The sequence below is a fragment of the Bradyrhizobium sp. B097 genome (genome assembly GCF_038957035.1).
Classification (GTDB): Bacteria; Pseudomonadota; Alphaproteobacteria; order Rhizobiales; family Xanthobacteraceae; genus Bradyrhizobium.
Window position 1 is genome coordinate 3146977 of record NZ_CP152412.1, and the last position, 115343, is coordinate 3262319.

The following is a 115343-nucleotide window of genomic DNA, read 5'->3' on the forward strand; positions in this document are numbered from 1 at the left end:
CGGCGTCATTTCCATCGTCACGGGTCGAGAGCTTGAGGCTGTCATCACGCCGTGGGTCGGCGTGCTCTCGCATCTGAAGGGATTGAAGTCGGCGCCGCAGCACGCGATCGCGATCGATCGGGCCTGCTGGCAGGGTGAGGCAGTCGCGGCGATTGTCGCAACCAGCCGTGCGGCAGCCGAAGATGCCATGGAGCATGTTGTCGTCGACTACGAGGAGCTCGAGGCGGTCACGGACATGCGCACCGCGCTCGACCCGGCAACGCCAGTCATTCACGCCTCGCTCGGCGACAATCTCGCCTTTGAACGGACCCTTGATGCGGGCGATGTCGACCAAGCATTGTCGGATTCTGAGGTGGTCGAGGCCGACTTCGTATTCGGGCGCCACACCGGCGTGACGCTTGAACCGCGGGCGGTCGTTGCCGACTGGAATGCAGCCGAGGCACGGCTGACGATCTATCAGGGCACACAGGCGCCCCACATGGTGCAGAACATTGCAGCCCTGCATCTCGGACTAAGGGAAGCGCAGGTCCGGGTGGTCTGCAAGGATGTCGGTGGCTCGTTCGGCATCAAGGTCCACATCTACGCCGACGAAATGGCGACCTATGCGCTATCCAAGCTGCTACGACGGCCGATCAAATTCGTGGCCGACCGTGTGGAGAGCTTCAACACGGACATTCATGCCCGCGATCATCGATGCAGGGGCCGGATCGGCGTCAAGCCGGACGGCACCATCACGGCCTTCGAGATCGACGACCTGACTGGGATCGGTCCCTATTCAATGTATCCGCGCACCAGTGCGATCGAGGCCAATCAGGTGGTCAATCTGGTTGGCGGGCCGTATGTCACGGCGAACTATCGGGCGCGAGCGCGGGTCGTCTTCCAGAACAAGAACGTGATGTGTCAGTACCGGGCGGTCGGGCACCCGATTGCCTGTTCGGTCACCGAGGGGCTGGTCGACCTTGCCGCAGCGAAGATCGGTATGGACCCCGTGGAGATCCGCCGGCGCAATTTGATCCCCGATGACGCCTATCCCTATGCATCCCCCTCCGGCATGAAGTTCGAGCAGCTTTCGCATCATGCCTCGCTGGCCAAGCTGCTGCAGATGATGGATTACGACGCATTGCGTGCCGAACAAGCGGCGTTGCGCGCCAGAAATATTCACCGGGGTATCGGAATCGCCAGCTTCATCGAGGTCACCAATCCCAGCGCCGCGTTCTATGGCGTCGGCGGCGCGAAAATCTCGTCGCAGGATGGCGTTGCAGTTCGGCTCGACGCGCAAGGCTCGGTGATCTGCCAGACCAGTATCACGGAGCAGGGGCAGGGTTCGGAATCGCTGACTGCCCAGATCGTGGGCAGTGTGCTGGGCGTTTCGATGGAACGGGTCCGCGTGATCCTGGGCGACACCGACAACACGCCCTATGGCGGCGGCACCTGGGCCTCGCGCGGTGCCGGCATCGGCGGCGAAGCCGCGCTACAAGCCGCCAAGGCCCTGCGCCAGAATATCCTTGATATCGCCGCGGCCATCCTGCAATCGACGCCGGGCGGGCTCGATATCGTCAACAACAGCATCGTCGATGCCGGCGACGGTGCGTCACGGATCGAGCTGAGCGAATTGGCGCGGATCGTCTATTTTCGGCCGGATACCCTCCCGCCGGGCATCCAGCCTGAGTTGATGGCGACCCGACATTTCGTGCCGCGCCAGTATCCCTTCGCATTCACCAACGGGGTTCAGGCCTCCTGGCTCGAGGTCGATACCGAGATCGGGTTCGTGACGCTGCTGAAGCATTGGGTCGTCGAAGACTGCGGCACGATCATCAACCCGCAACTGGTCGACGAGCAGATCCGGGGCGGGGTCGTGCAGGGCCTCGGCGCGGCGCTGTTCGAGAAATGCATCTATGACGAGCGTGGTCAGCTCACCAACGCCAATATGGCGGACTACCTGGTCCCGATGTCCGGCGAGATGCCCGATATCGAGATTGGCCACGTGGTGTCTCCGACGCAGGAGTCGGAGCTCGGAGCCAAAGGGGCAGGCGAGGCAGGGACAGCCGGTGCGGCAGCTGCGGTTGCCAACGCGGTCAATGACGCGCTGCGGCCGTTCGGCGCAATAATTACCGAGATTCCGCTCACGCCTCAGGTTATCCTGACGGCCTTGGGACGAATCTGAGGGTGGAGACGTTCCGGCAAAGATAACGATAAGCAAAAGACAGACAGTTCTTGGGGAGGAATAGTCATGACGAACAAGGTCACCAAAGCTGGATCGATATCGCGGCGTCGTCTGCTGACGACGGCAAGCGCCGGCGCCGCTCTCGCCGTCTCGCCTTTTCGCATCAATCTGCTCCAGGCCGAGGAAGCGCCCATCAAGATCGGCTTCCCCGTTCCCTTGACCGGTCCGTATGGTGCCGAGGCCCAGGACCAGGTGCGGGCGGGGCAGCTCGCTGTCGCCCAGTTCAATGATGCCGGCGGTCTCAACGGCCGCAAGGCCGAGCTCGTCGTGCGCGACGACAAGCTCAATCCCGGTGAGGCGGCAACGCGGACATTGGAGCTGGTCGAGAAGGAGAAGGTGAATTTCGTCGTCGGCAGTCTGTCCGCGGCAGTTCAGCTTGCGATCAACAACGTCACCAAAGAGCGCGGCGTCATCTTCAATTCGATCAGCCAGTCCGACGCCATCAACGAGGCGGCCGACTTCAGCAAGTACACATTCCACGAAGCGTTGAACCCGCACATGACGTCAGGCGCGGTCGGCCGTTATGCCTTCGCCAAATTCGGCAAGAAGGTTGCGTTTCTCACGGCGGATTACGCCTACGGGCACGAGATGGTTCGCGGCTTCCTCGAGGTCGGCAAGGAGTTCAACGTCGAGAACCTCGGCGACATCCGCCATCCGCTGGGAACGACGGACTTCTCCACCCTGCTGCCGCGTCTCCAGGCGCTGAAGCCCGATATTCTGTGTATCAGCAATTTCGGCCGGGACCAGCAGATCGCGCTGAAGCAGGCGACCGACTTTGGCATCAAGAAGTCGATCCAGATCATCGCGCCGCTGCTCTCGCATGCCAGCCGCGTCGCGGCCGGCCCCCAGGCATTCGAAGGCGTCGTCGGCGGCTGCTCGTTCTACTGGGGTATCGAGGACAAGTTCGCTTCGACCAAGGCGTTCAACGATGCGTTCCGCAAGATGTACGACGGCAAGCTGCCCACCGATTACGGTGCGCTCGGCTATGGCGGCGTTCGGACCGTGCTCGAGGCGGTCAATGGCGCCGGCAGCGTCGAGACCGACAAGGTCGTCGCTGCATTGGAAGCTCTGAAGTACGACGACTACAAGGGGCCGCAATATTATCGCAAATGCGACCACCAGTCGGTGCAATCGGTGCTCGTGATCAAGTCGAAGTCCAAGGACCTGAGGAACGAGTCCGACGTGTTCGAAGTTCTTTCGACCGAAGAGCCCAACGAGAAGAACCTGCGTACCTGCGAAGCGCTCGGCCACAAGAGCTGAGCTCGTGCGACGGCGCGCGCCACCGGGCGGTGCGCGCCGTGCTTGAGGGGGACAAATGGCGGGCCTGAGCCTTGACCTGATCGCGCTGCAACTGTTTGCCGGGCTGGCGCTCGGCGCCATCTATGTGCTGTTTGCGATCGGCCTCTCGCTGATCTTCGGGATGCTGACCGTCGTCAACTTCGCCCATGGCGCGTTCTACATGGTTGGCGCCTATGTCGGGCTCTATCTGATCTCGATCGGGGGCAATTTCTGGATCTGCCTCGTGGCGGTGCCGATCGCCATCGGACTGTTCGGCCTTGCCGTCGAGCGCGTGCTGATCCGGCCGCTTTACGGTCGCGGCATCGACTATCCGCTGCTGCTGACCTTCGGGCTCAGCTACGTGATGGTCGAATGCGTGCGCATTGCCTTTGGCAAGACCGGCTATCCTTTCGACACGCCCGAGGTTCTGCAGGGCGCCGTCGATATTGGTGTCGGCTATTTTCCGCTCTACCGCCTGTTCGTGATAGGCGCGACGGCCGTCGTGCTGCTGGCGCTCTGGCTGTTTCTGGAGAAGACCAGCTTCGGACTGATTATCCGCGCCGGGGCGCGCGATCCGCAGATCGTCCGTGTTCTCGGGGTCGATGTTTCCAAGGTGTGGTTGATTGTGTTCGGCATAGGTACCGCGATCGCGGGTTTTGCCGGCCTGCTGGCCGCGCCGCTTCAAGGCGTCATTCCGGAGATGGGCGGCACGATCCTCGCCGAAGCCTTCGTCGTGACCGTGGTAGGAGGGATGGGGTCGATCGGCGGCGCCGTACTGGCAGGCCTGCTGGTCGGTGTGGTGGTCAGCATGACCTCGCTGTTCGCACCCGAGATGGCCAAGGTTTCGATCTTTGCCCTGATGGCGATCGTTCTTATCGTTCGTCCCCAGGGCTTCTTCGGCCGCGCCGGATTGATGAGCTGAGCCCGGCATGACCGAAACCACTCAATCGATCAAACAGCCCGGTGCCAGGACGGGCAGTTGGTATGAGTTCGCAACGCGGCACCGCGCCAGCATTGTCGCGGTGGTCATCCTGGTTTTCCCGTTGGTGATGCCGTTCACAGCTCTCGCCGTGAACATCCTGATCTATGGGTTGTACGCCCTCGGCTTCAACCTCGTGTTTGGTTATCTGGGTCTGTTGTCGTTCGGTCATGCCGCGCTGTTCGGGACCGGTGCCTATCTCTGTGGTATCGCCATCGTGCACTTCGGCTGGCCGTGGTATGCGGCGATCGCCGCCGGGGTCGCCGGCGGATTATTGATGGCGATGTTGATCGGCGTGCTCGCGATCCGGACCCGAGGCATCTACTTCGCCATGGTCACGATGGCGCTGTCGCAATGTGTCTACTACCTTTTCTACCAGGCGGTTGACTTGACCGGTGGCGAGAACGGCCTTCGCGGCATCAACGTGCGCACCATCGATCTGTTCGGCCTGCGGATCGATTTCATCAATCCGATGGTTCGCTACTACGTCATCGCAGCTTTTGTGATCGCCGCATTCTTCGTGATGTCGCGCATTCTGGCGTCGCCCTTTGGTGCCGTCATTGAAGCGGTGCGCGAGAACGAGATGCGTGCACGCGCGTCCGGCTACGATGTGACCCTGACGCGATTGCTGACCTTCGTCCTGTCAGGCGGTTTCTGCGGCCTTGCGGGTGCGTTGCAGGCCCTGCATTTGTCGATCGTTCCGATCGAAATCCTGCATTACGAGACCTCGGGTCTGGTCGTGATGATCGCTCTCCTGGGCGGCATGGGGACGTTCTTCGGGCCGATGATTGGTGCTGCGGTCTTCCTGGTCCTGGAGAATGTGGTCTCGGTGTGGACCGTTCACTGGCAACTGATCGTTGGAGCCATCTTCATTGCATGCGTGCTGTTCTTCCCGGCGGGCATCTGGGGCACGCTGATCGCGCGGGGCAGACGATGAGTGCCGCAGAAGGCGACGCAGGAGAAATCATTCTGCGCACCAGGGGCGTCGGCAAGACGTTCGGGAAGTTTGTCGCCCTCAACAATATCTCGGCCGAGTTTTCCAGAGGAGCGATCACCTCCATTATTGGTCCGAACGGGGCTGGAAAGAGCACCTACTTCAACCTGCTGTGCGGCGCATTTCCGCCGACCAAAGGCAGTGTCGAGTTCGAGGGCAAGGATGTCACCGGTCTGCCGCAACACCGCTTTGCGCATATGGGGATCGCGAAATCCTTCCAGATCACCAGCGTATTTCCGCAGCTTACGACACGAGAGAACATCCGCGTCGGCCTGCAGGCGCTGGTGTCGAGATATGACATCTGGCGTCCCCGTGCGCGCCTGACCGAGCTGGTCGAGCGGGCGGACGAACTGCTTGCCCTGGTCGGGTTGTGGGAATCTCGGGAGCGCGCCGCCAAGACGCTGGCTCACGGCGAGCAGCGGGCACTGGAAATCGGCATGGCGCTTACCAGCCAGCCCCGTTTGCTGCTGCTGGACGAGCCGACGGCCGGCATGAGCCCGGAAGAAACCCGGACCATGATGGATCTGATCGTGAAACTCGCCGGGGAGCGTACAGTCATCCTCGTCGAGCACAAGATGAAGCTGGTGCTGGGGATCAGCGATCGCATCCTCGTGCTGCACCACGGAGAATTGCTTGCCGAGGGAACGCCGCAGGAGGTCCGGCAGAACGAGGCGGTGAAGCGTGTCTATCTCGGTCAGCGGGAGCACTGACGCGATGCTGCAGATCAGCAAGCTCAATGCCTGGTATGGCGCAAGTCACGCGTTACAGGACATCAGTCTCGAGGTGAGCAAGGGCGAAATCGTTTGCCTGATCGGTCGCAATGGGGCCGGCAAGACGACGACGTTGAAATCGATCATGGGGTTGATGGGGCGGGCGCGCGGCTCGGTCACCTTCAAGGGTGAAGAGCTGCTGCGCCAGCCGGCGCATGTACGCTTCGCGTTGGGACTGGCCTATGTTCCGGAGGAGCGGCGGATCGTCCAGGGGCTGTCCGTGCGAGAGAATTTGCGGCTCGGGCTGGTTGCCTCGAAGCAGAAGAAGCGGGAAGCCGAGCTGATCGACGAGATCGCTGCGATCTTCCCGCGGCTGGCCGAGCGCATGGATCAAGAGGCGGTCACGATGTCCGGCGGCGAGCAGCAGATGCTGGCGATCGCGCGGGCGATGATCGCAAAGCCCGACCTGATCATGCTGGACGAGCCGTCGGAGGGCATCATGCCGGTCCTGGTCGACGAGATGTTCGAGCTGTTCAGCAGCATGAAGGCGCAGGGAACGACGGTTTTGCTCGTCGAGCAGAACGTCGAGCTCGCACTCGGCATCGCCGATCGTGCCTATGTGCTGGACCAGGGGGCGGTGGTGCACCAGGCCTCCGCGCAGGTGCTGCTCGCCGACGACGAGATCAAGGAGCGCTACTGCTCGGTGTGAGCAGGCTCTCGGATCAACGCGCGTGCCGCCGGCACGTACTGACCTTTACTCCGCAGCGCTCGCGATCGCGTCGGCTTTCCGATTGGTGACGACGACCTTGATCGCGTCATCAACGCGGTCCCGCGCATATCTGAGCGCCGTCGGCAGGTCGGCCAGCGGAAACGTGTGCGTGTGGATCCTGGTCGCGTCGAACCGCTTCGCTGCCATCAATTCCATCGCGCGGTGCGTGGCGCTGCGGCCTTCGCCCCGGATGCCATAGGCATAGATGTTGTTTCGAACGAGATGCGCAACGTCCAGCGTCGCGGCCTCGTGCGGGAAGGCGGCCAGGCAGATCTTGCCGCCGCGATTGGTGATGTGAATGGCCTGGTTGAGTGTCGCTTCGGTGCCGGCACATTCGACGACATAGTCCGCGCCGATCCCCCCTGTTAGTTGCTTCACGACATCAACGACGTCTTCGTCGTTGATGTTGATGACGCGGTCGGCCCCCAATTCCTGGCCGATCGCCAGCCGCTTGTTGCGCGTCCCGGTCAGGATGACCGGGCTTGCACCAAGCGCCTTGGCCACAGCAACTGCGAGAAGTCCGATCGGCCCTGGGCCGATCACCACGACGCTCTCGCCGGCCACCAATCCCCCCAATTCCGTCAAGCCATACATCGACGTCCCGGCAGTCACCACGAGCGTTGCTTCCGCATCGCTCATGGTATCCGGGACGCGCGCCAGCGTATTGATGTGATTGACAGCGTATTCGGCGAATCCGCCGTCGGTCGTAAAGCCGTTGGCGCGGTGACCCTTCTCCGGCCTTCCATAGTTGAGGCACGATGTGTACATGCCCTGGCGGCAGCGTTTGCATTGGCCGCAGCCGGCGTGGATCTCGACGCTGACCCGCTCACCGATCCTGAACTCGTCGACATCAGGGCCAAGCGCGGCAACCGTGCCCATGTATTCGTGACCCGGCGTAAAGTTCTTGTTGAAGGGCGCGCCGCCTTGAATGCTTGCCGGCGAACCGGCATGGATGATTTCGAGATCGGTGGCGCAGATCGCAACCGCGTCGATGCGCACCAGCACTTCGGCGCGCGATGGGATCGGCGTCGGCTTCTCGCGAAGCAGAAGCTGGTCGGGGTCACCAAGGACCCAGGCTTTCATCAGGTCGGGGAGGGGAAGATCGGGTGATGTCTGGACGCCGGGCGGCTGGTACATGGGCGCTTCCTCTTTCGGCTTGCAGCCTAGCGCGAAACGACGGTTTGCCGCGAGCCTCTGGTCGTTGGCATCCCGGGGGGCTGCATTTGCTGCACGGCAGCAAGCGCGTCGCAAAACATTCATACGCGGCCTATACTTGGTCGCTCCGTTGATGTTGAAATCCGCATCGCATCCTCTCCCAGACCGGAGCCTGCCATGAAGACCGTCCGCCTTGTCCTCGCGTTGCTGGCGCTGACACTGCTCGCGCCGTGGCAATCCGCCAGGGCGGCCGACGTGATCTGCTACAATTGCCCGCCGGAATGGGCCGATTGGGCGTCGATGCTGAAGGCGATCAAGGCAGACCTCAACTACGATATCCCGCATGACAACAAGAATTCCGGCCAGGCGTTGGCCCAGATCCTGGCCGAGAAGAGCAATCCGGTCGGCGATATCGGTTATTTCGGTGTGACCTTCGGCATGAAGGCCAAGGCGCAGGACGCGCTCGAGCCCTACAAGCCCGCGCATTGGGATCAGGTCCCCGCCGGCCTCAAGGACCCCGACGGCTATTGGACCACGATCCACTCCGGGACGCTCGGCCTGTTCGTGAACAAGGACGCGCTTGGCGGCAAGCCGGTGCCGGCCTGCTGGAAGGACCTGCTGAAGCCAGACTACAAGGGCATGGTCGGCTATCTCGACCCCTCGTCCGCGGCGGTCGGTTATGTCGGCGCGGTCGCCGTCAATCTCGTGCTCGGCGGCTCGCCCACCAATTTCGATCCGGCGATCACCTTCTTCAAGGAACTGCGCAAGAACGATCCGATCGTGCCCAAGCAGACGTCATATGCCCGCGTCGTGTCGGGTGAGATGCCGATCCTGTTCGACTACGACTTCAACGCCTATCGCGCGAAATATTCGGAGAAGGGCAACTTCGAGTTTGTGATTCCGTGCGAGGGGTCGGTGGTGTTTCCTTATGTCGTCGGTCTCGTGAAGAACGCGCCGGACAAGGAGAAGGCCAAGAAGGTGATGGACTATCTCTTGTCCGACAAGGGGCAGGCGATCTGGACCAATGCCTATCTGCGTCCGGCCCGCCCGATCGAGCTGCCTGCTTCCGTGAAGGGCAAATTCCTCCCCGACAGCGACTACGTCCGTGCCAAGAGCGTCGATTGGGGCGAGATGGAAAACATGCAAAAAGCCTTTGTCGACCGCTATCTCGCCGAGGTCCGCTGAGGCAATATGGTGCCCTCGCAGGGGCACCCATCTTCCAATGTCGCAAAAATCCTTCGTTTGGCTCTGCCTGCTGCCGCTTGTGCTGGTGACGACGGCGTTCTTCCTGTTGCCGATGGCGCGGCTGGTGGTGGCGGGCGCCGAAGGGTCGCGCGGGCTTGCCGGATATCTCGCCATCCTGACCGAAGGCCGCTATCGCGCGACGCTGATCAATACCGTGCTGCTGGCGGCTGCAACCACGGCCGTCACGCTGATCGTGGCGACGATCGCCGGAATGTTCCTGCAGCGGCACCGCTTTCCCGGGCGCGCCGTGCTGATCGCGATGCTGACCTTTCCGTTGGCGTTTCCCGGCGTGGTGGTCGGCTTCATGATCATCCTGCTGGCGGGGCGGCAGGGGCTTATCGGCGATCTCTCGAACCGGATCTTCGGCGAGAAGTTCGTTTTCGCCTATTCGATCTACGGGCTCTTCCTTGGCTATCTCTACTTCTCGATCCCGCGCGTGATCCTCACCATCATGGCGGCCGTGCAGAAGCTCGACGTCGGTCTGGAGGAGGCCGCGCGTTCGCTCGGCGCCAGCCCGTGGGCAGTGCAGCGTGACGTCGTGCTGCCGGCACTGGCGCCGGCCTTCGTCGCGTCCGGTGCGATCGCCTTTGCGACCGCGATGGGCGCCTTCGGCACCGCCTTCACGCTGGCAACCAACATCGACGTGCTGCCGATGCTGATCTACACCGAGTTCACGTTGGCCGCCAATTTCGCGACCTCGGCGGCGCTGTCGGTGGGGCTGGGCCTGATCACCTGGCTCATCCTTGCGCTCGCCCGCACGTTCAGCGGCAGCGCGGTCGCGGCAGCCGGGTGAAAAGCATGCGCGATCGCCTGATCTTCACCGGCCAGTTCATCTTCACGCTGCTCGTCGCGGCATTCCTGGTGGTGCCGGCAGGGCTCTCGATCTCCGCCGGCGTCACCGTCAATTACTTCCGGGGCATTCAGTCCGGCGTGACCCTGCAATGGGTCGCCCAGGTCTGGGAGCTCTACGCCGGCACCATCCTGCTCTCTTTCGTAATCGCATTTGCGACACTTGCCGTCACCTTGCTCGCCGGCGTTCCCGCGGCCTACGCGCTGCACGCGCGGGGAGGCCGGCTTGCCCGCATCGTCGAGGAGATCATCACGCTGCCCTTGGCGATCCCCGGCCTCGCGATCGCGCTTGCGCTGTTGCTCACGTATGGGAGCTTTGGCGGCTTTCGCCGTTCCTGGCTCTTCATCCTGGTCGGACACGTGATCTTCACCATGCCGTTCATGGTGCGCTCGGTCATGGCGGTGTTTGCGACCGTTGATATCAAGACGCTCGATGAAGGGGCTGCCTCGCTCGGGGCATCGCCATGGCGGCGCTTCTGCGATGTCATCGTGCCGAACGCGCTGCCGGGAATTCTCGCTGGTGCGCTGATGGTGGTCACGCTATCGCTCGGCGAGTTCAACCTGACCTGGATGCTGCATACGCCGCTAACGAAGACGCTGCCGATCGGGCTGGCCGACAGCTATGCCTCGATGCGGCTCGAAGTGGCCTCGGCCTACACGCTGATCTTCTTCGTGATGATCATTCCGCTGCTGGTCGCAATGCAGCTGCTGGCCGACAGGGATCACAAGCGATGAGTACGGCGGGGCACGGTGCAGCGGTGCGGATCGAGAGCTGCGGCAAGACGTTTGCCGACGGCACGCGCGCGCTTGATCCCGCAACCCTCGACATCGCGCGCGGCGAGACGCTGGTGCTGCTCGGCCCATCCGGATGCGGCAAGACCACGATGCTGCGCATCATCGCGGGCCTCGAGTTGCCGGATGCGGGCGGCAAGGTGCTGTTCGACGGCAAGGATATGACCTCGGTCCCGATCGAGCGTCGCAATGTCGGCATGGTGTTTCAGTCCTACGCCCTGTTCCCCAACATGACGGTGGCGGACAATATCGCCTACGGCCTGAAGATCCGGGGTGTTGCCAGGGGCGAGCGTGCCGCACGCGTCGCCGAGCTGGTGGCTCTCACGAACATCACAGGGTTGGAGAACCGCCGCATCGACCAGCTTTCGGGCGGCCAGCGCCAGCGTGTTGCGCTGGCGCGTGCCGTCGCGATCCGGCCGGGCATCTTGCTGCTCGACGAACCCTTGACCGCGCTCGATGCCGCCTTGCGGGACCGGCTGCGAGGTGAGCTCAACCGGCTGTTGCGAGCACTTGGTATCACGACGATCTATGTCACCCATGATCAGTCCGAAGCCATGGAATTGGGCGACCGCATCGTCGTGATGCGGAAAGGTGCGATCGCCCAGATCGGCACGCCGCGCGAGGTCTACTTCGCGCCGAAGGACCGCTTCGTGGCGGAGTTCATCGGAGCGGCGAATATCGTTGAAGCTCCGATCGAGAACGGCATACTGATCCTGCCCGGCGGGCGATTGCCGACCGAGGGTGGCGCGACAGCTGCGAACGCGACCGTCATGATCCGTCCCGAAACCATTCGCGTGACGGACGTCGGGGCAGGGCTGCTCTCGGGAGCAGTTGATTCCGTCAGCTTCATCGGCGACCGGCAACGAATTGTCGTGAGTGGTGCGTCGAGCAAGCCACTCAATGTCGATGCGCCCAACACAATCCATGCCAAGGTTGGCGATCGAATCGGGCTGTCGATCGCGGCCGACGCCGTTCGTCTGCTCCCTTCCGAACCCTGAGATTGATCGATGCCGCCGAAACCGGTTCTCATCGCACAGATATCCGACCTCCACATCAAGCCGCCGGGAGCGCTGGCCTATGGCCGGGTCGACACCGCGAAGGCGCTTGAACGTTGTGTGGCCGCGCTTGGCGCATTCGAGCCGGCGCCCGATTTCGTCGTCATCTCGGGCGACCTTGTCGATACGCCGTCGGTCGAGGAATACGACTATCTCAAGCAATTGCTCGCGCCGCTACGCCTGCCGTTTGCCGGCATTCCCGGCAATCACGACTCGCGTCAGTGGATGCGCGAAGCGTTTCCGGCCGCGCCCTATGTTCGCCCAACAGGTCCGCTCGACCAGAAGATCGAAGTGAATGGTCTCGATCTCCTGCTGCTTGATTCAAGCGTTGCCGGCAAGCCGCACGGCATGCTCGAAGCGTCCACGCTGCAATGGCTGGACGCGTCGCTGGCGACGGCAGTCGATCGGCCGGCGCTGCTTTTCCTGCATCACCCGCCATTCAAGGGCGGCATCTGGCATATGGACCGGCAAGACCTCTTCAATGCCGACGCATTGGCGGACATCGTCAGGCGTCACCCGCGTGTGCGGTTGATCGCGTGCGGACACGTCCATCGCGCGATGCTGACCACCTTCGCCGGGATTGCCGTGACAATATGCCCCGCGCCGAACCACGCGGTCGACCTGGACCTCGGGCAGCTCCGCGAACCATCGTTCAAGGTGGAGCCGCCCGCATTTCATTTGCACACATGGTTTCCCGGGCCGGACTTTGGACAGCTGGTCACGCACCAGATCCCCATCGGTCAGTTCGACGGGCCGCATCCGTTCTTTGGGCCGGACGGCAAGCTGCTGTGAGCGGGTCGCGTCGACCCCTCACACGGATGGGTTTCGCCAGGCCGGATTTGCCGCCGATGGGTGGGTCTTCCAGACCAAGGGCGGCCGTTGCCTACAATTGAGCGTTGCAACTAGCCGCATATTTATTCCAAATTGTACCTTGGATGCCTTCTAGCCCGATTTCACCGGCCCGGGCCTTTTGTTGCTGTAGGCGCCCGGTGGGGCTATAGTCCTCTCCGCTTTCATTGATCGATGGTTTGTCGGTGTCGCGCTGCTGGCGCGCCGATTGAACGCAACACAATCAGTCTGGATCACAATGACCGGTGCGTCGCCCATAGAACGAACTGCCGGCGCGCCGTTGTTTTCGAACAACAAGCTGTCGGTGCTGCGCAAGCATCCTTACTTTGCCGATCTCGAGCCCGAGGCATTCGATCAGCTCTGCCGCTATGCCAAGCACACCACGCTGAAGCGCGGAACGACGATCTTCTCCAAGGGCGATCCGGGCACCAGCCTGATTGCGGTGATCTCGGGCACGGTGAAGATCAGCATCTCGTCGCCGGATGGTCGCAACGCGATCCTGAACCTGATCGAGGCAGGCGAGATATTCGGCGAGATCGCGCTGCTCGACGGTTTGTCGCGGACGGCCGATGCCACCGCCAACACCAATTGCGAGCTGTTCGTCATCGACCGGCGCGAGTTCATTCCGTTCGTGCGCAGCCAACCGACGCTTGCGATGAAGTTCATCGAGCTGCTGTGCGCAAGGTTGCGCTGGACCAGCGACCAGGTCGAGCAGGTGATCCTGCAGGACCTGCCCGGCCGTCTTGCGAGCGCGCTGCTGCGCCTGAGCGACAAGCACAAGCCGCAGGGGCGCACCATCTCGATCACCCAGCAGGAGATCAGCGAGATGGTCGGGATGACCCGCGAGAGCATCAACAAGCAGCTCCGCGCGTGGGCGACACGCGGTTGGGTCAGGCTCGAGCATGGCGCGATCGTCGTGCTGAAGCCCGAGTCGCTTCAGGCGCTGGTCGACGCCGGGGCTGATGACGGCGAGTAGGCGCGCCGGCTGCGCGGTCGGTCCCGCGTTTCACGAAATGGTGAACCGGACAAAGCCTGTGAAACCATTCACATCGGCTGTGCGTGCCCTGCGGTAAGTGACGCTTCGGTGGAGCACACTCGCACTGTGGAGGAATCCATGCAGGGCTCTTTCGACAACCGGCAGCAGGACCCGGAAAGCAACTACGGGAGCTTCAGTATCAAGCTGATCGCTTTGCCGGTGCTCGTGATCGTTGCATTGATCGGGATGCTGGTCAGCCACCCTGCCGCAGTGAAATGGATATCGGACGCGGCGCAAGCGGAGTTCGCGGGAACCGACGTCGTCGACGTCGATCCATTGACAAGGATTGCGCAGCCGGCGCCCACGGCGCTGCCGCGCAATGCGATGCGGACGGTGAAGGCCAACTGATCGTTGGCACCGTCGTTACGCGGCAACGCCGAGCAGCTTGGCGGCAGTCCGGCCGAGAATGTTGGCCTTGTCGTCGTCGCTCAGCGATGAGCAGGCGAAGATGTGGTCGGCCGGTGCCATTTGCCATGGATAGGGATAGTCGCTTCCCAGCACAATCTGGCCGGCGCCAACCTGGGCGGCGAGATGCCGGATCGCTTCGGGCGTGAAGACCAGCGAGTCGAAGTAGATCTGCTTGAGATATTCGGTCGGCGCCTTCTGGAGCTTGATCTCCGGATTGCATCCCTTGGGTCCGACCAGGCAGGGATGATCCGAGCGATCGGCATAGGAGGGGAGATAGCCGCCGCCATGCGCGGCGATGATCCTCAGTCCCGGGAAGCGGTCGAGCGTGCCCTCGAAGATCAAATGGGACAGTGCGATCGTGGTCTCGAGCGGATTGCCGATGGTGTTGCCGAGCCAGCCATTGCCGGTGAGCCGCTTGCCGAGCTCGGGCACGCCCTGTGGGTGGATGAAGAGGGGAACGCCGAGCTCCTCGGCCTTGGCCCACACGGGATGAAACCTCGGATCGGAGAATTCGACGCCATCGACCACACCGCCGATCGCCGCGCCCTTCAGCCCCTGTTTCTTCACCGCGGTCTCCAGCTCCTGCACCGCAAGGTCCGGCGCCTGCAGCGTCAGCGAGGCGAAGGCTGCAAACCGGTCGGGCTTCGAAGCGCAGAGTTCGGCGAGCTTCTCGTTCTGGATCTTCACGATCTCTCCGGCGAGATCGCGACCGCGGTCGTACCAGAACGGATTGATCGAGAGCACTTCCATGTCGACGGCCTGCGCGTCCATCGCAGCGAGGCGCTTGTCGATCTCGACGAAGGCCTCAGCGGCGCCGTTGACCGGCGGTAGTTGATATTTTCCAGCGTCTGCTCCGAGCAGCGCACCCGCCTCGCGGAAGTGGCAATGCGCGTGAATGTCGATCGTCTTGATACGTTTGCCGTCGACGGTGACCGGCAGCTTCTGGCGCGATGCTTGCGCGTTCGCGTTGTGGACGAGCCCGCAGCCGCAGAACACGATGCCTGCTGCCGCCGTCGCTCCCGCTTTCAGGAAATCCCGCCTTGTGGTCATGACGATCGCCTCCCTGGTCTTTTTGTTGTGGACGGGGAGCCTAGGGGTGCCGGCGAACGGTCGCAAGGTCACACGCTGTGCGTGTCGCGCAATGTTGATCTGCTCAGACCGGTTTGATCCCGGCCTTGGCGATGATGTCGATGGGTTCCGGTGACGCCGCTTGCTTCAGTGCAGCACCTGGAGTTGCCGCGGCAGCCATAGCGAGATTTCCGGCAGATAGGTCACGCACATCAGGACAAAGAACATCACCGCGTAGAACGGCCAGATCTTGCGCATGACCTGCTCGATCGTGACCTTGCCGACCGCGCAGCCGACAAAGAGGATTGCGCCGACCGGCGGGTGGCACAGGCCGATGCCGAGATTGAGCAGCATGATCATGCCGAAATGGACCGGATCGACGCCGAAGTTCTTCATGACCGGCAACAGGATCGGCGTTGCGATCAGGATCGATGGCGCCATGTCGACCAGCGTGCCAAACACCAGCAGCAGCACATTGATCAGCAGCAGGATGACGTATTTGTTGTCGGAGATCGACAGGAAGAAGGCGGTCATCTTGGCCGGCATCTGCGTCAGGGCCATGATGTAGCCGACGCTGGAGGCGCACGCGATCAGCGTCATCACCATCGCGACGGTGCGCAGGGTGCGATGGAGCAGCACCGGTAGATCGCGCCAGCGATAGTCGCGATAAATGAACATCGTGACGAAGAAAGCCCAGATGCAGGCGACGGCGCCGGCTTCGATTGCGGTGAAGATGCCGCCGAGAATGCCGCCAAGGATGATGACGAGGGTGATGAGACCCCAGGAGGCATCGATGGCGATCCGGATCGCGTCCTTGGCCGGCACGGTCTGGCCGTGCGGGTGCTTCTCGCGATAGGCAACCGCCAGGCACAGGATGATCAGCGAGAAGCCGAGCAGCAGCCCGGGGAACACGCCGGCCATGAAGAGGGCGCTGATCGAAATCGTTCCGCCCGTCGCCAGCGAGTAGAGCACCGCATTGTGGCTCGGCGGCACGAGAAGGGCCTGCACCGACGAGGTGATCGTGAGGTTGGTCGCGAACACGCGCGGATAGCCGTTCTTTTCCATCTGCGGGATCATCACCGAGCCGATGGCGGATGTATCGGCGACCGCCGATCCGGAAATGCCGCTCAGGAATGTGGTCGCAAGCACGTTGACGATCGAAAGGCCGCCGCGCAGCCGGGTCAGTCCAACCAGCACGTCGGCGAACGCAACGAGGCGGCGGGCCATGCCGCCCTCCGCCATGATCGCGCCGGCCAGCACGAAGAACGGGATCGTCAACATCGCGACCTTGCTGACGCCGTCGGAGATCTTCAGCATCACCGCTTCCAGGGGGATGCCGATCCACAAGGCGCCGACAATCGCCGCCATCGCCAGCGAGTACGCGATCGGCATGCCGATCAGGAAACAGAGCAGCATGGTCGCGAGCAGAATGAGGATATCCATGATGGCCTCTCGCGATCAGTCGGCGGAAAGGTCGCGGTGCGGTGCGATCGGATCGGGCGGCGCACCCAGGAAAATCCGCTCGATGATGAACAGGAGCAGGCAGGCGCCGCCGATCGGAATCGGAAGATAGGTGACGCCGACCGAAAGCGACGGGAAGTCGGCGATCGTGTTGTACCAGGTCACCTCGACGAGCCGAGCGCCCCAGATGACCATGAACAATGCGATCAGGCCCATCAGCAGCTGGACCACAAGGTCGGTCAGGTTGCGAAGCGGATCAGGCAGCTTGTTGGCAAAATATCCGACGTTCATATGCAGATTGAGCCGATATCCGGCGGCCGCACCAATGAACGTCACGACGATGGTGAGCAGCACCGCGAGAGGTTCGGGCCATGACGCGGCGCTGTTCAGGACATAGCGCGTCAACACTGCCCAGGGGATGACGGCCGAAATCAGGATCAGCGCGACAGAGCCCGTGATGACGCAGGCGAGATACAAATAGTCCATCGCGCGGCGATATGATCCGGCCATGTCCGTTTCCTGCAAGAGGACGATTTCCCGTGTGGTGTGACGTCAGGCAGACTGGATGCGCCCGATCATGTCCTGGTATTTCGGGCCGTATTTGTCCCATACCGGCTTGACCGCGTTCTGGAACGGCGCCTTGTCGGCAATCTCGATGATCTCGCACCCGGCAGCCTTCGCCTTTTCCATCGCCTGCTGCTCGTAGGTATTCCAGAGCCCGCGCTCTTCCATCTGCGCCTCGCGGGCGAGCTTCTTGATCAGCGTCTGGTCATCGGCTGCCAGCGCGGACCAGGCGCGTTTCGAGAACACCAGCAGCTCGGGAACGATCAGGTGCTCGGTGAGCGAAAAGTGTTTCGCTGCGGTGTAGTGATTGCTGAAGACGTAGCTCGGGGGATTGTTCTCGGCGCCGTCGATGACGCCGGTCTGTAGCGCGCTGAACACCTGATCGTAGCCCATCGCGACACCGTTGCCGCCCAGCGCGTTCATCATGTCGATGAAGATCGGATTGCCGATGACGCGGAACTTGAGGCCCTTGATGTCGGCGATCGTCCTGATCGCGTGCTTGGTGTTGTAGAGGCTGCGCGCTCCGGAATTCATCCAGCACAGTGCGACCAGTCCGGCGTTTGGGCTTGCCGTAATCTTGTCCAGCAGCTCCTGGCCGATCGGGCCGTCCATCATCCGCTCGGCATGCGCCATGTTCTTGAACAGGAAGGGCATGTTGACGACGTTGATGTCATCGACGATCGGGCCGATCGAGCCGGCGCTGACGCGCAGCATCTGGATCGCGCCGATCTGGGTCTGCTCGATGGTTTCCTTCTCGCCGCCGAGCTGCATCGAGGGGAACATCTGCAGCGACAGGCGGCCGTTGGTTGCAGCCGCCAGCTTCTTGCCGAGGTTTTCCGTCGCGACCACGGTCGGGTAGCCCGGCGGCTGCACGTCCGACGCCTTGAAGACAGCCTTTGCCTGGGCGAGCGCTGGCGATGTCACAACGACCGCACCAAGGCCGGCGCCGATCCGGATGAGATCGCGACGGCTAAGGCCCGCAGCGCGGCGCTGTGATCGGCGTGCATGATCCATGTCGTTTCCTTCCTGAAGCGTCTTGCCGGGATTCTTGCCCGGACTCTTGCCCGGATTTTCGCTCGACTAGTTCGGCTGGTCGAAGAACTCCGGATTGTTGTGCTTGGTGGTGGCGATGTCGGCCAGCAGCCGTTCCAGATGCCGGGCCATCGCGCTTCCGGCGGATGATGGATCACGCGCCTCGATCGCGGTCATCACGGCCTCGTGCTCGGCGATCACCTCGGCCATTCGCCCGCGCTGCGGCAAGGTGAGACGCCGGAAGCGATCGACGTGAACCTTGACCTGCAGGATCAGCCTCCAGATGCCTGGGTATCCTGCGATGTCGGCGATCCCTGCATGAAACGCCTCGTCGGCCTGATGGAAGGCCTCGCGATCTCCGGCCGCATCAGCCTCGCGCTGGCGTGCGAGGATGGAATGCAAGCCAAGGATCTGGCTCTTGCTCGCGCGTTCAGCGGCCATGCGGGTCGTGGTTTCCTCCAGCGACTTGCGGATGATGATCGCCTCGGGGAGCGCTGCGAGCGGGATGCGCGACACGAAGATGCCGGATTGCGGGAAGATTTCGACCAGGCCCTCATCCGAGAGGCGGAGGATGGCTTCGCGCACGGGCGTCCGGCTCACGCCGTAGGACATCGCGATCTCCGCTTCGAGGATCGGATCACCGGGCTTGCGATGCAGCGACACCAATTCGGCGCGCAGGTCTGCGTGGATCCGCGCGGCGGCGGTCTCGGTGCGGGGGCGGTTGCCCCGCCTTTGGCCGGCGGGGTTGCGGAGCTCCGACTTTTTCGGTGAGCGGGCGGGCATCCGTGGTCCCCAAAATTGATATATTAGTATATGAAATCATCGTGGAAGGCAAACGAGTGCACCTCTCCCCGCCTGTGTCCACCGCCGTCATCGCCCGGCTTGACCGGCGATCCAGTACGCCGCAGCCCTTCGGCTCAAGCACAGCGGTCTCTGGAATACTGGATCACCCGCCTGCGCTGGTGATGACACTGAGCAAGCTGAGCAATCACGCCGTCATCCCGAGAGGATGTGAGGCGATATCCCGTCCACCGCCGTCATCGCCCGGCTCGACCGGGCGATCCAGTACGCCGCGGCCTCTCGGCTCAATCACTGCGGTCTCTGGAATACTGGATCACCCGCCTGCGCGGGTGATGACACTGAGCAAGCTGAGCAATCACGCCGTCATCCCGAGAGGATGTGAGGCGATATCCCGTCCACCGCCGTCATCGCCCGGCTTGACCGGCGATCCAGTACGCCGCGGCCTCTCGGCTCAATCACAGACGTCCTGGAATGCCAACCACTCCTGTTTCAATGCGAAGTCCAAGCAGAACCGTTGCAATAGACTGGAACGCGAACAGCGCCGCCTCCGACCAAGGCACCATTGTACGTTGGCGCGGTCGCGTCCGTCACGGCCGCCATCGCGTCCTGCATTGCTGAATTGCACGTCGGCAACGTCGCTACGGTGAAGGACTTCAGTTTCATCTGTGCATTCATGACGATCGCCCCGGTGCCCTTCGGCGTGAACCCGAGATCGATATTGGCGTCGACACCGCCAGCGGCCACCGAGGGAGACACTCCGGAATCGTTGCCGTTGATGATGATCGAGTTGCCGTTCGAGCCCGATGCGCCGGCATCAGCGATGCGCGCGAGTAGCCGCGTGTGCGACAGATCATAGAAGTTATAGTTGCCCCGGCTCGTGGTCTGAAAGTCCATTCCGACTGTCGCATCGGTGCCGGTCGCCGCGACCACCGGGTTGGGCGAACCGCTGCCCGCAATGGCGGCCATGAAGTCCAGATAGTTGGTGGTCTGCCCCTGCGTCGTAGCGGGTGGCTGAAACCGGCCGATCTGGTTCTCGAACTGGTCGGTAAACGCTGCGCCGTTGGTTCGGAAAATCAGCTTGGTTTGGGTCGCCAACGCGTTGTTGTCGGAGCGGATGACAGCCGACAGCGCGGGCGTCACGTCGCCGCCGCTGAAGCGCCATTGCAACTCATGCCCTTTCGCCATCACGATCGCAGGCGCAGTGCCGGTGGTGCCATCTGTGCCATAGAGCGCATTGGAGCCGACCACGATGCCTTTCATGAACTGGCCGTGGTTGTTCGCGATCATCAGCGCAGCACTTGCCGGATTGACGGGCAGGTTAGCGAACCCGGTCTCACCTCCAGAGCCCAGCAACAAGTCGAGTGTCATGCCGGTCTGTGAGGTGCCTCCGCCATAGGGATCGACGTTGACGACGGCACCTTGGTTGGCAACGTCCATCTCCATGCCTTGGATGCCGCCAGCAATAGCGCCGCCCGATGCGGCATAGGTCACCGTGGTGCCGTTGGTGACGGTAGCGGCTTGCGAAAGAGTCGCCACGCCCGTTCCGGAATTGTAGGCCACAATCCACGTGGCCACTGTGCTGGAGGAAGGCCCGACGATGCCTGTGCCGGAAATGCCGCCGCCGACCGTGGGTGCGGTGCTGGGGATCGGCGAGAACGTGAACGCGGTCGAGGACACACCGCCGGTGCCGCCTGTGCCGGTCGTCGTGGTGTCCGCCGCGCGCACCACCTGGGTGTAGTGCCCCCACGATGATCGCCGGTTCGTCTGCACCGCATCGAGATAGTCATTCAACGCGAACCCGAGGAAACCGATGGATCCGGTATCGGCCGGATTCATGTCGCTGGTACGTGATGCGGCTGCGACTCCGGAACCACCGACCGTGCTGATGGACTCAAATTGCGAGCGGCTGTCGAAATAGGTCATTTTACCGTTGGCCTGATGCGCCACCCAAGTGCTTGTGGTGGGAACCCGCTTGCCGTCCTGAAGCACGGCACCACCCACTAGAACTCGGTCGGTGAGCCGTTGGAAGATGGCTGGAGGTGTGTCGTCGGAGAACGACGTCCCGGTCAGCGACCCGTTGATGAACGCATTTGACGGAGTCATGACGCCGTTGACGTTGCACCATCGGTTCATGAAATTGGTCGTGGTGGTGTTGTTCCAATCCTTGCAGTAACCGCTTGGAATGTCCGAGGGGAGTGGGTTGGTGATGCTGGACGTGATGAAGGATGTCGTGTTGGGACCGCTCACATTGATCTGTTGAGCGTTGCAGCAAAACGAAACCAGCGTGACCAGCGCTGCGAATCCGAGCGATAAAGTGATCCTGAACATTACTGAGCTGCCCCCTTGATAAAGGCGGTTAGTGTGCCGGTGGTCTTGGTAAAGCAATTCGCTCCGGAGGTGACCACGGCAACCATCCCGGTCGAATAGACCGCTGGTGGCCCTGAATTATAGCTGATGCTGGCGTTGCCGTTCGCTGGAAGAGTGGCGCAGTCCAGCGGCGTGATAGCGCCGTCAGCCGGCGCCGACGTTGCGTTGAGCACCACGAGAAACCCGGCTGTAGCCGTCGCGTTTACGGCGTAGACCGAATACAGGTTTCCGGCGGAAGCCTTGATCACCAGATTGTTCGCCGCCGCGCTGGTGACGACAGGAGTTATCCCGCCAGCCGCAGCCGATGTTGGCGCAATAGCGACAGCAGCGGTGCCGGTGCCCGCGGCCACGGCGCCCTGAATGGTGCGGGCGCGATCCCAAGTCGCACCGTTGAACAAATAAGGCTTGTTGAATAGTGCGCCGGATGTGTTGCTGCTCGCAGCGGTTCCGATGTTCAGGTTTCCGCCTATGTTGGTGGAAGCATCGGCGGCGGTTGCAGACGTGGCGGCGATAATGCCGCCGAAGTTGCTCAACTGAAGGTCGCCACGTTGACCTGTGATGAGGGTCGGCATCGTGGAGTTGAACACACCGCCGATCTTGACCGGGTTGCCGGAGTCGGCCGTACCGCTAGCGATGTTGCCCTGTATTTGTTGAGTGCCATTGACGAAACTGTTGTTCAGCGCCTTGAGCAGGGAGATCGTGGTCGCGGTGGCGGCGCTGGTTGGTACAGTGGCTGGAGTGTCGGTAGTCGAACCCTCGGCAACGTCGGCGCCATTCGCGATAGTCACGGCCTGACCATAGCTCTCCTTGGTCCCGGTTGTGACCACCGCGATGATCAAGCATGTCGAAGCTGTCCACTTTAGGAAATTCCTGGCATTCATTTTCTTAACCTTCTCCTTATGCGACCAGGCCTTCATTGACGTCAGATAGAGCCCGGTATCGTAGAAACTAATCGGCTTCTGATTGCGGCCTTTGGCGTGGCTGCGCTGCATCCGCGAGCCGCGATTCGTGGCCGCTGGTGCGATCCTTGCCCGCTTGCGTGATCCTTGGCCGCTTGCGTTGGGGCTTCGGCCACGCCCATCACATCCACCTCGCCGTTTGAGACGATAAGCCGCAAACCATCGCGCGGGAATGTCGAAGTACCGCCACTGAACCTGTATGCTCGTGTGCGGTTATCTTTCTACGCTTGCACGCGAGACCGCGGGTGCAGCGTGTACCCGGCATGCCCTGCGCCCTCCGCTTCGAGACGGCGGGACGAGATGCAAAGCTCGGGCAGATCATGTCGCGAGAATGCAATAGAGTGATGACGCTGAGCAGGCCGAGCAATCACCGCGTGATCCGGAGAGGATGTGAGGCTATATCCTCGTCCACCGCTGTCATCGCCCGGCCTGTGCGCAATTGCGCACATGGACCGGGCGATCCAGTACGCCGCAGCCTCTCGGCTCAAGCACTGCGGCCTCTGGAATACTGGATCACCCGCATGCGCGGGTGATGACACTGCGCGGTGTGACGCCTTGGATCGCGAACCATCCTCATCGTCGTCCCTGCGAAAGCAGGGACCCATAACCATAAATGCCAATTGTTGGCGATGCTGGAACAACGAGCCCCTTGAACAAGGTCCGCCGCCGCGGCGTATGGGTCCCTGCTTTCGCAGGGACGACGCGTCGGAGGAGCCGCGGACTCACATCTCTCTCCGGTGACAAGCCCCGCATACGGATCCAGTACGCCGCAGCCTCTCGGCTCAACCACTGCGGCCTCTGGAATACTGGATCACCCGCATGCGCGGGTGATGACACGGAGCAAGCTGAGCGGCGTCGGTGCGATTTCTGGATAATGGAAAAGTACAGCTGAGTTGCCCGACGAGTCAAGTGGCCGTGTCCGCCGGCAGCTGCCGGCTCCTTTGCATGGGGTTGTTTTCGATATTTCGGCGGTGCGCTCCTGCGGCGGCAGGCTATCGCATCCGATCACGCTGTGGGTTGTGTCGACGACGTCGGTCCGGAGACAAAGCCGGCCTGGCTGCGCAGCCGTGATGTCTCGGGCGACGTCAGCAACGTGATCAGACGTAGCGCCTGCGATGCCGACGCTGCCCGCGTGGCAACCGCGGCCGTATACATGGTCGCGAGCCCGCATCCCGGCGGCAGGATGCCCGACAGCACGACACCCTCAGTGCTGATGATCTCGGTCGATTGCGTGCAGCCGATCGGCCGCCGGTCACGGGACTCGGCCAGATGCCGCATGGCCGTCGCGCCGTTCGGATAGACTCTTAGCCGGTCGGCGACCACGTTTGCGATGTCGAGTTGCGCAAGGACTTTGGCAACGTGAATTCCGGCCGTCGATGCCTTGGTATCGGGCACGAAGATGGCGTCGGACGCGAGCAGGCTGGCCGCATCCTCGGCGGCGACAGGCGTATCGCCGGTCCGAACCGCAAGAGCGGTCTCGACCCGGCCGATGTCGGCGATCGACGATTGCAAAACCAGCCCTTCGTCGGCCAGATTCGCAATGAGGGCAGCGGTCAGGATCACGACATCGGTCGGGGTGCCGGCGCGCTGTCTGTCGGCCATGGCGCCGACCGCACCAAAATCGCCGGCGATGCGGAGGCCGGTTTCGGCTTCGAACGCTGGGGTGAGGCTGTGCACCAGGCTCTGCGCCGCGCCGCCGCTCAGGATGTTCAACGTTGTCGTGCGCGCTGTTCCATCGCTACCCTCTTGCCGCTGCGTGCTCATTGGGTCTTGTCCAGTCTTTTGACGACGTCTGCCCACTTCACGATATCGGCGCGCAGAAATTTGTCGAAGGCTTCCGGCGTCATTGTCATTGGCACCGCGCCTTGCTCGGCCCAAAACTTCTCGACCTCCGGCCGCCTGACCGCGGCATTCACGGCCGTGTTGAGCTTCTCGATGATCGGCTTCGGCGTACCCGCTGGTGCCATCAGGCCGAGCCAGATCGTCGCTTCATAACCGGAAACGCCCGCCTCGGTCACGGTCGGAACGTTTGATAGCACCGCGGAACGGGACTTGCCGGTTGTTGCGAGCGCGCGGACCTGGCTTTCGGCAACATTCGGTGCCATCGCCGGAACGGCGTCGATCATCATCTGGACCTGGCCGCCGATGACGCCGCTGCGGGCCTCACCACTGTTGCGGTAGGGCACATGCACGATGTTGATCCCGGCCATGGCTTTGAACAACTCGCCCGCCATGTGATACGGCGTCCCCTGACCCGACGAGGCGTAGTTCAGCTTTCCGGGCTCTGCCTTTGCAAGCGCGATGAACTCCTGCAGCGTCTTCGCCGGCACGGCGGGGTGGACCACGATCACCAGATCCGAAGTGTTGAGGGTTGCGATCGGCGTCAGGTCGCGCATCAGCTCATATTTGCGCTGGGGCACCAGCGATTCATTGGCGGTCTGGGTGTTCGACATCATCAGAAGGGTATAGCCAACGGCCGACGCCTTCGCGACCTCGAGCGTGCCGATCACGCCGCCGGCGCCGGTGCGGTTCTCCACCACGAAGGGTTGGCCGAGGTCTTGCTGCAGGATGCTGCCGATCTGGCGCGCAACGACGTCGGCCGGACCGCCGGGACCAAACGGAACGATGATCCTGACCGGCCGCGCAGGGTAATCCTCGGCGTCCGCATGCGAGCCTGACGCCGACACGGTCAGCAATGCCGCGACACACATCAAGGCGTACCGAAAGTCCGCCATTGATCGTCTCCCCCAACTTTAGTCTTCTTTCTTGACCAGAAGTCTAGCTGCAACCTGGAGCATCTGTCGACGACAGACATCGTCTTCGCGCGTCGGAATAAGGGCGGGAGGACGGTGTACTCAAACTTCGCCATCGCGTGCGGGGAATCAAATGAGGAAACATCCTGGGCTATCGCGCCGCGATTGGCTGAAGGGCACCGGTGCCGTGCTGGCAGGGACTGCCTTTTCAACGCGCGTGATGGCCGCCGCGCCAGCTGCGGAACCGGTTACGCCAGCGCTGATCGAGGCCGCGAAGAAGGAGGGGCAGGTCGTCTACTACACCTCGACCGATTTGCCGGTCGCCGAGAAATTGGCAAAGGCGTTCGAGGCGAAGTATGCGGGAATCACCGTGCGCGTCGAACGCACCGGCGCGGAGCGTGTGTTCCAGCGGGTGGGCCAGGAATACGCCAGCAACATTCACGCGGTCGACGTCGTCAATTCCTCCGACGCCGCGCATTTCATCGTGTGGAAGCGCGACGGCATCCTGGCGCCCTACGTCCCGGAGGAGGTCGCGAAATACTATCCGGAGGAGCATCGCGACGCGGACGGGCAATTCGCAAGCTTCCGGGTCTGGCTTTCGATCATTGCCTACAACACCAATCTCGTGAAGGCCGAGGATGCGCCGAAGAGCTTCGCCGATCTGCTCGATCCGAAATGGAAGGGCAAGATCGTCAAGGGGCACCCCGGCTATAGCGGCACCATCATGACCGCGACCTATCAGATGCAGCGCGACCTCGGCTGGAGCTTCTTTGAGCAGCTCGCCAAGCAGAACATCATACAGGTGCAGTCCTCGACCGATCCACCGAAGAAGCTCGATCTCGGCGAGCGCGCGGTGATGGCCGACGGCAACGAGTACAACATCTTTCAGCTGAAGGAGATGGGCCGCCCGGTCGAGCCGGTCTACGCCACCGAAGGGTCGCCGATCATTGTCGGCCCCAACGGGATATTCAAGGACTGTCCGCATCCGAATGCGGCAAGGCTGTTTCAGTCGTTCGCGCTCGGGCGCGAGGGGCAGCAGCTCAACGTCGAGATCGGCGGCCTCAGATCTGTCCATGCGCAGGCCCAGGAGAAGGCCGGGCGCACGCCGTTGAAGGACATCAAGACGATGAAGGACGACCCCGCCGCGGTGGAGCGGGAAGGGGAAGCGATCAAGGCGCACTACACCCGCATCTTCCGCGTTTGACGGACGGAGTGGGCTAGTAGCCGGGCAATTGGGCGTTTGCCGCATGGCATATACGCGGTTTTCGCCCGGACTGGGTCAATAATGCCCCTCGGCGGAGCGGATATTTGATGTTACCAATTTGGCATGAACCAGCATGCCAAGATCGATATCCGCCATTCCACCTGTCCGCACGACTGCCCCTCGGCATGTGCGCTCGACGTCGAGGTGATCGAGGGCCGCTCGATCGGCAGGGTGCGTGGCTCGAAACGGCAGACCTATACGGCCGGCGTGGTCTGCGCCAAGGTCGCGCGTTACGCCGAGCGCATTCACCATGCCGAGCGGCTGATGCATCCGCTGCGCCGGACCGGCCCGAAGGGCTCCGGCCAGTTCGCACGGATTTCCTGGGACGAGGCGCTGGACGAGATCGCGGCGCGATTCGACGCTGCCGAGCGGGAATTCGGCGCCGAGTCGGTCTGGCCTTATTACTACGCCGGCACCATGGGGCTCGTGATGCGCGACGGCCTCAACCGGTTGTCGCATGTGAAGAAGTACTCGCGCTTCTACGGCACGATCTGCTCGACCATCGCGCGCATCGGCTTCGCCGCTGGGACCGGCAAGATCGCCGGCGTCGATCCGCGCGAGATGGGCGTCTCTGATCTCGTCGTGATCTGGGGCACCAATCCGGTGAACACCCAGGTCAACGTGATGACGCATGCATCGCGCGCGCGGAAGGAGCGCGGCGCGAAGATCGCAGCGATCGACGTTTACAATAACGAGACCATGAAGCAGGCCGACATCAAGATCCTGCTGCGGCCTGGCACCGATGGCGCCTTCGCCTGCGCCGTGATGCACGTGCTGTTCCGCGAAGGATTTGCCGATCGCGATTATCTCGCGCGCTATACCGATTGCCCGGGCGAGCTGGAAGCGCATCTGAAGACCCGCACGCCGGAATGGGGCTCAGCGATCTCGGGCGTGCCGGTCGAGGAGATCGAGGCGTTCGCACGGCTGGTCGGGACCACCAAGCGCGCGTTCTTCCGCCTTGGTTACGGCTTCACCCGCAGCCGCAACGGCGCCGCGCAGATGCACGCCGCGCTGTGCATTCCCGCGGTGACCGGCGCCTGGCAGTACGAGGGCGGCGGCGCGTTCTTCAACAATGCCGGCATCTGGCGTTTCGACGAGTCCATCATCGAGGGCCACGACGCGATCGATCCCTCGACGCGGGTGCTCGACCAGTCGAAGATCGGCCGCATCCTGACCGGCGATGCCGAGGCGCTGAAGGGTGGCGGGCCGGTCAAGGCGATGCTGATCCAGAACACCAATCCGATGACGGTGGCGCCCGAGCAGGCGCTGGTGCGCCAGGGCTTTGCCCGCGAGGATCTGTTCGTCGCGGTGCATGAGCAGTTCATGACCGAGACGGCGCAGATGGCCGATATCGTGCTGCCGGCAACGATGTTCATGGAGCACGACGACCTCTATTACGGTGGCGGTCATCAGCATATCTCGGTCGGCCCGAAGCTGATCGATCCGCCCGGCGAATGCCGCTCCAACCACGAGGTGCTGCAGGGGCTCGGCCGCAGGCTCAATGCCGTGCATCCCGGTTTCGACATGACGCCGCGCCAGCTGATCGATGCGACGCTGAAGAAGAGCGGGCACGGCGATATCGAAAAGCTGGAGGCCGATATTTGGCGTGACCTCCAGCCGGATTTCCGCACCTCGCATTATCTCGACGGCTTCGCCCATGCCGACAAGAAGTTCCACTTCAAGGTCGATTGGGGCAAGGTCCCGGTCGGCGCGGGCGGGCTGATGGGCGCTTGGGACAAGATGCCCTCGCTGCCCGACCACTGGACCATCATCGAGGAGGCGGACACGCAGCATCCGTTCCGGCTCGCGACGTCACCCTCGCGCAGCTTCCTCAACACCAGCTTCAACGAAACACCGTCGTCGCAGGCCCGCGAGGGCGCGCCGACCGTGATGATCCACCCCGACGATGCGGCCGCGCTGTCGATTGCCGACGGGGAGGCCGTGACGCTCGGCAACACGCGCGGCGAGACCACGCTCACCGCAAAGCTGTTCGATGGCGTTCGCCGCGGCGTGCTGATCGCCGAGTCGATTCACCCGAACAAGTCCCACATCGGCGGGCGCGGCATCAACATGCTGACAGGCGCGGAGGCCGTCGCACCGCTTGGCGGGGCCGCGTTCCACGACAACAAGGTCTGGATCAGGAAGGCGTCCGCCGCCGCTTAAATCCTGCTTGCAGTCGGCGCCGATCCTGCCGCAAATGTCGGCTGGCAACAGCGCACAGCTAAGAAAACAGGCAGGAAACATGACCGACAACAGCGTTCTTCTCGAGAAGCGCGGGCAGGCGTTCTGGATCACCATCAACCGCCCGGACAAGCGCAACGCGCTCAATGCCGGTGTGATCGCGGGCATCGCCAGGGGTTATCGCGAGGCGCATGACGACAAGGACGTGCGTGTCATCGTGCTGACGGGCGCGGGCGACAAGGCGTTCTGCGCCGGCGCCGATCTGCAGAACAGCGGCGCGGCATTCTCGATGGATTTCTCGCGTCCGAATGTCGACTACGCCGATTTGCTGCGGCTGTCGCAGAACGCGACCAAGCCCGCGATCGCGCGGGTCGGCGGCGTCTGCATGGCGGGCGGCATGGGCCTGCTGTGCATGACCGATATGGCGGTCGCCGCCGATGGCGTGATCTTCGGCCTGCCGGAGGTGAAGGTCGGGGTGTTTCCGATGCAGGTGCTGAGCCTGCTGCAATCGATCGCGCCCGCACGCCTCATCAACGAATGGGCACTGACCGGCGAGCCGTTCGATGCCGCGACCGCACAGGCTGCGGGCCTTCTCAACTACGTCGTGCCGGCGGCCGAGCTCGATGCCAAGGTCGATTGGCTGATCGGCCGCATCGTCGACAAGTCACCGACGGCGATCCGTCGCGGCAAATATGCGATGCGGGCGATTGCCTCGATGTCGTTCGACGAAAGCATCGCCTACACCGAAAGCCAGATCGCGCTGCTCGCGATGACCGAGGACGCCAAGGAAGGCCTCAAGGCGTTCGGCGAGAAGCGCAAGCCGACCTGGACGGGGCGCTGAACGGCGGACCCTGCTTCTCCTCGCCCCGAGTGCGGGGAGGGCTCGCTGCCAAAATATCGAAAACAACCCCATGCAAAGTAGCTGGGCGGCTGCCGGTGTCCGACACGGCAGCTTGACACGTCGGGCAACTCACCGGCATTATTCCATTATTCCGAAATCGCGCAAACGCACCTCGCCCCTCGGTATTTGGTCAGTCATGACAAAGGACCTGAGTCCCGAAAACATCACAGGATGTCCTGTTGTCGAAGTTACGACCGCCAGCGGGGCGACGGAGCTTTGGATCGCCATAACAGCCCATGACGAGGCAGAGGCGGCCGTTCAAAAGCGTGTCCCGCCGGGTCTTTCCGTCCGATACGTCGGAGTACTTCTGCCCAATGTCCCGATAAAGGAAATAACGGGCCGAGGCTGGTTTTATCCGGGTGAGGCTGTTCGGATCGCGCCACGACCCCCAAACGCCCCAGACACCAAAAGGCCGCCAACTGACTCGCCTTAGGGGACGAAATGAATAGGTCAATCAAGGGCCGTTTGATCGCCTTAGCCGTAATTGAGCTGGCAATAGGCGCTATGTGGCTGTTCGGTACTACTAACCCGGCGATTTTCGCCGTGCTGACGATTGGTCTGCCCGTACTGGCTCTGATGGTTGCTCTGCCAATAGTGTTGTTGATCAGGTCCAATCGTTCTTCAATTCAAAACAAGCCGCCTTCAAATCCAAATTAGGCCAAGTGCTCCCGACGGGGTGACGCTTCAAACTATCAATCGCTGCCACCTCCCGCCACGATTGAACAAGGGGATTCTTTCGGGGGCAGTATTCAAACTGACCCACTATCCGCCCAACCCTCTCCCCGGAGACCGGGGTGAGGGAGCGCGATGCCCACCGCACGCTAGCCGGCGTTGGCCTTCAGGCCGGCGGCTTCGATGCCGGCCACGGCGCAGATCTCGTCATTGTCGGACGTGTCGCCGCTGACGCCGACGGCGCCGAGCAGGGTCGAGCCGTCCATGATCAGCACGCCGCCGGGGACCGGCACCAGCCGGCCCTGCGCCAGCGTGTTCACGCTGTCGATGAAATAGGCCTGCTCCTGCGCGCGCTGAAACAGCGCCCGCGATCCCATCCCCAGCGCCAGCGCGCCATAGGCCTTGCCGTGGGCGATCTCGGCCCGCATCAGGCTGGTGCCGTCCTGCGCCGCCGTCACCTTCACCGCGCCGCGCGCGTCGAGGATCGTAACGACCAGCGGCTTCAGCTTCTTCTCGACGCCCTTGGCGAGTGCGGCATCCAGAATCTTGCGGGCAGTTTCGAGAGTGAGCTCAGCCATGGGCCTTTTCCTTTGTCGATAACGATCTGTCGGAATTTGATGTCGCACGTTTCAGGCTCATCGCCAATACGCTGGCGACATGCAGCGGCGTGCGTCCGCTGCCGTCCTTGATCTGGTGCCGGCACGAGGTGCCGTCGGCCACGATCAGCGTGTCCTGATCCGCGCCGCGCACCGCGGGCAGCAGCGACAGCTCGGCCATCTCGATCGAGGCCTGATAGGTGTCCGCGCCATAGCCGAACGCGCCGGCCATGCCGCAGCAGCTCGACTCGATGGTCTTGACGTCGAGGCCGGGCACCAGACGCAGCACCTTCTCCACCGGCTTGAATGCGCCGAAGGATTTTTGGTGGCAATGACCATGCACGACGGCCTTGCCGGCGACGGCGCCGAGCGGCAGGGCGAGCCGTCCGGCCTCGGCCTCCCGCACCAGAAACTCCTCGAACAGCAGGGCGTGGGCGCTGACGGTCTTCGCGGCCTCATCCGAACGCAACGACAGCAGCTCGTCGCGCAAGGTCAGCAGGCAGCTCGGCTCGAGCCCAATGATCGGCACGCCGCGCGCGGCGAACGGCGCGTAGGTCGCAACCAGCCGGTCGAGCTCGGCTCGCGCCTGCTCGACGAGTCCGGCCGACAGGAACGTTCGGCCGCAGCACGGCGGGCGGCCGCCGTCCGACGATTTGGGCAGATGCACGCGATAGCCGCCGGCGACCAGGACCTCGACCGCGGCGTCGAGATTCTCCCGCTCATAGCCGCGGTTGAACGTATCGGCGAACAGCACGACTTCGCGCCCCTCAGGCGGTCCCAGCACCTCGGCGTCCGGCCGGAAGGTGTCGCGGCGAAACGCCGGCAGCGCGCGCTTTGCGCTGATCCCGGCGAATTTCTCGAACAGCGCGCGCAGCAGCGGGCTGCGGTTGCGCCAGTTCGCGAGCGGCGCGAAGCGCGAGGCGAGATCGACATAGCGCGGCAGGTAGCCGACCAGCCGGTCGCGCAGCGACAGGCCGTGCGTCGCGGCGCGGGCCGCCAGCACCTCGATCTTCATCTTGGCCATGTCGACGCCGGTCGGGCATTCATGGCGGCAGGCCTTGCAGGAGACGCAGAGTTTCAGCGTGTCCATCATCTCGTCGGAGGCGAGCGCGTCCGCACCCAACTGGCCCGAGATCGCGAGCCGAAGCGTGTTGGCGCGGCCGCGGGTGACGTCCTTCTCGTTGCGCGTCGCCCGATAGGACGGGCACATCACGCCGCCTTCGAGCTTGCGGCAGGCGCCGTTGTTGTTGCACATCTCGACCGCGCCCTGGAAGCCGCCGCCGGCGCCGGGATAGGCCGACCAGTCCAGCGCCGTCTTCAATTCGCCGACGCGATAGTCCGGCGAAAAACGAAACAGCGAGCGGTCGTCCATTTTCGGTGGATCGACGATCTTGCCCGGATTTAGCGTGTTGTCCGGATCGAAGCGCTGCTTGACCTCGCGGAAATCGGCCACGATGCGCGCGCCGAACATCGTCTCGTGGAATTCCGAGCGCACCAGGCCGTCGCCGTGCTCGCCGGAATGCGACCCCTTGTATTCGCGCACCATCGCGAAGGCTTCCTCGGCAATGGCGCGCATTGCCTTGACGTCCTTCTCGAGCTTCAGATTGAGCACCGGGCGCACATGCAGGCAGCCCTCGGAGGCGTGCGCATACATCGTGCCGCGGGTGCCATGCTTGGCGAACACGGCATTGAGCCGCTCGGTGTAGTCGGCAAGATGCGGCAGCGGCACCGCGCAATCCTCGACGAACGAGACCGGCTTGCCCTCCTGCTTCATCGACATCATGACGTTGAGCCCGGCTGCGCGGAAATCGGCGATGCCGGATTGCAGCGCGGGCTCGACGATCTCGACCACGCCGCCCCATTTGCGCTGCGGTCTGTCCCAGCCGAAGCCGAGATCGCCCATCAGCTCGCCGAGCTGCTTCAGGCGCGCGAGGTTGTCGGCCTGATCCTCCTCGGCGAACTCGACCACAAGTATGGCGTCCGGATCGCCGCGCACGGCGGCGGAAATGATCGGCTGGAACATCGCGATCTCGCGTCCGAGCGCGATCATGGTGCGATCGACCAGCTCGACCGCGATCGGCCGCAGCTTGACCAGATGCTGGGCCGCATCCATCGCCTCGTAGAAGCTGCCGAAATGGCAGACGCCGAGCGCCTTGTTGCGGATGACAGGCCACAGCTTCAGCTCGACCCGCGTCGTGAAGGCGAGGGTGCCTTCCGAGCCGACCAGAAGATGCGCCATGTTGTTCGGCGCGTTGCGCGGCACCAGCGCGTCGAGATTATAGCCGCCGACGCGGCGCTGCACCTTGGGGAATTTGTCCGCGATCTCGGCCGCCTCGCGCTCGCCGAGATCGAGCATGTCGCGGAATAGCTGCGATCCGCTGTCGGGAGCATTGACCCGCGTCAGGTCGCGCGGCACTTCGCCGAAATGCAGCAGTGTGCCGTCGGCGAGGGCCGCATCCATCGACAGCGTGTTGTCGCGCATCGTGCCGTAGCGCAACGAGCGGCCGCCGCAGGAATTGTTGCCGGCCATGCCGCCGATCGTGGCGCGCGACGCGGTCGAGACGTCGACCGGAAACCACAGCCCATGCTTCCTGAGCTGACGGTTGAGATCGTCGAGCACGATGCCGGGCTCGACCACGCAGGTCCGGTTCTCGACGTCGAGCGAGAGGATGCGGTTCAGGTGCTTGGAGAGGTCGACCACGATGCCGTCGTTGACGGTCTGGCCGCATTGCGAGGTGCCGCCGCCGCGCGGGGTGACGATCCGTCCGGCGTCGCGGACGATCGCAAGCGTCCGCAGCGCCTCGTCGACGGTGCGCGGCACGACCACGCCGGCCGGCATGATCTGGTAGAACGAGGCGTCGGTCGCGTAGCGGCCGCGGTTGAAGGCATCGAAAAACACGTCGCCGGTCAGGTCGGACCGCAGGCGCTGTTCGAGCGAGGAGGCGTTCTTCATCCCAGATCCGATGTGATCCGCGGCGCAACGAATATTGCCCGGGAATTATTCATTCGATTGAGCCGAGAATTACATTATGAATTCAAAATGAGCAACTAGCTGCTCTGAGGCGTTGCCTCTGGGGCGGCGTCAGGCCCCTCGGCGAGGTGCTCGAGGGCGGCGCCCCGCTTGTTGCGCAGATGGGCGAACAGGATGTCGCTGAGCTCGCTGCTGGCGCGGCGGCGCAGCGCATCGAGGATCGCCTCGTGCTCGCGCATCGCCTCGGCCCAGCGCTGCCGCTTGCGGGCGAAGTTCGCGGAATAGCGCACGCGGCGGATCCGGCCCGCGAAGTTGGCGTAGGTCGTCTTCAGCGTCTCGTTGCGCGCAGCCGCGACGATGCTCTCGTGGATCTGCTGGTTGGTCTGGAAATAGCCGTGCATGTCGCGGTGCAGGTAGTGGCCGTACATCTCGTAGTGCAGCCGCTCGATCGCCGCGATTTCCTCGTCCGTGATGCTCTCGCAGGCCAGCCGACCGGCCAGGCTCTCCAGCCCGGCCATGACGTCGAACAGTTCCTCGAGGTCGCGCTGGCTGAGCTGGCGCACCCGCGCGCCGCGGTTGGGCAACAGCTCGATCAGGCCCTCGGCGGCCAGCACCTTGAGCGCCTCGCGCAGCGGCGTCCTGGAGATCCCCAGCATTTCGCACAGCTGGCGTTCCGGAACGCGCCCGCCCTCGGGAATGTTGCCTTCCACGACGTAGTCGCGCAGCCGCAACAGGATCTCGCCGTGAAGCGAGACCTCCTGGCGGTCGCTGCCGTTGCCGGCGGCGGGTTGGGTGATCGGAACCCCGGTCTCGGGAATCGCAGATTTCATATTCTGAACAATAATTTGCCGGCGCGGTCGCGTCGATCTCCACAATCGAATACCAAAATTCGATTGATAATACAAAAAATGAATGCAAAATGGTTGGCCAAGGAGCCGAAATCCGGCAATTGGGAGGTTCTCATGCATCAAGGACGCCATTTTCTGCAGATTCCGGGGCCGAGCCCCGTTCCGGATCGCATTCTTCGCGCGATGGACATGCCGGTCATCGACCACCGCAGCGCGGAGTTCGCCGAGCTTGGCCGCACCGTGCTCGAGGGAAGCGGCAAGATCTTCCAGACCGCAGGCCCGGTGGTGATCTTCCCGTCGTCGGGCACCGGCGCCTGGGAAGCTGCGATCGTCAACACGCTGTCGCCCGGCGACAGGGTCCTGATGGTCGAGACCGGGCACTTCGCCACGCTGTGGCGGCAGCTCGCCGGCCGTTTCGGCATCGAGGTCGACTTCATTGCCGGCGATTGGCGGCGCGGCGCCGACCCAGCGTTGATCGAAGCAAGGCTTGCCGCGGACGCCGCGCACAGCATCAAGGCTGTCATGGTCGTCCACAACGAGACCTCGACCGGCGCGACCAGCCGGATCGCCGACATCCGTGCCGCCATCGACCGCACCGCCCATCCGGCGCTGTTGATGGTCGATACCATTTCCTCGCTCGGCTCGGTCGACTACCGGCACGACGAGTGGAAGGTCGACGTCAGCGTCAGCTGCTCGCAGAAGGGTTTTATGCTGCCGCCCGGCCTCGGCTTCAACGCCATTTCGGAAAAGGCCCGCGCCGCGTCGCGCAGCAACAAGATGCCGCGCTCTTATTTCGACTGGGAGGAAATGCTGAAGCCGAACGCCAAGGGCTTCTTCCCCTACACGCCGGCGACGAACCTGCTCTACGGGCTGCGCGAGGCGATCGCGATGCTGCTGGAAGAGGGGCTCGACAACGTGTTCGCGCGCCATCGGCGGCTCGCCGCCGCGACGCGCGCGGCCGTCAATCAATGGGGGCTCGAGAATCTCTGTCAGGAGCCCTCGGAGTTTTCGCCGGTGCTGACCGCGGTGATGATGCCGCCCGGCCATGATGCCGATGCGTTCCGCAAGGCGGTGCTCGACAATTTCAACATGTCGCTCGGGGCCGGCCTGTCGAAGGTCGCCGGCAAGGTGTTCCGCATCGGTCATCTCGGCGAGTGCAACGAGCTGACGCTGCTCGGCGCGCTCACCGGCGTCGAGATGGGGCTGTCGGTCGCCGGCGTGCCGCACCGCTCGGGCGGCGTCGAGGCGGCGATGCGGCTGCTCGAGCAGCGCGATCAACGCAACGCGTCGCATCTGAAGGTGGTCAGCACTTAAGCGCCGACCAACGGCATCCCGCACGCCAACGGCTCAGAAAAATCGCGGAACAGGGAAGGGGAGGGATATGAGGCTTCGGTTCAAGGCCACCCATGTCGTGTTGGCCATGCTCTGCGTGATGTATTTCATCACCTATGTCGACCGCGTCAACATCGGCACCGCGGCCAGCGAGATCCAGAAGGAGCTCGGTCTGTCGAACACCGAGCTCGGCCTGGTGTTCTCGGCCTTCGCCTATCCGTACCTGCTGTTCCAGGTGATCGGCGGCTGGGTCGGCGATCGCTTCGGGCCGCGCAAGACCTTGTTCTGGTGCGGCATGATCTGGGCTGCGGCGACCATCATGACCGGCTTTGTCCATGGTCTCGCCGCGCTGTTCGTCGCGCGCTTCGCGCTGGGGTTCGGCGAAGGCGCGACGTTCCCGACCGCGACCCGCGCCATGCAGTACTGGACGCCCGCGAACCGCCGCGGTTTCGCGCAAGGCCTCACGCACGCCTTCGCACGGCTCGGCAACGCGGTGACCCCGCCGGTGGTCGCGCTCCTGATCCTCTGGCTGACATGGCGCGGCGCCTTCGTCGCGCTCGGCATCGTCAGTCTGATCTGGGGCGTTGTGTGGGTCTGGTACTTCCGCAACCAGCCGGCCGACCATGGCTCGATCACCGCGGCCGAGCTTGCGACCTTGCCGCCGCGGCCGCAGGGCGAGCGGCCGAAGGTGCCGTGGGGACCGCTGTTGCAGCGGATGTGGCCGGTGACCTTGACCTATTTCTGCTACGGCTGGTGCCTGTGGCTCTACCTCAACTGGCTGCCGCTGTTCTTCAAGAACAATTACAGCCTCGATCTGAAGAACTCGGCGCTGTTCGCATCCGGCGTGTTCTTTGCCGGCGTCGTCGGCGACAGCATCGGCGGCGTGATCTCCGACCGCATTCTCGAGCGCACAGGCAAAGTGCGGCTGGCGCGGCTCAGCGTGACGGTCGTGGGATTCGCGGGCGCGCTGCTGTCGCTGATGCCGATCCTGTTCGTTCACGACATCACGGTGGTCGCGCTCTGCCTGTCGGCTGGCTTCTTCTGCGCCGAGCTCGTGATCGGCCCGATGTGGTCGATCCCGATGGACATCGCGGCGAAATATTCCGGCACTGCCGCGGGGATCATGAACAGCGGCTCGGCTTTCGCGGCGATCGTCTCGCCGCTGGTCGCCGGTTTCGTCATCGACGCCACCGGAAACTGGTACCTGCCGTTCCTGATGTCGATGGGGCTGCTGCTGCTTGGTGGTTTCTCGGCGTTCCTGATGCATCCGGAGCGGCCGTTCGAGGAGACGAGCGAACTGGCGACGCCGGGGAAGGTGGTGGCCGCCGAATGAGCGGCTGCAGGTGCCTCCCGGCGCCGCCGGATATGCATGTCTGCCCCCCGCCGGGAGGAGAACAAACCCGGCGAAAATGGTGACATGGATGCGATCTTGAAGAGAGGTCGGGAGTGTTGAGCTTGGGTATGCTTCGCGGCGGCTGCCATTGCGGTGAGATCAGGTTCGAAATCCCCGATCAGGCGGCTTTCAGTACCGTCTGCCATTGCCACGATTGTCGCAAGCAATCTGGCGCGCCGATGCTGGCATGGGCAATGGTCCCGCGGGCCGCGGTCTCGATCCAGGGGAAGCCGAAGCTTTATTCGTCTTCAGAGAGCGGCCAGCGCTCGTTCTGCCCGGCATGCGGCGCGGGGCTGTTCTTCAGCAACGGAATTCTCGACCAGATGGGCATGATGCAGGTCAGGATCGCCGCGCTCGACGATCCGAATGCGATCGCGCCCAAGGTTCAGGTGCAGACGGCCGAGCGCGTTGGATGGGTGGGCTTGCTTCACGATCTTCCGGCCTTCGAGCGCTTCCCGGGCTGAGCGCGCGTAATCGCTGGCGGGGCATGGCAACGGATGCCAGGTCAACTCACTGAGCTGTCTGAAGAAAAGTTAAGCCATGTGGCCCGTTACGGGCTGATATGGTTGGCTTCAATTTCCGGATAGTGATATGCGAGCGGCTCACCACGACCAAGACAAGACCGGGAAAGACGCTCATGACCGTGCATACTGGAAGGCATTTTCTGCAGATTCCGGGACCGACCAACGTGCCGGACCGGGTGCTGCGGGCGATGGACATGCCGACCATGGACCATCGCGGTGCCGAATTCGCCGAGATCGGCTTTGCCGTGCTTTCTGCGATGCAGCGTGTGTTCCGCACCAAGCAGCCCGTGATCATCTACCCCTCGTCGGGGACCGGCGCCTGGGAGGCCGCGATCGTCAACACGCTGCAGCCGGGCGACAAGGTCTTGATGTGCGAGACCGGCCAGTTCGCCGTGCTGTGGCACGGCATCGCCGACAAGTTCAAGCTCGACGTCGATTTCATTCCGGGCGACTGGCGCCATGGTGCCGACCTCGAGCAGATCGAGGCCAGGCTCGCCGCCGACAAGGCGCACAAGATCAAGGCCGTCTGCGTGGTCCATAACGAGACCTCGACCGCCTGCGTCACCTATCCGCGCGACGTCCGCAAGATCCTCGACACCCTGAAGCATCCGGCGCTGTTGATGGTCGACACCATCTCCGGCCTCGGCTCGCTCGAATATGAGCATGATGCCTGGGGTATCGACGTCTCGATCGCCGGCTCCCAGAAGGGGCTGATGCTGCCGCCCGGCCTCGGCTTCAACGCCGTGTCGGAGAAGGCGCTGGCGGTGGCCAAGGCCAATCCGGGGATGCGTTCCTATTGGGACTGGCAGGAGGTCATCAACATCAACAAGGCCGGCACCTGGCCGTATACGCCTGCCACCAACCTGCTGTTCGGCTTGCGCGAGGCCGTGAAGATGCTGGAGGAGGAGGGGCTGGACAACGTCTTCGCCCGCCACAAGCGCCACAGCGAAGCGACGCGTGCCGCCATCAAGGTCTGGGGTCTGGAGACTCAGTGCCAGGAGCAGGGCGCGCACTCGCCGGCGCTGACCGCGGTGCGCGTGCCTGACGGCCACGATGCCGACCACTTTCGCAAGGTCGTGCTGGAGAATTTCGACATGTCGCTCGGCACCGGCCTCAACAAGGTCAAGGGCAAGGTGTTCCGGATCGGGCATATCGGCCACTTCAACGACCTGATGCTGATGGGCACGCTGTCCGGTGTCGAGATGGGTCTTGATCTCGCCAAGGTGCCGCATCGCAGTGGCGGTGTGCTGGCGGCGATGGAGGTCCTCAAGGGACGCGACCCATCGCAGGCGTCGAAAGCGGTTGCTTGAACAGGCTGGCCTGAAACCTTATCGCAAAGAACAGAAAGAGCGAGACATGAACGCGCCCGTCGCACCGACCGAAGACCTGATCTACTCCGTCGCGGACGGGATCGCGCGCATCACGTTCAATCGGCCGCAGGCCCGCAACGCGCTGACCTTTGCGATGTACGAGCAGATGGCCTCGATCTGCGAGAACATCAACCAGGATCACTCCATCAAGGCGCTGATCCTGACCGGCGCGGGCGACAAGGCGTTCGCCTCGGGCACCGACATCTCCCAGTTCCGGGCATTCAAGACCGCCCAGGATGCGCTGGACTATGAGGCGCGGATCGACCGCGTGCTGGGAACGCTGGAACAGTGCCGCGTGCCTGTGATCGCGGCGATCGCCGGCGCTTGCACCGGCGGCGGCGCCGGCATCGCTGCATGCTGCGATATCCGCATCGGCACCGAGGCGACGCGGATCGGCTTCCCGATCGCGCGCACGCTCGGCAACTGCCTCTCGATGTCCAACATCTCGCGGCTGGTCTCGCTGATCGGTCCGGCGCGGACCAAGGATCTGATCTTCAAGGCGCGCCTGGTCGAGGCACCCGAAGCGCTGGCGCTCGGGCTGTTGAACGAAGTCGTCCCCGACGTGGAGACACTGCAGCGCCGTGCCACCGAGACCGCGCAGCTCGTCGCGAGCCATGCGCCGATCACGCTCGAGGTGACCAAGGAAGCGGTGCGCCGCATCCGCCGCACGCTGTCGCGCGACGAAGGCGAAGACCTGATCCTGCGCGCCTATATGAGCGAGGATTTCCGCGAGGGCATGGACGCTTTCCTCAACAAGCGCACGCCGAACTTCAAGGGCAAGTAACGGCGGCGAGGCGCTTGCCCAAGTGGCTCTCGGGCAATTCGTGTCGCGAGACGGCACATGTGTGACTCGCAGATCGCTCCACAAATTCAGTGTCGTCCCTGCGAAAGCAGGGACCCATAACCACCGAAGTTCATTGTTGTGCGACGCTGGAACGACGAGTCCCATTCGCAACACCCGCCGCGGAGTATGGGTCCCTGCTCCCGTGCGCAATTGCGCACTAGGCAGGGACGACAGTGAACAAGCGGCGCGCCTTCAGCGCCCTCGCAACGACACCCACCTCATTCCAAAGTCATAGGTCATGCGGCAGTTCGGCGGCTTGAACTCACCTGCATTCTCGGCACAATGACACGTACCCGCCACCTCGACGGTTTTGCGAAGCCGAACAAATAGATAGGGAAGAAACACGTGGGACAGATTGTGAAAACCACGGCGGCCATCGCGGCGCTGCTGCTGAGCACGCCGGCGTTCGCCGGCTGGGAGCCGAGCAAGCCGGTCGAGATCGTGGTTGCGGCGGGCGCCGGCGGTGCTTCCGACCAGATGGCGCGCATGATGCAGGCGGCAATCCAGAAGAACAATCTGATGAAGCAGCCGATGGTGGTCTCGCTGAAGGGCGGCGCGTCGGGTGCCGAGGCGCTGATGTACATGAAGTCCAGCGAGGGCGATCCCAACAAGGTGCTGATCGCCTATTCGCTGATCTACATGCTGCCGCTGTCGGCCAAGATCCCGTTCAACTGGCGCGACCTCACGCCGGTGTCGGTGATCGCGCTCGACCAGTTCGTGTTGTGGGACAATGCGTCGGGCCCCAAGACCGTCAAGGACTTCATCGCGGCCGCGAAGGCCGCGAGCGCGCCGTTCAAGATGGGCGGCACGGGCTCCAAGCGCGAGGATCATGTGCTGACCGTCTTCATGGAGCAGAAGACCGGCGCGAAATTCTCCTATCTGCCGTACAAGTCCGGCGGCGAGGCCGCGACCCAGCTGGTCGGCGGCCATACCGAATCCAACGTCAACAATCCGAGCGAAAACCTCGAGGTCTGGCGCGCCGGGCAGGTTCGCGCGCTCTGCGTGTTCGACAAGGAGCGCATCTCCTACAAGACCAAGGTCACCGACACGCAATCCTGGAACGATATCCCGACCTGCAAGGAGGAGGGGCTGGACGTGCAGTATCTGATGCTGCGCGCCATGTTCCTGCCGGGCAAGGTCACCCAGGAGCAGCAGGCATTCTATGCCGACCTGTTCCAGAAGGTGACGCAGACGGCGGAATACAAGGACTACATGGAGAAGCAGGCCTTGAAGCCGATCTTCCTCACCGGCAAGGACATGGTCGAGTTCCTCGAGGATGACGACAAGCTCAATGCCTCGCTCATGAACGCGGCGGGCTTTGTCGCGAAGTAGCGGTCGCGGTTTGCTTACCTTCGGGTCCGAATTGGCTTGCAAGCGGCAGCGGCGCAGTGATTATTGCGCCGCAGTATGGCCGAACGTCCGGCGAGCCCGATCGGGCTGGGTCACCCCTCCGTCGCCGTTGCGGGACCGTGAGGAGCGATCATGACCAAAGCCGTTCTCGGCATCATCGGCGGATCCGGCATCTACGATCTGCCGGGCCTGGAAAACGTCCGCGAGGAAGCCATCGCGAGCCCGTGGGGCGAGCCATCCGCGCCGCTGCGTCGTGGCGAGATGGCGGGGTTGCCGATCGTGTTCCTGCCGCGGCACGGCCAGGGACACGCGCTGTCGCCGTCCGACATCAATTATCGCGCCAATATCGACGTGCTGAAGCGGGCAGGGGTCACCGACCTGGTCGCGCTGTCGGCGTGCGGTTCGTTCAAGGAGGAGCTGCCGCCGGGCACTTTCGTATTGGTCGACCAGTTCGTCGATCGCACGCACAAGCGCGAGAGCTCGTTCTTCGGCAAGGGCTGCGTCGCGCATGTGTCGATGGCGCATCCGGTGTCGCCGTTGCTGGTCAAGCATCTCGCCGCCGCGGCCGAGGCCGAGCGAATCGCGTTCGCGCGCGGCGGCACCTATCTCTGCATGGAGGGGCCGCAATTCTCCTCGCTCGCCGAAAGCCTGACCTACAAGGCGCAGGGCTATTCGGTGATCGGCATGACCAACATGCCGGAAGCCAAGCTCGCCCGCGAGGCCGAGATCTGTTACGCCAGCGTGGCGATGGTCACCGATTTCGACTGCTGGCATCCGGCGCATGATGCCGTGACGGTGCAGGATATCATCCGCGTGCTGAATTCGAACGCTGAGAAGGCAAAGGCGCTCGTGGCGTGTCTGGCGCGGAATTTCCCGCGCGAGCATGAGCCGTGCCCGATCGGTTCGGATCGCGCGCTGGACACCGCGCTGATCACGGCGCCCACGGCCCGCGATCCGCAGCTGCTTGCCAAACTCGATGCTGTTGCCGGACGGGTGCTACGCGCATGAAAGTCGACGGACGACATTTTCGCAGCATCTGGCTCGAGCCCGACGGCTGGTCCGTCGGCGCGATCGATCAGCGACGATTGCCGCATGAATTCATCATTGCAAAAATCACGACGGCTGAGGAGGCCGGCGAGGCGATCAGCTCGATGCTGGTGCGCGGCGCGCCGCTGATCGGCGCCACCGCGGCCTATGGCATGGCGCTTGCGATGCGCGCCGATGCCTCCGATGCGGCGCTCGAGCGCGCCGGCAAGATGCTGGCTGCGACCCGGCCGACCGCGATCAATCTGAAGTGGGCGATCGACGAGATGCAGCGCGCGCTCGCTCCGCTCGCTGCGTCTGCCCGGGCGGAAGCGGCCTATACCCGCGCTCGCGAGATCGCCGACGAGGATGTCGAGATCAACCGCGAGATCGGCCGCCACGGCCTCGGCCTGATCGAAAAAATCGCCGCGACCAAGAAGCCGGGCGAGCCGGTCAACGTGCTGACGCATTGCAATGCCGGCTGGCTTGCAACCGTCGATTGGGGAACGGCGACGTCACCGATCTACCAGGCGCATGATCGCGGCATTGCGGTCCATGTCTGGGTCGACGAAACGCGCCCGCGCAATCAGGGCGCCTCGCTCACCGCCTGGGAACTCGGCCACCACGGCGTGCCGCATACCGTGATCCCCGACAACACTGGCGGCCACCTGATGCAGCATCGCATGGTTGACCTTGCGATCGTCGGGACCGACCGCGTCGCCGCCAATGGCGACGTCTGCAACAAGATCGGGACCTATCTGAAGGCGCTCGCGGCGCACGACAACGATGTGCCGTTCTACGTTGCGCTGCCGTCGCCGACCATCGACTTTAGTATCGATGACGGCGTCAGGCAGATTCCGATCGAGCAGCGTGCGGCCGCCGAGGTGACGCACCTCACCGGGCGGACGGCGGACGGACGGATCGAGACCGTGCGCGTGGTTCCGGACGGCTCTTCGGTGGCCAATTTCGGCTTCGACGTCACGCCGGCGCGGCTGGTGACGGGATTGATCACCGAGCGCGGCGTGCTCGGCGCTGATCGTGCTGCGCTTGCGGGCGCATTTCCCGAACGTTCCGGGCGTTAGCTGAAGGCTGCATTGACGGTGATTGGTTCAGCACGCTATCCCAATCGTTGCCCTCGCAACCCAGACCGTCCAGTCCATGTCCAATACCGAACTTGAGATCGTCGTCGACGATCCGACCGCGCCTGAAGAGAACTCGCCCGCCGTCGTCTCTACCGGCATCGTCGATGTCATCGTCTCGCTGCTGCTGCTCGCGCTCGCCTTGGTGCTCGGCTGGGACAATTGGCGCACCGGCGCATCGTGGGATTCGACCGGGCCGCAGCCGGGCTATTTTCCGTTCTATCTCTCGGTGATTCTCGGCGCCGCCAGCCTCTATGGTCTCGGCGCCGCCTTCGTCTCGCGCCGGGAAGCGGCCGAGACCTTTGTCACCCGCGCCCAGTTTCGCCGGGTGATGGCGGTATTCGTGCCGACATTCCTGTTCTGCCTCGCCACCCAATATCTCGGCCTCTATGTCGCGAGCTTTCTCCTGATCGCGGGCTTCATGCGCCTCGTCGGCAAGATCGCGCTGTGGAAGTCGCTCTTGACCGCCTTCATCTTCACCGCCGCGATGTTCGTGACCTTCGACATCGCATTCGACGTCATCATGCCGAAGGGGCCGCTCGAAGCGGCCTTCGGCTACTGAGCTAACCGACGGGATTTCGAGACATGGAAGCCTTCGGTCTTCTGCTACACGGCTTTGCCGTCCTTTTGACGTGGAAGACGCTGCTGTTGATGATGGTCGGCCTCGTGCTCGGCATCTTCGTCGGCGTGCTGCCCGGGCTTGGCGGCCCCAACGGCGTCGCGATCCTGCTGCCTTTGACCTTCACGATGGATCCGACATCCGCCATCGTGATGCTGTCGTGCATCTATTGGGGCGCGCTGTTCGGCGGCGCCATCACCTCGATCCTGTTCAACATCCCCGGCGAAGCCTGGTCGGTCGCGACCACGTTCGACGGCTATCCGATGGCGCAGCAGGGCAGGGCGGCCGAAGCGCTGACCGCGGCGTTCACCTCGTCCTTCATCGGCTCGCTGGTCGCGGTGCTCCTGATCACCTTCCTGGCGCCGATGATCTCGTCGTTCGCGCTGAAGTTTGGCCCGCCGGAGTTCTTCGCCGTCTACCTGCTGACCTTCTGTTCCTTCGTCGGCCTCGGCCGCGAAGCCAAGCACAAGACCGTGATCTCGATGTCGCTCGGGCTGCTGCTCGCCGGCGTCGGCATGGATACGGTGTCCGGGCAGCTGCGCATGACGTTCGGCTCCGCCGAGCTGCTGCGCGGCATCAACTTCCTCGTCGCTGTGATCGGCCTGTTCGGCATCAGCGAGATCCTGCTCACGATGGAGGAGCGCCTGGCGCTGCGCGGGCACGCCGCCAGCATCAGCCTGCGCGTCGTGCTCTCGGTGTGGAAGGACCTGCCGAAATACTGGGTGACGCTGCTGCGTTCGTCCGTGATCGGCTGCTGGCTCGGGATCACGCCGGGCGGTGCGATCGCGGCCTCCTTCATGGGCTACAACCTTGCGAAGCGTTTCGCCAAGGATCAGGAAAGTTTTGGCAAGGGCCGCATCGAGGGCGTGTTCGCGCCGGAGACCGCCGCGCATGCATCAGGCACCGCGGCCTTGTTGCCGATGCTCGCGCTCGGCATTCCCGGTTCGGGCACTGCTGCGATCCTGCTTGGCGGCCTGATGGTGTGGGGCCTCAACCCCGGGCCGCTGCTGTTCGTCGAGCACAAGGATTTCGTCTGGGGCCTGATTGCCTCGATGTATCTCGGCAACGTTGTCGGCCTCGTGCTGGTGCTGACCACCGTGCCGATCTTCGCCTCGATCCTGCGGGTGCCGTTCGCGGCCGTGGCCCCGATGATCGTGGTGTCCTGCGCGATCGGCGCCTATGCGATCCAGAATGCGATGTTCGATATCTGGCTGATGCTGGGCTTCGGCGTCGTCGGCTACGTCTTCAAGAAGATCGGCATCCCGCTTGCGCCGTTCACGCTCGCTTTGGTGCTCGGCAGCCGCGCCGAGGACGCGTTCCGGCTCTCGATGATCGGCTCCGGCGGCGACATGAAGGTGTTCTGGTCGAACGGCCTGGTCGGCACCATCACGACCCTGGCGATCGTGCTGCTGTTCTGGCCGGTGATCGATCGGGCCTTTGCCGGCGTCGCGCGCCTGGTGCGGCCGGCAAAGGCGTGAGGCCTTATAGCGTCTTCGAGCGATACCGGTTCGCGTGAAGAAAAAGCGTCAAGACTGGAATCTCTAGACGACCTTGCGCTGGCGCAGCTCGGCGATCTCGTCCTGGCCGAAGCCGAACTCGGCCAGCACTTCCTCGGTCTGCTCGCCGAATTCCGGCGGCCGCGCCGCCATCTTGCTCGGCGTCCGCGACAGCGTCACGGGCTGGCTGACCAGCTGGATGTGCCGGTTCTCGTCATTCGGCACGTGCTGGGCCATGCCGAGATGCTTGACCTGGGCATCCTCGAACATCTGATCGATCGAATAGATCGGCCCGCACGGCACGCCGGCGGCGTTCAGCTCCTGCACCCAGGTCTCGGTGGATTTCTTTTCCGTCAGCGCGTTGATTCGTGCATTCAGCGCGTCGCGGTTCTTCGAGCGCGCCGGTGCGGTCGCATAATCGGGGTCGGTGACCAGGTCGGGCGCGCCGATCGCCTGTGCACAGCGCTCCCAGATCCGCCCGCCTGTCGTGGCGATGTTGATGTAGCCGTCGGTGGTCTTGAACACCCCGGTCGGGATCGAGGTCGGATGGTTGTTGCCGGCCTGCTTGGCGACTTCCTTTTCCATCAGCCAGCGCGCCGCCTGGAAATCCAGCATGAAGATCTGCGCCTGCAGCAGCGAGGTCTGCACCCATTGGCCTTCGCTGGAGACGTCGCGTTCCAGGAGCGCGGTGAGGATGCCGAGCGCGCAGAACAGCCCTGCGGTGAGGTCGGCCACGGGAATGCCGACCCGCATCGGTCCCTCGCCGGGCGCGCCGGTCACCGACATCAGGCCGCCCATGCCCTGCGCGATCTGATCGAAGCCCGGGCGCTTGTGATAGGGGCCGTCCTGGCCGAAGCCGGAGATGCTGCCATAGACGATCCGCGGATTGATCTTGCGCACGCTCTCATAGTCGATGCCGAGCTTGGCCTTCACGTCCGGCCGAAAGTTCTCGACGATGACGTCGGCCTGTTCGGCAAGGCGCTTGAATACCTCGAGCCCCTTGGGGTCTTTCAGGTTCAGCGTCATGGCGCGCTTGTTGCGATGCAGGTTCTGGAAGTCGGACCCGCCACGCGGGCCGCCCGGCTGCTCGCCACCGCCGTCCTCCAGCAGCGCATCGATCTTGATGACGTTGGCACCCCAGTCGGCGAGTTGGCGTACGCAGGTCGGGCCAGACCGGACCCGGGTCAAATCCAGCACGGTGAACCGGGACAGGGCTTGGGATGCGCGGGGAAAGGGCATTGAGACACCTCTTGTTTGGCGGGCCGCTCTGGGGGCTACTGCCTATCTGCCATAGACAATTTGGCTGACCTTTCCAACTGTTACCCGGGCAACAAACCGGGCTGGAAACAAACAGGCATGGTTCCGTGGAGATCGGCCTCCGCCTCGGCTGTCTTTCAGGTTTCCCCACACCTGCTTACAGGCCCCGCCATCCGCCAACCCTCGACAATCACTGCGCCGGCTGCTAGCCCGTCGCCATCCGAGTGAGTTTTTGCCCTTATGGAAGAGGCACTTGAGGCGCATCGAGGCGATGGACCGAAAGCGGGCATGGCGGTGAAAAAGGGTCCATCCCATCTGCTCGGCAATTCGGCATGGAACGCGACGGCGTTCGCGGTCGCGGTTTTGCTCAACCTCGCGATTCTCCCGTTCGTGATCTTCCGGCTCGGCCTTGCCGCCTTCGGCGTTGCGGGCCTGGTGACAGCCTGCGTCGCGCCCGCGCTGATGTTCAGCAATGCGCTCGGCCTCTCGACGGCGCGCGAACTCGCGCAACGGTTGGAGCCGTCCGATCGCGGCGAGGCACGGCGTTTCTTCTCGACCGCCCTTGCGCTCGCCATCGCCGTGGGGTGTCTGATCTCGGCCTTGCTGATCCTTGCCGGACCGCCGCTCGCGCGATTGGGATTTCACCTGGGTGGCCCGGCGTCCGACGACCTCGGGCTTGCCTTTGCATTGGCCGGTGCCGGCTGGCTGTTCCAGTGCCTGTTTGCGGTCTTCCTCTCCCTGTTCACGGCGCGCCAGGATTACCGGCGGATCGCGTCGATCAGCATCACCGGCACGGTGGTGACGACGATGTCGATGCTGCTGCTGATCCCATACGCGCCGCGCGCCTCGACCTTCATCGGCTGTCAGGCCTTGGGCTTCGCGACGAATCTCCTGATGGCCTTCGCCTGGTCGCGGCATGCGATCAGCGATTGGCTGGCACGGCCCGTGCTCGATCGCAGTGCGCTGCGCGCACTCGTGAAACTTGGCGGCTGGCAGGTCGCGGCACAAAGCGGCGCGCTGTTTGCCGGCCAGGCGGACCGCTACCTGCTCGGCGCGCTGCTGCAGCCGCAATTCGTTGGCTTCTACAGCGTCGCGCAGCGACTGGAGGAGGCGGTCTATATCGGCGTGCTGAAGATCGGCGAGATCCTGTTCCCGTTCTTCAGCACGCTGCAGAAGGAGGATGACGATCGCAAGGTCGACCTGCTGCTGCGCTCGTCCTGGATTCTCAACGTGCTTGCCGCAAGCGCGCTTGGCGGCCTGATCCCGGTTGCCGGGGCGCTGTTGTATCGATGGACCGGCGCCGAGGTCGCCGCCGAGGCGCAGCTCGTACTGGTGGTGCTTGCGATCAGCGGGATATTGGGGTCGAGCGCCAACGTGTTCGCGTTCTATCTGCTGTCGCAGGGACGCTCCAGCTTCAACGCGTTGATCTCGCTTGTCACCGGCTTCTTCACACTGGCGACCAGCGCCATTGCGTTGCCGTATTTCGGCTGGCAGGCGGCCGGCTGGAGCTCCTGCGTCGGGATGGTTGCCCAGATGGTCGTCACGGTGCTGCTGCTGCGGCGAACCTTCAGGCTCTCGGCCATGTGGTCACGGATGCTGCATTTCGTCTTGATCCCGCTCGGCACGGGCATCGCCGTTGCGCTGGTGCTGCGCGCGCAGCTTGGCCATATCTCGTTCGACCACGCGCCATCATGGTGGTATGTGGTGTCGCTCTACGGCGTGTCGGCGGCGGCGATCTTTGTCGCCGCCGTCGCCGTGTCGCAGCTCGGTCCCTATCGCGCCGTCTGCTGGCGGGACCTCCACGTCATCATCACTCGCTTCTTGCCCTTCAAGGCCGCCTAGACATGTGTGGTATCGCAGGCATCGTCAATCTGCGCGGCGGCCCCGTGGACCCAGCCGACATCTCGCGGCTCACCAGCCTGATTGCGCATCGTGGTCCGTTCGGCGAGGGCACCTGGTTCAACGCGAAGCGAAACGTCGCCTTCGGCCATCGCCGGCTTGCCATCATCGATCCCGGCGAGGGCGGCTATCAGCCGATGGCATCAGGCGATGGCCGCCACGTGATCGTCTACAACGGCGAGATCTACAACTTCCTCGAACTGCGGCGCGAACTCGAGGCGAAGGGCGTGGCCTTCCGCAGCCAGTCCGACACCGAGGTGATCCTTGCCGCCTGGCAGGCGTGGGGCGAGGACATGCTGCTGCGCTTCAACGGCATGTGGGCGCTGGCGATCTACGACACCGTCACGGATGATCTGTTCCTTGCGCGCGATCGGTTCGGCATCAAGCCGATGCTGTACGCGTTGTCAGGCGAGCGGTTCGTGTTCGCGTCCGAGCAGCGGGCGCTGGCGCGGAGCGGGCTGGTTGAGACGTCGCTCGATGTCGACGTGGCGCGGCGGCTGTTGCTAGACCCGTTCGGGATCGAAGGCAGCGAGCGCACCCTGTTCGCGCAACTGCGTCGCCTGCAGGGCGGGCACTGCATGTGGTTGCGCCAGGGGCGCGTGCAGGTCCGCCGCTGGTGGCGGACCGTGGATCATCTGCCCGCGATCCCTGATACTGAATCCGAACGCGTCGCGCGCTTTCGCGACCTGTTTCAGGATTCCGTCGCCCTGCGCATGCGCAGCGATGTTCCGATCGGCACCTGCCTGTCCGGCGGCTTCGACTCGTCCGCGGTGATCTGCGCGATGGCGACCCATGAAAAGGCTGGCATGGGGCCGCGCGACTCTACCGCCTGGCGGCACGCCTTTGTCGCGACCTTTCCCGGCGCCAGCAACGACGAGCGGCCGATGGCGGAGGAAGCGGCTGCGTGGGCCGACGTGGCGCCGAGCTTTCTCGAGATCGGGCGCTCCGATGCGCTCACCGACCTTGATCGGATCCTTGACGACAACGACGATGTCTATATCGGGCTGCCGAGTGCGCCGTGGCTGATCTATCGCGAACTCCGGCGCCACAACGTCACCGTGTCGCTCGACGGCCACGGAGCGGACGAATTGATGGGCGCCTACCTGCAGGAGGGGCAGTCGACCGCATTCCGGATCCGGAACGCCGCCGCCGCGCTCACGTCACGATCGCAACTGGCGCAACGCGGCATCGACTTCCTGCGGGCGCAGATGATCAGGCGCCAGGGGCACTATTTCCTGCGGGGAGGCCTGACGGCGATGCCCGCAGCGCTGCCGCTGGTCGCCGAGGATGACGAGTTGCCGAACGCGTGGGGCGCGCTGAACCGGCGTCTCTATCGCATGTTCCACTCGACCACGCTGCCGACCATTCTGCGCAATTTCGACCGGCTCTCGATGGCACACGGGATCGAGGTGCGCATGCCGTTCATGGACTGGCGGCTGGTGACCTATACGATGGCGCTGCCGGAAACCAGCAAATCGGCCGACGGCATTACCAAGGTGGTCGCGCGGCAGGCGATGGCAAACCTGATGCCTGAGAGTATCCGCACCGCGCGCCGCAAGGTCGGCTTCAACTCGCCGATGCCGGAATGGCTGAACGGGCCATTGGCGGGCTGGACCAATGACCTGCTCAATCGCAATGTCCCGGCGTTTGCCGAGTTCGTCGACGAAGCGCCGCTTCGAAAGACCGTCGGCCACTTGACGGCATCGCAGAGCTGGGATTGGGAATCCGTCGGCCGGATCTGGCCATACCTGAACATGAAATGGATGTTGGCAAGGTCCGTATAACCAATGCGTCTGTTCCAGAATAGCGGTCTCTATCCGTCCTATCTGCCGCGGCTGAACCAGCTTGCGGCAAAAGCGTCGACCTTCGCGGCGCGTCGCGACGTGTTCCTGCACGATCGCTTCGGCGCGGCACATTTTCTCGCGCCCGTGCTCGACGGTGCACCCGAAGCCTTCTTCACCAATGGCGATGACGAAGTGCTGCAGCGCCAGTGGGCGCGTGAGCAGGGCATGAAGGGGACGCCGACGCTCGAAGCCATTCTGCTCGCGCAGATCGAGCATCACCGGACCGACGTGTTCTACAATCTCGATCCGGTGCGCTATCCGAGTGCGTTCATCGCCAGGCTTCCGGGCTGTGTGAAGAAGACATTGTGCTGGCGCGCGGCGCCCTCCGGTAATGCCGACCTGACCGCCTACGGCGCGGTGCTTGGAAACTTCCCGTCGATCCTCGAGGCCTGGCGCAACAAGGGTTGCCGGGCGGAGCTGTTCTTCCCCGCGATCGATCCTGTCATGGAACAGTACGGCCACGGCGAACGGCCGATCGATGTCGCGTTTGTCGGTGGATATTCGCGGCATCACAGTGCGAGGGGCAGGACGCTCGAACAGGTCGCGGCTCTGGCCGCTGAACGCAAGATCGTGTTCTGCCTCGATGCGTCGCGGCTGACACGGCTTGCCGAAAGCGCGGTCGGTCGGTTGCTGCCGCTGCAAAAGCACCGCAGGCCCGACGTCATCGCGCGAATAGCGCGGCTGCCGCTGTTCGGCAGGGACCTCTACGAGCTGTTCGGATCCGCCAAGATCGTGCTCAACGGCGCAATCGACATGGCCGGCAACGACCGCGGCAACATGCGCTGCTTCGAGGCGATGGGCTGCGGGTCGCTGCTCGTGTCGGATTCCGGCAACTATCCGGAGGCGATGCAGGAGGATGTGACGATGCGCACCTACGACGCGCCTGAAGGGGCAGCCGAGGCGATTTCGAGCAGCCTGCAGGATTGGCCGCAATGGGCCGCCATCGCCGCGTCCGGCAGGAGGCGCGTGCAGCAGACCTACAGCAAGGCCTCGCAATGGGCCCAGTTTACCGATCTCGTCGCGCGGATCGAGCCGTGCTAGAGGGCTTTTCGAGCGGAGCAGATGCCGTTTCGCGTAAAGAAAATGCGCCGAAACCAGAGTCTGGAGCCCCGTTCCGATTCCATCGGAGCCGAAAAGGCTCTAGACGGTGCACAGTGCCGGCCGGTGGGCGGGCGATCGGGCCGAGATGATGTCTGCAAGTGACTTGATCCATCGACTGAAATGGGTGGCCGACGGGCTTGCCGTGCCGCTGTTCAGATTGCGGCCGCGGCCGTTCGGGCCGGGCTATCAGACGGTCAAGCGGGACACGATTACTGCGGCCATCGACGCCGGCTTGCTTCAGGCAGGAAAGGAGCTTCCACCGGGCTACGGCGTCGCCATGGACGAGCGCGTGGTGGAATATCCCTGGGTCTATGGCCGATTGAGCAATGTCGGCAAGATGCTGGACGCGGGGTCGACCTTCAACCATGACTTCCTGCTGCAGCGTCCGCCGCTGCGCGGCGCGGATCTCACGATCATGACGCTGGCACCCGAGCGGCGGTGCTATTGGCATGACGGCTACTCCTATGTGTTCGGCGATCTCCGCAAGACGATGTTCGGCGATCAGGTCTTCGACACCGTCGCCAGCATTTCGACGATCGAGCACATCGGCCTCGATAATCAGATGCTGTACACGGGCGACCCGCGCGACGCGGAGACCGATCGGGACGGCTTTGTTCCGGCGGTGCAGGAGTTCAAGCGTATTCTCAAGCCCGGCGGCACCTGCCTGATCTCGGTGCCGTTCGGCAAACGCGAGAATCTCGGTTGGTATCAGGTGTTCGACCTTGCCATGATCGAGCGGATCATCGAGGCATTCGGCGCGGTGTCTCATCATGTCGACTATTTCGGCTATTCGCGACAAGGCTGGTCGCGGCAGAGCGCCGAGGCGCTCGCCGACGCCACCGTTTTCGACATCCACACCGGCAAGGGGCAGGGCAACGACCTTGCGGCGTCGTCGCGCGCCGTCGCGTGCCTGCAGTTGACGGCATGAATCTCGATTATCTGATCCAGCGTCTGCTCGGTCGCGCGACGTGCCGCTTGCAACCAGACGCAGCGCTCGGCCGTCATGCCAGGATCAGAAACATCCGTGGCGATTCCGACAAGATCGTCGTCGGCCGCAACAGCCGCATCCTGGGCGAACTCCTGACCTTCGCGCATGGTGGGGAGATCAAAATCGGCGAATGGTGCTACGTCGGCGAGGGAACCCGGATCTGGTCGGCGGCCTCGATCGAGATCGGCAACCGCGTTCTGATCTCGCATTCGGCGAATGTTTTCGACAATCTCACGCATCCGCTGCGGGCGACGGAGCGGCACCGGCAGGTCCAGCAGATTTTCACGCGCGGACATCCGAACGATATCTCGCTTGACGAGAGCCCGGTGAAGCTCTGCGATGATGCCTGGGTCGGCGCGGGCGCAATGGTCTTGCGCGGGGTGACGGTTGGGCAGGGCGCGATCGTCGCGGCCGGCGCGGTCGTGACCCGGGATGTCGCGCCGTTTTCGATCGTGGCGGGCAATCCGGCCGTGCTGGTAAGGGAGCTTGGCCCCGATGAACGGTGAGCGCAAGTTTACCACTTGGGAGGATGCGGTGGTCTGGCTGCGTAATCAGCCTGACCAGCGCCAGCTTGTGCTCGACGCGTTCTACGACGATCCGCTGGTTGGCGCTGCCGAGCGCTATTTCCAGAGCTCCGAGTGGCAAGCGGTCGCAACGCTGCTCGCCGGCCGGTCAGGTACCGCGCTCGACGTTGGAGCCGGTCGCGGCATCGCGAGCTACGCGCTCGCTCGAACCGGCTTTGCCGTGACGGCGCTCGAACCGGACCCGAGCGCGATCGTGGGAGGGGCGGCGATCCGCGGCCTGGCGCAACAGACGCAATTGCCGATCCAGGTGGTTGAGGAGTTTTCCGAGCGGCTGCCGTTCGCCGATGCGACGTTCGATCTCGTCTTCGCCCGCGCTGTGCTGCACCATACGCGCGATCTCGAGGGGGCCTGCCGGGAGATGTTTCGCGTGTTGCGGCCTGGTGGCATGCTGATCGCGGCGCGCGAGCATGTCATCAGCAAGGAGGCGGATCTTCCGCAGTTCCTTGCGCAGCATCCGCTGCATCACCTTTACGGCGGCGAACATGCGTTCCTGCTCGATCGCTACACCGGCGCGCTGACCACCGCGGGATTCTCCGCGGTCGACACGCTGGCGCCGCTGCAAAGTCCGATCAACCTGTTTCCCTACACTTCGGAGACCCTGAAGGCCGCGATCGTGACCAAGTTGTCGCAAAAGATTCCGGTTGCTCCGCTTTGGCGAACTGCGCTTGCTTCAAGTTGGGTGTTCGGATCGCTGCTGTCGATGGCCGAACGCTTCGACAATCGACCGGGCCGGCTCTATTCCTTTGTCTGTCACAAGGCTTGAGCGATGATCGTCTGGGTCACAGGCGCGAACGGGTTCATCGGCCGCCATCTCGCGCATGCGTTGGCGGGGGCAGGCCATGCGGTGCATGGCGTCGGACACGGCGCGCTTGACGCAACCGAAGCCCGGCGGCTCGGCTTGCAGAGCTGGATCAACGGCGAGATCGATGCGGCCAATCTCAACGCGCTTGCGGCTGCGCACGGGCTGCCGGCGCGTGTCTTTCATCTGGCTGGTGGATCGTCCGTCGGCGTCTCGATCGAGCGGCCGTTCGAGGATTTTTCGCGCACGGTCGCGAGCACCGCGCGGCTGCTCGAATGGCTGCGCGGATCCGCGCCAGACTGCGCGGTGATCGCGGCGTCGAGTGCGGCTGTCTATGGCGCCGACCATTTCGGCCCGATCGCTGAAAGCGCGATCGTAACTCCGATGTCGCCGTATGGGCAGCACAAGCTGATGATGGAGCAATTGTGCGCGAGTTATGCGCGGTCGTTCGCCTTGCGTTGCACGGTCGTGCGGCTGTTCTCTGTCTATGGGCCCAACCTGCGCAAACAATTGCTCTGGGACATCTGCTCGCGGCTCGACGCCAAGGAGCAGGTGCTCACGCTCGGTGGGACCGGCAACGAGATGCGGGACTGGACCGACGTTCGCGACGTCGCGAGGCTGCTTGCAAGCGTCGCGGAAACGTCGTCGTCCCCGGAGGGCTTCCGGGTCATCAATGGCGGTTCGGGCCGGGGGACGAGCGTTGCCGACATCGCCGCCGGTCTCATCGGACAGTGGGGCAGCAAGACGGTTGTGCGGCACTCGGGCGTCAGCCGCCCAGGTGATCCCATGAGCCTGTTGGCCGATGCTGCGATGCTGCGCAAGATCGGCTTCGATTGGCGCATTCAGCTCGATCAGGGCCTCGCCGATTACGTGGCCTGGTTCAAGGGGCAGGCTTCGTGACGTCCCGCCCATTGCGGTTCGCGTTCAGTCACATTTCGCGACGGATTTGGGCCGGCGGCTACAATTATCAGCGCAATCTGTTCGCGGCACTCGATCGATTTTTGCCGGGCGAATTTGCCCCCATCGTCTTTGCCGGGACCAAGGCCGAAGAGAGTGAACTCGACGAGCTTGATGCGATACCGGGCGTCGAGGTGGTCCGATCGGAGGCGTTCGACGGACAGCCAGGTCTAGCTGCTGCACTGGCGCTTGGTCTGGACCGCCGAGCCGCGGCGGCGATTCGCTCGGCGCGCGTGGATGTCGTTGTTGAAGCCGCGCGCTTCTTCGGCTGGCGGCTGCCTGTCCCTGCCGTGGCGTGGATTCCGGATTTGCAGCACCGTTCGCTGCCTCAGTTGTTTCCAAGAACTGCACGTTGGCGCCGCGAGATTGGCTTTCGGGTTCAGATCGCGTCAGGGCGGACCATCATGCTGAGCAGCGAGAGCGCCTTGCGCGATTTCACGGCTTACTATCCACGCGCCAGCAACCGGGTCAGCGTCGTTCGCTTCGCGACCCAGCCGCCGGCCGCGTTCCTGAACATCGACCCGTCAGAGGTGATCGCGGCGTACAATCTGCCGACGAACTACTTCTATCTGCCCAATCAGTTCTATCGCCACAAGAACCATCAGCTTGTCGTCGACGCCCTGGCGATCCTGAAGCGTCGTGGGGTCGAGCTCGTTGTCTGTGCATCCGGCAGCACGGAAGATCGGCGCGAGCCGGGCTACTTCGATCTGGTCAACTCCGAGATCCGGAAGCGCGGCCTCGATACGCACTTTCGTCACCTCGGCGTGATCCCGTTGCCGCATGTCTACGCGCTGCTGCGGGCTTCCACAGCCCTGCTCAACCCGTCGCGCTTCGAGGGCTGGAGCACGACGGTCGAGGAGGCGAAGTCGTTCGGCGTTCCGATGATCCTGTCCGACATCGATGTGCACCGGGAGCAGACCGCCGGCGCTGCGCGCTATTTCGGCGTCGATGATCCGGTCGCGCTGGCGGATCATCTGACGCAGGCGTCACGGGAGGCGCGCGGGCTCGTCGTTCGAAATGTCGTCCCGCATCAGGATGATAACGTCAGTGCATTCGCGGCAAATTTCGCGGCGACGATGCGCCGGGCGGCCGCACAGGATGTCTGAACCCGTCCAAGTTGGAAGCAAACGTTGAGCGAAACGCCGGCCTCATTTCGCCTGCGGGACCAGCTCGAAGTCGGAGTTGGGGCTTTCGTAGGCCCTCAGCATGGCCTGCGCAATGAGCTTCGGGTTGTGCCATCGTTCGACATAAAGTCGCGACGCTTGGCCGCGCATGGACCACTCGGAACGGCGATCAAGAACCGCGGCAATGCTCTCTGCAAGGTCTCCCGGGTTCAGCCGGTAGAGAGGCAGCTCGCGCCTGATCGCGTCCGGAACGAACATCATATCTTCGTCCCGGATGTAGCATGCGACCGGCTTTCCCATCGCCATCATCTCGACCGCGAAGCCTCCGTACCAGCCTGCCAGCACCTGGTCGATTGCAAGGTCCGCCGACCGATAAATCTCCAGCGCCTGCTCGTGACTCGTTTTTTCGACAAGGATGAGGTCGAAGTCGTACCGTGACCGCAATTGTTCGAGGGCCTGCAGGATCATCGGTGTACCCTTGATCCGTCCGGCGGTCGGGGCATGAACGATCTTCAGCCGTCCCTGTTGGGAAGGCGGCACAATTTCGAACTTCTCGATTTCGACGTTTGAATATGGAAGAAACTGGCCGTTCGGTACGATGTGTCCGAGTTCCGGATTGAGATAGAAGACCCGATCGAACAGCGGCAGAACCTTTTCGATCAGGAAGTGCCGCCGATGGTCGAGAGCGTCCGTGCATCTTTGATACAGCTCGCAGTGTTGCGTGGCGCACATCGTCCATTCGTTTCGCCTGTTTCCCTCGTTCGCCAGCCGGACATCACAACCCTGCAGGGTCATGAACAGCTTCTTGTCGAACAGGCGGGCGGCGTGCAGGTCTGCGGTCGCCAGTCTGTTGATGACGTCCGTTAGCAGCGATGGCCGGGAGAGCACAGATCCCGGCGCGGAGAGGGGGAAACCCGGCGACAGAAAAGTCTGTCCAAAATAGTAGTGAAGAACATCGTAATGCCACTGGTTCTTCAGACCGAACGCCGCGCTGCGAATGGCCGTCTCGAGAAATCCGGCGTCCCTTGCCGATAGCACTCGGTCCGCTGAGTATCCGAGCCATGTGTCGTTGCGAACGACCACGTCGCTGGATGCTCCCAGCTGCCGTTCGGCGCGGGACAGCACCCAGGGCTGATTTCCGACATTGACTGGTCCGTGCAGGATTCTCATGTGCGCGTATTCAGATCCGCTGACGGGCGCGAAGGCCGCACAGGGCTACGAGGCATGATCATCGCTCTCGAACTCACCGACGCGCCTCGTCAGGCTTGCCCGCAGATCCTCGGGCAGATCAGCAGTTTCACAATAGAGCCTTCCGAGCCTCGCTGCGACCGCTTGCAAGCTGTAATGCGCTTCGACATAGCGGCGGCCCGCCTTGCCGATTTCGTTCAGGTCGAGCTCACCCCTCAAGCATCGCTTCAGCACACCATAGATTTCGTCGGGACGGGTGTTGATAATCGGGCAGGTTGCCGGATCGACCATCATTCGGTCGTCACGCAGAAAGCACAGGACGGGTTTGGCCATGGCCATCGCCTCGAGGGCGGTATAGCCGTGAAAGCCTGCGACGAATTGATCCGCAACGACGTGCGAGGCGCCGAAAAGCTCGATGACCTTCTTGTTGGGAACTCCTTGCACGGAAACCAGCTCGATCTTCTCGCCCTCCTTCACCAGCCGATCAATCGCCTCGATCAGAAGCCTGGTTCCCTTGAAGTGCCCGTGGTTCGGCGCATGTGCCACTCTCAGCACGTCGCCGGCCTTGTAGACCGGCGGCCTTGCGGCGAGCTTGCTTGCGTCAATCGGCCAGTAGTGCATGTCCCGGCAGCCGGGCACATACGTCACCATATCCCCCATCGCGATCTGCGCGGTGGCACGGCCCTTGAGGCGGTTGATCGATGAGGCGTGCATCTCTGTCGTGCAGACACAGAACTTGCCGGGGGACGGGCATTCTTCGCACAGGTTCGGATGACCGAGTGCGAGCGTTGATTCCCGTGCTCGGACGTCGGCACCGTAGGCGTAGGTATACAATCGCTTTCCCGACTGGAAGAGGAGGTCGAGTTCCTTAGGGTTGATGCCATAGCGTCCATCGCTCAGCATCAGGCCGCGGTCATAGAAGTAGTTGAAGATATCGTAGCGCAGCAGGGCCCACGCCAGAACCAGGCGACGAAACAGGCCGAGACCTCTTCGGCTGCGCAGCAGTCGAAGAAATCCCTCGAACAGGATGAGGTTGATGTCGAATGATCTCGTCACATAGTAGGTGTTGAACACCAGCGACGAGGAGCGAAATCCCAACATTCGATCGCAGCGGGCGAGAAGCGGCAAGGTGAGGATCGGGGTGGCGGCCCACAAGGTACGCACCGTTCCCTTCGCTAGACGCTTCTCGGTGGCGCGCCGTGCCGCGCGAACAAGCACGCGCGTGACGAAACCTGCGACGGAAGGGCGGGCCGGCCGGGAAGATGCAACGTCGTCGGCGGGAAGCGGCGCTTCCGTCAGGGACGTCGGTCCGATGGGTTCGATCTTGTTCACTCAGGGATCCGATGGATGCCAACTCAACATCAGCCAGCAGCTTCTAGCACAAGTTTGGTCCGAAACGGCCATGCGATGCAGTCCCGGAGAGGCGGCGCAGAGTTGCGGCCAGCCATCGCTATCTCAGGTTTCAGCAGCGTATGAAAACAGCTTCGATCGGTCCGGGAACGTTGACGTTCAATACACGAACAGGTTAAGAAAGCCGCGGTTTGTTCCAAATGCGCGCATATTCTGACGCGGCGGTTATACCGAGCTCCGCCATCGAATCAATCTGGATAGGCATTTCGTGTGCGGCATCTTTGGCCTCATAGCTAAGACAGGGCCCGTCGATGCCCGCCAAGTGGACCAGATGACCGATCTCGTTGCCCACCGCGGTCCGGATGGGCGTGGGGTGAGGATCAACGGGAACGTCGGGCTCGGACACCGGCGACTGGCGATCATCGATCTGACCGATGATGGCGCGCAGCCGATGCGCGACAGACGGCTCCCGATCTGGATCACCTACAACGGCGAGATCTACAATTACGTCGAGCTCCGCACGGAGCTTGAGGCGCTCGGATACACCTTTCATACGGCCTCGGATACCGAGGTCCTGCTCACCGCCTATGTTTGCTGGGGGGCAGGGTGCCTCGAACGCTTCAACGGCATGTGGTCGTTTGCGATCCACGACGAGCGCGACAACACGCTGTTCTGCGCCCGCGACAGGTTCGGCGTGAAGCCGTTCTACTATGTCAATACGGCGACGCAGTTCGCATTCGGCTCGGAGATCCGCCAGCTTCTTCCGCTGATCGAGCGCCCGATCGCGGATGATGATCTGATCAACGATTTCCTCGTTTGCGGCATGACCGACCATACCAGCCGGACCTTCTTCAAGGGCGTCGAGAAGCTGCCGCCCGGGCATCGGATGCGCGTCGCTGTGTCGACGGGGCAGGTCGAAATCGAGCGTTACTATTCGCTTGCGCCTGGGTTGGCCGTGTCTGATGAAGGCAGCGCAGCGACATCGTTGCGAGAGCTGCTCGATGACGCGACGCGTCTGCGGCTGCGTTCGGATGTTCGGGTCGGAACCTGCCTGTCGGGTGGGCTGGACAGTTCGAGTGTCGCGACGCTGGCCGCGCGGCGCTATACGCCGGGCTCGAGCGAGCGCTTCTTTGCCGTCACGGCCGTGAGCGAGCAGGCGTCCAACAATGAAGAGGCGTACGCGGCGGAGGTTGCAGAACGGGCAGAGTTGAACTGGCTGCGCACCAAGCCGACCTATCAGGATTTTGCATCGACGGCGGAGACCTTGCTCGACGTCCAGGAGGAGCCGTTCGCAGGTCCTTCGATCATGATGCAGTATGCGGTGATGCAGGCTGCGCGATCGAACGGCGTCATCGTGCTGCTCGACGGTCAGGGCGGTGACGAAACGTTGCTGGGGTACCATCGCTACTATGCGGCCTGGCTGCTCGACCATCTTCACAGCGGTGGCGTCCGTGGATTCCTGTCCGCCTTCGGCGCCGCCACGCGGGCGGGGATTCCGCGCCGGCGGCTGCTAATGTATTTGTTCGGTGCCGGTTCGGCAGGGCTGCGCGCTGCCTATTATCGCTTGCGTTACACTTTTCTGCGAAATCCCGACCTGCCGGAGCCGCTTCGCCGCTTTGCGTCGAAGACGAGGGATGCGCAGGCCATGCAAGTGCTGGAGATTACCGAGACCAATTTGCCGATGCTGCTGCGTTTCGAGGACAAGAACTCGATGCGGTTCGGCATCGAAACGCGACTTCCATTTCTCGACTATCGCTTCGTCGAGTTTGCTTTGGCGCTTCCCACACGCATCAAGCTGAACAAGGGATGGGCAAAATGGCCGCTTCGCGCCGCCATGAGCGATCTGCTGCCGGCCAGCATCACCTGGCGGAAGGACAAGATCGGCTTTGCTGCCCCCGATCGGATCTGGCTCACGCGACACTCCGCCGCGATGTATGACAAGGTGATCGCAAGCGAACTCCTGGCCCGCTATGTCGACATGCCGAAGCTCAAGAGGAAATTTCACCGGCTCGATCTTGGAATGCGCTGGCGGCTGTATTGCGTTGCGCTCTGGGGTGAGCGCTTTCGGGTCGAAGCGCCATGAGGCCTGATGATTCCTGGATGTCATCGTCGCTGTCGATAACCGCCGGCTCGTCGGCCGCTGTCTTCCGGGCGGCCCGATGAACATCTGGCTATTGCATCCGTTCGCAGGCGGGCCAGGCCTCGGCCGTCACTGGCGTCCGTTTTGGCTCGCAGATGCCTGGAGCAAGATGGGGCACCGGGTCATCGTGGTTAGTGCCGGCTTCCATCATCTGCACAGGGAGCCGCGCGCTCCGGGGCCGCAGCGGATCAACGGTGTTGACTTCTGGTTCCTCGACACCCCGCGCTATGATGGCGGCAATTTGGGGCGGCTGCGCAATAATCTGAGCTTTGCGCCGGCCTTTCGCTCGGCGACATCCGCGATCGCCGCGCAATTCGGCGAGCCGGATCTGATGATCGCGTCCAGCCCGCATTTGTTCTTCATTTCGGCGGCGCGTCAGATCGCGCAGCGCTTCGGTGCCAGGTTCTGGTTGGAGGTTCGTGACCTTTGGCCGGAGAGCATCGTGGCGCTTGGAATGACCCCGACCTGGCACCCCCTTGTGAGGTTGCTCGGCTGGAAGGAGCGGTCCGCCTATCGCGCCGCGGATCGCGTGATCTGTCTTTTGGCCGGTGCGGAAGCCCATATGCGGGCGCGCGGCTTGAGCGCCGGCAAGTTCATCTGGATCCCCAACGGGGTGTCCGACGGCGAGATCCAGAGCGCGCTGACGATCGAAACTCTCGGTCATCCGTTGATCGACCGCATCAATCAGCTGAAGCAGCAGGGCAGGCGGGTTGTCCTCTATGCCGGCGGCATGGGGCCGCCAAATGCAGTGGAGGTCGTTCTCGACGCCGCCGCTGTCCTCGGCAGCACAAGCCCCGAGATCAGTTTCGTTCTGATCGGTTCAGGCACTTCGCTCGTCGCGCTGAAGCAGCGGGCGGCAGGGCTTTCCAACGTGGAGTTTCACAACGAAGTCGATCGGTCGATCGTGCATGGCATGCTGCACGCGTCCGATTGCGCGGTCGTCGCCTTCCACAAGAACGCGCTCTACCACCACGGCATCAGCCCCAACAAGCTGTTCGACTACTGTCTGTTCGCGCCGCGCAGTGTCATTGCCTGCGAGGAGCGGGCGCTCGTCGGGCTCGAGGATTTGGTGACTGCGCGATGCGCGCCGGACGATCCCGGCACACTCGCCGCGGCCCTGCGCGCGGCGCTGGACGGTCCGGCGCGTTCGCGGGCCGAACGCGTCGCCATCGCGCAGCGGTACAGCTATTCGGCGCTTGCCGCGCGGTATCTGGCCGAGGCCGGGGATCCGGCCTAGGTGTGGCTGCGGCGACACATGGGTCTTGAGTAAATGCATTTATTATCAATAGCTTATGATGTTCATCGCGTGAACGAATTCGCTTGACGTTCATCCGGTGAACGCGCTATCAGCCTTTCCAGTGGGGATAGGCGTGATGGCGGGCATTCTACCGACAGATGAGAATGACAGTGACCGGCTGGTGCTCGGTCTGCTCACCTCGCTTGAAGCCGATGGTGCGCAGTCGCAGCGGCGGATCGCAGCCGATCTCGGCGTCGCGCTCGGCTTGGTCAACGCCTATCTGAAGCGGGCGATCAAGAAGGGCTTCGTCAAGGTCGGGCAGGCGCCGGCACGGCGTTACGCCTATTACCTCACGCCGCAAGGCTTCTCCGAGAAATCGCGACTGACCGTCCAGTTCCTGTCGGACTCGTTTTCGCTCTTCCGCAAGGCGAAGGAGGAGTATGGCAGGCTGTTTGAGCGCGCTCAGGCGCTCGGCTTCAGGCGGGTGGTGCTCGCCGGGCAATCCGATCTCTGCGAAATTGCGATCCTGTGCGCGGTCGACGGGCCAATTTCCGTCATTGCGATCGTTGATCCTGATGCAACCGCGACCCGGTTCATCGGTGTCAAGGTCGTTTCCTCCTATGCGCTGGTGGACGAGCCGTTTGATGCGGTCGTCGTGACGCATCTGACGGCGGCGCGCAGTGTATTCGATCAGGCGGTCAGCAATTTCGGCGCGGAGAAAGTCCTTGCGCCGGATCTGCTGGGCCTGCGTCCAAAGCAATCGTTGGGGGCGTGATGGCCATGGAGCTCAGTTCACGCTGGTACGTCGTCCAGACGCAGGTCAATGCCGAAGCAAAGGCCGCCGCCAACCTCGAGCGGCAAGGATTTTCGATCTATTTCCCCCGTTACCTGAAGCGCCGCAGCCATGCCAGGAAGGTGGAGACTGTGCCGCGTCCGTTGTTCCCGCGCTATCTCTTTGTCGGGATCGACCTCGCGTCGCAGCGGTGGCGTGCCATTCAATCGACGCTCGGCGTGTCGCATCTCGTGTGTGTGGGAGATCGGCCCGCGGTGGTGGAAGACCGCGTCATCGATGCCCTGAAGGGGCGCGAGGACGAAGCCGGCTTCATCACGCTTGCGCGCAGGCCGGCGTTCTCGCCCGGGGATAAAGTGCGAATTGTCGAAGGTGCGTTCGTCGACAGTCTTGCGCTCGTTGAAGACGCCAGCGATCAGCATCGCGTTGCGGTTCTGTTGAACCTGTTGGGCCGCAAGGTCCGTGTTCTTGTCGGGACGGACCTGATCGCTGCGGCGTAACTGCGTCTGCCTCCGGGCAGGCGTAACGGACATGTTTGGCTTGGGTGTGATGTTCGATTCACCCCGAGTGCGGTAGCTTGCCTGAAGCAGGCAGAAGCGTTTGAGAGAGGGGCCCATGACGACTTACGCATTGATCGGCGCTGCCGGCTACATCGCGCCGCGGCACATGCGGGCGATGGCCGAGACCGGCGGCAATCTGGCCGTGGCGTACGATCCCAACGATTCCGTCGGCATCATGGACAGCCATTTTCCGGATGCCGAGTTCTTCACCCAGTTCGAGCTGTTCGATCGCCATGTCGACCAGTTGCGCAGAGGCGGCCGAAAGATCGACTACATGTCGATCTGCTCGCCGAACTATCTGCACGACGCGCATTGCCGGTTTGCGTTGCGCTCGGGCGTGGATGCCATCTGCGAAAAGCCGCTGGTCCTCAATCCCGGCGATATCGACGAACTGGCCGCCATCGAGCAGGACACCGGCCGCCGCATCTCGACCATTCTGCAATTGCGGCTGCATCCGGCGATCATCGCCCTGCGCGATCGCTTCGCGAACTCGAACAAGCGCCACAAGGTCGAGCTGACCTACATCACCTCGCGGGGGCGCTGGTATCACACCTCCTGGAAGGGAGCAGACGCCAAGTCGGGTGGTGTTGCGACCAATATCGGGGTCCACTTCTTCGACATGCTGAGCTTCGTGTTCGGGCCCGCCAGCCGCAACGAGGCGCACCTGCGCGAGGCCGAGAGGGCGGCCGGCTCTCTGGAGTGCGAGCGCGCGGATGTGAGCTGGTTTCTATCGCTGGACCGCAACGATCTGCCCGACAGCGTGAAAGGCAAGAAGACGACCTATCGCTCGATCACCGTCGACGGCGAGGAGGTCGAATTCTCGGAAGGATTCACCGATCTCCATACGCGCAGCTATGAGGAGATCGTCGCCGGGCGCGGCTTCAGGCTGGACGAAGTCCGCCCCTCGATCGACATCGTCTCCACGTTTCGCGATGCGCCGATCGTCAGAAGCAACGGCGTTCACGCCTTTGCCCAGAAGGCGATGCACAAATGAGCGAGATGCGCGAGGATCCGCGCTTTCCGGGCGTCCTGATCCATCAATCGAGCTACGTTGACGATGGGGCGGTGCTCGGACGCGGCACCAAGATCTGGCACTTTTGCCATATTCTGTCGCGGACGGTGATCGGCGCGGATTGCTCGATCGGCCAGAACGTGATGATCGGTCCGAACGTCAAGATCGGAAACGGCTGCAAGATCCAGAACAACGTCTCGATCTATGATGGCGTCGAACTCGACGATGACGTGTTCTGCGGCCCGAGTTGCGTCTTCACGAACGTGAACAATCCGCGCGCCGGCGTGTCGCGGAAGGACGAGTTTCGCAAGACGCCGATCGGGCGCGGCGCCAGCATTGGCGCCAATGCGACCATCGTCTGCGGACATTCGCTGGGCGAGTACTGCTTCATCGGAGCCGGTGCTGTCGTCACGAAAAATGTCGCCGCATTTTCGTTGATGGCAGGCAATCCGGCCCGCCGAATTGGTTGGATGAGTAGGGCAGGCGAGCGGCTGGGCAGCGATCTGGTCTGCCCACGCACTCACCGTCGTTATGAGCTTCACAATGAAGCGCTGGTTGAAATCGAGGGTTGAAGAAGATGGACATTCGCGGAAAGAAGGTTGTCGTTATCGGGGGCGCCGGGCTGATCGGGTCGCATGCGGTCGATCAATTGACGCAGACTGACGTCGGCGAGATCGTCATTTACGACAACTTCGTGCGCGGCACGCATGAGAACCTTGCCGGCGCGCTGCGCGACCCCCGCGTCAAGATTTTCGAGGCCGGCGGCGATATCACACAGGTCGACATCCTCGATGCGGCCCTGAAGGGAGCCGACGGGGTGTTTCAGTTCGCTGCGCTCTGGCTGCTGCAGTGTCACGAATTCCCGCGAACGGCTTTTGACGTCAACGTCAACGGAATGTTCAACGTCCTGGACGGATGCGTGCGCAACGGCGTCAAGCGGCTGGTCTGGTCGTCGTCGGCCTCGGTCTATGGCGATGCCGTCGAGGAGCCGATGACGGAGGACCATCCGTTCAACAACAAGAACTTCTATGGTGCGACCAAGATCTGTGGCGAGGCGATGGCCCGTGCCTACCACTTCCGCTATGGCCTCGACTATGTCGGCCTCCGCTACATGAACGTGTATGGACCGCGTCAGGATTACCGGGGAGCCTATATCGCCGTGATCATGAAGATGCTCGACGCGATCGACAAGGGAGAGGGACCGACGATCCTGGGGGATGGCTCGGAGGCGTTCGATTTTGTCGCGGTGGAAGATTGCGCGCGCGCCAATCTGTGCGCCATGGGCGCGAGCGCGACGGATCGCTTCTACAATGTCGGCACAGGACACCGGACCTCGCTGAAGCAGATCGCCGAAAAGCTCCTGAACCTGACCGGCTCCAATCAACCGATCAACTATGCGCCGCGGAGCCAGGCCACGCTGGTGCGCAATCGGATCGGATCGCCGAAGCGGGCCCAGGAGGAGATCGGCTTCACCGCCGCGATCGACCTGGACGAAGGGCTGCGGCGGCTGATCGACTGGCGCAGGAGCCATATCGATCAGGTCGATCAGCGTCGTGCCAAGGCTCAGATCTGAAGGTTCAGATCTGAGCTCGCACCCGACATCATTGAATAGATCGGCCAGAATAACATGTGTGGCATAGCCGGAATTCTGCACCGCGACGGGCGGCCCGCTTCAATCACCACGTTGACGGCAATGACCGATATCATTGCTCATCGCGGGCCGGACGGCGAGGGCCACTACTGCAACGGTCCCGTTGGGCTCGGTCATCGCCGGCTGTCGATCATTGATCTGACCGACGCCGCGCGGCAGCCGATGGAGATGCGCGACGGCCGATTTGTGCTGACCTACAATGGGGAGATCTACAACTTCAAGGAATTGAAGGTCGAGCTTTCGGCCAGGGGCCACGTCTTTAACTCCTCCGGCGACAGCGAGGTGCTGCTGCACGCCTTCGCCGAGTGGGGCCTTGGTGCGCTTCTCAAGTTCAACGGCATGTTCGCCTTTGCGATCTGGGACAATCACGAGCGGAAGCTCACCTTGGCCCGGGATCGCTTCGGCGTGAAGCCGCTCTACTATGCCGAACTTGGGCAGACATTCGTCTTCGCCTCCGAGCACAAGGCTTTTCGGGCATTTTCGGAGTACAAGCCGCGCGTCGACATCAGAGGGCTGTCGGAGTATCTCAGCTTTCAGAACTTCTTCGCTGAGCGGACACTGTTTGCCGGCGTGAAGCTGTTGCCGGCGGGCTGCTATCTGCAGATTTCGCCGGACAGCAGGGCCGTCGAGCCGGTGCAGTACTGGGATTTTCATTTCGAGGAGCCCGAGTACGCCGTTGATGAGAATGAGGCGACCGACGAGCTCGATCGCCTGTTCAGGCAGGCGGTCAACCGGCAGCTCGTGAGCGACGTCGAGGTCGGATGCTATCTTTCCGGCGGCATGGATTCAGGCTCCATCACCGCGCTTGCGTCGAGCCAGCTGCCGTTCATGCGGACCTTTACGGTCGGGTTCGATCTCAACTCGGCCTCTGGCGTCGAACTCGGATACGACGAACGGACGAAGGCCGAGCATATGTCGTATTTGTTCAAGACCGAGCACTACGAGATGGTCTTGAAGGCCGGCGACATGGAGCGGGCATTGCCTCAGCTTGCATGGCATCTGGAAGAGCCTCGCGTCGGCCAGTCCTATCCGAATTTCTATGCGGCAAAGCTCGCATCCAAATTCGGCAAGGTGGTCCTGACCGGGACCGGGGGAGATGAACTCTTCGGCGGATACCCCTGGCGTTACTACCGCGCCGTCGTGAACGACGACTTCGATCATTATATCGAGAAGTACTTCGGATTCTGGCAGCGCATGGTTCCGAGCGGAACGATGCCGAAGCTACTGGGGCCGGTATGGGATGAGGCCCGGCAGACCTCGCCGATCGATATCTTTAGGGGAGTGTTCAAGGAGCACGCCTCGGAGCTGCGGCGGCCCGAGGACTACGTCAATCACTCGCTCTACTTCGAGGCCAAGACGTTCCTGAACGGGCTGCTTGTCGTCGAGGACAAGCTGGCGATGGCGCATGGACTCGAGAGCAGGGTGCCGTTTCTCGACAACGATCTCGTCGATTTCGCAATGAAGCTTCCTGCCAGGATGAAGCTCGGCAATCTGACCGAGGTCATTCGCCTCAACGAAAACGAGCCCGGAGGCAAGGCGCAACGCTATTACGAGCGCACGAAGGACGGCAAGTTGATTTTGCGGAAGATGATGAGCCGGCATATTCCCGACGAAGTGGCGGAGCGCGAGAAGCAAGGCTTCTCCGCGCCGGATGCCAGCTGGTTCAAGGGGGAGAGCATCGAGTATGTCAAACGGAGGCTCTTCAGCAACACGGCCCGCATCTACGACCTGGTCGACCGAAAGACCGTTCGTTCGTTGGTCGACGAACATCTGGAAGGACGGGAAAACAGGCGGCTGCTGATCTGGTCTTTGCTCAATCTCGAGCAGATCATGGAAAGCAGCTTTTAGGCACGCACAAATGGGAGCGCGCTGCAGATGAACGGTCTCTTCCCGGCGGCAAGATGGGTGCGGGTTGGCCTGTCGCCATACCGCAACTCTCAGGCCCTATGGACCACGATCAGCCAGATCCGGCGATATCCCGATCTCTTGCGGGAGATGGTCGATCGTGACCTGAGCGCCGCGCATGCGCGGCACGGATTTGGCGCCTTGTGGGTTTTCATTCATCCACTCGTTGTCGTCGGAACATACCTGCTCATCTTCGGCTTCGTGTTGGGCAGCAAGCTGTCGATCAGCGCAGATTTCCCCGGCGATTTCTCGGCCTACATCCTGGCAAGTCTGGTTCCGTGGCTCATGATGCAGGCTGCGCTGGTTCGCGGGCCCGGAGCCCTGATCGGGAGCGCAAGTCTCGTCAAGCAGGTTGTGTTTCCGATCGAGCTGCTTCCGATCGCGGCAACCATTGCTGCAGCGATCCCTCATTTGCCGGCGCTTGCGCTCGTCATTCTCTACAAGGCTTATGTGGGAGGCCTCAGCTGGATGCTGCTGCTGCTGCCGGTCGTGTTTGCCATTCATGCAATTCTGGCGGTCGGATTGAGCTTCGCCCTTGCTGCAGTCACTCCCTTCTTTCGCGATCTGCGCGAGATCGTTACGGTCTTCACCTCGATCGCGATGTATCTGATGCCGACGGTGTACCTGCCCGACTGGATGCCGCGTGCCCTTCGTCCATTGATCTATTCGAATCCCTTCAGTTACCTCGTCTGGGTCTACCAGGATGTTCTGTTCTTCGGTTCGTTCAAGCATCCGTACGCCTGGGCGGTTACCCTCGTGTTCGCGCTGCTAAGTCTGGGGCTCGGATACCGCATGTTTGAAAAGCTGAAACCGTACTATGGCAATGCTCTCTGACAATCGAGACGCCGGCGAACTGATCCCGCTTGCCGGGTCATTGGAGCCGCAGTGCGCCATTCGCGTCACCAATTTGGGAAAGGCCTATCGGCTCTATCAGCAGCCGCTGGATTTCCTGAAGGAGATCATCACTGGAAAGCCTCGGCACCACGAGCATTGGGCAATCCAGAATGTTTCCTTTGAAGTGCTGCGCGGGCGTGTGGTCGGCATTATCGGGCCGAACGGCGCGGGAAAAAGTACCCTCCTGAAGATCATTGCCGGACTGCTGGATGCCACAACCGGGCGAGTTGAAGTGGCCGGAAAGCTGTCCGCGATCCTGGAATTGGGGACCGGATTTCATCCGGATGTGACGGGTCGCGACAACATCGTCCTGGGCGGCATGTGCCTGGGTATGACGAGAGCGGAAATCGAGGCGAAGGTTCCCTGGATCATCGATTTCAGCGAGCTTGCCGAGGTGATCGATCAGCCGTTCCGGACCTACTCAAGCGGCATGCAGGCGCGACTCACCTTCGCCACGGCGATCAGCGTCGATCCGGAGTTATTCATCGTCGACGAGGCTCTCGCTGCCGGCGATACCGCCTTCGTCAACAAGTGCATGAAGCGCGTTCGTCAGATCTGCGAAAGCGGCGCCACCGTCCTGTTCGTTTCGCACTCGAGCGGGTTGATCAGTGAGCTGTGTGACGAGGCGATCTGGATCGACAAGGGGCGGGTGCTGATGCACGGAAATGCCCAGCGCGTCAGCAAGGCCTATGAGCAGAGCGTCTGGGATATCGAGGAAGCGCGCAATCTCCGGGAAACCAAGAAGCTCAGCGAGTCGATTGAGAGTACGGCCGAAACCGGAAAATACGAGCTTGGCGGCGACACCCTGCAGATTACTGGCGTCGAGGTGATCGACGTCGAAGGCAAGCCGATCGGCGTTGTCAAGAACGGGCAGCCGCTTCGCATCCGGGTGTCGTGGTCGGGCTTCACCGAACACAAGCAGATCTACGCAAGCCTGCGGATCGATACCGCACGGCTTCAGGCGGTTACCGGAATTGAGGGGTACGACGGTGGCCTGTTCCTCGATGGGGACGATGGTCTGCCGGAACGCGGAAGCGTCATCTACGAGGTGCCCGAACTCGCTCTTGGCGAAGGGCAGTATTACATTTCTGCCGGTCTGTGCCGGCACATGCTGCCGAAGGGCGCGGAAGCCATCCTGCATTATGTAGAGAAGGCGGCTCAGTTCTCGGTGTCCCGCAATTCTCTGTGGCATTTCAGCTATCTGTACGATCCGAAATTCACCTGCAGTATCGAGCGAAGCGAATGACGACGATGACAGATGGTGAATGGCAGGAGAGGCTTGAGGCGTTCTTTGAGCTTCGTGCAAGGCAGATTTCGGAGAAGCCGACGCTGGATGATCTCTGCTATATCGCCGGCCGCAATCCGCGGTTGTGGGCCAACGAGAGCCTTCTCGACGATCTCAGGCTCGATATGCTCGGCCTGATGAAAGCGGGCCCGGGCTCATCGGTCCTTGAAGTCGGCTGTGCGGCCGGGTTCTTGGCGAAGGTGTTGGCCCCCAGTGTCGGCGAATACATGGGAGTTGATCTCGCCGAGGCGCCGCTTGCGGTCGCAAGGCGGCTCGGATTGAACAATGCGAGCTTCGAGAGAGCCAGCGGCGAAAGCCTCCAGTTCCCTGATCGGCGGTTCGATGCCGCCTATTGTTATGATGTATTCTCGAATTTCCCGTCGTTCGCAACGGGAGAGCCGATCATTGCGGAAATGCTCCGGGTGGTGAAGCCGCAAGGTCGGGTCCTGATCGGATCAATTCCGGACCGCGAGAAGGCGGACGAACTGCAGGCCATCGCGAAGCGGCTCACGGCGAAATTCGAGCAGGAATTTGAACCCGAAGCGGAAAGGGCCCCGTTGGGGACGATTCGGAAGTACGAGCAGAAGTCGGGCCGTGTGGCGAAGATCGCTGGCTTACTGGGATTGAGCAAGTTGTCGGCTCCGATTCCGATCGAGATCAAGCCCGAGATCATTTCCTACTATTTCGACCGCGAGGACTTTGTGGCACTGGGGCGTCGTCTCGGCGTCAACACGAGAATTGTCGATATCCACCCGCTGAATCCCTATTTCGGCACGCGCTTTAATGCAGTGTTTGAATCGCGATGAAAGTCGTCCGGTTTCGCGAAATTGATCATAGTGCCTGGGATCGTCTGGCGCTGCGATCGCCACAGGCCTGGCTCACACATCGATCGTCCTGGATCGAGATCGAGCAACGGTTCTTCGTGTCTGCGAACCTGTCGTTCGCCCTGGAAGAGAACTCGCAGCTCGTCGGCATCCAGCCCTTGTTTATTAGTGAAGGCCCTGAAATGGCGCTTAGCGAGCGATTGCTGCATTCGGGGATTCATCGCCATACCGGTCTTGCGCTCGACGCCGATATCGACGCCGGCGTAGCGAAGGCCGCGCGTCAGGCCGCGATGCAGGAGATACTCGCTATCGCCGATCTATATGACGTCGATCGCATTCAGTTGAACTGCCACAATCTCGCGCCGGGAAATCGTCATTCATCGAGGGAGGCCGTTCCGTTCTGGGTCAGCGAGTTCGGTTTCCAGCTCGGTATCGCGTTCGGACCGTCGGGAATGTTGCCTTGTCCCGGCTCCTCAACCCTGAATGCCGATCAGCTGGTTGATCTCGCCCCAACCCTTGAAGAGCTGTTCGCGGGATTGGATAACACGTGCCGTACTGCGGTCCGGAAAGCGGAGAAATCAAATCTTCAATTCGAGATATCGAGCAATGCCTCCTATCTCGAAGCCTATATGGATATTGCGCGCGCGTCGGCGACAAGAACCGGCGAGCTCCTGCCCGAACTCGAGTACTACCGAAGCATCTTCAGGTCGTTTGCGGGCGAAGGGGGGGCATACGTCGCATTGGTCAGGCAGGATACGAACCCGATTGCGGGCCTCATCCTGTTGGCAGACAAGAAAGCGGTCAATTTTCTTGCCGGCGTTTCTGTGCCGGAGGCGATGAAGCTCAGGCCCAACAATTTCCTGCACTGGAGTGCCATTAGCTGGGCAAAGCAGGCGGGATTTGACATCTACCGGTTTGGGCCATCGTTTCCGGAAGTTCCCAAGGACTGGCCGATCGCGATGGTCTCTCACTTCAAGACAATCTTCGGGTCGAGAAGTGTTCCTGTCATACAGGGCAGCTTGTTTCGACGTCCGGAGCGCTACACTTCCAATCTGCTCGCCTCTTCGAATCGTCTCAATGAGATCGCGAGCAGGCCTGCACACGCGAAGGGCGCTGGACAAGGAGGTGGCGCCTTTATCGCGCACCACCTGCAAACGTTCGGTTTCCGGCAAGCGTCGGCGATACAGGTCGGCGAACTTGTCGTGCTTTACCGTCCGTCCCATGCGGACCTGGCTACGGCAAGGAGCGTTCTCGCAGAGGGCGGCTGCGTCGTTGCGGTGCTTCCGAGCGCGCAGTTCGCCAGGGATTTCGGTGTCGAAGCGCAGCCAGGATCGATATCTTCGCCAAGTGTACTGCGCGCGCGATTGGCCGATTCGAAGCCATGGTCGCGGCTGCGCACGCTGCATTCCTACATGTGCTTTGCGGCCGATGCCGGCTCCACTACGATCGTTGAGAATGGCCAACAAGAGCCGGTCTGGCTCCATCGGCAGATGGGTGATGGAGGTTCAGTCGTCTTCATAGGAACTGATCTTGCATCCGACCTGATGCGGTATCGCCAGGGGGACCCGGCGGCAGCCTCAAAGCGGCCATCCGACCCGATGTGGGGCATTGCGGGCGAACGGCCAAACTATCTCTTTGAGGGCCAGCTTGCCGGCGAGAGCTTGCGCGAGCGGCCCGCCGACTGGTGGTGCGAGGCTCTGGCTGATGTGTTGGTTCGGCTGTGCGGGAGAAGCCGGCTGCCGATATTGCCGAACGGAGCTATGGGCGCCGTCGTTATTACCGGCGATGACGACCAAGCCGCATTGAGCCGTTACGCGCAGCAACGAGAGGCGTTGGGCGCGTTGCCGGTTACCTATTTCCTTCATCCTCTCACCAAACACACACCGCAAACGCTGAAGCAACTCAAGGCCGGGAGAAAGGTCGAGTTGGGAATTCATCCCGACGCGCTCGAACACCCCGACAGGTATGCCGAACTTTTTTTTGAGCAGGCGCGATGGTTTGAGCGCCTTACGGGAGAGCGCGCGCGTACCGTTCGGAATCATGGCTTCCTAAATGATGGCTATTGGGGACATGCATCGGCCTGGAATGCCGATGGCATAAGTGGCAGCTCGAATTTGCCAGGCCTCGACGGCGCCATCATCAATGGTTCGCTACTGCCCGCCAGAATCATGTTGGACGACAAGCTGACGGAGCATTGGAGCGTCCTCACCGCGATCGGCGACGGGATCGTATTCATCAATGATTGGGATGATCGGCAATCCGCCGATTGTATCCTGGACCTGGCTGATCGCATTCGACAGAGCGGCGTTCCCGGCGTGATCGTGGTCAATCTGCATCCCGAGAACATCGAAAAGACCCGCGGGATGCACCAAGCGGTCGTCAAACTCGTCGAGGATGGGTTTGTTCCCTGGACGATGACCGAATGCTTCGATTGGTTCGGAGCGGGCGTGGATCGGAGCCCACCGGCAGACACTTCGGGCGGCATGCGCCCCTGGGTGGCTGAAAGGGTGCGCAGACTACTCAGGGTGAATTGAATCAGAGTTTGCCGTGTCGTTGCGGAGCTGCTTTCCCTCGCCGCGCTTCGAATGTTTTAACTACGTGAGTCTGTACGATCGAGTGCTTGCTCGCTGGAGGTCACTTTGGATTATCTTTCGCGTCTGGAACACGAAACAGTTTTTATCCTGCGAGAAGCTTTTGCGCGGGTAAAGCCTATAGCGATGTTGTGGTCGATCGGAAAAGATTCCACGGCGTTACTCTGGATGATACGCAAATGCTTCTTTGGTCACGTGCCGTTCCCGATGATCCAGCTCGATACGGAAATGGAGCTGCACGAAGTCTATGAGTTCAGGGATCGGATCGCCAAGGAGTGGAATCTCGATTTCCGAGCGGAGTTATGTCCGCCTGAGTCTGAGATGGACCCGACACTCCCTCCGGCGTCCAGGGCGGCGGCTCGAAAGACGGCAGGTCTGAAAGCGCTGATCGAGCGGGAAAACTACCGCGGAATTGTTCTCGGGATTCGACGCGACGAGCAGAGCATGCGTGCGAAGGAGCGTGTGTTCAGTCCGCGAGCGAGAGATGGCGTCTGGGACTTTCGAAATCAGCCGCCGGAGTTCTGGGACATCTACAAGATGGATCTTCCAGAAGGTTGCCATCTGCGGATCCATCCGCTGCTTCATTGGACCGAGCTCGATATCTGGCGCTATACGCTGCGCGAGCGCATTCCGATCGTACCGCTCTATCTTGCCCGCGACGGCTGGCGCTATCGCTCGCTGGGAGAGAAGAATATTACGACCCCCATTCGAAGCGAAGCATCCTCGATCGAGGAGATCATCTCTGAACTCGAACAGACCCGAACGCCCGAGCGCGCGGGTCGAACCATGGACCACGACTCGGAAGACAGCTTTGAGCGCCTGAGAGCCTCGGGCTATATGTAAGAATTCAGATATCCTAGAAATGAAACAGTCTTCATATCGCGACCAGCTCAAGCTCGTGGTCGCAGGTCACGTCGATCACGGCAAATCGACTCTCATCGGACGCCTCCTCCACGAAACCGGAAGCCTGCCCGAAGGCAAGGTGGAGGAGCTGCGTAGAATAAGCGAAAAGCGGGGAATGCCGCTTGAATGGTCTTTCGTGCTGGATGCCTTCCAGGCGGAGCGCGACCAGGCGATCACAATCGACACGACCTGGATTTGGCTGCGTACGGGGCATCGAGACACGGTCATCATCGACGCGCCGGGGCATCGCGAGTTTCTCAAGAACATGATTTCCGGCGCCGCGAATGCCGATGCGGGATTGCTGGTGGTAGACGCCCTTGAGGGCGTGAAGGAACAGACGCGCCGGCACGCCTATCTCTTGAAGCTGCTCGGAATCAATCAGGTCGTCGTTGCGATCAACAAGATCGATCTGGTTGACAATCTTGAAGCGAGGTTCAAAGAGCTCGACGCCGACGTTCGCGCCTATTTGAGGGGATTGGGTATAGAGCCCACGGCGGTTGTGCCGATCTCGGCCCGGGAAGGTGATAATCTTACGGCGCTGTCGGTGCGAACCCCCTGGTACTCCGGCCCGACACTTCTGGAGACGTTCTCCTCCCTGAACGTCGAAGCTCCCGCTTCCGAACGCCCGCTGCGAATCGTCGTTCAAGACGTCTACAAGTTCGACGAACGTCGCATTATAGCGGGGAAGGTCACATCCGGAAGCGCCCAGGTCGGCGATACCCTGATGTTCTCGCCGCACGACCGGATCGCAAGGATCGCACGTATCGAACCGCTCGATCGTCTCAACCCGTCCGACCGAATTTCAGCCGGGGAATCTGTTGGGATCATTCTCGACGAGCAGATATTCGTCGAGCGGGGAAATGTAGCGAGCCATTTCGCGAATCCGCCGGTGTTGTCGAACGTGTTTCGCGGAAAGCTGTTCTGGCTGGGAGAAAAGCCGTTGCGGGCCGGCGCAACGCTGAAACTGCGGGCCGGTACGCTGGAAGCGCAGGTGACCGTTCGCGCGATCGAATCCCTGTTGGACCTCGAGACCCTGCAACTTCGTCGTGGCGACATCGTAACGCGCAACGATCTGGCTACGGTCAGATTGAGTACCTCGTCGGTCCTCCCGGTGGCGGACGGGCATGACGACAAGATGCTGGGCAGGTTCGTTCTGCTTGACGGCTTTGATACCGTGGGTGGGGGCCTCATCGATCTCGATGGGATTCCGGACCAGCGGAGCAATCCGGCTATCAAGGCTGCAAACATCAAGAAAGTCGATCTGCTGGTCGACCGCTCTGAGCGAGAGATCAGGCATGGTCATAAGGGAGCGGTCATCTGGTTCACAGGCTTGTCCGGCGCGGGGAAATCGACGCTGGCCTTGCGCGCCGAACGCGCCCTGTTCGAGGCCGGCTGGCAAACCTATGTGCTTGACGGCGACAATCTCAGGCACGGACTGAATTCTGACCTCGGGTTCTCCGCGGATGACCGGTCGGAGAACATCCGGCGCATCGGAGAAGTCGCCGCACTGTTTGCTTCGGCAGGGCTGATCGTGCTGACAGCCTTTATCTCGCCCTATCAGAGAGATCGACGCAAGGCTCGATCAGCGTCCGCAGGCTCATTTCACGAAGTCTACGTGAAGGCGTCGTTGGAAGCTTGCGAGGGCCGGGACGCGAAAGGCCTCTATCGGCGTGCCCGGGCCGGGGAAATCAAGGAATTTACCGGCGTGTCGGCGCCTTACGAGATACCGCAGGCGCCGGAGCTCGTTATCGATACGGAGCAATCAGACGTCGAGCGGTGCGTTCACGATCTGACGGAATACATCACGAGAGTGTGCACACGTTGATGCGCTCGTTCCAAGTGCGGCCGCTCGAGGAAAGGGAAGTGCCTTCCTACGACGAATTCCTGAGGCAGAACTCCTGCCTTCCACTCTACGGCATGCCGAGCTTCCTGAGATTTCTGGAGGCCACGACATCCTGCCGCACGCATGTTCTTCTAGCCTGGTCTGATGGTGCCATCGTGGGGGCGCTGCCTTACGCGGAAATTCTTCGCGAGGGGGTTGGTCGGGTCGTGAACAGCCTGCCGTGGTATGGTTCGCATGGTTCAGTCATCCTGAGGCGCCTGGGTCTTGCTTCAGAAGATGCCGATGCGGTCAGGCGCACCCTCTTGTCGGATTTCGTCGCCGTGGCCGACGGAGACGACTTGCTTTCAGCCACGATGATCTTGTTGCCGGACGAAGAGGCTCATATCGCCTCATACGACGCGGTTCTCAAGCCGATTGAGAAGGACGCTCGTATCGGCCAGATAACAGAATTGCCTCCAGCCGATCAGGCGGCATATGGACTTGAATTGGTATTCAAGCAGAAGACCCGTAACCTGGTCCGCAAGTCGCTCAAGCAGGGATTTTCGGAACAGGTCACGGATGACGACTGGGCTTGGAAGTTTCTGGCTGAGACCCACGCGGAAAACATGGCAGCGATCGGCGGCAAACCAAAACCTGAAAGCCATTTTCGCGCTATGCGGGAAACACTTTCGCCGCGCATGCGACGTCTCTCGGTCTGCATCAGCGATGGCACGCCTACAGCGGCTTTGTTGTTGCTGCTGTCCGGCGATACTTGTGAATACATCACACCCGTTATCGCAAAGGAGTTTCGCCCCAGGCAGCCGCTGACGTTCCTCATCTGGATGGCCATGCTCGACGTGATCAAGTCTGGATATCGCCGCTGGAATTGGGGAGGTACCTGGAGTGACCAAGACAATCTGCATCATTTCAAGGCCGGCTTCGGAGCGCTTGATTTTCCGTACAGCTATCTGGTCAGGGCGCCACACAAGGGCGTCGCGAAGCTCAAACAGCTTAAATCCGAGCTTGGAACATTGTTTCCGAATTTTTATGTTTATCCGTACTCGAAGCTCTAGAAGGCATCGATAGCAATGCTCGAGGCGAAAAGGTCGGGACTCGGACGCTGGGGCGGGACATGGCGTGGCCGGCCTAACCGACATCAGCTCGCAGTCCTCTCGCCGATTTCCGCTCTTGTCCGCATGCGGAGCTTCAGTTGATCCCGCACAGCAAGCCGTGGATCGACGCGGCTGACATTGCCGCCGTTGTGGCGTGTCTGGAGTCGGGTCAGATCGCCGAGGGAGCGCAGTCTGCCAGACTGGAAGAAGCGCTAGCTGCTCGTCTGAACTCGCCGCGCGCGATTGTCGTCGGCTCCGGTTCGCAAGCGCTGTTGCTGGCTCTTCGGGGAGTGGGGGCCGCTACCGGAAGCGAGGTCATCCTTCCGACTTATGTTTGCCCTGAGGTTCTGGCGGTGGTCGAGGATCTCGGAGCGGTTCCGGTACTCGTCGACATAGACGAGGATTATCTGGTCGATTTTGATCAGGTTGCCCAGGCCTGTACCGCGCGGACGGGGGCAATCATCTTGCCATATCTCTTCGGAACGCCGATCGAGCTCGATCGGCTCCGAACGCTCGGAATTCCGCTGATCGCTGATTGGGCGCAATATCTCCCCTCGCGGCAATCGCAACCGTGCTGTGCCGACGTCAAGATACTGTCGTTTCAGGCAACGAAGGTGCTCGCTGCTGGCGAGGGCGGTGCTGTGCTGGCTGAGGAACCTTTGGCGGAGAGGATTGCCCGCCTAAAGACGGTTGACGGCAGCGAGCATAGAAAGAACTTGTATCCGCTCTCGGACCTGCAGGCTGCCCTTGCTCGATCGCAGCTTGACCGGCTTGATATCATCTTGAAGCGCAGAAAAGAGATCGCTGACTACTACTTTGCCGAGTTGCGAACGCTCGACTCCATTCGCCTCCCGGACTCGCTGAAAGATAAAAGCACCTTTTACCGGTATCCGGTCGTCTTGAACGAATCCACAGAAGTAGACCAGCTCATCGAGCAGTTTGGTCGTCATGAGGTAGCGGTAAGACGCCCTGTCGATACCATGCTTCATCAGTTCCGGCCGACCAGCAGGACATTTCCCGTGGCTGAAGGGCTCTTCGCCACGACTATATCGTTGCCGATATATCCCGCGATGTCCGATGAGGACGTTGAAACGGTCGTTTCGGTCTCGAGGAGAATACTAGGATGATGTCGCAGGATTTGCCTCGTCACTTGGCCGGTCTGACGAGCCTCGTCGGCAAGGATATCGACCAGGAAAGGCTGCTGTCAGAGGTCAACAGCTTGGTCGCGCCACTCCAACGTGAGTTGGAGGCAACGAGTGCGGAGAGCCAACAGCCGATTGTCTTCATTCTGGGGCCGCCGAGATCGGCGACGACGCTCGTCAGCCAGCTCCTGCAGGTGACCGGCGCCTTTTCCGTGATCACCAATTTGGCCGCGAAGTTCTGGATGGCACCCGCCTTTGGACTCATGCTTTCCTCGGCATTGACTCCCAAGGACGAAGACAAGACTCATAGCTTTCGATCGACGCGCGGAGGCACGCAGGGGTTATGGGAGCCGCATGAATTCGGCTATTTCTGGTCCCGCTGGTTTGATCTCGGCCAGGAGACTCACTTTCTCGATGCTGACGCCCGGCGCCGGCTCGACACAAAGGGCCTGATTGAAGCGGTGCGCTCTATGCAGGCTGCTACGAACAGGCCTCTGGTCTTCAAGAACAACACATGGTTTTCCTTTCAAGCCGATCTGCTCGCCGACCTGTTTCCGCACGCAGTTTTCGTTTCGTGTAATCGAGACGCATTTTTCGTAGCGCAGTCGCTGTGGTTCCAGCGGCTCGATTTGTTCGGCGAACCCAGTGGCTGGTGGTCCGTCAAGCCTCCCGACTATGGGGAGATCGTAAGGCTTCCGCCGCTTGAGCAGGTTGCCAGGCAGGCAGTCTCCATCGAGGCTACCACGCGCGATGCGCTCCAGAAGGTTGATGCCGCCCGCGTCATCGATATTGAGTATGAGCGGGTGTCGCGCGAGCCGCGCAAGGTTGTCTCGGACATTGCCGAGCTGCTTGGCCGGAGAGGAGGAGAGGCTTTGAAAGTCGACATCGAGAAAATCCCGAACCGGTTCGAATCGACGGATCGCGTTCGCCTGAACGACGAATTAGCCAGTGAGTTGCAGGGTGCAATCGGAAGATGGAGGACGGAATTGGGTGGGAAGACAACACGCGGATAGGCTGAACTATCGCGCGTGGTTTGCATTGCTACCGATCCGGATCGCAAAATATGAACATCACAGAACCAAGCTTTGATGAAGCTGAAATCGCGCTGCTGCGCGAATGCCTTGATTCGAAATGGGTGACCCAGGGCCCATTGACCGAACGATTTGAGAAGTTGCTCGCGGAGAAGCACGAGGTGAAGCATGCGCTGGCGTGCACGTCATGCACCGCGGCGCTCCATCTGGCGACCCTGGCGTTGCAGCTCGGACCTGGGGATGAAGTGATCGTTCCGGCGTTTACCTGGGTAACGAGCGCGCATTGTGCCGAATATGTCGGTGCGAAACCGGTTTTCGTCGATATCGATCTGTCGACCTACAATATCGATCCCGAGAAGCTGAAGGCAGCCATCACGCCGCGCACGAAAGCCATCGTTGCGGTCCACCTGTTCGGTCTCGCTGCTCCGATGGACGAGATCAAGGCCATTGCGGAACCACACGGCATCGCCGTCATCGAGGACGCTGCCTGTGCAATTGGCACGACGTATAAAGGCAAGCCCATCGGCGCGATCGGCGATATCGGCTGTTTTTCCTTTCACCCGCGCAAGGCCGTTACGACCGGAGAGGGCGGGGCGGTAACGACCAATCGCGATGATCTTGCAGCGCGCGTGCGCTCACAACGCAACCACGGCTCTACCGGCGCGCCGGATCCGTCGATCGAGCCTCACGGCCCCTGGACGATGGCGACGTTTGACAATCTCGGCTTCAACTTGCGCTTGTCCGACATCCAGGCTGCGGTCGGCGTGGCGCAAATGGGCAAGCTCGACCGGCTGCTGGCAGAACGCAGGCGTCTCGGGCGTCGCTATACAGAGTTGCTGATGGAAGTGAACTCGATCGCCAGGCCGTTGGGTGGGGATGTCGATGGGCACGCGTACCAGTCATATGTCATTCGCGTGCTCGAAGGTGGACGCGAGCGTCGCAATGCTCTGATGACGGCTCTTGCAGACAAGAAAATTCAAACCCGGCCTGGCACTCACGCGGTTCATCGCTTGGGATACTACGCCAATAAATATGCTTTGAAGCCGGAACAGTTCCCCAACGCAGCGACCGCGGAGGACACGACGATAACACTGCCGATTTTTCCGGGAATGACCGACGATGATCAGCAACAAGTCGTGAAGATTTTGCGAGCTGTCGGCTAATGGCGCTCTCGAGGCAAGAGAGAAAGGCGCTCAGAGATTCGCTCGATCAACGTACTCTACCCATTGAGACGCGGTGGGCGCTTGCCGGCCAAAGCCGCCTGCCAACGAACGAGTGGCATAGTTTTGATCGCACGCCTTGGCAGCATCCCTGGATGAAGGCAGACAACATCGGGCGCTTCGCCGCCTTTAGCAGATCGCGATTAGCTCAACTTGAGGACGCGCTGGAGGCTCACGAACGAAAGACACGGCTTTGGCGATGGTTTCGTCAGTTTCCTTTAAAATCGAATCCGAGGAAGAATCAATACGCCTTTGTTGGAAACATGGCGAATATCAACTACTTCCGGGCGACCCCTCTTAGGCGGCGAAACTTGGACGTAGATCTTGTGCTTTATCCCTACGACGATTTCGTGTTTGCGCAGCCGGCGTGGGAAGAATTTGATGGAGAGATAACCGACTTGGGAGAAGATCCGGGCGCGAGGCTTCTCCAGATGCAACTTCCAGATTGGGTGCATCGGTATCCAACCGAGGCCAATTGGGAGCCTATGCTGCTGGAATCGAAAAGGATGATCGTGACGCCGGAGCAACTTCTCCTTTGGCCCGAGTACATGCCTTATCTCTCGACGACCGCGGCGCTATCACAGTATGACGCCCTTTTGGTTTCGCAATTTCCCTACCTTGGCTTTTTTTCGGGTCGTCCGTATCTGTTTGGACAGATTGGCGGAGAGATTTGGTTCGAAGCATCGCGAAATGACACGTTTGGCATCCTAACTCGCAAGTCGATTGGCGCCTCATATGCGGTACTTGTCTCGAACCCGATCACGCTCGCGCACGCTCGCCGCTACGGCCTGCATAATCTACTTTACGTTCCATTGCCTCTCGATGAGGACGTTTACAGTCCCGGCGATGGCGCTGACATTCGATCTGAATGGCAAGGCCGTGTAGGAGGCGATTTTTTCGTTTTGACGTCGATGCGAATGGACCGTTACTGGAAGGGGGCTCAGCATGCTCTCGACGGCTTTGCCCGTTTCGCGTCGCAGGCTCCGCAAGCGAGACTGCTTGTCCTGGGTTGGGGGGATGATCTGGAGTTTGCCCAGAGCCAGTTAAAACACTTGGGCTTGCTTGATCGGGTTCTTTTTCTCCCGACCGTCGGCAAGAAAAGGCTCGTGCGGTATCTTCGCGCAGCGGATGTAGCGATCGAACAGTTCGTTCTAGGCTATTATGGTGCATCAGGGCTCGAAGCAATGGCTTGCGGAAAGCCGGTCGTCATGAGAATCGAGCGAGAGCAGTATGATGCTCTCATCGACGTCGGGGCGCCACCGGTGCTACATGCAGAGAACAGCTTGGACGTCGAAAGGCATCTTAGCGCTCTCTACGGCGATCGTGCGTTGTGCCGGCGCATTGGAGAGCAGACGCGGGACTGGTTTATCAGGGCACAATCGTCGGAAAGATGGTCTAAGGTTTACCGCTTGCTGTTGGAGGCTATGGCAGCCGGGATCCCGCTATCGTTTTCTGACTCACCGTTGCTTGAGCCGCTTTCCAAGGAAGAGCTGGAGTACCATGCAGATCAACTTGCATCGGCTCCGCCTTTTCCTCACTACGTCGACCCGTGACGGAAGCCCTCCGTTCACAGCCTACGAGAGGCGCAGGCTTTTCGACAAGCTCCTTGCACGGCGCAATGACAGCGTATCTCTTCGATGTCTACCGGGTTGAAGAATTGTCCATGTTTCGGTAGCCGAGGGCAGCCAAGGCCCTGTCCTGGAGTTGGTCTTCGAGGCGCATGGGATGGCGCTTCCGAATACAGAAGATCTCCGCGCCAGAGTATTTGGATGATGAAAGCGCTAGTGCTGATCAGATGACTTCACACGAAATTAGCGAGCTAAATAAGAGAGGTCGCGACTTTGTTGCCGCATTCCAGAAAAGAATGGGGCGACCACTTCGTATTCTTCATATCGGCAATATAGCCAACAATGCTTACAACAATGCCTGCATTCAGCGAAAGTTCGGCATCGAAGCTGACGTGCTTTGTTACAATTACTACCACATCATGGGATGTCCAGAGTGGGAGGATGCAGTGCATGAGGGGCCCTCAGCACTTGGACAGGATCATTTCAGGCCAGACTGGTGGACGACAAGCCTGAAGGGCTGGAAGCGGCCCCGCTGGTTTGTGCAAGGCCCATCCGCGCTTTGCATTGCATACCTTCGTGCCAGGAATGCCCGTTGGAGAACGACGGCATATCTGAAGTGGTTGGAACTGGAGTTGGCTGCCCTTCAGGATGCCCGTTCCGGCGACAATGAGCATACCCTCGCCAAATATGTCCCTAGGAATCTGCGGTTCCTGCTTTGGCTCAAGGGGCCCGTCCGGTCGACGCATGGGAATAGGCAACCTCTCAGCCTGTATAGAATCTGGCTCGGAACATTCGTGGCGAATGGGATACTCGGTCGGGCATGCCAGAAGGGTCGATGTGGGCCGAACTGGCTGGACCGAATCTCGGCAACTGCGTGGTTGAAGCTTGCGCGCCGGGGCCTTCAGGCTGATGCGGAAGCTCGCACTGCACTCGGCGCCGCTCGGGAAGATGCTCGCTGGCTAGGCACGGCAGGACTTTTGGAGAGATACTCTGTGTTAGCCCGCTTGCTGCTCCAGCGCTTGCTAGCGGAGTTGGAGCGAGTAACCCTGAAACTGACGCCAACGTCGGAGACCGGTTGCGTAGCGAGGTCGATGTCTGACTATGAAACGCGAGAAAAAGAAATTGGCCAATTGCTCGACGAGATCAAGAACGATCCCGTCGAGCTCGACGGACAATCGCTTCGCTATCGAGACGAGTACATCACACAACATCCTAGACCCTTCGCGGAGATCCTGTCGCACTACGACATAATCCAGGGATACTCCATCGACGGCTTTATTCCGATGATAAACGGCGTCAAGAACTTCTGCTGCTACGAGCACGGAACGCTGCGCGAAATTCCGTTCGAGAACAATCTCACCGGCTTGATCTGTCGGATCTCGTTTCAGCGCGCGCCCGCAGTGTTCGTGACAAATTCGGACGTGCTGCCCTCGGTCGAGCGGTTGGGACTAAAGAAGGATAGGGTGGTCTATCTCCCGCACGCGTTTGACAATCACAAGCTGCGCGCATTCCGCGATGCGCACCCGGAACTAAGTCCCTCAACGGGCGGGTCTGTCATTTTCTTTAGTCCCTCGCGCCACCATTGGAAGCGGGGAAATTCATCCTGGCTGAAGGGCAACGATGTGATCATCCGCGCTGCGGCCGAAGTCGCGCGCCAGACGAGAAATTTCAAGCTTGTATTCGTCGAATGGGGCCAGGAAGTCGCAGACAGCAAGGATTTGATCGAGGAGCTCGGTCTGTCCGAGTTGGTCGAATGGATCCCGACGATGTCCAAACGGGAGCTGTGGCAACGCTACTGCGTGTCGCACGCTGTGATTGATCAATTCGTTGTTCCCGCTCTCGGCGGTGTCGGGTTTGAGGCAATGGCGCTGGGCGTCCGGTTGATTTCCGCCATCGACAAGCAGCAGACGGGCTTGTTCTTCGGCCAAGAGCCGCCGTTGCTCGCGGCTGGTAACGTCGTTGAATGTGCTGCGCGAATGCGGGAAGTCATCCAGGATCCTCTTGATACCCGAGGTTGCGGCGAGGCTGCCTCTCAATGGATGTCGACTTTCCATTCCGCAGAAAGAATCGTTGCTCTCCAGTGCAGGGCGTATAGCAACCTGCTGGCAGGTCAGTGGTGACGGCGTTTCTCGCGACGCCGATGCTGATTTCTTAGAGTTCCCATAGAATGATGCTCAAGCAGATCTCATCCTTCATCAAGCAGTATCCTCCGCTCTTTCGTGCGTTGCGGCCGGTGTTCTATTTCCTTTTCGGCCGGTGGAATGCGTTGGTCTCACAGCTCGTGATCCACCGCGCGCAGCTCGCGCAGGCTCGAATCCCGAAGATGTCCGTTGCCGGTGATGCTACGTCGCGAAATAGACAGATTGGCAGATCTGCCTCTGGTCGCGAAGTGGTGATGCTTGTCGTCTCCGATCTGCGTGTGGACCCAAGAGTTGAAAGAGAAGCTCGTGCACTCGGCGCCGCCGGATATGACGTGACGGTGATCTGTCCCGAGCCTACGAAGGGGGCAGGCGAAACCTTCAATCTTGATTGGGGACCGCGCGTTCATATTCAGCATGCCGATTGGACGGCTGCGACGTTCATGAGCGAGCAGCCGGGTTACCTTGCGGAACAGCTTTACCTGGAAGCGGTGAAGAGGAAGCCGTTTGCGTACCATGCGCATGATCTCTCCACCGCCTATGCCGCGATGGCGGCCGCAAAGTATCGAGGTGCGTACCTTGTGGTGGACTTCCACGAGTGGTTTTCGGAGAATGTTCATTGGAACACGAAGCAGTCCGCCTGGGCGCCGTACCCTGCCGAGTGGAAGCGGGCGCTTCAGGAGCTGGAAGTTCGTTGTCTTAACGAGGCCTCAGCCACGATCACCGTGTGTGACTCAATTGCGGATACAATGGAGGCCGAGCTCGGCGGTCGCCGTCCCGTCGTGGTCCGCAACATCCCCGATATCGCGGTGACGCCGTCGCGCGAGTATCCGCCGCTCAAGCAGCAGCTGGGGCTGCCGGACTCGACGTTCGTTCTGCTGTGGCAGGGAGGGACCGGCCCGACGCGCCTGATCGAGCCGATTATTGAAGCCCTTGCCTATGCGCCTGATTGTATCTTCGTCATTCGGGGTCCTTCTCTGGATCTGTTTGGCCCCGACTATCTGGCATTGGCGCGGCGCACCGGCGTGGAGGGCAGGCTTGTGCTTGCTCCGCCGGTCCCGTCGAAGGACGTCGTCGCGGCCGCCCGAGGAGCGGATGCCGGGATCTGGACGTTGCCGGCCTTGTGCCGCAACTTCACCTTTGCGCTCCCCAACAAGATTTTTGAATACCTGGCCGCCGATCTTCCCGTCCTCGTTGCGCAATACCCCGAGGCGAAGCGTCTTGTCATGGAGAACGAGGTCGGGTTGACGTTCGATCCCTATGATCCGCGTTCCATCGCGGAGTCGATCAATCGCCTCGTCCAGGATAAGCAACTCCGGGCGGCCTTCACCGCCAGCACGCGGAAGGCGCTCGCAAGGCTGGATGCAAAGTCAGAGTGGCGGAAGGTCGTTTCGCTCTACGACAGCCTTTCTCCAGGAAAACCGCCGCAACGCGGATCCACGCAATGAAAGACCGACTGAGATCACTTGCGCGGCTTGTGTTGCCGTGGAGCGTTCGAAGGCGGATGCTCACAACCTGGTCGATTGTGAGATCGCCGGGTCAGGGGACACTAGTCCGCCGCAAGTTGCAGGCGCTGAGGCAAGGGCTTCTAGGCCTGGTCGCTACTGCTCTTTCGATTGCCATCCTGAAGCTCGCAATTTGCGTCGCTCCAGCACTTGGAGCCGTGCGGTTGCGGCGCGGACGGCCTAGAACCTTGTGGGGCGTAACGCCGATCCTGACCCTGCAGCTCAAAGCCATGGCAGATCGAACGCTTGGCTTTCGATCGAGCTCTCTTGTCTACGTAACCTACGTCATAACGTCTCGCTTCGATCTGAATCTCCAACGGCCTTACGTTCTGGCACTGAAGTTTGGTCTGGGGCTCGCGTTCCAGCGTTTGGTGCTCGCATGGGCCCTGGTTCGGTACGATGTGTTTCACTTTTTCGCCGACCGCGGGTTGCTCGATTCGACGGAGCGGTTGCAGATCAATTTTGAAGAGCTTGCCGCTCTGCGGCGGGCAGGAAAGCGCGTCTACATTTATGCGTATGGTGCCGATGTTCGTACCAGGCTTGCGACCCTGGCCCTCGGCAAATGGAATTTCTGCGTCGACTGCACGGAGCCGCCCAAATATTGCACGTGTCACGACGAAGAGGCCCAACATTATGTTTCCGAATTGACCAGATCCGTAACGGCTCTGGTCTCGCTCGGCGACATGCTGACCTACATGCCTGCGGCAAAACATATCAATTACTGGCCGTTGGATCTGGATCGATTCAATGCAGTTCTCCCGGATGCGCCGCCATCCGGTCCCCTTCGCATCGCTCACGCGCCTAATCACACGCACTTCAAGGGCTCAAAGTACCTGGAGCGGACGATCGACAGGCTGAGGGCGCAGGGATACGACATCGAATATTGCAAGATACAAGGCGTTCCCAACGGTGAGGTCCTCGCGCTTTTCGCTCAATCCGACATCGTGGCGGATCAGTTTATCGGCGGTGCTTACGGCTACACCGCGCTCGAGGCGATGGCGCTCGGCAAGCCGGTCCTGAGCTACGTGAGAAGCCCGGATCTGGTCGAAGCGCCGGAGGAATGTCCGATCATCAACGCAACTCCGGATGAACTTGAGCAGGCGTTGCTGTGGGTCATCCGCAATCGGGATAGCCTTCGCACGATCGGCGAGCAGGGCCGGCGCTATGTCGAGCGATGGCACGGCATATCGGCGATCGCTGCGCGGCTTGGACAGCTTTATCGGGAGACTGCAAACTTTCCGCATGGTGTCGTCGATCGCATTCGATACCAGCAGGAGCAGGAGGAAGCCCGGCGCAACGCCATTCCCCTCGTGAGGAATTGGCAGCATCCATTCCAGATCGGGAGGCAGCCTGCTTCAGAAGGTCTGAGTGCATTCGCCGGGACGAATCCCCGATGATCGGACCGCAAGGGCATCTCCAGTGACATCGGTCGACACATCAGGTGCGATCACGCGCTCGCCGCAACCACAGGGGCTGGATTGGCATCGGCATTTCCAGCAACAGCACGGGCGAGCGCTGCGCGTACTGCACCTCGGCAATATCGCGAACAACGCGTTCAACAATGCCAGGATCCAGCGCCAGCACGGCATCGACGCTTATGTCATCGCCTACGAAAACTACCACATCATGGCGTCCCCGGAATGGGAGGAGGCGACGTTCGATGGAGACCTCGGCGATCCATTCTTTCCGGATTGGACGAAGGTCGATCTCGGAGGCTACCGGCGGCCGAGATGGTTTGCCTCTGGACCTCTGAATTTATGTTGCTCGATGATTGCCGCTGAGGTTGGCGGGCAGCCGGACCTCGCCGAGGAATTCCGTCGCTCGCTGGATCGGGCCCGGCGGGCCGTGTGTTCGCAGACAGCGTCTGCCCGCGTGATCCGTCTTGGCCAGAAGATCAGACGGAGGATTCGTCGATCCCCCGCAATGGCGCGCGACATCTTCATGCGACGCGTTCTGGCAAGGGATGACCCGGAGCAGCAGCGGCTTGTTGACGTCTGGCGGCAAGGGCGTGCGCCGGGTTCTCCGCCAAGCGCCGCGGACTTTGGCAGCTACCGGGCACGGCTCGCGCCGCTTATGGGCCTGCTGAACCGGTTTGACGTCATCCAGGCCTACGCAACCGATGGTGCCTGGCCGCTGCTCGCTCAGCGCCCCTATTTCGGATATGAGCATGGAACGCTGAGAGCAATCCCGTTTCAGGACGACGGCCTCGGGCGGCTCACCGCTACGGTGTTCCTCGGAGCAGACCACGTCTTCGTCACCAACATCGATTGCGTGCCTGCCGCCCGACGGCTTGGCGTGCCGCCGGATCGGATTACGCCGCTTCCGCATGCGTTCGACGATACCAAGCTCGTTGAATTCGGGGCGAGAAACAGCGCGATCAGGCCGCCCGACGACCAGGTCATCGTTTTTCATCCGACTCGACAGGACTGGCGGGACGCGGACCCTAGCCTGGTGAAGGGCAATGATCGGTTGATCCGTGCCTTTGCGCGCGTTGCGCAGCAAGCGCCTGCGCTGCGGCTTGCGATGATCGCCTGGGGACGCGACCTTGATGCCTCGCGAGAGCTGATACGAAGTCTGGGGCTCGACGATAAGGTGCAGTGGCTCGCGCCGATGCGCAAACCGGAGTTGTGGAGGACGTATCTCCGCAGCCACGCTGTGCTGGATCAGTTCGTTCTTCCATCATTCGGTGGAATTACCTTTGAGGCCCTGGCGCTTGGCAGGCGAGTCATCACGAACGTGGATGCGGGGACGGCCAAGGAGTTCTTTTCCGAAGCGCCTCCCATCCTGTCGGCATCGACCGAGAGTGAGATCGCCGAGGCGCTTCGCAAGATCGTCGCGGATCGGGACGACCGGCATGGACTCGGCGCTGCCGGAGCAGCCTGGATCCAGAAGTATCATTCCGCGGCGAGAATCGTCGAGTTGCAGTTGGCAGCGTACCGACGGCACATCGAATCCGTTCGCGCCTGACCGGCCACAGTGATGACAGCGACGCGCACAGATCGTCACATTCGCTCAGCAAGATGAAAATCCTTCACGGCCCCTTCAATATCGGTAATCAGCCCTGGTCACTCTCGCGTGCCGAGCGCCGGCGCGGAAACCGGAGCGACCTGGTCATTCGAAGCGGGACCTGGTTTCGATACCCGGCCGACAAGGTTCTGTACGACGACACGGCAAGTAACTTTCAGAAAGTGGCCCGAAGCGCGTGGTTCGGATTGTCCGCGCTCCTGCGCTACGACGTGCTGCACTATTATTTTGGAACAACGTTCCTGTATCCAGGCTATGCATTCGAGGGCGTCGGCTGGATGGGGCCGCTGCTGAATCGGCTCGTGACGATCGATCTCAAGCTGGCCAAGGGGTTGGGCAAGAAGCGGTTCATGACCTTGCAGGGGTGCGACGCAAGGCTTGCGGGCGAGGGCAATCGGCGCAACCAGTGGACCATGTGCGCCAGCGGGCGTTGCTCCGCCTATGAAACTTGCGTCGCGTCGCTGGATGCGCGCCGGTCCCGCCTGATCGACCGCGTGCTTCCGCTGTTTGACCGCGTATTCTACCTCAATCCGGAACTGGGGCACGTCGTTCCGGGAGGACAGTTCCTGCCTTACGCCAACGTGGAGATCGGTCATTTCTCGCCCGAGTATCCCCGCGCTGAAGGTAAGCCGAGAATTGTCCACGCTCCGAGCGATCCGAGTATCAAGGGCACTCAGATGATACTCGATGCGTTGGAGCGTCTGAAGTCCCGGTTCGACTTCGAGCTGATCCTGGTTGAAAAGAAAACGCATGAGGAGGCGATGGCCATTTACAGGTCCGCCGATCTTGCCATTGACCAGGTGCTTGCGGGTTGGTACGGCGGCTTTGCCGTCGAGATGATGGCGATGGGAAAGCCGGTGGTATGCTACGTCAGGGAAAGCGACCTGCAGTTCGTCCCGCCGGCCATGCGGGATGATCTTGCGATCCTGAACGTCGATCCCGGACGGCTCACGGAAGATCTTGCGGCTATCCTCGAGCGGCGCGCCGAGTGGACAGAGCTGGGGAAGCGGGCGCGTCGCTACGTCGAGCGATGGCATGATCCTGATCATATTGCCGGAGCGATGATCGCAGCCTATCGCAGCCCCGACAGTAAGTTTGTGCTGGCGCCGGCCGGCGCCGAAGTCGAGTAGATTCAGATGTGTGGCATTGCTGGCATTCTGCATTTTGGCGCCTGTCCGGACGCGAACGCCCGGATCCGGAATATGGCGGCCAGTATCGAGCATCGCGGGCCTGATGACAGTGGATTCCATGTGACGGCGGACGTCGCATTGGGCTTCCGCAGGCTCGCGATTGTCGACCTGGCCACCGGCAACCAGCCCATGACTAACGAGGATGCAACCGTATGGGTGGTCTTCAATGGCGAGATCTACAATCACCGCGAGCTGAGAAAAGAGCTCGAGGCCGCCGGGCATGTCTTTGCGACAGATCACTCGGACACTGAGGTTCTGGTCCATGGCTGGGAGCAGTGGAAGGACAGGCTGTTCAACAAGCTGAACGGCATGTTCGCCTGCGCCATCTGGGACGAAAACCAGCGTGAGCTGGTGATCGCCCGCGACCGATACGGGATCAAGCCGGTCTACGTCGCGGAGTTGCCCGGCAAGGGTCTCGTGTTCGGCTCGGAAGTGCGTGCGCTGTACGCCAGCGGGTTGGTGAACAAGCAGTTCGATGCATCAGCGACGCTGGAGTACTTCACGCTGATGAACAATTGGGGAGGGCGCACGCCCTTCAGGGGCGTCCGTCTCCTCAAGCCTGGTACGTTCGAGCGAGTTACGGCGAGCGGGAGCTCGAGCGGCACCTATTGGGCTGCCGCTTACCATCGTAAATACGCGCCAGGTCTGGCACGGGCTTCGGGCGAATTCGGCGAAATATTGCAGGCGGCGCTGCGCAGGCAGTTGGCCGCGGACGTGCCGGTCATGGCGTATCTGTCGGGCGGGATCGACAGTTCGGCGATCACGGCAGGTGCGCACCAGATCGATCCGGTCGTCCGCGCCTATTCGTGCATCTTCGATCTTGAGAATGTCGGTGTCGACAAATTCGTCGACGAGCGCGAATTCTCCCGGGAGGTCGCCAAGCAGCTCGACATCCAGCGTGTCGAGCTGATGGTGCCGGAGGATGCCTTGGCCCGTCATCTCGATGCGACGGTTGGCGCGATTGAATATCCTCGCATGGGAATGGCCTATGTGAACTATCTGATCGCGCAACGCGTCGCTCGGGACGCCAAGGTCGTGCTGTCGGGTACGGGCGGCGACGAAGTCACCGGAGGGTATGTCGGCAGATACGCCATCGTGCCGAGGGCAACTCCGGTTTCCCTGATGCAGCGTGTCATGCAGCGGTTTCGCGCCGCCGCGGGAGATCCGGCCGCCTCACGAGATGCATTTGCCCTCTACCGCGCAAGCCTCAACGTCCCGGTATCGGCCGACAAGATCGGCGATGCCTTTACGCCGGAATTTCTGCGGGCCGCCGGAGGTTTCGATCCGCTCGCGGCGATCGGAGATGCGATCGGGTCGGTTCCGTCGCGGGATCCCTGGGACGCCGTCATGCACGTCGACATGACCACCTATCTTCCGGGTCTTTTGTCGCTGGAAGACAAGCTGTCCATGGCGCATTCCCTTGAGACCAGGGTGCCGCTTCTGGATAACGAACTGGTCGACTATCTGCTCGGCGTGGATTGGGGCCTGCTGTCCGATGGCAGCACGGGCAAGATCCTGTTTCGCGAAGCGGTCCGGCCGCTCGTCCCCGACACGATTTACCGGAAACCGAAGATGGGATTTGGTCCTCCGGACGCGTCTTGGTACAGAGGGATTCTGCGCTCATGGATCGAGGAGCAACTCTCGGAATCCCGCATTAGGCAGCGAGGCGTATTCCAGCACGATTTCGTACGTCGGATTCTGGACGAGCATTTCGAGCAAAAGGCAAACCATGTCGCGTTGATCTGGTGTTTGCTCAGCTTCGAGTCCTGGTGCAAGCAACATGGTGCCTATGGCGGCGCCCTCCACTAGTTGCAGTTGTAGGAGCTAGATTTATGCGAACCGTTGCGTCTTCACGTCTCCGTCCGAACGGAATGGAGCTTCAGCTCGAGGCTTTCACGCAACAGGAAGGCCAGGTCATCGAAGGCGTGCTTCGGACGCCCGATGCATCGCTGTGGTATCCGATCCTGCACGGGGTTCCCTGCTTCCTGAGCGGCCCGATGCAGCCTGACCTGACCGATTTCTGTTCACGCTACGGCTTGCCGAAGCCGGCGACCGCGCAGAGCCGGCCGGAAGCCCATGAGCAGGCCAAGACAAATCAGACCTTCTCGGACAAGTGGCGCCGCTTCAAGCAGTATGGGCTGCAACCCGAGCACAAGGAATTCCTGTTCGGTTGGTATTGCAAGAAGCTCGGGCTGCCCGATCTGGACGCCTTGAAGGCTTTCTACCGGTCCAAGCAGCGCGTGCTCGAGGTCGGTCCAGGGTCGGGCTTCAACACAAGGTTCATCGCCGAGAACTGCCCGGGCGAGGTGTTCGCGCTCGACGTGTCTGATGCGGCGTTGACGACGTTCGAGAACACCCGCGATCTCGAGAACTGCTCGGTCGTCCAGGCCGATTTGATGGAAGCTCCTTTCCCCGATGACACGTTCGACTTCATCATTGCGGATGGAGTGCTGCATCACACGCCCAACACCAGAGCGGCAGTGGAGGCCCTGTACCGCAAGGTCAGGCCAGGCGGCCAGTTCTTCTTTTACGTCTATCGGAAGATGGGCGCCGTGCGTGTCTTCGCCGACGACCATGTCCGCCAGAATTTCATGCCGCTCTCCGCGGAGGAATGCTACGCGGCGTGCGAAGGGATCACGGAACTGGGCCGGGAGCTATCGCGGCTGAACGCCACGATCACGCTTGAGAAGCCTATACCGGTGCTCGGGATTCCTGCAGGAACGCACAACGTCCAGCGATTGCTGTACTATAATTTCCTGAAATGCTTCTGGAACGAGGCGTTCGACTATGAAACAAACAACATGGTCAACTTCGATTGGTATCATCCGCACAACGCCTGGCAGCACAGTGATGACGAGGTTGCGGGCTGGATGAAGGAGCTCGGAGTCAAGGACTATGCCTTCAACGACTCCAATCCGAACGGGATTTCAGTCTTGCTGACGAAGCCAACGGTCTGACACGGGTATGCGGATATTATTGACGGGCTGTAGCGGTTTCGTCGGCTCTGCTCTCGGTCCTCGGTTGGTGGCCGAGGGGCATGAGCTTTTCTGCGTCTGCCGGCCGGGAACGTCGGTCGCCTTCGGAACGACCGTGGTTTGGGATGGCGCGGCTTCGATCGAAGCTTCCAGCTTCCCCAAGACGATCGATGTTGTTGTTCATGCCGCTCAGTCGCGACGCTATCGCGACTTCCCCGCGGATTCGCGCGAGATGTTTGACGTCAACGTCGGCATGACGATGCGGCTGCTGGATTGGGCGGCTCGAGCGGCGGTCAAGCACTTTTGCCTGCTTTCGTCGGGGGCGGTCTACGAGCCGTTTGCAGGAGCGCTAAGAGAGGATGCCGGCCTGGCGCCTCCCGGCTTCCTCGGCGCGAGCAAGTTTGCTTCTGAAGTCGTTGCGAAGCCGTTCTCCAGCATTTTTTCCTTGAGCATACTGCGGTTGTTCTTTCCGTACGGTCCTGGCCAGCGCGATCGGCTCATTCCGCAGCTGATACGCCGGATCCAGGACGGTGGGGCAATCCAGCTCTTCGGCGGCACGGAGGGGATTCGCCTCGCTCCCACCTTCATCGACGACATCGTCGAGGTCATCCTTGCGAGCATTGCGTCGTCCTGGACGGATACGCTCAACGTGGCGGCCTCCGAGACGCTCTCAATCCGGCAGATTTCGAACACGATAGGTCAGCAACTCGGCCTCGAACCGAAGTTCGAGATCGTGAACCCGAACACCCCTGCCGTCGATATTGTTCCTGATCTGAGCCGCCTTGCGTCTCGTTTGGACTTGCGGCGATTTGTGCAGTTCAAGGAAGGGATTCGAAAGACGATCTGCGCGAGCCCTGTCGACGCACCGGATCATCGCCTGGCCGAATCGCAACACCGTTAGTGAAGTCCATGACGCTGAAGATTCTGACCATAGTCGGTGCCCGGCCACAGTTTATCAAAGCGGCGGCCGTCAGCCGCGCGATCCGGGAGACCGACGGGCTCTCGGAAGTGATGGTGCATACGGGCCAGCATTTCGATCTGAACATGTCCGACGTCTTCTTCGAAGAGCTCGACATTCCCAAGCCGCGACATCATCTCGATATCAATGGCGGCGGCCATGGCGATATGACGGGACGCATGCTGATGGCGATCGAGCCGATCCTGCTCGAGGAAAAGCCCGACTGGGTCGTCGTCTACGGCGACACCAATTCGACGCTGGCCGGTGCTCTCGCGGCGTCGAAGCTGCACATTCCGGTCGCGCATGTCGAGGCGGGGCTCCGATCGTTCAACCGCCGCATGCCGGAGGAGATCAATCGGGTCGTGACAGACCATCTCTCCGCTCTGCAGCTCTGTCCGACGACGACCGCCGTCACCAATCTCGCCGCTGAAGGCGTGACGGCCGGCGTACATCACGTCGGGGACGTGATGTACGATGCGACCCTGTTCGTGACCGACAAGGCAGAGAAGAGCTCGGCGATATTGACCAATCTCGGGCTGGCCTCGAAGACATATGCGCTCGCGACGATCCATCGCGCCGAGAACACCGGCGATCGGCAGCAGCTTCTCGCGGTCGTGCAGTTCTTGCAGGATCAGTCGCGAAAATTTCCCGTTGTCCTCCCGCTGCACCCGCGCACCCGACAGGCTGCGCTGGCGATGGGGGTCGATCTGGACGGCTTGAAGGTCATCGATCCAGTGGGCTACCTCGATATGGCGAAGCTTCTGCACAACGCCCTCGAAGTCTATACGGACTCGGGAGGGGTACAGAAGGAGGCCTATTTCCATCGTGTGCCGTGCATTACGTTGCGTGACGAGACCGAGTGGACGGAGACCATCACGCACGGGTGGAACCGGCTCTGGAAGCAGCCGTCGCAGGCGGTTCGGCGCGATATCGACGAGTATGGGACTGGTCGCGCCGCCTACCACGTCGCGCGCCTGTTGAGCTCAGGCGGCCCGCGATAGCCTTGCCGTCGGGAGAGGCCTCCAGCACGGCTTCCAGGGTTGTGGCTTTGCCGCTATGGCGCTATCAGAGGCCCAGTTAGATGGTTTTCAGGCCGATTATCCGTAACAACCCCGTACGAGTGATGAAATGAATTCCGAATTGATCGCGAAGCTCAACGACAGAACGGCCAAGATCGGCATCGTCGGTTTGGGCTATGTCGGCCTGCCTCTGATGCTTCGCTATTGCGAGGTCGGCTACAAGGTGATCGGCTTTGATATCGATCAGACCAAGGTCGACGCGCTTCGCGCCGGCCGCTCCTATATCGAGCATATCTCGAGCGCCAGCATCAAGAATGCGACGGAGCTTGGGTTCGAGCCGACGACCGATTTCTCGCGCGCCCGTGAGGTCGATGCGCTGATCCTTTGCGTGCCGACGCCGCTCAACAAGTATCGGGAGCCCGATCTCAGCTTCGTGCTGAACACCACGGAGTCGCTGCTGCCGTATCTCCACCAGGGAATGGTGATGTCGCTCGAAAGCACGACCTATCCCGGTACGACCGAGGAGGAACTGAAGCCGCGCATCGAAAAGTGCGGCTTCACTGTCGGCAAGGACGTGTTTCTTGTTTTCTCGCCGGAACGCGAAGATCCCGGCAACCAGAATTTCACGACGCGTTCGATCCCGAAAGTCTGCGGCGGCTGCACGCCGGCATGTCTCGAGGCCGGCATCGCGCTCTATCGCCAGGTGATCGACAAGGTCGTTCCGGTGAGCTCGACCCAGGCCGCCGAGCTGACCAAGCTCCTGGAGAATATCCATCGCTCGGTGAACATCGGTCTCGTCAACGAGATGAAGATGGTCGCCGACAAGATGGGGATCGACATTCACGAGGTGATCCGCGCGGCGGCAACCAAGCCGTTTGGGTTCGTTCCGTACTACCCCGGTCCCGGCATCGGCGGTCACTGCATTCCGATCGACCCGTTCTATTTGACGTGGAAGGCGCGGGAATACGGCATGCATACGCGCTTTATCGAGCTCGCCGGAGAGATCAATTCCTCGATGCCGGACTACGTGGTGTCGAAGATCTCGTTGGCGCTCAATCAGAGGCACAAGTCGATCAGCGGCAGCTCGATCCTGGTTCTCGGCATCGCCTACAAGAAGAATGTCGACGACGTCCGCGAATCGCCGTCGGTGGCGTTGATGGAGCGGCTTCGTGATCTCGGCGCCAAGGTGTCCTACAGCGATCCGCACGTCCCCGCGTTCCCGAAGATGCGGGCGCATTCGTTCGATCTGTCGAGCGTTGCGCTCACCGAGGACAATCTGCGGCAATTCGATTGCGTCCTGCTTGCGACCGACCACGACAAGTTCGACTATCAACTGCTCGGCGCGCACGCGCCGCTGCTGGTCGATTGCCGTGGAAAGTTTCCTCAGCCGGCGGACAATATCATTCGCGCCTAGGCGACCGCGCAGGCGCTCCGGCTGCCATTCGCCCAGAACCGTAGCTCTAGGCGGCCTCAGCACCTGGTCGATGGTCGCTCACTGCGACTGTCGACGCTGCCGTCTGGTCGAAGGCCGACCGCGGTGCAATGTACCAGAGCAGGAAGAGCAGCCCGGTGCCGTTCGTGAGCAGGGCGGTCGAAAGCGGTACGTTGAGAAGAACTTGCGGAAGAAGGCCGGCGGATAGCAGCACGAATTGCGGCGGCAACCCGGACGAGAGGCGATTGCCGAGAGCAATGATCAGGCCGCAGCCCAGCGCGGACACCGGCGCGAGCACGAGGCCGACCGAAGCGACGCCTTCGGTGGCAAACAGCGAAGCATTGAAAGCACCGAGATCGTAGGACCTGGCCATGACGGCCCATATCGGCTCGTCGTAGGCGCATGCGACCACGAGCTTCACCGCGTTGATCTGGCAGAAATGGGTCAGCGGATGTGCCGAGAAGTAGTTGTTGTAGATCTCGAGGGCGAGCGACGGAATCGCAACCATCCTGGTGTTGACGGTGCCGAAATAGATCAGTCCGGGCTTGAGTGGAAACAGATCGGTCTTGACCAGGACGAACAGGATCGTGCCGATCAGCACAGGCAGGAAAAACGACAGGATCGTTGCAACCCTGGCCTCGGCCAGCTTGCAGACGAGCGCGAGAAACAGCAGCCAGACCGGCGCAAACAGCGCCATCTTGGTCAGCATGATCGGGTAGATCAGGAGCATCAGGACGAGCGCGATCCCTGCCTGCCAGAACCGCTTGCTGGTGACGAAGCAGGCAAAGGCGAGCGGCAACAGGGCGTTTGAAACGATCCAGACCGCATATCGCAGGATGCCCGGCAACGCGACCTCCGCGCGATATTTGTACATCTCGTTGAGATCGACCAGCTTGAGGTTGTAGAGGGCGCCGATGCCGATGATCGCGGCGGAGGCGATCAGGATGACGGATGGCATCATGTAAAAGGCGCGGGCCGGCATGACGATGGCCTGCCGCATCGGCGAGGTGATAAACAGCGTGGGGACAAGGAAGGCGAACGCCGACAGCACGATCGAGATGAGCGCCAGGCGGTGATCGTAGTCGAGCAGCGAGAACTCGATCAGCCAGAGATATCCCAGAACCATGATGTAGAAGTAGAAGCCGACGAGATAGCCGAAACTGAAGCGGCTGATTGCGAACAGGATGACGACGGGACTGAACACCAGAACGTTCAGGATCGCAGATGTCAGGTGCGATTTGTCGAAGCCGATGACGCCCGGGAAAGAATCTGTGATCGTGATGCAGTACAGCGAAATGCAGCAAATCGCGACGTGGGCATAGGCGAGCAGGGCAAGCTTGGCTTGGCGCCAGCCAAAATCAGGCTCGAACTGCATGACGCGATGGTTCATTCTCATTTGCCGCCGTACCGGGCTCCGCGTTTGGACTGTCTCGTTGGTGATCGTCGTATTCGGCCAGGCTGGGCCCGAATAATCGCCACACGATGACGCCTCCTGGGTCCAACGACATGGCACGCCGCCGCTAGGACGACAAGGATAGGCTGGTGCTTCATGCCGCTTTTCCTGCCGGTGATGCAGGGGCGGCGTTGCCTTGAGCAACAAATCCGCCGCGGGTCGTGCCGTCCGATCGGGGCGAGGCCTTGCCTTATCCCGAGTTTTCTGGGTAATGGACGCTATGCTGCGGCTCGCAAGGCCGCTTGTTCCCTCGGCTCTTCGGCTGGCTGCAATGGCTGGTCACGAGACAAGACAGGGCCTGTTGCATGATCAGATTTGGCCTGCTCGGGTGCGGGCGTATCGCCAAGCGCCATTCCGATCTCCTGGGTGGCAATCGCATCGCGGGAGCAAGCTTGGTTGCAGTTTGCGATCCGCTTCGTGCGCGTGCCGATGCGATTGCCGGCAAGTTCGCCGTTCCCGCCCATTACGACATGGACGAGTTCCTGGCGCGCAAGGATATCGACGCCGTTGCCGTGCTGACGCCGAGTGGGCTGCATCCCGCGCATGTGATCGCCTGCGCCAGGGCCGGCAAGCACGTCGTGGTCGAGAAGCCGATGGCGCTGCGGTTGCAGGATGCCGACGACATGATCCGGGCCTGCGACGAGGCCGGCATCAAGATGTTCATCGTCAAGCAGAACCGCTTCAACGTGCCGGTGGTCAAGGCGCGCGAGGCGCTCGACGCCGGCCGCTTCGGCAAGCTCATCCTGGGGACGGTCCGGGTGCGCTGGTGCCGCGACCAGGCCTATTACGACCAGGACGATTGGCGCGGCACCTGGGCCTATGACGGCGGCGTGCTGACCAATCAGGCGAGCCACCATGTCGATATGCTGGAGTGGTTCTTCGGCGAGGTGGTGAGCGTGCATGCGCGCGCGACGACGGCGCTGGCCAACATCGAAACCGAAGACACCGCCGTCGCGACGCTGAAGTTCCGCAACGGCGCGCTCGGGATCATCGAGGCGACCACCGCGGCGCGCCCGACCGATCTCGAAGGTTCGCTGTCGATCCTGGGCGAAAAGGGCACGGTCGAGATCTCCGGTTTCGCGGTCAACCAGATCCGGCACTGGCGCTTTGTCAACGAGCTGCCGTCGGACAAGGACGTCGTGGAGAAGTTTTCGGTCAACCCGCCCAACGTCTACGGCTTCGGTCATCAGGCCTACTATCATCACGTCGTCGATTGCCTGGAGAACCAGCGCGCGGCGCTGGTCGATGGGCTCGAGGGCCGCAAGAGCCTGGAGCTGATCTCGGCCCTCTATGAGTCGATCGAGACCGGTGAGGAGGTTGCGCTGCGCTTCACGCCGCGGCTGAGCCGGCTCGGTGTCGCTTCGTGAATCGGCCGGAAGTGCATCAGGCCAGCGTGCGCGATGTCGCGTTCGGCGAACGCGTCAAGATCGTCGAGCCCTGCAATCTCTACGGCTGCAAGCTCGGCGATGATTGCTTCATTGGGCCTTTCACCGAAATCCAGAAGGGCGTGGTGGTCGGAGCACGCACCCGCGTGCAATCGCATGCCTTCATCTGCGAGCTCGTCACCATCGGCGAGGACTGCTTCGTTGGGCACGGCGTGATGTTCGTCAACGACACGTTCTCCACCGGCGGCCCGGCACACGGACGCAAGGAGCTGTGGCGCGAGACGGTCATCGGCAACCGGGTGTCGATCGGCTCCAACGCCACGATCATGCCGGTCAGGATCACTGATGACGTCGTCATCGGCGCGGGATCCGTGGTGACCAAGGACATCACGATATCAGGCACCTATGCCGGCAATCCGGCGCGCCGGCTGCTGGCGGGCCAATAGGGGAATATCGATGCCGGTGCCGTTTGCCGACCTGCAACTGCAATACCAGTCGATCAAGAGCGAGATCGATGCGGCGATCGCCGGTGTGATTCGCGACAACGCCTTCATCCGCGGCAGCTATGTCGACGCCTTCGAGCGCGAATTCGCCGCGGCCGCGGAGGTGGCTCATTGCGTATCCTGCGCCAACGGCACCGATGCGCTTTACCTCGCCATGCGCGCGCTGAAGGTGAAGCCGGGCGACGAGGTGATCACGACGGCGCATTCCTGGATCTCGACTGCGGCGATGATCACCCATTCCGGCGCCACCGTCGTATTCTGCGACACCGATGATGCGACGTTCACGGTCGATCCGGCGGCGATCGAGGCCGCGATCACGCCGCGCACGGTGGGTATCATCCCGGTGCATCTGTACGGCCAGCCAGCGGACATGGACGCGATCATGGCGATCGCGCAGAAGCACAAGCTCTGGGTGATCGAGGATTGCGCCCAGGCCCATCTCGCGCGCTACAAGGGCCGCATGGTCGGAACGTTCGGCGAAGCCGCGACCTATTCATTCTACCCCGGCAAGAATCTCGGCGCGATGGGCGATGCCGGCGCGGTCGTCACCAACGATGCGGCGCTCGCCCAGCAGATGGCGATGCTGGCGCGCCATGGCGGGCTGGTGAAGCACCAGCACCACATCGAGGGCGTCAACAGCCGGCTCGACGGCATGCAGGCTGCGATCCTCTCGGCCAAGCTGCCGCATCTCACCGCATGGACCGAAGCCCGGCAGGCCGCCGCCGAGGTCTACGACGCCGGCCTCAACCAGATCGAGGATGTCGTGGTGCCCGAAGTGGCGCCGGCGCGCAGCCACGTCTATCACCTCTACACGATCAGGCATCCGCGCCGCGACGCGCTCGCCGCGCATCTGAACGCCAATGGTGTGCAGACGGCGATCAACTACCCCACCGCGCTGCCGTTCCTGCCGGCTTATGCGCGGTTCAACCACCGGCCGGAGCAATTCCCCAACGCCCATCGCGATCAGGGTCAAATTCTCTCAATACCGATGTTCGCCGAGATCACGCGCCAGCAGCAAGACGAGGTGATCGACCTGGTTCGGAAGTTCTGATCGCGGCTCGCGCCGGGTGCGGGGTTCAGCTTCGCTGCAGCAGCGGCTTCAGGAACGCTTCCAGATTGGGGCCTGAGAACAGGTAACCCTTCAGGCCCGCTGCGCGTGCGGCCTCGAGATCGGTCGGTTGATCACCGACCAGAAAGCTTCGTTCGACATCGACCGGAAAGCGCTCCAGCAGATCGGTGATCATGCCCGGCGACGGCTTGCGTCGGGGGCTGACCTGCCGATAGCGCTCAACGGTCCCTTCAGGATGGAACGGGCAATACTCAAAGGCGTCGATATGCGCGCCGATCTTGCCGAGCTCGGCCGCCATCCAGTCATGGAGCTGCTGGATGTGCGCCTCCTCGTAGAGGCCTCTTGCCACGCCTGACTGGTTGGTCACGACAAACGCTAGATAGCCCATGTCGTTGACGGCCTTCACCGCCTCGCGCGCGCCGTCGATCCAGATCAGCCTGTGGCTCTCGAACAGATAGCCGATATCGTGGTTCAAGACGCCGTCCCGATCGAAGAAAACCGCCGGCCGTCGCGGCTCACTTTCGGAAGCGCTGCTCATGAGGTGATGATCCCGTCTCCACGAGGCACGAGCCAGCTCAATAGTTCACAATGCCGCGCGCGACAATGTGGACCGAACATGCCCCGGGCGGCCTCAAGGCTATCGCTCGTCCGCAATCACCTTGCCGTCGTTCGGCAGCGAGCCGGCGCCGACCAGCTCGACAGCGCCGCCGAGTTTTGTCACGGCACGCAGCGTCGCCGCAACCTCACCCTGTAGGGCATTGGACGGCGAACCGCATTCGGCCTTCAGCGTCATCGCGTCGGCCTCGCCGGCGCGCGTGACCACGAGGCGCAGCCGCCCGAGCTCGGGATGGCGCTTGGCGATTTCCGCGACCTGCTCGGGGCGCACGAACATGCCCTTGACCTTGGTGGTCTGGTCGGCGCGGCCCATCCAGCCCTTGATGCGCATGTTGGTGCGTCCGCATGGGCTGGTGCCGGGCAGGGCGGCGGTCAGATCGCCGAGCGCGAGGCGGATCCAGGGATGATGCGGATCGAGCGAGGTCACCACGATCTCGCCGACGTCACCCGGAGTAACGGGATCGCCGGTGCCGGGCTTGACGATCTCCAGGATCAAATCCTCATTGACCGTCATTCCCTCGCGCGCCGGCGTCTCGAATGCGATCAGGCCGAGATCGGCGGTGCCGAACGCCTGGTAGGCCTCGACGCCGCGCGACTTCATCTCCTCCTGCAACGATTTCGGAAAGGCGGCGCCCGAGACCAGGGCGCGCTTGATCGAGGACACGTCGCGGCCATCAGCTGCGGCAGCGTCGAGCAGGATCTTCAGGAAATCAGGTGTGCCGCTATAGCCGACCGGACGATAGGCCTCGATCAGCTCGAATTGCTGCTCGGTATTCCCGGGGCCAGCCGGGATCACCGCGCAACCGAGCGCCCGCGCCGAGGCGTCGAAGATGAAGCCGCCGGGGGTGAGGTGATAGCTGAAGGTGTTGAGCACCACGTCCCCCTCGCGAAAGCCCGCCGCAAACAGCGCCCGCGCCCCGCGCCAGGGGTCCGCCTGGCGGCCTTCGGGCTCGAAGATCGGTCCGGGCGAGGTGAACAGCCGGGCAAACGAGCCCGGCTTGTCGGCCACGAAGCCGCCGAAGGGCGGGGCGGCCTTGTGCAAGGCCGGCAGTTCCGATTTGCGCAGCACCGGCAGCCCCGCCAGCGCCCGCCGGCTGGTGATGGAGGCGGGATCGGTGCCCCTCATGAGGTTGGCATAGGCGGGCGCTGCCATCGCCTTGCGCAGCACGTCCGCCAGCCGGGCGAACAGGGCGGCCTCGCGCTCGGCCGGATCGCGCGTTTCAAGGGCGTCGTAATGGTCGGTCATGGCAGGTCCTTGAGAGGATTTGCGCAGGTGGCGTGCCGGTCCGCCCGTGCTATCAGACGGGGACCGCTGACATTGGGACGGTTCCAGGGAGCACGATGGCTGAAGCAGAGAGCGTTGCGGCGGACGGGGCCGCCGACGTCGTCGCGACGTTGAAGCGCCGCATCATCGACCACGCCTTGCCGCTGTGGTCGACGGTCGGCTGGGACGGCACGACCGGCGGCTTTGTCGACCGGCTGCATCAGGATGGGACAGCCGACAACGCCGCGCCGCGCCGCCTGCTTGTGCAGGCGCGCCAGATCTATTGCTACGCCAAGGCGGCCCAGATGGGCTGGTATCCCGAGGGCCGCGCGATCGCGCTGAAGGGGTTGGATTACCTGCTGGCCAAGGCCAAGGCACCGGATGGCCGGCCGGGCTTCGTGTTCAGCCTGACGCCGGACGGCGGCGTGCATGACCCGCTGCGCGACACTTACGGCCATGCCTTCGTGCTGCTCGCACTGGCGACCGCCTACGGCCTCGACCAGGACGCCCAGATCCGCGGCGAGATCGACGCGCTGCTGTCGTTCCTCGACACCCAGCTGCGCTCGCCCCATGGCGGCTTCCAGGAAGGCCTGCCGCCGTCGATGCCGCGCCGGCAGAACCCGCAAATGCATCTGTTCGAGGCGATGATCGCCTGCTTCGACGCGACCCACGATTTGTCGTTCCAGAACCGCGCCGGCGATTTCTTCGCGCTGTTCCTGGCCAATCTCTACGACAAGCAGACGCACACGCTCGGTGAATATTTCGAGGAGGATTGGTCGAGGATCCCGCCGGTCAGCGTCGAGCCCGGGCACCTCGCGGAATGGGTCTGGCTGCTGAAGGGATTTGAGCGGATCACCGGTTGCCCCACCGGGCGTCCGCGTGGCGAGCTCCTGGCCTCTGCGCTGCGCTACCGCGACGCCACCGGCTGCCTGATCGACGAGGGCGATACCGAGGGCAACATCCGCCGCCACAGCAGGCGGCTGTGGCCTCAGAGCGAGCTGGCGAAGGCCTGGATCGCGCAGGCGGAGTCGGGCGAAGCTGGCGCGGCGGACGAGGCCCGCGCGGCGCTGCGGCTGCTGGAGCGGCACTATCTCAGCCATCCCGTGGCCGGCGGCTGGTATGACCAGTTCGACCGCGACGGAAATTCGCTGGTCGCCACGATCCCGGCGTCCTCGTTCTACCATGTTCTCTGTGCGGTCACTGAGGCCGAGCAGGTGCTCGGATAGAACCGCCTTCCTGGTCTGACGCGTTTTCTGCACACGCAACTCCGCCCGAAAACGCTCGATATCCTCACAGCCAGCGCTTGCGCCGCTTGAAGCTCTTCAGGTTCTTGAAGCTCTTGCGCTGGTCGCCGGCGCCGCCGAGGTAGAATTCCTTGACGTCCTCGTTGTCGCGCAGCTCGTCGGCGGAGCCGTCGAGCACCACCTTGCCCTGTTCCATGATGTAGCCATGGCTCGCGACCGACAGCGCGGCGCGGGCGTTCTGCTCGACCAGCAGGATCGTGACCCCGAGATCGCGGTTGATCTCCTTGATGATCGCGAACACTTCCTTGACCAGCAGCGGCGACAGCCCCATCGAGGGCTCGTCCATCAGGATCATCTTGGGGCGCGCCATCAGCGCGCGGCCGATCGCGAGCATCTGCTGCTCGCCGCCGGAGAGATAGCCGGCGAGGCCGGTGCGCTCCTTCAACCGCGGGAAATATTTGAACACCATGTCGATATCGGCCGAGACCTCGCGGTCGCGCCGGGTGAAGGCGCCAAGCCGCAGATTCTCCAGCGACGTCATGTCGGCGACGATGCGGCGGCCTTCCATCACCTGGAAGATGCCGCGGCGGACGATCTTGTCCGGATCGATGCCGTTGATGCGCTGGCCCTCGAACAGGATCTCGCCGCGGGTGACCTCGCCGTCCTCGGTCTTGAGCAGGCCGGAGATCGCCTTCAGTGTGGTCGACTTGCCGGCGCCGTTGGCGCCGAGCAGCGCCACAATCGCGCCCTTCGGCACCTCGAGGCTGAGGCCGCGCAGCACCAGGATGACGTCGTCATAGACGACCTCGATGTTGTTGACGCTGAGCAGTGGCGGCGGCGGGACTGCCGTCGGCACCGGGCGGGTCGTTTCGAGGGTTTCGTTCATGGTCTCGATCACTCTCCACTGTCGTCACCCGCGTTTCGTGCGCAACTGCGCACTAGAGCGGGTGGCCCAGTATTCCAGAGGCGCCAACGATCAATTGAGAGGCCGCGGCGTACTGGATCCCCCGCTTTCGCGGGGGATGACGATTGTTGTCGAGGCTGCGCTGGTGGCAGCCTCCCGACCTCACCAGCCAAACCATTCCGGCTTGCGCGGCAGTTCGACGGTCTTCACCTTCTCGAGCTTGATCGTGCCCTTGCCCATCAGGTCGTTGATGTCGCCGTCGGTCGCGCCCGACACCTTCGAGCGATAGAGGTCGACCTTCGTCGTCGGACGGTGATCCTTCTCGGTCCAGGTGGAGGGATTGCAGACGCCGTCCATTCCGGCCGGCACCCAGTCCTTCTTCTGGTAGAAGCCCTTGGCGACGTTCTCGCCGGTGGCGCCGCCATTCTTGGCGGCCCAGTCGAGCGCTTCCTTCAGATAGAGCGCGCTGCACACCGCCGCGATGTAGTGCACGGGGCGATAGACCTTGCCTGACGGATCGGACATCTTGGAGATTTCCATCACCGTCTTCATGCCGGGCGCGTTGCCGCCCCAGCTCACCGCGGTGCGGAGCGGGAAGATCACGCCATCGGCGGCATCGCCCGCGGTCTTGGCGGCGTTCTCGTCCATGCCCCAGACATTGCCCAGGAACTGGACGTCGACGCCGGCGGTCTTGCAGGCTTTCAGCACGGAGATGTTGGAGGCAGCCGTATTGCCGAGATAGGCGTAGTTGGCGCCGGAGCTCTTCAGGCTCAGGCACTGCGCCGAGTAGTCGCCGGGCGACAGCGCGAACACCAGCGGCGGCAGCACCTCGAAGCCGAGCTCGGTGGCGAGCGCTTCGCCGGCCGCCTTCGGTGCGTTCGGATAGGGATGATTGGCGCCCATGTGGACGAATTTCGGCTTGCCGGGCTTGCCCTTGGCCTTCCAATCCTCAGCGGCCCAGGTCAGCATCGCACGCATCGCGTCGGAATAGCTCGGACCGTAGAAGAAGTTGTACGGCGCCGGCTTGGCCTTGCCGCTGGTGCCTTCCGGATCGGTCAGCGCGGCGGCGTAGGAGCCGGAGATGTCGGGGATCTTGTCCTGGGCGAGGAAGCCGGTCAGCGCCTCGGTGTCCGCCGTGCCCCAGCCCATGATCGCCGCGACCTTGGCGTCGGACGCCGACCACTTCTTGTACAGCGCGATCGCGCGCGGCACCTGGTAGCCATAGTCGTTGCTGTCGACGCTGAGCTGCTTGCCGCCGACTCCGCCGTTCTTGTTGACCCAGGCGAAGGTGTCGGCGACGCCCTGGCCGTAGGGCGTGCCGACGTCGGAGGTGCCGCCCGAGAGGTCCTGCAGATGGCCGATGGCGATCTGCGCCTGCGCGGTGGCGGCCGCGCTGCTGACCAGCAGCGCAAGGCAGACCGAGCTCAAAAGGGATCTAATCGTCATTGTTGTTTCCTCCTGCTTTTATTCGTTGAACCGAATTTGAGTTGTTCCAAGCGTCAGTGCGAGAACGGATAGAGCTTCCAGTAGGCCTTTATCTGCCGCCAGCGATGCGCGAGGCCGTCAGGCTCGAACATCAAAAAGCCGATGATGATCAGGCCGATCGCGATCTCGCGCAGGAAGGTGATGTTATTGTTGAGCTGCAGCGCCTTGTCGATCGCGCTGCCCTTCAGCCAGGCGCTGAGCCATTCCATCGATTCCGGCAGCAGCACCACGAAGGCCGTGCCCATCAGCGTGCCCATCACCGAGCCGGTGCCGCCGATGATGACCATCGCCAGGAACAGCACCGAGCGTTCGATGCCGAAGCCTTCCTGGGAGACGACGAGCTGATAGTGCGCGTAGAGCGCGCCCGCGATGCCGGCAAAGAAGGCGGCAAGTCCGAACGACAACGTCCGGTACTTGGTCAGGTTGATGCCCATGATCTCGGCGGAGAGATAGTGATCGCGGATCGCGACCAGTGCGCGGCCGTCGCGGGTGCGCATCAGATTGGTGACCAGCAGATAGCTGATCACCATGTAGGCGAGCACGACGTAGAAATACTGCCGGTCGCCGCGCAGCGTATAGCCGAAGATCGAGAACGGGTTGGCGCTGGCCGGCACCGAGCCGCCGGAGAACCAGTCGGCGCGCGAGAAGAAGTCGAGCAGGATGTACTGCGCGGCGAGCGTCGCGATGACGAGATAGAGCCCCTTCAGCCGTGCCGCCGGCACGCCGAAGACCAGGCCGACCAGCGCCGTAATCACGCCGGCGAGGGGGATCGCGAAAAACACCGGGATCGGCGCGTTGTTGGAGATGTAGGCCGAGGTGAAGGCGCCGAACAGGAAGAACGCGGCGTGGCCGATCGAGATCTGGCCGGTGAAGCCGACCAGGACGTTGAGGCCGAGCGCTGCGATCGCGAAGATGCCGATCTGGATTGCGATCGAGAGCAGGTAGTTGGACAGCAGCATCGGCGCGAAGCAGGCGAGCGCGATGCCCAGAATCGCGAAGTTGCGGCTGGTCGCGGTCGGGAAGATCGTGGTGTCGGCCGCGTAGCTGGTGCGGAAATCGCCCGACGGGATGAGGGTGCTCGTTGCCATTGATCAGACCCGCTCGATGTCCTTGGTGCCGAACAGCCCGTACGGCTTGATCATCAGGATGATGATCAGGACGTAGAACGGCGCGATCTCGTACAGATTGCCCCAGTGCAGATACTCGCTGTCGACATACTGGGCGACGTTTTCCAGCAGCCCGATGATGATGCCGCCGAGCACCGCGCCACCGACCGAGTCGAGCCCGCCGAGGATCGCGGCCGGAAACACCTTGATGCCGTAGGCGGAGAGGCCGGACGACACGCCGTTGACCACGGCGACCACGACGCCGGCGACCGCCGAGACCGTGGCCGAGATCGCCCATGCCATCGCGAACACGCTCTTCACGGAAATGCCGAGCGACTGCGCGACCTGCTGGTTGAAGGCGGTGGCGCGCATCGCAAGGCCGTATTTGGAAGCACGGAAGAACCAGGCCATGCCGACCATCATGGCAAGCGAGACCACGAGGCTCATGACATAGACGGTCTGGATCTGCAGCCCGAACAGGCTGACTGACTGGCTCTGGAATATCTGCGGGAACGGCTGCGGGTTGACGCCGAAAATCCATTTCAGCGCGGCCTGGAACACGGTCGAGAGGCCGATCGTCACCATGATCACTGAGATGATCGGTTCGCCGATCATCGGCCGCAGGATCACGACCTGGATCGCGATGCCGAAGATGAACATGAACACCAGCGTGATCGGCATGCCGACCCAGAACGGCACCTGATACTTCGTCAGCAGCGCCCAGCACACCCAGGCGCCGACCAGCAGCAATTCGCCCTGCGCGAAGTTCACGACCTGCGTCGCCTTGTAGATCAGCACGAACGACATCGCGACCACGCCGTAGAGCGTGCCGACCACGAGGCCGTTGACGATCAGTTGGATCAGGAACTGGATGTTCATGGGGTGTTGCCAACCTTGCCGATCGTCATCGCCGGGCTTGACCCGGCGATCCATCCCGAAAGAGGACCCTTGCGAAGGGGATGGATGCGCGGGTCAAGCCCGCGCATGACGACCAAATATGCGGATCGAGCGGGTTGAATGGTCATTCCGCGGCCTCCGCGATCACAGCGCGGCCGAGATCGACGACCTCGAGCGTGGTGCGGACGCGCTGCGTCGTGCCGTCCTGGAAGCGGATCACGGTGTCGACGGGGATGTTGGCCTTGCCGCGGTAGATCGCCTCGATGATGTCGGCGTATTTCTCGTTGATGACGCCGCGGCGGACCTTTCGGGTCCGCGTCAGCTCGCCGTCGTCGGCATCGAGCTCCTTGTACAGCAGCAGGAAGCGCGAGATGCGTTGCGCCGGTGGCAGGGTGGCGTTGACCGTCTCGACCTCTTTCTTCAACAGCGCGTAGACCTCGGGCCGCGAGGACAGGTCGGTATAGGTCGTGAACGAGATCCGGTTCTTCTCCGCCCATTTCGAGATGATCGAGTAGCGGATGCAGATCATCGCGGCGAGCGCGTCGCGGCCGGCGCCGAGCACCACCGCCTCGGCGACATAGGGCGAGAATTTCAGCTTGTTCTCGATAAATTGCGGCGAGAAGCGCTCGCCGCGCGAGGTCTCGGCGAGATCCTTGATGCGGTCGATCACGACAAGCTGCCGGTTGTCGTTGTAGTAGCCGGCATCGCCCGAGTGCATCCAGCCGTCCTTGATGTCGGCGACCGATGCTTCGGGGTTCTTGTAGTAGCCGTGGAACATGTTGGGGTGCCGCACCACGATCTCGCCGACGCCGTTGACGTCGGCATTGTCGATGCGGATCTCGATGGTGTCGGCCATCGGAACGCCCGTGGTATCGGGATCGACCTTGCCTTCGGGATGCAGGGTGTAGGCGCCGAGCAGCTCGGTCTGGCCATACAGCGTGCGCAGCGGCACGCCCATCGCCTGGAAGAACTTGAAGGTATCCGGTCCGAGCGCCGCGCCGCCGGTTGCCGCTGAGCGCAGCCGCGTGAAGCCGAGCCGGTCGCGCAGCGCACGGAACAAGACCTGGTCGGCGAAGACAGAGCGCTTGCCTTCGGCGAGCGCCGCAAGCCCGGTTTTCATGCCGAGATCGTAGAGCCGCTGCTTGAACGGCGAGGCATCCATCACGCCGGCGCGGACGTCGGCCGCGATCGATTCCCAGACCCGCGGCGCGAACAGCACGAAGGTCGGCGCGATCTCGCGGAAGTCGTTCATCATCGTGTCGGGCTCTTCGACGAAGTTGACCTTCATCCGAGAGAGCAGCGCTTTGCCCAGCGCGTAGATCTGCTCCATGATCCAGGGCAGCGGCAGCACCGAGACATATTCGTCGTCCGGCCCCTTCGGATCGAAGGCAAGATAGGTCGCGCAGTGCCGCAGCACGCGCCCGGCCGAGAGCATCGCAAGCTTCGGATTGGCCGTCGTGCCCGAGGTCGTGCAGAGGATTGCGACGTCCTCGCCGCGTGTGGCGTCGACCAGCCGGTCGTACAGGGTGGGCTCGCGCGCGGCGCGATCGCGGCCCAGCGCGACGAGCTTGCTCGCCTCCATCAGCCGTGGATCGTCGTATTTCCGCATGCCGCGCGGATCGGAATACACGATGTGCTTGAGGTTGGGCACGCGATCGGCAAGGGCGAGCAGCTTGTCGACCTGTTCCTCGTCCTCGGCGAACACCAGCTTGGCCTCGCCATAGGTCAGGAGATAGGAAGCTTCCTCGTCCAGCACGTCGCGGTAGAGGCCGAGGCTCATCGCGCCGATCGCGTGGGCCGCGATCTCGGCCGCGACCCAGTCCGGCCGGTTGTCGCCGATGATGCCGATCACGTCGCCGCGGCCGAGGCCGAGCTCGACCATGCCGAGCGCGAAATCATGCGTACGGGTCTGGTAGTCGTTCCAGGTGAATTCGCGCCACAGCCCAAGATTCTTCTCGCGCAGCGCGATCTCGCCGCCGTGCTCCCCGGCGTTGAGACGCAGCATCTTGGGAAAGGTGTCGGCCTGCGCGGCGCGACCGGCATAGTCCATCATGCCGCGCTCTCCCGCACCGCCGGCTTGTCGTCGGGATCGACCAGCACCTCGTCCTCTTCGCCGAGATAGGCGCGCTTGACGTGGGGATCGGCGAGCACGGCGGCCGGATCGCCCTCGGCGATCTTGCGGCCGAAATCCAGCACCATGACGCGGTGGGAGATGTCCATCACGACGCCCATGTCGTGCTCGATCATCATGACGGTCATGCCGAACTCTTCGTTGAGATCGACGATGTAGCGCGCCATGTCCTCCTTCTCTTCGAAGTTCATGCCGGCCATCGGTTCGTCGAGCAGGATCAGTTGCGGCTCCAGCGCCATCGCGCGGGCGAGCTCGACGCGCTTGCGCAAGCCATAGGGCAGGGTGCCGGCGGTCGCCTTGCGCACCGACTGTAGGTCGAGGAAGTCGATGATCTCCTCGACCTTGCGGCGGTGCTCCAGCTCCTCGCGGCGCGCGCCGGTCAGCCAGTACAGCGATCCCGTGATGAAGTTGTTCTTCAAGAGGTGATGGCGGCCGACCATGATGTTGTCGAGCACGCTCATATGGTGGAAGAGCGCGAGATTCTGGAAAGTCCGGCCGATGCCGAGACGGGGCCGTGCGTTCGGGGTGAGGCCGGTGATGTCCTGGCCGCGATAGAACAGCTGGCCTTCGGTCGGCCGGTAGCGGCCGGAGATGCAGTTGACGATCGAGGTCTTGCCGGCGCCGTTCGGGCCGATGATGGAGAACAGCTCGCCCTCGTTGACGCCGAAGCTGACTTCGGTCAGCGCGCGGACGCCGCCAAAGCGCAATGAGACTCCGCGCACCTCGAGACTGTTGGCCACCCTGTTCCCTCCAGATACGGGCGCTTTGGCGCGCTCTTTATCTTCGCTTCGATTCTGCTTCGATCTTACGCTTCGATCTTACATGGGCCGCCGGAGGGAGACCATCCGACTAATGAAGCCGGCGTTCGGGAGCATCGCTCGCCCCGATCGCCTGCGTCATGCGCGGTAACGCCGCACCCCGCCTGCAAGCCCGTCTCTCGCGTCGTCCGCGGTCAGCGATCCATCAAGGCGCTGCGCGCGGCGTTAGGCGAGGTGGCTCTGAATACGAGAAAGCGATAGGTTGAATTGTCATGTGCCCGACATTTGGTCAGGAATTTTCGTTGGCCTTCCAGGAAGCGGGTTCCTGGCTTCGCGCACGGCGTTGCTGCGGTGCAATATCGTGTCAGTATCTTGGGGTGGGATGCCGTCGCCAGAATGATTGCTGCTGATTACCTCAAGCGCATCGCGGCCTGGTCGCGCGAACTGAGCGAGCAAGAGATCGAGATCGCGCGCGCCGGCATTTCCGAGAAGTCCTACCGCGCCAACGAATTCATCTTCATGCGCGGCGACAATTTCCAGTACTGGACCGGCATCGTCACCGGGCTGGCGCGGATGGGCATCGTCTCGCGCGGCGGCAAGGCTGCGAGCTTCGCGGGCCTCACCGCCGGCGCCTGGTTCGGCGAGGGCACTGTGCTCAAGAACGAGCTGCGGCGCTACGACGTGGTCGCGCTGCGCGACACGCGCCTGGCGATGATGGATCGCCGGACCTTCGTCTGGCTGTTCGAGAACAGCGTCGGCTTCAACCGCTTCCTGGTGGGGCAGCTCAACGAGCGGCTCGGCCAATTCATCGCGCTGCTCGAATATGGCCGCACGCTGGACGCCACCGCGCGGCTGGCGCGCTCGATCGCCTCGCTGTTCAATCCGATTCTCTACCCCGAGCTCACCTTGCACCTGGAGATCACCCAGGAGGAGATCGGGGCGCTGTCGGGTATCTCCCGGCAGAATGCCAACCAGTGCCTGAAACGCCTCGAGCGCGAGGGCCTGCTGCGGCTCGAATATGGCGGGGTGACGATCATCGAGCTCGACCGCCTGCGCCACTACGGGGAGTGACCGGCTCGGGGCCGAACCAGGCCATTTTCGGACGCTCTAAAGTCCTGATCTTTCAAACGATTAAGCCATTAGACTTAGAGCAGGCCTGATGCTACAGACCGGCCTCGTCGGGACCGCGCGGTTTTCGCGCTCTCTGGAGATGATATGGCGGCTCAGGACTCAAAGCGGCGCGTTGCGCTGATCACCGGCATCACCGGGCAGGACGGTGCGTACCTCGCCGAATATCTGCTCGGCCTCGGCTATACCGTGCACGGGATCAAGCGGCGATCGTCCTCGTTCAATACGGCGCGCGTTGACCATCTCTACCAGGATCCGCATGCCGGCAACGTGCCGTTCCTGATGCACTACGGCGACATGACCGATTCGACCAATCTGATCCGGCTGGTGCAGCAGATCCGGCCGACCGAGATCTACAACCTCGCCGCCCAGAGCCACGTCCAGGTCAGTTTCGAGAGTCCGGAATACACCGCCAACGCCGACGCCATCGGCGTGCTGCGCCTGCTGGAGGCGATCCGCATCCTCGGCATGGAAAAGGAGACCCGGTTCTACCAGGCCTCGACCTCGGAGCTCTACGGGCTCGTGCAGGAGGTGCCGCAGAAGGAGACCACGCCGTTCTATCCGCGCTCGCCCTATGGCGTCGCCAAGCTCTACGGCTACTGGATCACGGTGAATTACCGTGAGGCCTACGGCATGTTCGCCAGCAACGGCATCCTGTTCAACCACGAAAGCCCGATCCGCGGCGAAACCTTCGTGACGCGCAAGATCACCCGCGCCGTTGCCCGCATCGAGGTCGGCCTGGAGAACAAGCTCTATCTCGGCAATCTCGATGCCAAGCGCGACTGGGGCCATGCCCGCGACTATGTCGAGGGCATGCACAAGATCCTGCAGGCGGACGAGCCCGGCGACTTCGTGCTCGCGACCGGCGAGACGCGGTCGGTGCGCGAGTTCGTCGAGCTGGCATTCGCCGAGGTCGGCCGCAGCATCGAATGGCGCGGCAAGGGCGTCGAGGAGGTCGGCGTCGACAAGGCGACCGGCAACACCCTGGTGCAGATCGACCCGGTCTATTTCCGTCCGACCGAGGTCGATCTTCTGATCGGCGACGCCAGCAAGGCGCGCGCCAAGCTCGGCTGGGCGCCGAAGACGCCGTTCGCGCAACTGGTGCAGGAAATGGTCACCAGCGATCTCGTCGAGGCCAGGCAGGATGCGGCCAATGGCAAGCACGGCGTTTGAACTGAAGGGCAAGTCGGTTTTCGTTGCCGGCCATCGCGGCATGGTCGGCTCGGCGCTGATGCGCCGGCTGGCGCGCGAACAGGCCGATCTGCTGACGGTGTCGCGCAGCGAGGTCGACCTTCGCGACCAGGCCGCGGTTAATGCCTGGTTTGCCGCGAAGCGGCCGCGGGCCGTGTTCCTCGCCGCCGCCAAGGTCGGCGGCATCGTCGCCAACAACACGCTGCGGGCGGAATTCCTCTACGACAATCTGGCGATCTCGACCAACGTGATCCAGGCGGCCCATGCCAATGGGTGCGAGAAGCTGATGTTCTTCGGCTCGTCCTGCATCTATCCGCGCCTGGCGCCGCAGCCGCTGCGCGAGGATTCGATGCTGACCGGCCTGCTGGAGCCGACCAACGAGCCCTATGCCATCGCCAAGATCGCCGGCATCAAGATGGCCGAGGCCTATCGCAGCCAATATGGCGCCGATTTCATCAGCGTGATGCCGACCAATCTCTACGGTCCCGGCGACAATTATCATCCCGAATACAGCCACGTCGTCGCCGCGCTGATCCGCCGCTTCCACGAGGCCAAGGTCTCCGGTGCAGGCAGCGTCGTGGTGTGGGGCACCGGCACGCCGCGCCGTGAATTCCTCTATGTCGACGATCTCGCCGACGCCTGCATCCACCTGATGAAGGCCTATTCCTCGCCCGAGCTGGTCAATATCGGCACCGGCGAAGACATCACCATCGCCGAATTCGCCCGCGTGGTCGCCGCCACCGTCGGCTATCGCGGTGAGATCAGCTTCGACACGTCGCGTCCCGACGGCACGCCGCGCAAGCTGCTCGACGTCAGCCGGCTCGCCAAGCTCGGTTGGCGCGCCGCGACTTCGCTCGAGGATGGCATCAAGCTCGCCTACCAGGCCTATCTGAACGAGACCAAGTAGGCGGCCGAATAGGCTGCCTCCACGTCGTCATTGCGAGCGCAGCGAAGCAATCCATGGCGCCGCATGCGAAGAATGGATTGCTTCGTCGCTTCGCTCCTCGCAATGACGCTTTTGGCTCTCACCTCGCCGCCGCGCGCGGCGGCGCCTTCGACAGCGCCGTCGCCATCGCCGAGATCAGCGGCTTCATGAAGAACGCGTCGTTCGCCGGGTAGATGTCGGTGGATAGGCCGTAGGTCTTCAACTCGTCCGACACCACCGGCCCGACGGAGGCGATCGGGGTCTGCTGCAAACCCTCGCGCAATTGTGCTTCGCATTGATGCGCCTGGGCCACCTCGAGCAGGCGGCGAACCTGGCCGGAGCTGGTGAGCGCGATGGCATCGATGCGGCCCCGCGCCATTTCCTCGATCGCGGTC

Annotated in this window: 97 protein-coding genes (2 of these 97 only partly in view); 71 read left to right on the forward strand and 26 right to left on the reverse strand. The window is 62.3% G+C overall.

What is annotated here, in order from left to right; all coding sequences use genetic code 11:
- The 6 genes from AAFG07_RS14615 to AAFG07_RS14640 form a co-directional block, all read left to right on the forward strand.
- On the forward strand, positions 1-2164 hold the 3' portion of the coding sequence (locus AAFG07_RS14615; RefSeq protein WP_342727883.1) for a xanthine dehydrogenase family protein molybdopterin-binding subunit. The gene continues 227 nt to the left of window position 1, outside the view; only the last 2164 of its 2391 coding nucleotides appear in the window; its start codon lies off the left edge, out of view; its stop codon occupies positions 2162-2164.
- A gap of 66 nt (positions 2165-2230) precedes the next feature.
- Positions 2231-3484, forward strand: coding sequence for an ABC transporter substrate-binding protein (locus tag AAFG07_RS14620; RefSeq protein WP_342727884.1), 1254 nt, complete (start codon positions 2231-2233; stop codon positions 3482-3484).
- Between the two features lie 55 nt (positions 3485-3539).
- Positions 3540-4424 carry a branched-chain amino acid ABC transporter permease gene (locus AAFG07_RS14625; protein WP_342727885.1) on the forward strand — a complete coding sequence of 295 codons (885 nt, stop codon included), beginning with the start codon at positions 3540-3542 and terminating at the stop codon, positions 4422-4424.
- 7 nt (positions 4425-4431) lie between these two features.
- Positions 4432-5418, forward strand: coding sequence for a branched-chain amino acid ABC transporter permease (locus tag AAFG07_RS14630; protein ID WP_342727886.1), 987 nt, complete (start codon positions 4432-4434; stop codon positions 5416-5418).
- Positions 5415-6185 (forward strand): ABC transporter ATP-binding protein, encoded by a 771-nt coding sequence (locus AAFG07_RS14635; protein ID WP_342727887.1) that lies wholly within the window; start codon positions 5415-5417, stop codon positions 6183-6185. Before AAFG07_RS14630 ends, AAFG07_RS14635 begins: the two co-directional genes overlap by 4 nt.
- A gap of 4 nt (positions 6186-6189) precedes the next feature.
- Positions 6190-6894, forward strand: coding sequence for an ABC transporter ATP-binding protein (locus tag AAFG07_RS14640; RefSeq protein WP_342727888.1), 705 nt, complete (start codon positions 6190-6192; stop codon positions 6892-6894).
- Positions 6895-6939: 45 nt separating this feature from the next.
- Here AAFG07_RS14640 and AAFG07_RS14645 read toward each other — a convergent pair whose 3' ends face one another.
- Positions 6940-8346 (reverse strand): zinc-binding dehydrogenase, encoded by a 1407-nt coding sequence (locus AAFG07_RS14645; protein WP_342727889.1) that lies wholly within the window; start codon positions 8344-8346, stop codon positions 6940-6942.
- Here AAFG07_RS14645 and AAFG07_RS14650 point away from each other — a divergent pair.
- The 7 genes from AAFG07_RS14650 (at position 8287) to AAFG07_RS14680 (ending at position 14283) form a co-directional block, all read left to right on the forward strand.
- On the forward strand, positions 8287-9294 hold the full coding sequence (locus AAFG07_RS14650; protein ID WP_342727890.1) for an ABC transporter substrate-binding protein: 1008 nt from the start codon (positions 8287-8289) through the stop codon (positions 9292-9294). The two genes, AAFG07_RS14645 and AAFG07_RS14650, sit on opposite strands and share 60 nt — an antisense overlap.
- A gap of 37 nt (positions 9295-9331) precedes the next feature.
- Complete coding sequence (locus AAFG07_RS14655) at positions 9332-10147, forward strand: ABC transporter permease (RefSeq protein WP_342727891.1); 816 nt, start codon at positions 9332-9334, stop codon at positions 10145-10147.
- 5 nt (positions 10148-10152) lie between these two features.
- Positions 10153-10938 carry an ABC transporter permease subunit gene (locus tag AAFG07_RS14660; RefSeq protein WP_342727892.1) on the forward strand — a complete coding sequence of 262 codons (786 nt, stop codon included), beginning with the start codon at positions 10153-10155 and terminating at the stop codon, positions 10936-10938.
- Positions 10935-11993, forward strand: coding sequence for an ABC transporter ATP-binding protein (locus tag AAFG07_RS14665; RefSeq protein ID WP_342727893.1), 1059 nt, complete (start codon positions 10935-10937; stop codon positions 11991-11993). The genes AAFG07_RS14660 and AAFG07_RS14665 overlap by 4 nt, the downstream gene beginning before the upstream one ends.
- A gap of 9 nt (positions 11994-12002) precedes the next feature.
- Positions 12003-12842 (forward strand): phosphodiesterase, encoded by an 840-nt coding sequence (locus tag AAFG07_RS14670; RefSeq protein ID WP_342727894.1) that lies wholly within the window; start codon positions 12003-12005, stop codon positions 12840-12842.
- 295 nt (positions 12843-13137) lie between these two features.
- Entirely contained in the window at positions 13138-13875 is a 738-nt protein-coding gene (locus tag AAFG07_RS14675; RefSeq protein WP_342727895.1) for a Crp/Fnr family transcriptional regulator, read from the forward strand.
- A gap of 126 nt (positions 13876-14001) precedes the next feature.
- Positions 14002-14283: a hypothetical protein gene (locus tag AAFG07_RS14680; protein ID WP_342727896.1), complete on the forward strand. Its 282-nt coding sequence runs from the start codon at positions 14002-14004 to the stop codon at positions 14281-14283.
- Positions 14284-14298: 15 nt separating this feature from the next.
- On the opposite strand, the gene AAFG07_RS14685 is transcribed toward AAFG07_RS14680, so the two are convergent.
- The 9 genes from AAFG07_RS14685 to AAFG07_RS14725 form a co-directional block, all read right to left on the reverse strand.
- Positions 14299-15393, reverse strand: a complete 1095-nt coding sequence (locus AAFG07_RS14685; protein ID WP_342727897.1) for an amidohydrolase family protein — start codon at positions 15391-15393, stop codon at positions 14299-14301.
- Positions 15394-15558: 165 nt separating this feature from the next.
- A complete protein-coding gene (locus AAFG07_RS14690) occupies positions 15559-16854 on the reverse strand; it encodes a TRAP transporter large permease (protein WP_342727898.1) in 1296 nt (431 codons plus the stop codon).
- A 15-nt stretch (positions 16855-16869) separates the two neighbouring features.
- The gene (locus AAFG07_RS14695; protein ID WP_342727899.1) at positions 16870-17382 is read right to left on the reverse strand and encodes a TRAP transporter small permease; all 513 of its coding nucleotides are present in this window, start codon (positions 17380-17382) and stop codon (positions 16870-16872) included.
- A 42-nt stretch (positions 17383-17424) separates the two neighbouring features.
- Positions 17425-18450, reverse strand: coding sequence for a TRAP transporter substrate-binding protein (locus AAFG07_RS14700; RefSeq protein ID WP_342727900.1), 1026 nt, complete (start codon positions 18448-18450; stop codon positions 17425-17427).
- 66 nt (positions 18451-18516) lie between these two features.
- Entirely contained in the window at positions 18517-19251 is a 735-nt protein-coding gene (locus tag AAFG07_RS14705; protein WP_342727901.1) for a GntR family transcriptional regulator, read from the reverse strand.
- Between the two features lie 507 nt (positions 19252-19758).
- Positions 19759-21597, reverse strand: coding sequence for a hypothetical protein (locus AAFG07_RS14710; protein WP_342727902.1), 1839 nt, complete (start codon positions 21595-21597; stop codon positions 19759-19761).
- Positions 21597-22628, reverse strand: a complete 1032-nt coding sequence (locus AAFG07_RS14715; protein WP_342727903.1) for a hypothetical protein — start codon at positions 22626-22628, stop codon at positions 21597-21599. The genes AAFG07_RS14710 and AAFG07_RS14715 overlap by 1 nt, the downstream gene beginning before the upstream one ends.
- A 972-nt stretch (positions 22629-23600) precedes the next feature.
- Positions 23601-24359, reverse strand: coding sequence for a substrate-binding domain-containing protein (locus AAFG07_RS14720; RefSeq protein ID WP_342727904.1), 759 nt, complete (start codon positions 24357-24359; stop codon positions 23601-23603).
- Entirely contained in the window at positions 24356-25330 is a 975-nt protein-coding gene (locus AAFG07_RS14725; protein ID WP_342727905.1) for a tripartite tricarboxylate transporter substrate binding protein, read from the reverse strand. Before AAFG07_RS14725 ends, AAFG07_RS14720 begins: the two co-directional genes overlap by 4 nt.
- A gap of 151 nt (positions 25331-25481) precedes the next feature.
- Here AAFG07_RS14725 and AAFG07_RS14730 point away from each other — a divergent pair, with 151 nt between their 5' ends.
- From AAFG07_RS14730 to AAFG07_RS14745, 4 genes are all read left to right on the forward strand, one after another.
- Complete coding sequence (locus tag AAFG07_RS14730; protein ID WP_342727906.1) at positions 25482-26552, forward strand: extracellular solute-binding protein; 1071 nt, start codon at positions 25482-25484, stop codon at positions 26550-26552.
- Between the two features lie 123 nt (positions 26553-26675).
- The gene (locus AAFG07_RS14735) at positions 26676-28775 is read left to right on the forward strand and encodes a molybdopterin oxidoreductase family protein (RefSeq protein WP_342727907.1); all 2100 of its coding nucleotides are present in this window, start codon (positions 26676-26678) and stop codon (positions 28773-28775) included.
- A gap of 79 nt (positions 28776-28854) precedes the next feature.
- Positions 28855-29634, forward strand: coding sequence for an enoyl-CoA hydratase/isomerase family protein (locus tag AAFG07_RS14740; RefSeq protein WP_342727908.1), 780 nt, complete (start codon positions 28855-28857; stop codon positions 29632-29634).
- A gap of 501 nt (positions 29635-30135) precedes the next feature.
- A complete protein-coding gene (locus tag AAFG07_RS14745; protein ID WP_342727909.1) occupies positions 30136-30351 on the forward strand; it encodes a hypothetical protein in 216 nt (71 codons plus the stop codon).
- A 164-nt stretch (positions 30352-30515) separates the two neighbouring features.
- Here AAFG07_RS14745 and AAFG07_RS14750 read toward each other — a convergent pair whose 3' ends face one another.
- From AAFG07_RS14750 to AAFG07_RS14760, 3 genes are all read right to left on the reverse strand, one after another.
- Complete coding sequence (locus AAFG07_RS14750) at positions 30516-30944, reverse strand: heme-binding protein (RefSeq protein ID WP_212310212.1); 429 nt, start codon at positions 30942-30944, stop codon at positions 30516-30518.
- A complete protein-coding gene (locus AAFG07_RS14755; protein WP_342727910.1) occupies positions 30937-33915 on the reverse strand; it encodes an FAD-linked oxidase C-terminal domain-containing protein in 2979 nt (992 codons plus the stop codon). The genes AAFG07_RS14750 and AAFG07_RS14755 overlap by 8 nt, the downstream gene beginning before the upstream one ends.
- Positions 33916-34010: 95 nt before the next feature.
- On the reverse strand, positions 34011-34763 hold the full coding sequence (locus AAFG07_RS14760; protein WP_342727911.1) for a GntR family transcriptional regulator: 753 nt from the start codon (positions 34761-34763) through the stop codon (positions 34011-34013).
- A 132-nt stretch (positions 34764-34895) separates the two neighbouring features.
- Between AAFG07_RS14760 and AAFG07_RS14765 the strand changes: the two genes are divergently transcribed.
- The 10 genes from AAFG07_RS14765 to AAFG07_RS14810 all read left to right on the forward strand — a co-directional run bounded on the left by AAFG07_RS14765 (position 34896) and on the right by AAFG07_RS14810 (position 45853).
- Positions 34896-36095 (forward strand): alanine--glyoxylate aminotransferase family protein, encoded by a 1200-nt coding sequence (locus AAFG07_RS14765; RefSeq protein WP_342727912.1) that lies wholly within the window; start codon positions 34896-34898, stop codon positions 36093-36095.
- A gap of 67 nt (positions 36096-36162) precedes the next feature.
- Positions 36163-37446, forward strand: coding sequence for an MFS transporter (locus tag AAFG07_RS14770; protein ID WP_342727913.1), 1284 nt, complete (start codon positions 36163-36165; stop codon positions 37444-37446).
- 128 nt (positions 37447-37574) lie between these two features.
- The gene (locus AAFG07_RS14775) at positions 37575-37970 is read left to right on the forward strand and encodes a GFA family protein (protein ID WP_342727914.1); all 396 of its coding nucleotides are present in this window, start codon (positions 37575-37577) and stop codon (positions 37968-37970) included.
- Positions 37971-38143: 173 nt separating this feature from the next.
- Entirely contained in the window at positions 38144-39340 is a 1197-nt protein-coding gene (locus tag AAFG07_RS14780; protein ID WP_207831379.1) for an aminotransferase class V-fold PLP-dependent enzyme, read from the forward strand.
- A 46-nt stretch (positions 39341-39386) separates the two neighbouring features.
- Positions 39387-40184 carry an enoyl-CoA hydratase/isomerase family protein gene (locus tag AAFG07_RS14785; RefSeq protein ID WP_342727915.1) on the forward strand — a complete coding sequence of 266 codons (798 nt, stop codon included), beginning with the start codon at positions 39387-39389 and terminating at the stop codon, positions 40182-40184.
- Between the two features lie 405 nt (positions 40185-40589).
- Positions 40590-41576 carry a tripartite tricarboxylate transporter substrate-binding protein gene (locus AAFG07_RS14790; RefSeq protein WP_176530083.1) on the forward strand — a complete coding sequence of 329 codons (987 nt, stop codon included), beginning with the start codon at positions 40590-40592 and terminating at the stop codon, positions 41574-41576.
- Positions 41577-41726: 150 nt separating this feature from the next.
- A complete protein-coding gene (locus AAFG07_RS14795) occupies positions 41727-42602 on the forward strand; it encodes an S-methyl-5'-thioadenosine phosphorylase (protein WP_342727916.1) in 876 nt (291 codons plus the stop codon).
- On the forward strand, positions 42599-43699 hold the full coding sequence (mtnA, locus tag AAFG07_RS14800) for an S-methyl-5-thioribose-1-phosphate isomerase (RefSeq protein WP_342727918.1): 1101 nt from the start codon (positions 42599-42601) through the stop codon (positions 43697-43699). Before AAFG07_RS14795 ends, mtnA begins: the two co-directional genes overlap by 4 nt.
- Positions 43700-43775: 76 nt before the next feature.
- On the forward strand, positions 43776-44318 hold the full coding sequence (locus AAFG07_RS14805) for a tripartite tricarboxylate transporter TctB family protein (RefSeq protein ID WP_342727919.1): 543 nt from the start codon (positions 43776-43778) through the stop codon (positions 44316-44318).
- Between the two features lie 23 nt (positions 44319-44341).
- A complete protein-coding gene (locus AAFG07_RS14810; RefSeq protein WP_092115556.1) occupies positions 44342-45853 on the forward strand; it encodes a tripartite tricarboxylate transporter permease in 1512 nt (503 codons plus the stop codon).
- Between the two features lie 63 nt (positions 45854-45916).
- Here AAFG07_RS14810 and AAFG07_RS14815 read toward each other — a convergent pair whose 3' ends face one another.
- Entirely contained in the window at positions 45917-47110 is a 1194-nt protein-coding gene (locus tag AAFG07_RS14815; protein ID WP_342727920.1) for a CoA transferase, read from the reverse strand.
- A 306-nt stretch (positions 47111-47416) separates the two neighbouring features.
- Here AAFG07_RS14815 and AAFG07_RS14820 point away from each other — a divergent pair, with 306 nt between their 5' ends.
- The 8 genes from AAFG07_RS14820 (at position 47417) to AAFG07_RS14855 (ending at position 56406) form a co-directional block, all read left to right on the forward strand.
- Positions 47417-48970 (forward strand): oligosaccharide flippase family protein, encoded by a 1554-nt coding sequence (locus AAFG07_RS14820; RefSeq protein ID WP_342727921.1) that lies wholly within the window; start codon positions 47417-47419, stop codon positions 48968-48970.
- Positions 48971-48972: 2 nt separating this feature from the next.
- Positions 48973-50811 (forward strand): asparagine synthase (glutamine-hydrolyzing), encoded by a 1839-nt coding sequence (asnB, locus tag AAFG07_RS14825; RefSeq protein WP_342727922.1) that lies wholly within the window; start codon positions 48973-48975, stop codon positions 50809-50811.
- A 3-nt stretch (positions 50812-50814) separates the two neighbouring features.
- Positions 50815-51912: a glycosyltransferase gene (locus tag AAFG07_RS14830; RefSeq protein ID WP_342727923.1), complete on the forward strand. Its 1098-nt coding sequence runs from the start codon at positions 50815-50817 to the stop codon at positions 51910-51912.
- 148 nt (positions 51913-52060) lie between these two features.
- Positions 52061-52900, forward strand: coding sequence for a methyltransferase domain-containing protein (locus AAFG07_RS14835; RefSeq protein WP_342727924.1), 840 nt, complete (start codon positions 52061-52063; stop codon positions 52898-52900).
- A complete protein-coding gene (locus AAFG07_RS14840) occupies positions 52897-53466 on the forward strand; it encodes a DapH/DapD/GlmU-related protein (RefSeq protein WP_342727925.1) in 570 nt (189 codons plus the stop codon). The genes AAFG07_RS14835 and AAFG07_RS14840 overlap by 4 nt, the downstream gene beginning before the upstream one ends.
- Positions 53456-54307 carry a methyltransferase domain-containing protein gene (locus AAFG07_RS14845; RefSeq protein WP_342727926.1) on the forward strand — a complete coding sequence of 284 codons (852 nt, stop codon included), beginning with the start codon at positions 53456-53458 and terminating at the stop codon, positions 54305-54307. Before AAFG07_RS14840 ends, AAFG07_RS14845 begins: the two co-directional genes overlap by 11 nt.
- A 3-nt stretch (positions 54308-54310) precedes the next feature.
- Entirely contained in the window at positions 54311-55243 is a 933-nt protein-coding gene (locus AAFG07_RS14850; protein ID WP_342727927.1) for an NAD(P)-dependent oxidoreductase, read from the forward strand.
- On the forward strand, positions 55177-56406 hold the full coding sequence (locus tag AAFG07_RS14855) for a glycosyltransferase family 1 protein (protein ID WP_342727928.1): 1230 nt from the start codon (positions 55177-55179) through the stop codon (positions 56404-56406). The genes AAFG07_RS14850 and AAFG07_RS14855 overlap by 67 nt, the downstream gene beginning before the upstream one ends.
- Positions 56407-56448: 42 nt before the next feature.
- On the opposite strand, the gene AAFG07_RS14860 is transcribed toward AAFG07_RS14855, so the two are convergent.
- Both AAFG07_RS14860 and AAFG07_RS14865 read right to left on the reverse strand, forming a co-directional pair.
- Positions 56449-57594: a hypothetical protein gene (locus tag AAFG07_RS14860; protein WP_342727929.1), complete on the reverse strand. Its 1146-nt coding sequence runs from the start codon at positions 57592-57594 to the stop codon at positions 56449-56451.
- 45 nt (positions 57595-57639) lie between these two features.
- Positions 57640-58944 carry a glycosyltransferase gene (locus AAFG07_RS14865; protein ID WP_342727930.1) on the reverse strand — a complete coding sequence of 435 codons (1305 nt, stop codon included), beginning with the start codon at positions 58942-58944 and terminating at the stop codon, positions 57640-57642.
- Between the two features lie 349 nt (positions 58945-59293).
- Here AAFG07_RS14865 and asnB (AAFG07_RS14870) point away from each other — a divergent pair, with 349 nt between their 5' ends.
- From asnB (AAFG07_RS14870) to AAFG07_RS15010, 29 genes are all read left to right on the forward strand, one after another.
- Positions 59294-61045, forward strand: a complete 1752-nt coding sequence (gene asnB / locus AAFG07_RS14870) for an asparagine synthase (glutamine-hydrolyzing) (protein WP_342727931.1) — start codon at positions 59294-59296, stop codon at positions 61043-61045.
- 166 nt (positions 61046-61211) lie between these two features.
- Positions 61212-62339: a glycosyltransferase family 4 protein gene (locus AAFG07_RS14875; RefSeq protein ID WP_342729159.1), complete on the forward strand. Its 1128-nt coding sequence runs from the start codon at positions 61212-61214 to the stop codon at positions 62337-62339.
- A 136-nt stretch (positions 62340-62475) separates the two neighbouring features.
- Positions 62476-63114, forward strand: coding sequence for a winged helix-turn-helix transcriptional regulator (locus AAFG07_RS14880; RefSeq protein WP_342727932.1), 639 nt, complete (start codon positions 62476-62478; stop codon positions 63112-63114).
- Positions 63114-63629: a transcriptional activator RfaH gene (locus tag AAFG07_RS14885; RefSeq protein WP_342727933.1), complete on the forward strand. Its 516-nt coding sequence runs from the start codon at positions 63114-63116 to the stop codon at positions 63627-63629. The genes AAFG07_RS14880 and AAFG07_RS14885 overlap by 1 nt, the downstream gene beginning before the upstream one ends.
- Positions 63630-63744: 115 nt before the next feature.
- On the forward strand, positions 63745-64683 hold the full coding sequence (locus tag AAFG07_RS14890; protein ID WP_342727934.1) for a Gfo/Idh/MocA family oxidoreductase: 939 nt from the start codon (positions 63745-63747) through the stop codon (positions 64681-64683).
- A complete protein-coding gene (locus tag AAFG07_RS14895) occupies positions 64680-65273 on the forward strand; it encodes an acyltransferase (protein WP_342727935.1) in 594 nt (197 codons plus the stop codon). Before AAFG07_RS14890 ends, AAFG07_RS14895 begins: the two co-directional genes overlap by 4 nt.
- Positions 65274-65278: 5 nt before the next feature.
- Positions 65279-66274, forward strand: a complete 996-nt coding sequence (locus AAFG07_RS14900; protein ID WP_176530103.1) for an NAD-dependent epimerase/dehydratase family protein — start codon at positions 65279-65281, stop codon at positions 66272-66274.
- A gap of 54 nt (positions 66275-66328) precedes the next feature.
- Positions 66329-68200 carry an asparagine synthase (glutamine-hydrolyzing) gene (asnB, locus tag AAFG07_RS14905; RefSeq protein WP_342727936.1) on the forward strand — a complete coding sequence of 624 codons (1872 nt, stop codon included), beginning with the start codon at positions 66329-66331 and terminating at the stop codon, positions 68198-68200.
- Positions 68201-68227: 27 nt separating this feature from the next.
- Entirely contained in the window at positions 68228-69091 is an 864-nt protein-coding gene (locus AAFG07_RS14910; protein ID WP_342727937.1) for an ABC transporter permease, read from the forward strand.
- Positions 69075-70397, forward strand: a complete 1323-nt coding sequence (locus AAFG07_RS14915) for an ABC transporter ATP-binding protein (protein ID WP_342727938.1) — start codon at positions 69075-69077, stop codon at positions 70395-70397. Before AAFG07_RS14910 ends, AAFG07_RS14915 begins: the two co-directional genes overlap by 17 nt.
- Positions 70394-71242 (forward strand): class I SAM-dependent methyltransferase, encoded by an 849-nt coding sequence (locus AAFG07_RS14920; RefSeq protein WP_342727939.1) that lies wholly within the window; start codon positions 70394-70396, stop codon positions 71240-71242. The genes AAFG07_RS14915 and AAFG07_RS14920 overlap by 4 nt, the downstream gene beginning before the upstream one ends.
- On the forward strand, positions 71239-73794 hold the full coding sequence (locus tag AAFG07_RS14925; protein ID WP_342727940.1) for a GNAT family N-acetyltransferase: 2556 nt from the start codon (positions 71239-71241) through the stop codon (positions 73792-73794). The genes AAFG07_RS14920 and AAFG07_RS14925 overlap by 4 nt, the downstream gene beginning before the upstream one ends.
- Positions 73795-73899: 105 nt before the next feature.
- On the forward strand, positions 73900-74694 hold the full coding sequence (cysD, locus tag AAFG07_RS14930) for a sulfate adenylyltransferase subunit CysD (protein ID WP_342727941.1): 795 nt from the start codon (positions 73900-73902) through the stop codon (positions 74692-74694).
- A gap of 19 nt (positions 74695-74713) precedes the next feature.
- The gene (gene cysC / locus AAFG07_RS14935; RefSeq protein ID WP_342727942.1) at positions 74714-76579 is read left to right on the forward strand and encodes an adenylyl-sulfate kinase; all 1866 of its coding nucleotides are present in this window, start codon (positions 74714-74716) and stop codon (positions 76577-76579) included.
- A 38-nt stretch (positions 76580-76617) separates the two neighbouring features.
- The gene (locus AAFG07_RS14940) at positions 76618-77649 is read left to right on the forward strand and encodes a GNAT family N-acetyltransferase (RefSeq protein WP_342727943.1); all 1032 of its coding nucleotides are present in this window, start codon (positions 76618-76620) and stop codon (positions 77647-77649) included.
- Positions 77650-77786: 137 nt separating this feature from the next.
- Entirely contained in the window at positions 77787-78815 is a 1029-nt protein-coding gene (locus AAFG07_RS14945; protein WP_342727944.1) for a DegT/DnrJ/EryC1/StrS aminotransferase family protein, read from the forward strand.
- Positions 78812-79843 (forward strand): sulfotransferase, encoded by a 1032-nt coding sequence (locus AAFG07_RS14950; RefSeq protein ID WP_342727945.1) that lies wholly within the window; start codon positions 78812-78814, stop codon positions 79841-79843. Before AAFG07_RS14945 ends, AAFG07_RS14950 begins: the two co-directional genes overlap by 4 nt.
- 50 nt (positions 79844-79893) lie before the next feature.
- Complete coding sequence (locus AAFG07_RS14955; protein ID WP_342727946.1) at positions 79894-81024, forward strand: DegT/DnrJ/EryC1/StrS family aminotransferase; 1131 nt, start codon at positions 79894-79896, stop codon at positions 81022-81024.
- Positions 81025-81176: 152 nt separating this feature from the next.
- Complete coding sequence (locus AAFG07_RS14960) at positions 81177-82634, forward strand: glycosyltransferase (RefSeq protein ID WP_342727947.1); 1458 nt, start codon at positions 81177-81179, stop codon at positions 82632-82634.
- Between the two features lie 1106 nt (positions 82635-83740).
- A complete protein-coding gene (locus AAFG07_RS14965; RefSeq protein WP_342727948.1) occupies positions 83741-84769 on the forward strand; it encodes a glycosyltransferase in 1029 nt (342 codons plus the stop codon).
- A 47-nt stretch (positions 84770-84816) separates the two neighbouring features.
- Positions 84817-86235, forward strand: coding sequence for a glycosyltransferase family 4 protein (locus AAFG07_RS14970; protein WP_342727949.1), 1419 nt, complete (start codon positions 84817-84819; stop codon positions 86233-86235).
- Positions 86232-87689, forward strand: coding sequence for a glycosyltransferase (locus AAFG07_RS14975; protein ID WP_342727950.1), 1458 nt, complete (start codon positions 86232-86234; stop codon positions 87687-87689). Before AAFG07_RS14970 ends, AAFG07_RS14975 begins: the two co-directional genes overlap by 4 nt.
- A gap of 22 nt (positions 87690-87711) precedes the next feature.
- Entirely contained in the window at positions 87712-89259 is a 1548-nt protein-coding gene (locus AAFG07_RS14980; RefSeq protein ID WP_342727951.1) for a glycosyltransferase family 4 protein, read from the forward strand.
- Positions 89260-89312: 53 nt separating this feature from the next.
- Positions 89313-90446, forward strand: a complete 1134-nt coding sequence (locus AAFG07_RS14985; RefSeq protein WP_342727952.1) for a hypothetical protein — start codon at positions 89313-89315, stop codon at positions 90444-90446.
- 6 nt (positions 90447-90452) lie between these two features.
- Positions 90453-92315, forward strand: a complete 1863-nt coding sequence (gene asnB / locus AAFG07_RS14990; RefSeq protein WP_342727953.1) for an asparagine synthase (glutamine-hydrolyzing) — start codon at positions 90453-90455, stop codon at positions 92313-92315.
- 23 nt (positions 92316-92338) lie between these two features.
- Entirely contained in the window at positions 92339-93463 is a 1125-nt protein-coding gene (locus AAFG07_RS14995) for a class I SAM-dependent methyltransferase (protein ID WP_342727954.1), read from the forward strand.
- A gap of 67 nt (positions 93464-93530) precedes the next feature.
- Positions 93531-94382 (forward strand): NAD(P)-dependent oxidoreductase, encoded by an 852-nt coding sequence (locus AAFG07_RS15000; protein WP_342727955.1) that lies wholly within the window; start codon positions 93531-93533, stop codon positions 94380-94382.
- A gap of 8 nt (positions 94383-94390) precedes the next feature.
- Positions 94391-95440, forward strand: coding sequence for a UDP-N-acetylglucosamine 2-epimerase (non-hydrolyzing) (wecB, locus tag AAFG07_RS15005; protein ID WP_342727956.1), 1050 nt, complete (start codon positions 94391-94393; stop codon positions 95438-95440).
- Positions 95441-95567: 127 nt separating this feature from the next.
- A complete protein-coding gene (locus AAFG07_RS15010) occupies positions 95568-96872 on the forward strand; it encodes a nucleotide sugar dehydrogenase (protein ID WP_342727957.1) in 1305 nt (434 codons plus the stop codon).
- Positions 96873-96918: 46 nt separating this feature from the next.
- On the opposite strand, the gene AAFG07_RS15015 is transcribed toward AAFG07_RS15010, so the two are convergent.
- On the reverse strand, positions 96919-98280 hold the full coding sequence (locus tag AAFG07_RS15015; protein ID WP_342727958.1) for a hypothetical protein: 1362 nt from the start codon (positions 98278-98280) through the stop codon (positions 96919-96921).
- Positions 98281-98648: 368 nt separating this feature from the next.
- Between AAFG07_RS15015 and AAFG07_RS15020 the strand changes: the two genes are divergently transcribed.
- From AAFG07_RS15020 to AAFG07_RS15030, 3 genes are read left to right on the forward strand one after another with little or no spacing between them, the layout of a single operon-like run.
- Positions 98649-99710 carry a Gfo/Idh/MocA family oxidoreductase gene (locus tag AAFG07_RS15020; protein ID WP_342727959.1) on the forward strand — a complete coding sequence of 354 codons (1062 nt, stop codon included), beginning with the start codon at positions 98649-98651 and terminating at the stop codon, positions 99708-99710.
- Entirely contained in the window at positions 99707-100174 is a 468-nt protein-coding gene (locus AAFG07_RS15025) for an acyltransferase (protein WP_342727960.1), read from the forward strand. Before AAFG07_RS15020 ends, AAFG07_RS15025 begins: the two co-directional genes overlap by 4 nt.
- 10 nt (positions 100175-100184) lie before the next feature.
- Positions 100185-101282, forward strand: a complete 1098-nt coding sequence (locus AAFG07_RS15030) for a DegT/DnrJ/EryC1/StrS family aminotransferase (protein ID WP_342727961.1) — start codon at positions 100185-100187, stop codon at positions 101280-101282.
- Between the two features lie 25 nt (positions 101283-101307).
- On the opposite strand, the gene AAFG07_RS15035 is transcribed toward AAFG07_RS15030, so the two are convergent.
- On the reverse strand, positions 101308-101775 hold the full coding sequence (locus tag AAFG07_RS15035; protein WP_342727962.1) for an HAD family hydrolase: 468 nt from the start codon (positions 101773-101775) through the stop codon (positions 101308-101310).
- Between the two features lie 162 nt (positions 101776-101937).
- Complete coding sequence (locus AAFG07_RS15040) at positions 101938-103161, reverse strand: AMP-binding protein (protein WP_342727963.1); 1224 nt, start codon at positions 103159-103161, stop codon at positions 101938-101940.
- 95 nt (positions 103162-103256) lie between these two features.
- Here AAFG07_RS15040 and AAFG07_RS15045 point away from each other — a divergent pair, with 95 nt between their 5' ends.
- Positions 103257-104405, forward strand: coding sequence for an AGE family epimerase/isomerase (locus AAFG07_RS15045; protein WP_342727964.1), 1149 nt, complete (start codon positions 103257-103259; stop codon positions 104403-104405).
- A gap of 64 nt (positions 104406-104469) precedes the next feature.
- Here AAFG07_RS15045 and AAFG07_RS15050 read toward each other — a convergent pair whose 3' ends face one another.
- The 6 genes from AAFG07_RS15050 to AAFG07_RS15075 form a co-directional block, all read right to left on the reverse strand.
- On the reverse strand, positions 104470-105309 hold the full coding sequence (locus AAFG07_RS15050) for an ABC transporter ATP-binding protein (RefSeq protein ID WP_092115514.1): 840 nt from the start codon (positions 105307-105309) through the stop codon (positions 104470-104472).
- A gap of 180 nt (positions 105310-105489) precedes the next feature.
- Entirely contained in the window at positions 105490-106773 is a 1284-nt protein-coding gene (locus AAFG07_RS15055) for an ABC transporter substrate-binding protein (protein ID WP_342727965.1), read from the reverse strand.
- A gap of 53 nt (positions 106774-106826) precedes the next feature.
- Positions 106827-107900: a branched-chain amino acid ABC transporter permease gene (locus AAFG07_RS15060; RefSeq protein ID WP_173637664.1), complete on the reverse strand. Its 1074-nt coding sequence runs from the start codon at positions 107898-107900 to the stop codon at positions 106827-106829.
- A gap of 3 nt (positions 107901-107903) precedes the next feature.
- Positions 107904-108797 (reverse strand): branched-chain amino acid ABC transporter permease, encoded by an 894-nt coding sequence (locus AAFG07_RS15065; RefSeq protein ID WP_092115511.1) that lies wholly within the window; start codon positions 108795-108797, stop codon positions 107904-107906.
- A gap of 142 nt (positions 108798-108939) precedes the next feature.
- Positions 108940-110868: a long-chain fatty acid--CoA ligase gene (locus AAFG07_RS15070; protein ID WP_342727966.1), complete on the reverse strand. Its 1929-nt coding sequence runs from the start codon at positions 110866-110868 to the stop codon at positions 108940-108942.
- Positions 110865-111686 (reverse strand): ABC transporter ATP-binding protein, encoded by an 822-nt coding sequence (locus AAFG07_RS15075; protein ID WP_106328397.1) that lies wholly within the window; start codon positions 111684-111686, stop codon positions 110865-110867. Before AAFG07_RS15075 ends, AAFG07_RS15070 begins: the two co-directional genes overlap by 4 nt.
- A gap of 414 nt (positions 111687-112100) precedes the next feature.
- Here AAFG07_RS15075 and AAFG07_RS15080 point away from each other — a divergent pair, with 414 nt between their 5' ends.
- From AAFG07_RS15080 to AAFG07_RS15090, 3 genes are all read left to right on the forward strand, one after another.
- Positions 112101-112775, forward strand: coding sequence for a Crp/Fnr family transcriptional regulator (locus AAFG07_RS15080; RefSeq protein ID WP_092115508.1), 675 nt, complete (start codon positions 112101-112103; stop codon positions 112773-112775).
- Positions 112776-112919: 144 nt separating this feature from the next.
- On the forward strand, positions 112920-114005 hold the full coding sequence (gene gmd / locus AAFG07_RS15085; protein ID WP_342727967.1) for a GDP-mannose 4,6-dehydratase: 1086 nt from the start codon (positions 112920-112922) through the stop codon (positions 114003-114005).
- Positions 113986-114930, forward strand: coding sequence for a GDP-L-fucose synthase (locus AAFG07_RS15090; protein ID WP_342727968.1), 945 nt, complete (start codon positions 113986-113988; stop codon positions 114928-114930). The genes gmd and AAFG07_RS15090 overlap by 20 nt, the downstream gene beginning before the upstream one ends.
- 118 nt (positions 114931-115048) lie before the next feature.
- On the opposite strand, the gene AAFG07_RS15095 is transcribed toward AAFG07_RS15090, so the two are convergent.
- Positions 115049-115343 carry the 3' end of a uroporphyrinogen-III synthase gene (locus AAFG07_RS15095; RefSeq protein ID WP_342727969.1) on the reverse strand. Its footprint extends 548 nt past the window's final position, so only the last 295 of its 843 coding nucleotides appear in the window; its start codon lies off the right edge, out of view; the stop codon is at positions 115049-115051.

Bases quoted from the DNA above. Each gene is read 5' to 3' on its own strand.
- asnB (WP_342727922.1), top strand. From the start codon at position 48,973: ATGTGTGGTATCGCAGGCATCGTCAATCTGCGCGGCGGCCCCGTGGAC.
- AAFG07_RS14875 (WP_342729159.1), top strand. From the start codon at position 61,212: ATGGGGCACCGGGTCATCGTGGTTAGTGCCGGCTTCCATCATCTGCAC.
- AAFG07_RS14955 (WP_342727946.1), top strand. From the start codon at position 79,894: ATGAACATCACAGAACCAAGCTTTGATGAAGCTGAAATCGCGCTGCTG.
- AAFG07_RS14640 (WP_342727888.1), top strand. From the start codon at position 6,190: ATGCTGCAGATCAGCAAGCTCAATGCCTGGTATGGCGCAAGTCACGCG.
- AAFG07_RS14760 (WP_342727911.1), bottom strand. From the start codon at position 34,763: ATGAAATCTGCGATTCCCGAGACCGGGGTTCCGATCACCCAACCCGCC.
- AAFG07_RS14860 (WP_342727929.1), bottom strand. From the start codon at position 57,594: ATGAGAATCCTGCACGGACCAGTCAATGTCGGAAATCAGCCCTGGGTG.
- AAFG07_RS14765 (WP_342727912.1), top strand. From the start codon at position 34,896: ATGCATCAAGGACGCCATTTTCTGCAGATTCCGGGGCCGAGCCCCGTT.
- asnB (WP_342727931.1), top strand. From the start codon at position 59,294: ATGACCGATCTCGTTGCCCACCGCGGTCCGGATGGGCGTGGGGTGAGG.
- AAFG07_RS14770 (WP_342727913.1), top strand. From the start codon at position 36,163: ATGAGGCTTCGGTTCAAGGCCACCCATGTCGTGTTGGCCATGCTCTGC.
- AAFG07_RS14845 (WP_342727926.1), top strand. From the start codon at position 53,456: ATGAACGGTGAGCGCAAGTTTACCACTTGGGAGGATGCGGTGGTCTGG.
- asnB (WP_342727936.1), top strand. From the start codon at position 66,329: ATGTGTGGCATAGCCGGAATTCTGCACCGCGACGGGCGGCCCGCTTCA.
- AAFG07_RS14740 (WP_342727908.1), top strand. From the start codon at position 28,855: ATGACCGACAACAGCGTTCTTCTCGAGAAGCGCGGGCAGGCGTTCTGG.
- cysC (WP_342727942.1), top strand. From the start codon at position 74,714: ATGAAACAGTCTTCATATCGCGACCAGCTCAAGCTCGTGGTCGCAGGT.
- AAFG07_RS15030 (WP_342727961.1), top strand. From the start codon at position 100,185: ATGCCGGTGCCGTTTGCCGACCTGCAACTGCAATACCAGTCGATCAAG.
- wecB (WP_342727956.1), top strand. From the start codon at position 94,391: ATGACGCTGAAGATTCTGACCATAGTCGGTGCCCGGCCACAGTTTATC.
- AAFG07_RS15015 (WP_342727958.1), bottom strand. From the start codon at position 98,280: ATGAACCATCGCGTCATGCAGTTCGAGCCTGATTTTGGCTGGCGCCAA.
- AAFG07_RS15050 (WP_092115514.1), bottom strand. From the start codon at position 105,309: ATGAACGAAACCCTCGAAACGACCCGCCCGGTGCCGACGGCAGTCCCG.
- AAFG07_RS14735 (WP_342727907.1), top strand. From the start codon at position 26,676: ATGAACCAGCATGCCAAGATCGATATCCGCCATTCCACCTGTCCGCAC.
- AAFG07_RS14985 (WP_342727952.1), top strand. From the start codon at position 89,313: ATGAAAATCCTTCACGGCCCCTTCAATATCGGTAATCAGCCCTGGTCA.
- mtnA (WP_342727918.1), top strand. From the start codon at position 42,599: ATGAAAGTCGACGGACGACATTTTCGCAGCATCTGGCTCGAGCCCGAC.
- AAFG07_RS15045 (WP_342727964.1), top strand. From the start codon at position 103,257: ATGGCTGAAGCAGAGAGCGTTGCGGCGGACGGGGCCGCCGACGTCGTC.
- AAFG07_RS14820 (WP_342727921.1), top strand. From the start codon at position 47,417: ATGGCGGTGAAAAAGGGTCCATCCCATCTGCTCGGCAATTCGGCATGG.
- AAFG07_RS14925 (WP_342727940.1), top strand. From the start codon at position 71,239: ATGAAAGTCGTCCGGTTTCGCGAAATTGATCATAGTGCCTGGGATCGT.
- AAFG07_RS14655 (WP_342727891.1), top strand. From the start codon at position 9,332: ATGTCGCAAAAATCCTTCGTTTGGCTCTGCCTGCTGCCGCTTGTGCTG.
- AAFG07_RS14965 (WP_342727948.1), top strand. From the start codon at position 83,741: ATGTCTGACTATGAAACGCGAGAAAAAGAAATTGGCCAATTGCTCGAC.
- AAFG07_RS14885 (WP_342727933.1), top strand. From the start codon at position 63,114: ATGGCCATGGAGCTCAGTTCACGCTGGTACGTCGTCCAGACGCAGGTC.
- AAFG07_RS14710 (WP_342727902.1), bottom strand. From the start codon at position 21,597: ATGTTCAGGATCACTTTATCGCTCGGATTCGCAGCGCTGGTCACGCTG.
- AAFG07_RS15060 (WP_173637664.1), bottom strand. From the start codon at position 107,900: ATGGCAACGAGCACCCTCATCCCGTCGGGCGATTTCCGCACCAGCTAC.
- AAFG07_RS14705 (WP_342727901.1), bottom strand. From the start codon at position 19,251: ATGCCCGCCCGCTCACCGAAAAAGTCGGAGCTCCGCAACCCCGCCGGC.
- AAFG07_RS14785 (WP_342727915.1), top strand. From the start codon at position 39,387: ATGAACGCGCCCGTCGCACCGACCGAAGACCTGATCTACTCCGTCGCG.
- asnB (WP_342727953.1), top strand. From the start codon at position 90,453: ATGTGTGGCATTGCTGGCATTCTGCATTTTGGCGCCTGTCCGGACGCG.
- AAFG07_RS14795 (WP_342727916.1), top strand. From the start codon at position 41,727: ATGACCAAAGCCGTTCTCGGCATCATCGGCGGATCCGGCATCTACGAT.
- AAFG07_RS14750 (WP_212310212.1), bottom strand. From the start codon at position 30,944: ATGGCTGAGCTCACTCTCGAAACTGCCCGCAAGATTCTGGATGCCGCA.
- AAFG07_RS14700 (WP_342727900.1), bottom strand. From the start codon at position 18,450: ATGGATCATGCACGCCGATCACAGCGCCGCGCTGCGGGCCTTAGCCGT.
- AAFG07_RS15070 (WP_342727966.1), bottom strand. From the start codon at position 110,868: ATGATGGACTATGCCGGTCGCGCCGCGCAGGCCGACACCTTTCCCAAG.
- AAFG07_RS14675 (WP_342727895.1), top strand. From the start codon at position 13,138: ATGACCGGTGCGTCGCCCATAGAACGAACTGCCGGCGCGCCGTTGTTT.
- AAFG07_RS14695 (WP_342727899.1), bottom strand. From the start codon at position 17,382: ATGGCCGGATCATATCGCCGCGCGATGGACTATTTGTATCTCGCCTGC.
- AAFG07_RS14900 (WP_176530103.1), top strand. From the start codon at position 65,279: ATGGACATTCGCGGAAAGAAGGTTGTCGTTATCGGGGGCGCCGGGCTG.
- AAFG07_RS15040 (WP_342727963.1), bottom strand. From the start codon at position 103,161: ATGACCGACCATTACGACGCCCTTGAAACGCGCGATCCGGCCGAGCGC.
- AAFG07_RS14650 (WP_342727890.1), top strand. From the start codon at position 8,287: ATGAAGACCGTCCGCCTTGTCCTCGCGTTGCTGGCGCTGACACTGCTC.
- AAFG07_RS14685 (WP_342727897.1), bottom strand. From the start codon at position 15,393: ATGACCACAAGGCGGGATTTCCTGAAAGCGGGAGCGACGGCGGCAGCA.
- AAFG07_RS14960 (WP_342727947.1), top strand. From the start codon at position 81,177: ATGAAGGCAGACAACATCGGGCGCTTCGCCGCCTTTAGCAGATCGCGA.
- AAFG07_RS14835 (WP_342727924.1), top strand. From the start codon at position 52,061: ATGTCTGCAAGTGACTTGATCCATCGACTGAAATGGGTGGCCGACGGG.
- AAFG07_RS14745 (WP_342727909.1), top strand. From the start codon at position 30,136: ATGAATAGGTCAATCAAGGGCCGTTTGATCGCCTTAGCCGTAATTGAG.
- AAFG07_RS14780 (WP_207831379.1), top strand. From the start codon at position 38,144: ATGACCGTGCATACTGGAAGGCATTTTCTGCAGATTCCGGGACCGACC.
- AAFG07_RS14690 (WP_342727898.1), bottom strand. From the start codon at position 16,854: ATGGATATCCTCATTCTGCTCGCGACCATGCTGCTCTGTTTCCTGATC.
- AAFG07_RS14670 (WP_342727894.1), top strand. From the start codon at position 12,003: ATGCCGCCGAAACCGGTTCTCATCGCACAGATATCCGACCTCCACATC.
- AAFG07_RS14895 (WP_342727935.1), top strand. From the start codon at position 64,680: ATGAGCGAGATGCGCGAGGATCCGCGCTTTCCGGGCGTCCTGATCCAT.
- AAFG07_RS14725 (WP_342727905.1), bottom strand. From the start codon at position 25,330: ATGGCGGACTTTCGGTACGCCTTGATGTGTGTCGCGGCATTGCTGACC.
- AAFG07_RS14880 (WP_342727932.1), top strand. From the start codon at position 62,476: ATGGCGGGCATTCTACCGACAGATGAGAATGACAGTGACCGGCTGGTG.
- AAFG07_RS14730 (WP_342727906.1), top strand. From the start codon at position 25,482: ATGAGGAAACATCCTGGGCTATCGCGCCGCGATTGGCTGAAGGGCACC.
- AAFG07_RS14970 (WP_342727949.1), top strand. From the start codon at position 84,817: ATGATGCTCAAGCAGATCTCATCCTTCATCAAGCAGTATCCTCCGCTC.
- AAFG07_RS14950 (WP_342727945.1), top strand. From the start codon at position 78,812: ATGATGTCGCAGGATTTGCCTCGTCACTTGGCCGGTCTGACGAGCCTC.
- AAFG07_RS14805 (WP_342727919.1), top strand. From the start codon at position 43,776: ATGTCCAATACCGAACTTGAGATCGTCGTCGACGATCCGACCGCGCCT.
- AAFG07_RS14630 (WP_342727886.1), top strand. From the start codon at position 4,432: ATGACCGAAACCACTCAATCGATCAAACAGCCCGGTGCCAGGACGGGC.
- AAFG07_RS15055 (WP_342727965.1), bottom strand. From the start codon at position 106,773: ATGACGATTAGATCCCTTTTGAGCTCGGTCTGCCTTGCGCTGCTGGTC.
- AAFG07_RS14915 (WP_342727938.1), top strand. From the start codon at position 69,075: ATGGCAATGCTCTCTGACAATCGAGACGCCGGCGAACTGATCCCGCTT.
- AAFG07_RS14830 (WP_342727923.1), top strand. From the start codon at position 50,815: ATGCGTCTGTTCCAGAATAGCGGTCTCTATCCGTCCTATCTGCCGCGG.
- AAFG07_RS14660 (WP_342727892.1), top strand. From the start codon at position 10,153: ATGCGCGATCGCCTGATCTTCACCGGCCAGTTCATCTTCACGCTGCTC.
- AAFG07_RS14910 (WP_342727937.1), top strand. From the start codon at position 68,228: ATGAACGGTCTCTTCCCGGCGGCAAGATGGGTGCGGGTTGGCCTGTCG.
- AAFG07_RS14815 (WP_342727920.1), bottom strand. From the start codon at position 47,110: ATGCCCTTTCCCCGCGCATCCCAAGCCCTGTCCCGGTTCACCGTGCTG.
- AAFG07_RS14715 (WP_342727903.1), bottom strand. From the start codon at position 22,628: ATGCAGCGCAGCCACGCCAAAGGCCGCAATCAGAAGCCGATTAGTTTC.
- AAFG07_RS14850 (WP_342727927.1), top strand. From the start codon at position 54,311: ATGATCGTCTGGGTCACAGGCGCGAACGGGTTCATCGGCCGCCATCTC.
- AAFG07_RS15080 (WP_092115508.1), top strand. From the start codon at position 112,101: ATGATTGCTGCTGATTACCTCAAGCGCATCGCGGCCTGGTCGCGCGAA.
- AAFG07_RS14975 (WP_342727950.1), top strand. From the start codon at position 86,232: ATGAAAGACCGACTGAGATCACTTGCGCGGCTTGTGTTGCCGTGGAGC.
- gmd (WP_342727967.1), top strand. From the start codon at position 112,920: ATGGCGGCTCAGGACTCAAAGCGGCGCGTTGCGCTGATCACCGGCATC.
- AAFG07_RS15020 (WP_342727959.1), top strand. From the start codon at position 98,649: ATGATCAGATTTGGCCTGCTCGGGTGCGGGCGTATCGCCAAGCGCCAT.
- AAFG07_RS14995 (WP_342727954.1), top strand. From the start codon at position 92,339: ATGCGAACCGTTGCGTCTTCACGTCTCCGTCCGAACGGAATGGAGCTT.
- AAFG07_RS14755 (WP_342727910.1), bottom strand. From the start codon at position 33,915: ATGAAGAACGCCTCCTCGCTCGAACAGCGCCTGCGGTCCGACCTGACC.
- AAFG07_RS15065 (WP_092115511.1), bottom strand. From the start codon at position 108,797: ATGAACATCCAGTTCCTGATCCAACTGATCGTCAACGGCCTCGTGGTC.
- AAFG07_RS14665 (WP_342727893.1), top strand. From the start codon at position 10,935: ATGAGTACGGCGGGGCACGGTGCAGCGGTGCGGATCGAGAGCTGCGGC.
- AAFG07_RS14810 (WP_092115556.1), top strand. From the start codon at position 44,342: ATGGAAGCCTTCGGTCTTCTGCTACACGGCTTTGCCGTCCTTTTGACG.
- AAFG07_RS14720 (WP_342727904.1), bottom strand. From the start codon at position 24,359: ATGAGCACGCAGCGGCAAGAGGGTAGCGATGGAACAGCGCGCACGACA.
- AAFG07_RS14840 (WP_342727925.1), top strand. From the start codon at position 52,897: ATGAATCTCGATTATCTGATCCAGCGTCTGCTCGGTCGCGCGACGTGC.
- AAFG07_RS14920 (WP_342727939.1), top strand. From the start codon at position 70,394: ATGACGACGATGACAGATGGTGAATGGCAGGAGAGGCTTGAGGCGTTC.
- AAFG07_RS14775 (WP_342727914.1), top strand. From the start codon at position 37,575: ATGCTTCGCGGCGGCTGCCATTGCGGTGAGATCAGGTTCGAAATCCCC.
- AAFG07_RS14890 (WP_342727934.1), top strand. From the start codon at position 63,745: ATGACGACTTACGCATTGATCGGCGCTGCCGGCTACATCGCGCCGCGG.
- AAFG07_RS14620 (WP_342727884.1), top strand. From the start codon at position 2,231: ATGACGAACAAGGTCACCAAAGCTGGATCGATATCGCGGCGTCGTCTG.
- AAFG07_RS15010 (WP_342727957.1), top strand. From the start codon at position 95,568: ATGAATTCCGAATTGATCGCGAAGCTCAACGACAGAACGGCCAAGATC.
- AAFG07_RS14635 (WP_342727887.1), top strand. From the start codon at position 5,415: ATGAGTGCCGCAGAAGGCGACGCAGGAGAAATCATTCTGCGCACCAGG.
- AAFG07_RS15090 (WP_342727968.1), top strand. From the start codon at position 113,986: ATGGCAAGCACGGCGTTTGAACTGAAGGGCAAGTCGGTTTTCGTTGCC.
- AAFG07_RS14625 (WP_342727885.1), top strand. From the start codon at position 3,540: ATGGCGGGCCTGAGCCTTGACCTGATCGCGCTGCAACTGTTTGCCGGG.